Annotated in this window: 111 protein-coding genes, 1 tRNA gene and 1 pseudogene (2 of these 113 cut by a window edge); 69 read left to right on the top strand and 44 right to left on the bottom strand. The window is 61.6% G+C overall.

Annotation, left to right across the window (positions count from 1 at the left end; all coding sequences use genetic code 11):
• The 3 genes in view from QWE_RS17280 to QWE_RS17270 are tightly spaced (at most 36 nt apart) and all read left to right on the top strand, a layout consistent with a single transcriptional unit that may run on beyond the window.
• Nucleotides 1-198, top strand: the 3' portion of a protein-coding gene (locus QWE_RS17280; protein ID WP_006727457.1) for a type II toxin-antitoxin system VapB family antitoxin. It extends 48 nt beyond the left edge of the window; only the last 198 of its 246 coding nucleotides appear in the window; the start codon falls outside the window, past its left edge; its stop codon occupies nt 196-198.
• Nucleotides 198-590 (top strand): type II toxin-antitoxin system VapC family toxin, encoded by a 393-nt coding sequence (locus QWE_RS17275; RefSeq protein WP_006727456.1) that lies wholly within the window; start codon nt 198-200, stop codon nt 588-590. Before QWE_RS17280 ends, QWE_RS17275 begins: the two co-directional genes overlap by 1 nt.
• A 36-nt stretch (nt 591-626) precedes the next feature.
• Nucleotides 627-2,690: a prolyl oligopeptidase family serine peptidase gene (locus QWE_RS17270; protein WP_006727455.1), complete on the top strand. Its 2,064-nt coding sequence runs from the start codon at nt 627-629 to the stop codon at nt 2,688-2,690.
• Nucleotides 2,691-2,725: 35 nt separating this feature from the next.
• Here the strand turns inward: QWE_RS17270 and QWE_RS17265 are convergent, their stop codons facing one another.
• Nucleotides 2,726-3,175 carry a DNA polymerase III subunit chi gene (locus QWE_RS17265; protein WP_006727454.1) on the bottom strand — a complete coding sequence of 150 codons (450 nt, stop codon included), beginning with the start codon at nt 3,173-3,175 and terminating at the stop codon, nt 2,726-2,728.
• 17 nt (nt 3,176-3,192) lie between these two features.
• Complete coding sequence (locus tag QWE_RS17260; RefSeq protein WP_006727453.1) at nt 3,193-4,689, bottom strand: leucyl aminopeptidase; 1,497 nt, start codon at nt 4,687-4,689, stop codon at nt 3,193-3,195.
• 269 nt (nt 4,690-4,958) lie between these two features.
• Here QWE_RS17260 and lptF point away from each other — a divergent pair, with 269 nt between their 5' ends.
• The 6 genes from lptF (at nt 4,959) to rsmA (ending at nt 12,480) form a co-directional block, all read left to right on the top strand.
• Nucleotides 4,959-6,125 (top strand): LPS export ABC transporter permease LptF, encoded by a 1,167-nt coding sequence (lptF, locus tag QWE_RS17255; protein ID WP_006727452.1) that lies wholly within the window; start codon nt 4,959-4,961, stop codon nt 6,123-6,125.
• A complete protein-coding gene (lptG, locus tag QWE_RS17250) occupies nt 6,122-7,204 on the top strand; it encodes an LPS export ABC transporter permease LptG (RefSeq protein WP_006727451.1) in 1,083 nt (360 codons plus the stop codon). The genes lptF and lptG overlap by 4 nt, the downstream gene beginning before the upstream one ends.
• The gene (locus QWE_RS17245; protein ID WP_040300460.1) at nt 7,204-9,540 is read left to right on the top strand and encodes an LPS-assembly protein LptD; all 2,337 of its coding nucleotides are present in this window, start codon (nt 7,204-7,206) and stop codon (nt 9,538-9,540) included. The genes lptG and QWE_RS17245 overlap by 1 nt, the downstream gene beginning before the upstream one ends.
• 127 nt (nt 9,541-9,667) lie before the next feature.
• On the top strand, nt 9,668-10,612 hold the full coding sequence (locus QWE_RS17240; RefSeq protein WP_006727449.1) for a SurA N-terminal domain-containing protein: 945 nt from the start codon (nt 9,668-9,670) through the stop codon (nt 10,610-10,612).
• 18 nt (nt 10,613-10,630) lie between these two features.
• On the top strand, nt 10,631-11,653 hold the full coding sequence (gene pdxA, locus QWE_RS17235; RefSeq protein WP_006727448.1) for a 4-hydroxythreonine-4-phosphate dehydrogenase PdxA: 1,023 nt from the start codon (nt 10,631-10,633) through the stop codon (nt 11,651-11,653).
• Nucleotides 11,653-12,480, top strand: a complete 828-nt coding sequence (gene rsmA / locus QWE_RS17230) for a 16S rRNA (adenine(1518)-N(6)/adenine(1519)-N(6))-dimethyltransferase RsmA (RefSeq protein ID WP_006727447.1) — start codon at nt 11,653-11,655, stop codon at nt 12,478-12,480. Before pdxA ends, rsmA begins: the two co-directional genes overlap by 1 nt.
• 15 nt (nt 12,481-12,495) lie before the next feature.
• Here rsmA and QWE_RS24485 read toward each other — a convergent pair whose 3' ends face one another.
• Both QWE_RS24485 and QWE_RS17220 read right to left on the bottom strand, forming a co-directional pair.
• Entirely contained in the window at nt 12,496-14,685 is a 2,190-nt protein-coding gene (locus QWE_RS24485; RefSeq protein WP_006727446.1) for a methyl-accepting chemotaxis protein, read from the bottom strand.
• Between the two features lie 135 nt (nt 14,686-14,820).
• Entirely contained in the window at nt 14,821-15,738 is a 918-nt protein-coding gene (locus QWE_RS17220; protein WP_006727445.1) for a LysR family transcriptional regulator, read from the bottom strand.
• A gap of 154 nt (nt 15,739-15,892) precedes the next feature.
• Between QWE_RS17220 and choX the strand changes: the two genes are divergently transcribed.
• Both choX and betC read left to right on the top strand, forming a co-directional pair.
• On the top strand, nt 15,893-16,795 hold the full coding sequence (gene choX / locus QWE_RS17215; protein ID WP_100220944.1) for a choline ABC transporter substrate-binding protein: 903 nt from the start codon (nt 15,893-15,895) through the stop codon (nt 16,793-16,795).
• Nucleotides 16,796-16,806: 11 nt separating this feature from the next.
• Complete coding sequence (gene betC, locus QWE_RS17210) at nt 16,807-18,324, top strand: choline-sulfatase (RefSeq protein ID WP_006727443.1); 1,518 nt, start codon at nt 16,807-16,809, stop codon at nt 18,322-18,324.
• A gap of 58 nt (nt 18,325-18,382) precedes the next feature.
• Here the strand turns inward: betC and gmk are convergent, their stop codons facing one another.
• From gmk to fabD, 7 genes are all read right to left on the bottom strand, one after another.
• Entirely contained in the window at nt 18,383-19,030 is a 648-nt protein-coding gene (gene gmk, locus QWE_RS17205) for a guanylate kinase (protein ID WP_006727442.1), read from the bottom strand.
• A 3-nt stretch (nt 19,031-19,033) separates the two neighbouring features.
• Entirely contained in the window at nt 19,034-19,924 is an 891-nt protein-coding gene (locus QWE_RS17200) for a YicC/YloC family endoribonuclease (protein ID WP_006727441.1), read from the bottom strand.
• A 23-nt stretch (nt 19,925-19,947) separates the two neighbouring features.
• Nucleotides 19,948-21,171 (bottom strand): endolytic transglycosylase MltG, encoded by a 1,224-nt coding sequence (mltG, locus tag QWE_RS17195; protein ID WP_040300459.1) that lies wholly within the window; start codon nt 21,169-21,171, stop codon nt 19,948-19,950.
• 189 nt (nt 21,172-21,360) lie between these two features.
• Nucleotides 21,361-22,617: a beta-ketoacyl-ACP synthase II gene (fabF, locus tag QWE_RS17190; RefSeq protein WP_006727439.1), complete on the bottom strand. Its 1,257-nt coding sequence runs from the start codon at nt 22,615-22,617 to the stop codon at nt 21,361-21,363.
• A gap of 131 nt (nt 22,618-22,748) precedes the next feature.
• The gene (locus QWE_RS17185; RefSeq protein WP_006727438.1) at nt 22,749-22,985 is read right to left on the bottom strand and encodes an acyl carrier protein; all 237 of its coding nucleotides are present in this window, start codon (nt 22,983-22,985) and stop codon (nt 22,749-22,751) included.
• A 275-nt stretch (nt 22,986-23,260) separates the two neighbouring features.
• Nucleotides 23,261-23,998 carry a 3-oxoacyl-[acyl-carrier-protein] reductase gene (fabG, locus tag QWE_RS17180; protein WP_006727437.1) on the bottom strand — a complete coding sequence of 246 codons (738 nt, stop codon included), beginning with the start codon at nt 23,996-23,998 and terminating at the stop codon, nt 23,261-23,263.
• A 30-nt stretch (nt 23,999-24,028) separates the two neighbouring features.
• On the bottom strand, nt 24,029-24,973 hold the full coding sequence (fabD, locus tag QWE_RS17175; protein ID WP_006727436.1) for an ACP S-malonyltransferase: 945 nt from the start codon (nt 24,971-24,973) through the stop codon (nt 24,029-24,031).
• Between the two features lie 208 nt (nt 24,974-25,181).
• Between fabD and QWE_RS17170 the strand changes: the two genes are divergently transcribed.
• From QWE_RS17170 to rplI, 7 genes are all read left to right on the top strand, one after another.
• On the top strand, nt 25,182-26,225 hold the full coding sequence (locus QWE_RS17170) for an aldo/keto reductase (RefSeq protein WP_006727435.1): 1,044 nt from the start codon (nt 25,182-25,184) through the stop codon (nt 26,223-26,225).
• 132 nt (nt 26,226-26,357) lie between these two features.
• Nucleotides 26,358-27,290, top strand: a complete 933-nt coding sequence (locus QWE_RS17165) for a calcium/sodium antiporter (protein ID WP_006727434.1) — start codon at nt 26,358-26,360, stop codon at nt 27,288-27,290.
• 219 nt (nt 27,291-27,509) lie between these two features.
• Nucleotides 27,510-28,415, top strand: a complete 906-nt coding sequence (locus QWE_RS17160; protein ID WP_157790727.1) for an RTX toxin — start codon at nt 27,510-27,512, stop codon at nt 28,413-28,415.
• A gap of 284 nt (nt 28,416-28,699) precedes the next feature.
• Nucleotides 28,700-29,155: a 30S ribosomal protein S6 gene (rpsF, locus tag QWE_RS17155; RefSeq protein ID WP_006727432.1), complete on the top strand. Its 456-nt coding sequence runs from the start codon at nt 28,700-28,702 to the stop codon at nt 29,153-29,155.
• A 23-nt stretch (nt 29,156-29,178) separates the two neighbouring features.
• The gene (gene rpsR / locus QWE_RS17150) at nt 29,179-29,427 is read left to right on the top strand and encodes a 30S ribosomal protein S18 (RefSeq protein WP_006727431.1); all 249 of its coding nucleotides are present in this window, start codon (nt 29,179-29,181) and stop codon (nt 29,425-29,427) included.
• Nucleotides 29,428-29,606: 179 nt separating this feature from the next.
• A complete protein-coding gene (locus tag QWE_RS17145; protein ID WP_006727430.1) occupies nt 29,607-30,581 on the top strand; it encodes a DUF2232 domain-containing protein in 975 nt (324 codons plus the stop codon).
• Between the two features lie 19 nt (nt 30,582-30,600).
• Nucleotides 30,601-31,179, top strand: a complete 579-nt coding sequence (rplI, locus tag QWE_RS17140) for a 50S ribosomal protein L9 (protein ID WP_006727429.1) — start codon at nt 30,601-30,603, stop codon at nt 31,177-31,179.
• Between the two features lie 88 nt (nt 31,180-31,267).
• Here rplI and QWE_RS17135 read toward each other — a convergent pair whose 3' ends face one another.
• The 3 genes from QWE_RS17135 to QWE_RS17125 are packed head-to-tail and all read right to left on the bottom strand — an operon-like array spanning nt 31,268 to nt 34,467.
• On the bottom strand, nt 31,268-32,314 hold the full coding sequence (locus QWE_RS17135; protein WP_006727428.1) for an HlyD family secretion protein: 1,047 nt from the start codon (nt 32,312-32,314) through the stop codon (nt 31,268-31,270).
• 24 nt (nt 32,315-32,338) lie between these two features.
• Nucleotides 32,339-34,015: an MFS transporter gene (locus QWE_RS17130; RefSeq protein ID WP_006727427.1), complete on the bottom strand. Its 1,677-nt coding sequence runs from the start codon at nt 34,013-34,015 to the stop codon at nt 32,339-32,341.
• Nucleotides 34,012-34,467, bottom strand: a complete 456-nt coding sequence (locus tag QWE_RS17125) for a MarR family winged helix-turn-helix transcriptional regulator (RefSeq protein WP_006727426.1) — start codon at nt 34,465-34,467, stop codon at nt 34,012-34,014. Before QWE_RS17125 ends, QWE_RS17130 begins: the two co-directional genes overlap by 4 nt.
• A 408-nt stretch (nt 34,468-34,875) precedes the next feature.
• Here QWE_RS17125 and QWE_RS17120 point away from each other — a divergent pair, with 408 nt between their 5' ends.
• Nucleotides 34,876-36,372, top strand: a complete 1,497-nt coding sequence (locus tag QWE_RS17120; RefSeq protein WP_006727425.1) for a replicative DNA helicase — start codon at nt 34,876-34,878, stop codon at nt 36,370-36,372.
• A 40-nt stretch (nt 36,373-36,412) separates the two neighbouring features.
• Here the strand turns inward: QWE_RS17120 and QWE_RS17115 are convergent, their stop codons facing one another.
• The 3 genes from QWE_RS17115 to QWE_RS17105 form a co-directional block, all read right to left on the bottom strand.
• Complete coding sequence (locus QWE_RS17115) at nt 36,413-36,715, bottom strand: AzlD family protein (RefSeq protein WP_006727424.1); 303 nt, start codon at nt 36,713-36,715, stop codon at nt 36,413-36,415.
• Nucleotides 36,712-37,410 (bottom strand): AzlC family ABC transporter permease, encoded by a 699-nt coding sequence (locus QWE_RS17110; RefSeq protein ID WP_006727423.1) that lies wholly within the window; start codon nt 37,408-37,410, stop codon nt 36,712-36,714. The genes QWE_RS17115 and QWE_RS17110 overlap by 4 nt, the downstream gene beginning before the upstream one ends.
• Before the next feature lie 69 nt (nt 37,411-37,479).
• A complete protein-coding gene (locus QWE_RS17105; protein ID WP_006727422.1) occupies nt 37,480-38,343 on the bottom strand; it encodes an AraC family transcriptional regulator in 864 nt (287 codons plus the stop codon).
• Nucleotides 38,344-38,427: 84 nt separating this feature from the next.
• Between QWE_RS17105 and alr the strand changes: the two genes are divergently transcribed.
• The 8 genes from alr to QWE_RS17065 all read left to right on the top strand — a co-directional run bounded on the left by alr (nt 38,428) and on the right by QWE_RS17065 (nt 45,718).
• Nucleotides 38,428-39,594, top strand: coding sequence for an alanine racemase (gene alr, locus QWE_RS17100; protein WP_040300456.1), 1,167 nt, complete (start codon nt 38,428-38,430; stop codon nt 39,592-39,594).
• 87 nt (nt 39,595-39,681) lie between these two features.
• Entirely contained in the window at nt 39,682-39,975 is a 294-nt protein-coding gene (locus tag QWE_RS17095; RefSeq protein ID WP_240532574.1) for a type II toxin-antitoxin system ParD family antitoxin, read from the top strand.
• Nucleotides 39,914-40,222: a type II toxin-antitoxin system RelE/ParE family toxin gene (locus QWE_RS17090; RefSeq protein ID WP_193353714.1), complete on the top strand. Its 309-nt coding sequence runs from the start codon at nt 39,914-39,916 to the stop codon at nt 40,220-40,222. Before QWE_RS17095 ends, QWE_RS17090 begins: the two co-directional genes overlap by 62 nt.
• Before the next feature lie 3 nt (nt 40,223-40,225).
• A complete protein-coding gene (radA, locus tag QWE_RS17085; protein WP_006727418.1) occupies nt 40,226-41,629 on the top strand; it encodes a DNA repair protein RadA in 1,404 nt (467 codons plus the stop codon).
• 88 nt (nt 41,630-41,717) lie between these two features.
• Nucleotides 41,718-42,311, top strand: a complete 594-nt coding sequence (locus QWE_RS17080) for a CvpA family protein (protein WP_006727416.1) — start codon at nt 41,718-41,720, stop codon at nt 42,309-42,311.
• Nucleotides 42,312-42,437: 126 nt separating this feature from the next.
• Nucleotides 42,438-43,928: an amidophosphoribosyltransferase gene (purF, locus tag QWE_RS17075; RefSeq protein WP_006727415.1), complete on the top strand. Its 1,491-nt coding sequence runs from the start codon at nt 42,438-42,440 to the stop codon at nt 43,926-43,928.
• Between the two features lie 121 nt (nt 43,929-44,049).
• The gene (locus QWE_RS17070) at nt 44,050-44,790 is read left to right on the top strand and encodes an SDR family NAD(P)-dependent oxidoreductase (protein ID WP_006727413.1); all 741 of its coding nucleotides are present in this window, start codon (nt 44,050-44,052) and stop codon (nt 44,788-44,790) included.
• Between the two features lie 49 nt (nt 44,791-44,839).
• On the top strand, nt 44,840-45,718 hold the full coding sequence (locus tag QWE_RS17065) for a DMT family transporter (RefSeq protein ID WP_006727412.1): 879 nt from the start codon (nt 44,840-44,842) through the stop codon (nt 45,716-45,718).
• Here the strand turns inward: QWE_RS17065 and QWE_RS17060 are convergent, their stop codons facing one another.
• Complete coding sequence (locus QWE_RS17060) at nt 45,719-46,957, bottom strand: GGDEF domain-containing protein (RefSeq protein WP_006727411.1); 1,239 nt, start codon at nt 46,955-46,957, stop codon at nt 45,719-45,721.
• Nucleotides 46,958-47,262: 305 nt separating this feature from the next.
• Between QWE_RS17060 and cysS the strand changes: the two genes are divergently transcribed.
• From cysS to rarD, 7 genes are all read left to right on the top strand, one after another.
• Nucleotides 47,263-48,747 (top strand): cysteine--tRNA ligase, encoded by a 1,485-nt coding sequence (gene cysS / locus QWE_RS17055; RefSeq protein WP_006727410.1) that lies wholly within the window; start codon nt 47,263-47,265, stop codon nt 48,745-48,747.
• A gap of 304 nt (nt 48,748-49,051) precedes the next feature.
• On the top strand, nt 49,052-49,432 hold the full coding sequence (locus tag QWE_RS17050; RefSeq protein WP_006727409.1) for an endonuclease domain-containing protein: 381 nt from the start codon (nt 49,052-49,054) through the stop codon (nt 49,430-49,432).
• 347 nt (nt 49,433-49,779) lie between these two features.
• Nucleotides 49,780-50,247, top strand: a complete 468-nt coding sequence (locus QWE_RS17045; protein ID WP_006727408.1) for a GFA family protein — start codon at nt 49,780-49,782, stop codon at nt 50,245-50,247.
• Entirely contained in the window at nt 50,244-50,732 is a 489-nt protein-coding gene (locus QWE_RS17040) for a GFA family protein (protein WP_006727407.1), read from the top strand. The genes QWE_RS17045 and QWE_RS17040 overlap by 4 nt, the downstream gene beginning before the upstream one ends.
• Nucleotide 50,733: 1 nt before the next feature.
• Nucleotides 50,734-51,693 carry a prolyl aminopeptidase gene (pip, locus tag QWE_RS17035; RefSeq protein WP_006727406.1) on the top strand — a complete coding sequence of 320 codons (960 nt, stop codon included), beginning with the start codon at nt 50,734-50,736 and terminating at the stop codon, nt 51,691-51,693.
• Nucleotides 51,694-52,055: 362 nt separating this feature from the next.
• Nucleotides 52,056-53,672 (top strand): citramalate synthase, encoded by a 1,617-nt coding sequence (gene cimA / locus QWE_RS17030; RefSeq protein WP_006727405.1) that lies wholly within the window; start codon nt 52,056-52,058, stop codon nt 53,670-53,672.
• A gap of 117 nt (nt 53,673-53,789) precedes the next feature.
• Nucleotides 53,790-54,686 (top strand): EamA family transporter RarD, encoded by an 897-nt coding sequence (gene rarD / locus QWE_RS17025; protein ID WP_006727404.1) that lies wholly within the window; start codon nt 53,790-53,792, stop codon nt 54,684-54,686.
• Between the two features lie 13 nt (nt 54,687-54,699).
• Here rarD and QWE_RS17020 read toward each other — a convergent pair whose 3' ends face one another.
• A complete protein-coding gene (locus QWE_RS17020) occupies nt 54,700-55,320 on the bottom strand; it encodes an LOG family protein (RefSeq protein WP_006727403.1) in 621 nt (206 codons plus the stop codon).
• Nucleotides 55,321-55,477: 157 nt separating this feature from the next.
• Between QWE_RS17020 and QWE_RS17015 the strand changes: the two genes are divergently transcribed.
• Both QWE_RS17015 and QWE_RS17010 read left to right on the top strand, forming a co-directional pair.
• Nucleotides 55,478-57,535: a LysM peptidoglycan-binding domain-containing protein gene (locus tag QWE_RS17015; RefSeq protein ID WP_006727402.1), complete on the top strand. Its 2,058-nt coding sequence runs from the start codon at nt 55,478-55,480 to the stop codon at nt 57,533-57,535.
• 113 nt (nt 57,536-57,648) lie between these two features.
• Nucleotides 57,649-59,538 carry an ABCB family ABC transporter ATP-binding protein/permease gene (locus tag QWE_RS17010; RefSeq protein ID WP_006727401.1) on the top strand — a complete coding sequence of 630 codons (1,890 nt, stop codon included), beginning with the start codon at nt 57,649-57,651 and terminating at the stop codon, nt 59,536-59,538.
• 26 nt (nt 59,539-59,564) lie between these two features.
• Here the strand turns inward: QWE_RS17010 and QWE_RS17005 are convergent, their stop codons facing one another.
• Nucleotides 59,565-60,848 carry a GGDEF domain-containing protein gene (locus QWE_RS17005; protein ID WP_006727400.1) on the bottom strand — a complete coding sequence of 428 codons (1,284 nt, stop codon included), beginning with the start codon at nt 60,846-60,848 and terminating at the stop codon, nt 59,565-59,567.
• 247 nt (nt 60,849-61,095) lie between these two features.
• Between QWE_RS17005 and QWE_RS17000 the strand changes: the two genes are divergently transcribed.
• The 3 genes from QWE_RS17000 to QWE_RS25485 all read left to right on the top strand — a co-directional run bounded on the left by QWE_RS17000 (nt 61,096) and on the right by QWE_RS25485 (nt 62,996).
• Nucleotides 61,096-61,794 (top strand): phosphatidylserine decarboxylase, encoded by a 699-nt coding sequence (locus tag QWE_RS17000; RefSeq protein WP_006727399.1) that lies wholly within the window; start codon nt 61,096-61,098, stop codon nt 61,792-61,794.
• 10 nt (nt 61,795-61,804) lie between these two features.
• Complete coding sequence (locus QWE_RS16995) at nt 61,805-62,665, top strand: CDP-alcohol phosphatidyltransferase family protein (protein ID WP_006727398.1); 861 nt, start codon at nt 61,805-61,807, stop codon at nt 62,663-62,665.
• Between the two features lie 193 nt (nt 62,666-62,858).
• Nucleotides 62,859-62,996, top strand: coding sequence for a hypothetical protein (locus QWE_RS25485; protein WP_167539703.1), 138 nt, complete (start codon nt 62,859-62,861; stop codon nt 62,994-62,996).
• Nucleotides 62,997-63,056: 60 nt separating this feature from the next.
• Here QWE_RS25485 and QWE_RS16990 read toward each other — a convergent pair whose 3' ends face one another.
• Nucleotides 63,057-63,821, bottom strand: coding sequence for an SOS response-associated peptidase (locus QWE_RS16990; protein ID WP_006727396.1), 765 nt, complete (start codon nt 63,819-63,821; stop codon nt 63,057-63,059).
• A gap of 134 nt (nt 63,822-63,955) precedes the next feature.
• Here QWE_RS16990 and QWE_RS16985 point away from each other — a divergent pair, with 134 nt between their 5' ends.
• From QWE_RS16985 to QWE_RS16945, 9 genes are all read left to right on the top strand, one after another.
• Entirely contained in the window at nt 63,956-64,381 is a 426-nt protein-coding gene (locus tag QWE_RS16985) for an NUDIX hydrolase (protein WP_006727395.1), read from the top strand.
• The gene (locus QWE_RS16980) at nt 64,378-64,803 is read left to right on the top strand and encodes a TIGR02301 family protein (protein ID WP_006727394.1); all 426 of its coding nucleotides are present in this window, start codon (nt 64,378-64,380) and stop codon (nt 64,801-64,803) included. The genes QWE_RS16985 and QWE_RS16980 overlap by 4 nt, the downstream gene beginning before the upstream one ends.
• Nucleotides 64,804-64,897: 94 nt before the next feature.
• Nucleotides 64,898-65,155 (top strand): hypothetical protein, encoded by a 258-nt coding sequence (locus QWE_RS16975; protein ID WP_006727393.1) that lies wholly within the window; start codon nt 64,898-64,900, stop codon nt 65,153-65,155.
• Nucleotides 65,156-65,175: 20 nt separating this feature from the next.
• Nucleotides 65,176-65,913 (top strand): hypothetical protein, encoded by a 738-nt coding sequence (locus QWE_RS16970; protein WP_006727392.1) that lies wholly within the window; start codon nt 65,176-65,178, stop codon nt 65,911-65,913.
• 106 nt (nt 65,914-66,019) lie between these two features.
• The gene (gene ygfZ / locus QWE_RS16965) at nt 66,020-66,853 is read left to right on the top strand and encodes a CAF17-like 4Fe-4S cluster assembly/insertion protein YgfZ (RefSeq protein ID WP_006727391.1); all 834 of its coding nucleotides are present in this window, start codon (nt 66,020-66,022) and stop codon (nt 66,851-66,853) included.
• Between the two features lies 1 nt (nt 66,854).
• Entirely contained in the window at nt 66,855-67,487 is a 633-nt protein-coding gene (locus tag QWE_RS16960) for an HD domain-containing protein (RefSeq protein WP_006727390.1), read from the top strand.
• Nucleotides 67,484-68,020, top strand: a complete 537-nt coding sequence (locus tag QWE_RS16955; RefSeq protein ID WP_006727389.1) for a tyrosine phosphatase family protein — start codon at nt 67,484-67,486, stop codon at nt 68,018-68,020. Before QWE_RS16960 ends, QWE_RS16955 begins: the two co-directional genes overlap by 4 nt.
• A complete protein-coding gene (locus tag QWE_RS16950) occupies nt 68,017-68,976 on the top strand; it encodes an NUDIX hydrolase (RefSeq protein ID WP_006727388.1) in 960 nt (319 codons plus the stop codon). The genes QWE_RS16955 and QWE_RS16950 overlap by 4 nt, the downstream gene beginning before the upstream one ends.
• Nucleotides 68,977-69,035: 59 nt before the next feature.
• A complete protein-coding gene (locus QWE_RS16945) occupies nt 69,036-69,926 on the top strand; it encodes a mechanosensitive ion channel family protein (protein WP_006727387.1) in 891 nt (296 codons plus the stop codon).
• A gap of 53 nt (nt 69,927-69,979) precedes the next feature.
• On the opposite strand, the gene QWE_RS25320 is transcribed toward QWE_RS16945, so the two are convergent.
• The 4 genes from QWE_RS25320 to nadA all read right to left on the bottom strand — a co-directional run bounded on the left by QWE_RS25320 (nt 69,980) and on the right by nadA (nt 74,156).
• Nucleotides 69,980-70,309: a hypothetical protein gene (locus QWE_RS25320; RefSeq protein ID WP_157790726.1), complete on the bottom strand. Its 330-nt coding sequence runs from the start codon at nt 70,307-70,309 to the stop codon at nt 69,980-69,982.
• Between the two features lie 238 nt (nt 70,310-70,547).
• Nucleotides 70,548-71,453 (bottom strand): carboxylating nicotinate-nucleotide diphosphorylase, encoded by a 906-nt coding sequence (nadC, locus tag QWE_RS16940; protein WP_040300564.1) that lies wholly within the window; start codon nt 71,451-71,453, stop codon nt 70,548-70,550.
• Between the two features lie 13 nt (nt 71,454-71,466).
• Complete coding sequence (locus QWE_RS16935; protein WP_006727385.1) at nt 71,467-73,059, bottom strand: L-aspartate oxidase; 1,593 nt, start codon at nt 73,057-73,059, stop codon at nt 71,467-71,469.
• 26 nt (nt 73,060-73,085) lie between these two features.
• Nucleotides 73,086-74,156, bottom strand: coding sequence for a quinolinate synthase NadA (gene nadA / locus QWE_RS16930; protein WP_006727384.1), 1,071 nt, complete (start codon nt 74,154-74,156; stop codon nt 73,086-73,088).
• A 232-nt stretch (nt 74,157-74,388) separates the two neighbouring features.
• On the opposite strand from nadA, the gene QWE_RS16925 reads away from it, so the two are divergent.
• From QWE_RS16925 to QWE_RS24810, 6 genes and pseudogenes are all read left to right on the top strand, one after another.
• On the top strand, nt 74,389-77,154 hold the full coding sequence (locus QWE_RS16925) for a DUF2339 domain-containing protein (RefSeq protein WP_006727383.1): 2,766 nt from the start codon (nt 74,389-74,391) through the stop codon (nt 77,152-77,154).
• A 67-nt stretch (nt 77,155-77,221) separates the two neighbouring features.
• Entirely contained in the window at nt 77,222-77,875 is a 654-nt protein-coding gene (locus tag QWE_RS16920; RefSeq protein WP_006727382.1) for an HD domain-containing protein, read from the top strand.
• A 13-nt stretch (nt 77,876-77,888) separates the two neighbouring features.
• Complete coding sequence (locus QWE_RS16915; protein WP_006727381.1) at nt 77,889-78,734, top strand: MOSC domain-containing protein; 846 nt, start codon at nt 77,889-77,891, stop codon at nt 78,732-78,734.
• 329 nt (nt 78,735-79,063) lie between these two features.
• Nucleotides 79,064-79,423, top strand: coding sequence for a GIY-YIG nuclease family protein (locus QWE_RS16910; RefSeq protein ID WP_083872951.1), 360 nt, complete (start codon nt 79,064-79,066; stop codon nt 79,421-79,423).
• A gap of 240 nt (nt 79,424-79,663) precedes the next feature.
• Nucleotides 79,664-80,884 carry an MFS transporter gene (locus tag QWE_RS16905; RefSeq protein WP_006727379.1) on the top strand — a complete coding sequence of 407 codons (1,221 nt, stop codon included), beginning with the start codon at nt 79,664-79,666 and terminating at the stop codon, nt 80,882-80,884.
• A 397-nt stretch (nt 80,885-81,281) separates the two neighbouring features.
• A pseudogene (locus tag QWE_RS24810) lies at nt 81,282-81,461 on the top strand (hypothetical protein); the annotation flags it as partial.
• Between the two features lie 2 nt (nt 81,462-81,463).
• Here the strand turns inward: QWE_RS24810 and recO are convergent.
• Both recO and QWE_RS16885 read right to left on the bottom strand, forming a co-directional pair.
• A complete protein-coding gene (gene recO / locus QWE_RS16890; protein WP_006727376.1) occupies nt 81,464-82,237 on the bottom strand; it encodes a DNA repair protein RecO in 774 nt (257 codons plus the stop codon).
• Nucleotides 82,238-82,288: 51 nt separating this feature from the next.
• Nucleotides 82,289-82,927, bottom strand: coding sequence for a TetR/AcrR family transcriptional regulator (locus QWE_RS16885; RefSeq protein WP_040300561.1), 639 nt, complete (start codon nt 82,925-82,927; stop codon nt 82,289-82,291).
• 105 nt (nt 82,928-83,032) lie between these two features.
• On the opposite strand from QWE_RS16885, the gene QWE_RS16880 reads away from it, so the two are divergent.
• Nucleotides 83,033-84,130, top strand: coding sequence for an AbrB family transcriptional regulator (locus tag QWE_RS16880; protein ID WP_006727374.1), 1,098 nt, complete (start codon nt 83,033-83,035; stop codon nt 84,128-84,130).
• Between the two features lie 21 nt (nt 84,131-84,151).
• Here QWE_RS16880 and era read toward each other — a convergent pair whose 3' ends face one another.
• The 8 genes from era to rpoZ all read right to left on the bottom strand — a co-directional run bounded on the left by era (nt 84,152) and on the right by rpoZ (nt 90,881).
• Complete coding sequence (gene era, locus QWE_RS16875) at nt 84,152-85,102, bottom strand: GTPase Era (protein WP_040300451.1); 951 nt, start codon at nt 85,100-85,102, stop codon at nt 84,152-84,154.
• Complete coding sequence (rnc, locus tag QWE_RS16870; RefSeq protein ID WP_006727372.1) at nt 85,103-85,828, bottom strand: ribonuclease III; 726 nt, start codon at nt 85,826-85,828, stop codon at nt 85,103-85,105.
• Nucleotides 85,825-86,562 (bottom strand): signal peptidase I, encoded by a 738-nt coding sequence (gene lepB, locus QWE_RS16865; RefSeq protein ID WP_006727371.1) that lies wholly within the window; start codon nt 86,560-86,562, stop codon nt 85,825-85,827. The genes rnc and lepB overlap by 4 nt, the downstream gene beginning before the upstream one ends.
• A gap of 97 nt (nt 86,563-86,659) precedes the next feature.
• The gene (gene acpS, locus QWE_RS16860) at nt 86,660-87,064 is read right to left on the bottom strand and encodes a holo-ACP synthase (protein WP_006727370.1); all 405 of its coding nucleotides are present in this window, start codon (nt 87,062-87,064) and stop codon (nt 86,660-86,662) included.
• Nucleotide 87,065: 1 nt separating this feature from the next.
• Nucleotides 87,066-87,647 (bottom strand): DUF2062 domain-containing protein, encoded by a 582-nt coding sequence (locus QWE_RS16855; protein WP_006727369.1) that lies wholly within the window; start codon nt 87,645-87,647, stop codon nt 87,066-87,068.
• A gap of 124 nt (nt 87,648-87,771) precedes the next feature.
• Complete coding sequence (locus tag QWE_RS24805; protein ID WP_006727368.1) at nt 87,772-87,921, bottom strand: DUF3563 family protein; 150 nt, start codon at nt 87,919-87,921, stop codon at nt 87,772-87,774.
• 231 nt (nt 87,922-88,152) lie between these two features.
• A complete protein-coding gene (locus QWE_RS16845) occupies nt 88,153-90,381 on the bottom strand; it encodes a RelA/SpoT family protein (protein WP_006727367.1) in 2,229 nt (742 codons plus the stop codon).
• 98 nt (nt 90,382-90,479) lie between these two features.
• Nucleotides 90,480-90,881: a DNA-directed RNA polymerase subunit omega gene (gene rpoZ / locus QWE_RS16840; RefSeq protein ID WP_006727366.1), complete on the bottom strand. Its 402-nt coding sequence runs from the start codon at nt 90,879-90,881 to the stop codon at nt 90,480-90,482.
• A 295-nt stretch (nt 90,882-91,176) separates the two neighbouring features.
• On the opposite strand from rpoZ, the gene QWE_RS16835 reads away from it, so the two are divergent.
• Complete coding sequence (locus QWE_RS16835; RefSeq protein ID WP_006727365.1) at nt 91,177-91,761, top strand: LabA-like NYN domain-containing protein; 585 nt, start codon at nt 91,177-91,179, stop codon at nt 91,759-91,761.
• Between the two features lie 365 nt (nt 91,762-92,126).
• Here QWE_RS16835 and QWE_RS16830 read toward each other — a convergent pair whose 3' ends face one another.
• Both QWE_RS16830 and smpB read right to left on the bottom strand, forming a co-directional pair.
• Nucleotides 92,127-92,546, bottom strand: coding sequence for a DUF3830 family protein (locus QWE_RS16830; RefSeq protein WP_040300447.1), 420 nt, complete (start codon nt 92,544-92,546; stop codon nt 92,127-92,129).
• Nucleotides 92,547-92,548: 2 nt separating this feature from the next.
• Nucleotides 92,549-93,025, bottom strand: coding sequence for an SsrA-binding protein SmpB (gene smpB, locus QWE_RS16825; RefSeq protein WP_006727363.1), 477 nt, complete (start codon nt 93,023-93,025; stop codon nt 92,549-92,551).
• Nucleotides 93,026-93,260: 235 nt separating this feature from the next.
• Here smpB and QWE_RS16820 point away from each other — a divergent pair, with 235 nt between their 5' ends.
• On the top strand, nt 93,261-93,602 hold the full coding sequence (locus QWE_RS16820) for a hypothetical protein (RefSeq protein WP_006727362.1): 342 nt from the start codon (nt 93,261-93,263) through the stop codon (nt 93,600-93,602).
• Nucleotides 93,603-94,002: 400 nt separating this feature from the next.
• Entirely contained in the window at nt 94,003-95,607 is a 1,605-nt protein-coding gene (locus QWE_RS25315; RefSeq protein WP_157790725.1) for an RNA-directed DNA polymerase, read from the top strand.
• Nucleotides 95,608-95,754: 147 nt separating this feature from the next.
• Here QWE_RS25315 and dapA read toward each other — a convergent pair whose 3' ends face one another.
• Nucleotides 95,755-96,639, bottom strand: coding sequence for a 4-hydroxy-tetrahydrodipicolinate synthase (dapA, locus tag QWE_RS16810; protein ID WP_006727360.1), 885 nt, complete (start codon nt 96,637-96,639; stop codon nt 95,755-95,757).
• Between the two features lie 223 nt (nt 96,640-96,862).
• Between dapA and QWE_RS16805 the strand changes: the two genes are divergently transcribed.
• Together QWE_RS16805 and QWE_RS16800 are read left to right on the top strand one after the other, a co-directional pair.
• On the top strand, nt 96,863-98,932 hold the full coding sequence (locus tag QWE_RS16805; RefSeq protein ID WP_100220931.1) for a lytic transglycosylase domain-containing protein: 2,070 nt from the start codon (nt 96,863-96,865) through the stop codon (nt 98,930-98,932).
• Nucleotides 98,933-99,013: 81 nt separating this feature from the next.
• The gene (locus QWE_RS16800; RefSeq protein ID WP_006727358.1) at nt 99,014-99,874 is read left to right on the top strand and encodes an alpha/beta fold hydrolase; all 861 of its coding nucleotides are present in this window, start codon (nt 99,014-99,016) and stop codon (nt 99,872-99,874) included.
• Nucleotides 99,875-99,973: 99 nt separating this feature from the next.
• On the opposite strand, the gene QWE_RS16795 is transcribed toward QWE_RS16800, so the two are convergent.
• Nucleotides 99,974-100,927: a porin gene (locus QWE_RS16795; protein WP_006727357.1), complete on the bottom strand. Its 954-nt coding sequence runs from the start codon at nt 100,925-100,927 to the stop codon at nt 99,974-99,976.
• 240 nt (nt 100,928-101,167) lie between these two features.
• A tRNA-Ser gene (locus QWE_RS16790) sits at nt 101,168-101,258 on the bottom strand.
• Nucleotides 101,259-101,864: 606 nt separating this feature from the next.
• Between QWE_RS16790 and QWE_RS16785 the strand changes: the two genes are divergently transcribed.
• On the top strand, nt 101,865-102,872 hold the full coding sequence (locus QWE_RS16785; protein WP_006727356.1) for a porin: 1,008 nt from the start codon (nt 101,865-101,867) through the stop codon (nt 102,870-102,872).
• Nucleotides 102,873-103,173: 301 nt separating this feature from the next.
• Nucleotides 103,174-104,106 carry a tyrosine-type recombinase/integrase gene (locus tag QWE_RS16780; protein WP_006727355.1) on the top strand — a complete coding sequence of 311 codons (933 nt, stop codon included), beginning with the start codon at nt 103,174-103,176 and terminating at the stop codon, nt 104,104-104,106.
• Between the two features lie 101 nt (nt 104,107-104,207).
• Here QWE_RS16780 and QWE_RS16775 read toward each other — a convergent pair whose 3' ends face one another.
• On the bottom strand, nt 104,208-105,425 hold the full coding sequence (locus QWE_RS16775; protein WP_006727354.1) for an NAD(P)/FAD-dependent oxidoreductase: 1,218 nt from the start codon (nt 105,423-105,425) through the stop codon (nt 104,208-104,210).
• Nucleotides 105,426-105,759: 334 nt separating this feature from the next.
• Here QWE_RS16775 and QWE_RS16770 point away from each other — a divergent pair, with 334 nt between their 5' ends.
• The 3 genes from QWE_RS16770 to QWE_RS16760 all read left to right on the top strand — a co-directional run bounded on the left by QWE_RS16770 (nt 105,760) and on the right by QWE_RS16760 (nt 107,932).
• A complete protein-coding gene (locus tag QWE_RS16770) occupies nt 105,760-106,113 on the top strand; it encodes a hypothetical protein (protein WP_006727353.1) in 354 nt (117 codons plus the stop codon).
• A 179-nt stretch (nt 106,114-106,292) separates the two neighbouring features.
• The gene (locus QWE_RS16765; protein ID WP_006727352.1) at nt 106,293-106,709 is read left to right on the top strand and encodes a PilZ domain-containing protein; all 417 of its coding nucleotides are present in this window, start codon (nt 106,293-106,295) and stop codon (nt 106,707-106,709) included.
• Nucleotides 106,710-106,819: 110 nt separating this feature from the next.
• Complete coding sequence (locus QWE_RS16760; RefSeq protein WP_006727351.1) at nt 106,820-107,932, top strand: pyridoxal phosphate-dependent aminotransferase; 1,113 nt, start codon at nt 106,820-106,822, stop codon at nt 107,930-107,932.
• A 153-nt stretch (nt 107,933-108,085) separates the two neighbouring features.
• Here QWE_RS16760 and QWE_RS16755 read toward each other — a convergent pair whose 3' ends face one another.
• Nucleotides 108,086-108,352: an SEL1-like repeat protein gene (locus QWE_RS16755; protein ID WP_006727350.1), complete on the bottom strand. Its 267-nt coding sequence runs from the start codon at nt 108,350-108,352 to the stop codon at nt 108,086-108,088.
• A gap of 508 nt (nt 108,353-108,860) precedes the next feature.
• On the opposite strand from QWE_RS16755, the gene QWE_RS16750 reads away from it, so the two are divergent.
• From QWE_RS16750 to QWE_RS16745, 3 genes are all read left to right on the top strand, one after another.
• Nucleotides 108,861-109,196, top strand: a complete 336-nt coding sequence (locus QWE_RS16750) for a DUF2147 domain-containing protein (RefSeq protein ID WP_006727349.1) — start codon at nt 108,861-108,863, stop codon at nt 109,194-109,196.
• Nucleotides 109,197-109,426: 230 nt separating this feature from the next.
• Nucleotides 109,427-109,597, top strand: coding sequence for a hypothetical protein (locus QWE_RS25310; protein ID WP_157790724.1), 171 nt, complete (start codon nt 109,427-109,429; stop codon nt 109,595-109,597).
• 103 nt (nt 109,598-109,700) lie between these two features.
• Nucleotides 109,701-111,203, top strand: a complete 1,503-nt coding sequence (locus QWE_RS16745; protein WP_006727348.1) for an AMP nucleosidase — start codon at nt 109,701-109,703, stop codon at nt 111,201-111,203.
• A gap of 41 nt (nt 111,204-111,244) precedes the next feature.
• Here QWE_RS16745 and QWE_RS16740 read toward each other — a convergent pair whose 3' ends face one another.
• Nucleotides 111,245-112,345 carry an aldo/keto reductase gene (locus QWE_RS16740; RefSeq protein ID WP_006727347.1) on the bottom strand — a complete coding sequence of 367 codons (1,101 nt, stop codon included), beginning with the start codon at nt 112,343-112,345 and terminating at the stop codon, nt 111,245-111,247.
• Between the two features lie 106 nt (nt 112,346-112,451).
• Here QWE_RS16740 and QWE_RS16735 point away from each other — a divergent pair, with 106 nt between their 5' ends.
• Complete coding sequence (locus QWE_RS16735; protein ID WP_006727346.1) at nt 112,452-113,336, top strand: LysR family transcriptional regulator; 885 nt, start codon at nt 112,452-112,454, stop codon at nt 113,334-113,336.
• Between the two features lie 25 nt (nt 113,337-113,361).
• On the opposite strand, the gene QWE_RS16730 is transcribed toward QWE_RS16735, so the two are convergent.
• A protein-coding gene (locus QWE_RS16730; RefSeq protein WP_006727345.1) for an OsmC family protein crosses the window boundary here: on the bottom strand, nt 113,362-113,388 show its end. Its footprint extends 447 nt past the window's final position; 27 of the gene's 474 nt are visible here — the last part of the coding sequence; its start codon lies beyond the right edge, outside the window; its stop codon occupies nt 113,362-113,364.

Raw genomic sequence — 113,388 nt, 5'->3', positions numbered from 1 at the left:
GCGCAGAAGATCCTGAAAGCCCCGACCAAGACGGATGCCATCCGCCAGGCGCTCGAGCGCGTGGTCGAAGCGGAAGAGCAGCGGCCGCCGCTCGCCGAGCGGCTGGAAAAAATCAAGCAGCGCTACCAGGGCATGGGAGAAGTCGATCCCAATTTTGACGAGAAGGCATTCCTGGACGAAATGTGGGACGATGACTGATGTTTCTCGATACATCGGCGATCATCGAGTATTTCATGGACGGGCCGGAATTCGACCGGGTCGCAATGGCCTTGGCCAACCCGCAAGCCCGTTACTTCGTATCACCGACGGTGGTTTTCGAGGCAACCACCGTTCTCGCCGGCAAGCGCCAGATCGCAGTCGATGATGCGGCCGCGCTCGTCCTCGATTTCCTCGCCGAGCTTGACGCCGAAATCCTTCCCGCTACGCGCGAGACAGCGCTTGCCGCCATCGGCGCCTTTTCGCGTTATGGCAAGGGGCGCCATCCGGCCCGCCTCAATTTCGGCGACTGCTTTTCCTATGCAGGCGCCAAGGCTTCCGGTGCACCCCTTCTCTATGTGGGCGATGACTTCCGTCGCACCGATCTCGCCTGATCACACCATTGCAAGACATGACACAGGAGCAGCGCCATGGATCTCTTTCTCGAAAAGGACGACGATCCGCAGACGCTGGCCTTCGTTTCTGCACGGAACGCGCGTTCCGACAAAGCACTGGCGACACCTGAAATGGAGGCCGACGCCGAGGCGCTGCGGTCCATGATGGAGCGCCAGGACAGGCTGATCGTGCCCACGCGGCGCGGCGACTGGCTGTTCGACTTCAATCGTTCCCGGGACAATCCGCTCGGCGTCCTGCGCAGACTGCCGGCGAAGGATGCGCCGCGGGCCGATGCAGCCTGGGATACGGTGTTCGATGTCGATGCTTTCTGTACCCGAGACGGGAAACGCTGGATCTTCGGCGGCTGTGTCACCTGCCCGTTCGAGCCGACGCGCGTTCTGCTGCGCCTGTCCGACGGCGGCTCCGACCTCACGCGTTTTCTCGAGTTCGATCTCGAAACCAAACGGCTGGTGGACGGCGGTTTCGACACGCCTGCGGTCCGGGCGCAGGCGTCCTGGCTCAGTGCTGATGAAATCGCTTATTTCGGTTCGATCGATGCCTTCTCCGCGACGCAATCCGGCTGGCCAAGGGTCGGACGGCGATTGCGTCGGGGCGAAGAGCCTGCAGAGGCGGAGATTCTGTTCGAAGCCGCACCGAGCGACGTCACCGGCTATGGCTTTATCATCGATCCCGAACTAGGCGGCCACACAGGGCCCGACACGCGACAGATCCGGGTGTTCATGGCGAACCACGAGATCGGCAAGCTCAGCCTCCATGTCGAGGACGCCGATGGCGTTGCGCGCCGGCTGCCGTTGCCACGGGAAATCGGCTTCGACATCAATCACAGCCACATCCTCTGGCTGGCGAAGAGCGACGAGCAGGTGGCGTCCGGCAGCCTCGTCCTGCAGGCGCTGACACCGTTCGATTCTGAACCTCTGGCGCCAAAGCGGCGCGTTCTGGTTGAGCCTTCACCGGGTCGCGCGGTGCATCACTTCACCCTGCTCCGCCACTGGGCGATCTACACCGTCGATGATCGCCTCTCGCCCGAACTCTATGCACTCGATCTGACGCAAGAAGACGCCGTGCCTCAGCGGATCGAGCTGCCAGCCGGCATCGAGGCGCTCTATTTCACGCCGCTCCATGCCGACCTGCATCTGGGAGACGATACGCTCCACGTGATCGGCTCCGGCTTCCTGGTGCCGCCGACCCGCTATGCGCTCGCCCTTTCCGATCAGGACCGCAACCCCGCCAAGGAACCGCTTGCCCTGGTGCCGCAGGAAACATCGCCCGCCTTTTTCGACGCTGAGGGCATGAGCAGCGAACTTCTGGAAGCCACGTCGAAGGATGGTACGAAGGTGCCCTATCATCTGGTGCTGCCGAAGGCGTGGACGAAGGGCCAGCTTCCGGTTCTGATCTACGGTTATGGCGGGTTTGCCGCGTCGCTTGCGCCGCATTATTCCGGGACCACAGGCCGGTTTCTGGAACAGGGTGGCGCCTATGTGCAGGCCTATATCCGCGGCGGCTCAGAACTGGGGCCGGAGTGGCACACACCCGTAAAGCGTCACGGCCGGCACAAGGCATATGAAGACTTTGTCGCGATCGCCCGTGATCTGGTGAAGCGCGGCTATACCAATCCGTCGCGGATCGCCTGCACAGGCGGCAGCAATGGCGGCCTGCTAACCGGGGTCATGCTGACGCGATATCCTGATGATTTCGGCGCCGTCTGGTGCCGGGTTCCGGTGCTCGACATGACCCGCTTCCATCTCTTCCCCGCCGGGCGGGCCTGGATGGACGAATACGGCAATCCGGACGACGAGGAAGACCGCGCCTATCTCCTCGGCTACTCACCCCTGCATCAGGTTAAGCCGGCATCGGACCAAGCCTATCCGCCAGTCTATATCGAAAGCTCCAGCAATGACGACCGGGTGCATCCGTCGCATGCGCGGCGCTTTGCGATGCGGCTGGAAGAGGCCGGACACCTGCCCCTCTTCCATGAATACGGTTCCGGCGGTCATGGCGGGGCCGGCAACTCGGCGGAAATGGCGCGACGGACCGCCATGGGCTACAGCTTCTTGCGCCAGACGATCATGAAAGCCTGATATCGAGAAAGGGCGCCGCTGAACCGGCGCCCCAATCAGGCCTTCTTCTCCCAGCGCCCCTCGGGGCTCTGTTGCCAGTAGGTCAGCGTGTGACCCTGGCTCTTCAGCCGTTTCCATTGCGAGCGGGCACCCTCGAGCTGTTCCGTGTCGTAACCGTCGAACACGAACACGACGCGATCGTAGGGCAGTTCATCCGGCGGCTCGGCGCCATCGACCAGGAAGCGCACGCTCGCCTGGTTGATGTTTTCGGTACCCGTCGTCAGCAGCACCGGCTGGCGATCCGGCGAGGCGCCGTCCTCCGTGCCATGTGGCAGAAAACTCTCGTCCCGATAGGTCCAGAGATGCGCATCGAGCGCATCCCGCCGTTCGGGGTCACGGGTCTGGACGGCCACGCGCCAGCCGCGCTCGACGCTCTTTTCGAGGAGCGGCGGGAGCGCGTCTTCCAGCTTCGATTCCGTCAGATGGTAGAAGAGAACATCGGCCACCGAGGCAGGCACCCCCATCAGGATTCGTAATGCGCGCGAACGAGTTCATCGAGCAGGCGTACGCCATAGCCCGAACCCCAGGACTGGTTGATCTCGTCATTGGGTGAACCCATCGCAGTGCTGGCAATGTCGAGATGGGCCCAGGGCGTGTCCTTGACGAAGCGCTTCAGGAACTGAGCCGCCGTGATCGAGCCTGCCTGACGGCCGCCGGTGTTCTTCATGTCAGCGAACTTGGAGTCGATCAGCTTGTCATACTCCTTGCCGAGCGGCATACGCCACAGGCGCTCGTTGGTCGTCAGGCCCGCAGCGAGAAGCTTCTCAGACAGTGCGTCGTCATTCGAGAAAAGTCCGGCATGCACACTGCCGAGGGCTACGCCGATGGCCCCGGTCAGCGTCGCCAGGTTGATCATGAAGGCTGGCTGGAAACGATCGTTGCAATACCAGAGGGCGTCGCAAAGCACGAGGCGGCCTTCCGCATCGGTGTTGATCACCTCGATCGTCTGACCCGACATCGATGTCACGATATCGCCCGGGCGCTGGGCATTGCCGTCGGGCATGTTTTCGACAAGGCCGAGGATGCCGATGGCATTGACCTTCGCCTTGCGGGCGGCAAGCACATGCATCAAGCCCGCGACGGCAGCAGCACCGCCCATATCACCCTTCATGTCCTCCATGCCGCCTGCCGGCTTGATCGAGATGCCGCCGGTGTCGAAAACCACGCCCTTACCGATGAAGGCGATGGGCTTGTCCTTCGACTTGGCGCCCTTCCACTGCATCACAACGAGGCGCGGCGGACGCACCGAGCCCTGGGCGACGCCGAGAAGTGCGCCCATGCCGAGCTTCTTCATCTCTTTTTCCGTCAGGATCTCGACCTCGACGCCGAGCTTTTCGAGCTCTTTCGCCTTGGCTGAGAATTCGAGCGGACCCAGCACATTGGCAGGCTCATTGACGAGGTTGCGGGCGAGGATCACGCCGTCGGCAATTGCTTCCGCTTCGGCAAAGGCCTTCTTGGCGGCCGAGGCCTCAGCGGTGACGATCGTCACCTTTACCGTCTTTTCGGCCTTGTCTTCCTCGTCTTCCGACTTCTTCTTGGTCTTGTAGGTGTCGAACTTGTAGGCCCGAAGCAGCATTCCCAGCGCGAAATCGGCGACGGCCTTCGGCGAGACCTGAAGTCCAGGGACATCGACGTATACGGTGACTGTCTCAGCCCCCTTCACCGCCGCCGTGGCAACGCCCCCTGCCTTCAACCAATCATGCTCGGACAGGCTGTCGCCCTTGCCGAGACCGAGAACGACCAGACGGTCGAGCGTCGAGCCGTGCGGGGCGACGATATCCAGGGTCGAGAGGGACTTGCCGGTGAACTTGCCGGACTTCGCCGCACGGGCATAGATGCCCGCCGGATCCGCTTCAGCAGCCCCAGCCGGCTTGTCGGCGCCTGATGTCGTCAACAGAATGGCAAGGCCTTCCGTTGCGGCTTGGGACTTGGCGAAAGAGACGGCGAGTTTCAGCGACATGAAGGGCATCCTGGATACGTGATGAGAAGACTTGTGAGGATCATGGTCTTTTCGCGAACGATGGCAAGAGTTTGACCGGGCATTCCTCATCCAATCCCCCGATTGCGGCCATGGGCGCGCCAGCGTGTCCGATTTATCGCGGTGAAAGAAAAAACAGGATCAGGAAGCCGGGGAAATTGCCATCCCTCGGTCGCCAAAATGCCGCAAGCATTGTAGAGAACGCCAATCCTCGGCGCGACGTCTGCGTGTCGCGCCTGCAAGGGAACCCTATGAAGATACTCGAACAATACATCCTGCGGCGGGTCGTCCTGATGTTCACGACAGCGCTTTTGCCGGTGCTGGCGATCATCTGGACGACGCAGGTATTGCGACGTATCAACCTCGTCACCGACAGTGGCCAGTCGGTCGGGTCCTTCATGCTGCTGGCGACGATGATCCTGCCGACCATCATCGCGACCGTCCTGCCCTTCGCGCTGGTCATCGGTATCACCCATACGCTGACCACGATGAACAACGATTCGGAGCTTGCGGTCATCGATGCCGCCGGAGCACCGAGACGAACGATCCAGCGTCCGCTCCTGATGCTGGCCGGCGGCCTCAGCATTTTCTCGCTGGTCATGCTCGGCTTCGTCGAGCCGGCGATGCGCGTCAATGTGCGGACCATGATCGCGACCGCCTATGCCGATCTTCTCTCTTCGGTCATCGAGGAAAAGACCTTCCGTCAGATCGAGCCCGGGCTTTACGTGCAGATTTCCGAGCGGCAGGCAGGCCGCAAGATGAAGGGACTGCTGGTTGCCGATTCCCGTGACCCGGCGTCCGAGCTCATCTATTATGCCCGCGAGGGTGCGGTCGAAGAGACCGGCAAGGCGCTGGTCATGCAGGATGGCGAAGTGCAGCGCAAAGCGCCAAACGGCGATGTGACCGTCATCCGCTTCGACCGCTATGCCTTCGATCTTTCGGATCTCTCGGAGGAACGCGGTCAGGCCCGCTTCGGCGCCAAGGATCGCGACCTGTCCTATCTGATGGATCCCGATCCGCTCGACGAGCGCTATGTCAGCAATCCCAACGACTTCACGGCCGAGCTTCACCGGCGCATCAGCGCGGCCTTCTTCCCGCTGGTCTTTGCTTTGATCAGTCTGATGATCTGCGGTGATGCGCGGTCCCACCGTGAGGCGCGATTGCATCCCATGGCCTCGGCGCTATTGATGTCGCTCACCATCTTCTGGGCGTCGAACTACGTCACCTCGTTGGTGGAAACATCCGCAGCCTTCGTGCCCCTGCAATATCTGGTACCGCTTGGCAGCGGCGCGGTCGCTGCCTTCATGCTTGCGACCAACCGCAGTCCGCGATTGCCGCGTGCTATATCCACGCTCGTGAGCAAGGCGATCACGCTGACGCAGAAGCGTCTGGGCGCAAGCACCGGGGGCGCGGCATGATCTGGACCCTCGGGCTTTATTTCTTCCGTCGCTACATGATGACGTCGCTTTGGTTCTTCCTCGGCGTCATCTCGATCACTTATCTCATCGACTTCACGGAAACCTCTGGGCGCTACGACAACCTGCCGGGCTATTCCGTGACCGGCGTGCTTTACCTCACGGCCTTGCGGCTGCCTCTGATCCTGCAGCAGACGGTGCCGTTCATCGGCCTCTTTGTCGGCATGGCAACCTTGATCAGCCTCAACCGCAAGTCGGAACTGGTCGTCGCGCGGGCGGCGGGCATTTCCGTCTGGCAGTTCATGGCGCCATTCCTGACCGGCGCCACCCTGATCGGCCTGACGACGACGCTGGTGATCAATCCCCTCGCCGCCTGGGGTGAACGTCAGGGCACCGAAATCGAGACGAAGTGGCGTGAAACGGCCGGCAGCGCGAAACCTGCACCGATTCCGTGGCTTCGCCAGTCGAGCGGCGGCAATGACGTGGCGCTCGGTGCGCGCGCCGTCCTTGAGGATGGCACGCTGCTCGTCGACGCCGTTCTGCTGCATTTCGACCAGGACGGACGCATCGTGCTGCGTCAGGATGCACGCACGGCTTCTTTGAAAGATGGTTACTGGATGCTTACCGACGTTCTCGAGACACGTCCGGGAGAAATCCAGACGCGACTCGCCGAGGCGCGGGTTGCGACCAACCTCAACGAGGAATTCGTTCAGCAGCGCCTTGCCCGACCGGAAAGCGTTGCTTTTTATGATCTTTTTCAGAAAATTGAAGTTGCCCGATCCTTCGGGATCGCACCTCATGCGCTGGAAACGCAGTTTCATTCGCTGCTTTCCCTGCCATTCCTGATGATTGCAATGACGCTGATTGCAGCAACCGTTTCGCTGAAATTCAGCCGTATCAACCAATCGAGAACGGTGATTCTCGGTGGAATATTGTCAGGCTTCGTGCTTTATGTTGTCTCTGTGCTCGTTAGAGCATTCGGAAGCAGCGGCGTCATGCCGCCATATGTTGCGGCCTGGGTCCCAGTTGTCGTAGCCATGGCACTGGGGGCAACGATTCTGCTTCACAAGGAGGATGGTTAGTGGCGGTAAAAGACCGCGGGAATATCAGGAGGCTCTCAGTAGCCCTGCTGACCAGTGTCGCTGTGTGCGCTATGGCGCCCACCGCGCCTCTCGTGCATGCGCAGAGCCTGTCCGACTCAGCGTCGATGGCAGGCAACGTCCCTGATGACGCGAAGCTGCTTCTGGCAGCCAATGAACTCGTTTATGACCGTGATGCCGAGCGCGTGGTCGCGAACGGTGCGGTGCAGATCAATTATGCCGGCTACCAGATGGTGGCCCGTCAGGTCGTATACGACCAGAAAACGGGCCGCGTCACAGCGGCGGGCAATATCGAGCTGGTCGAGCCGACCGGCAACCGCATCTATGCGGATTCGCTCGATGTCACCGACAATTTCTCCGACGGCTTCCTGCGTGCCTTGCGCGTCGAGAGCACCGATAACACCCGACTGGTTGCCGAAAGCGCTCAACGCGTCGGCGGCACGCAGATGATTCTGCACAAGGGCGTGTACACGGCATGTCTTCCCTGCGCGGAAAACCCCTCTCGTCCGCCGCTCTGGCAGGTGAAAGCGGAACGCGTGGTGCAGGACGGCACCAAAAAGACCGTCCGCCTCGAAAGGGCGCGTTTCGAACTGTTCGGCAAGTCGCTTGTGACGCTGCCTTTCATCGAGGTGCCTGATAATACCGTCAAGCGGAAGTCGGGCTTCCTGTTCCCGCAGTTCCGGTCGGGCGAAAACGTCGGCTTCGGCATTGCGGTCCCCTACTATATTGCCATCGCGCCGGATCGCGATGCAACGATTACGACGACAGGCTTCAGCTCGCAAGGCGTGCTGCTCGAAGCAGAGGTTCGCCAGCGCTTCGAGAAGGGGCAGGCCAACATCCGGATCGCCGGCATCAGCCAGATGAATACCGACGAATTCACCGCCGGTACGAGTGACGCCGAGCGTGACGCGCGCGGCCTCATCGCGTCCAAGGGCGAGTTCAAGATCAATCCGCGCTGGGCATTCGGCTGGGATGTCATGGTGCAGAGCGACAACAACTTCGCACGTACCTACGGCATCGAAGGCCTCAACGCCTCGACGAACACCAATGTCGTCTATCTGACCGGTGTCGGCGAACGCAATTTCTTCGACATGCGCGGCTATTACTTCGACGTTCAGGACGCCGACCTGAACAATACGGCTGAAAAGAAGCAGGCGACCGTCCTGCCGGTCATCGACTACAGCTACTACGCCCCCGAACTGGTCGCCGGCGGCCAGTTGTCGGGCACATTGAACTTCACCTCCCTGTCGCGCTTCTCGAGTGAGTTCGCCGACACCAACAGGGACGGCGCATTCGATGTTTATCGAGGACTCAAGGGCAATATGAACCGCCTGACGGGCGAGCTCGAATGGGAACGCACCTACGACGGTCCGGGCGGCTTGCAGATCACGCCTCTCCTGGCTGCGCGCGGCGATGTATATGGCCTCGCCATGGACGCGCCCGGCAACTACACCGGCGGCTACACCAGCAACGACGCGCCTGCCCGCTATTTGCTGACCGCCGGTATCGAAGCCCGCTACCCCTGGCTGATCACGACTGCGAACAGCTCGCATATCATCGAGCCGATCGCGCAGATCTATGCCCGCAACAACGAGGGCTATGCTGGCCAGTTGCCGAACGAAGACGCGCAGAGCCTAGTGTTCGATGCGAGCAACCTCTTCTCGCGCAACAAGTTTTCCGGTTTTGACCGTGTCGAGGGCGGCACGCGCGCCAATGTCGGCATGCGCTACACTGGCAGCTTCGACAACGGGATCGGTGTTCGTGCTGTCATCGGCCAGTCCTACCATCTGGCAGGCCTGAACTCCTATGCGACACAGGACCTGCTGGCCGTGGGCTCCGATTCCGGCCTTGAGACTGACGTCTCCGACTACGTCGCATCGGCTGGCTTCGAACTGCCGATTGGTCTGTCGCTGAGTGCCGGTGTTCGGCTCGACGAGGAAACGCTCGATATCCGCCGTACCGACGTTAACGCGACCTATGCTCAGGACCGGTTTGAAACCAGCCTGACATTTACCCAGGTTGACGCTCGCCCGGCCTACTCTTTCATCAACGACAACCAGACGGTCACCAGCTCCACGACCGTGAAGGTCACTGAGAATTGGTCGGTGTTTGGCTCGGTGAACTACGACATCGATGCCGACAAGTTCAACCGCCGCAGTGTTGGCATCTCCTATGCCGACGAATGCACGGTCTTCTCGATCGCCTATTCGGACAAGTACGACCCGAATGCCGAGACCGCGAACGACTGGACGATCGGTGGAAAGCTGGTGTTCCGCACCCTCGGAGAGATCAATCTCAGCGACACCTCCTTCCAGTGAGGCCAAACCGCTGCGATGCAGGTCATTGTTTCGCCGCATGGATTGTGCAATCCGTGCGGCGGTTCTAAAATCCGTTACATGATCTAAGTCCGGAGCAGACTTCTGCAGTTCGGAGAAAGGATGACAGATGGCTCATGCAAAAAAAGGCACCGGTCTGCTGCTCGCCGGCGTCATCGCGCTGTCCTTGAGCGTCAGCCCGACGCCAATCTTTGCGCCGGCTCAGGCAGCAACATCGGTGGCAGCCGTTGTCAACAAGACCGCGATCACCAGCGCTGACGTCGCGCGCCGCGTGGCCTTCCTAAGGCTGCAGCGTCGCAGCGGCAATCTCCAGCAGATCGCCCGCGAAGAGCTCGTGAACGAAACGCTGAAGCGCGAGGAAATCGCGCGCGTCGGCATGTCCGTCAGCACGGCGGATGTCGATGCCTCGTTCGAACGCTTTGCGTCATCGAACAAGATGTCCGTATCGCAGCTCAATTCCGTGCTCGATCAGGCGGGCGTGGGTGCTGCCCACTTCAAGTCCTTCATCGCCGTCTCCATGAGCTGGCCGCGCCTCGTGAACGCGCGTTACGGCGCAGGCGCACGTGGCCGTTTGTCGAACCAGGATCTCGTGACCCGTCTTCTGGAAAACAAAGAGAAGCCGGTGACGACGGAATACTTCCTGAAGCAGGTGATCTTCGTCGTGCCTGCCTCGAAGAAGGGCATTGTCGGCAAGCGCAAGGCGGAAGCCGAAAAGTCGCGCGCCTCCTTCCCGGGCTGCGATCAGGCGATGGAATTCGCCAAGAACTATCTCGATGTGTCGATCCGCAATCTCGGCCGCGTTCTCGAGCCCGAAATGCCGCCGGAATGGAAGCCGCTGGTCGAAAAGGCAAAGGGGGGCACGACGGCAACCCGCGTGACGGAGCGTGGCGTCGAGTATCTCGCCATCTGCAACCAACGTCAGGTTTCCGACGATGTTGCGGCAGAGGTCGTCTTCCGCGCCGAGGATCTCGGCAAGGAACAGCAGGGCGAGAACCCGAATTCCGACAAATACCTGGAAGAACTGCGCTCGAAGGCACAGATCGTAATGCAATAAGCCTCGAAAGGCCGATCCATGACCAATGGCGTCCTTCCGCTGGCGCTCAGCCAGGGCGATCCGGCCGGTATCGGGCCGGATATCGCTCTTCAGGCGTGGCTGAAACGGGATGAACTGGCACTCCCGCCGTTCCTCTATATCGGCGATCCCGAGGTCCTGAAGGTCCGGGCCCGCCAGCTGGAACTCGAAATTGCCGTCGAGGCGTCGGATGCGGCGCATGTAAGCGGCGTCTTCGCCCGGGCACTTCCGGTTCTCCCCATTCCCACCGGCGTCGACGTCTTGGCTGGCAAGCCGCATGTGGCGAATGCCCGCGGCACGATCGCAGCCATAGAGACAGCCGTTGCGCTTTGCCTCGCAGGTGATGTGCGTGCAGTCGTCACCAATCCGATCGCAAAATCCGTGCTTTACGAAGCCGGCTTCGGTTTTCCCGGACATACCGAGTTTCTCGCCGATCTCGCGGCGCGGGCAAAGGGTGGTTCCGTCATGCCGGTCATGATGCTTGCAGGCCCGAAGCTCAAGGCCGTCCCGGTGACCATCCATATTCCGCTGAAAGATGTACCGGGCGCGCTGACGGAAGACCTGATCGTTGACACCTGCCGGATCGTCGCGAAGGATCTCGCTGATCGGTTCGGGATCGCCTCCCCACGGCTAGCGATTGCCGGCCTCAATCCACATGCGGGCGAGAATGGCGCGATCGGCCATGAGGACGACGACATCATCCATCCGGCGATCCGCCGCCTGCGCGACGATGGCATCGATGGCTTCGGCCCCCTGCCCGCCGACACCATGTTCCACGACGATGCACGCAGCCGCTATGATGTGGCGATCTGCATGTATCACGACCAGGCACTGATTCCGGCCAAGGCACTCGGCTTCGACGACAGCGTCAACGTGACGCTCGGGCTTCCCTTGATCCGTACCTCACCCGATCACGGGACGGCCTTCGGCCTCGCGGGCAGCGGTTTTGCCAAGGAGACCAGCCTCGTCGCAGCCTTGCGGATGGCCGATCGCATGGCGCAGGACAAGGATACATCCCACTGATGGCCGCGCTCGACGGACTGCCACCGCTGCGCGACGTGATCGGGCGTCATGGCCTCGATGCCAAGAAGGCACTCGGACAGAACTTTATCCTCGACCTGAACCTGACCCAAAAGGTGGCCCGCAATGCCGGTTCGCTCGAAGGGGTGACGGTGATCGAGGTTGGGCCGGGTCCGGGCGGCCTGACCCGAGCGATCCTTGCGCTTGGCGCAAAGAAGGTCATTGCGATCGAGCGTGATCCGCGTTGCCTGCCGGCTCTCCAGGAGATTGCCGACCATTATCCCGGTCGCCTCGAGGTGATCGAAGGTGATGCGCTGAAGACCGATTTTGCGAGCGTCGCCCCGGGCGAGCCGGTCAAGATCATCGCGAACCTGCCTTACAATGTCGGCACGCAGTTGCTGGTGAACTGGCTGTTGCCCGGCCAATGGCCGCCCTTCTGGCAGTCCCTGACGCTGATGTTCCAGAAGGAAGTCGGGCAGCGGATCGTGGCGCGCGAGGACGACAACCACTATGGCAGGCTCGGCGTGCTCTGCGGCTGGCGAACGGAGGCGCACATGGCCTTCGACATCCCACCGCAAGCCTTCACGCCGCCACCCAAGGTGACCTCGACCGTGGTCCATCTGGTGCCGATCGAAAAGCCCCTGCCCTGTGATCCGGACAAGCTGGAGAAGGTAACCCAGGTTGCTTTCGGTCAGCGCCGCAAGATGCTGCGCCAGAGCCTCAAGCCGATCGGCGGCGAAGCCTTGCTCGCCCGTGCCGAGATCAATCCTCAACGCCGGGCGGAAACGCTCAGCGTCGAGGAGTTTTGTCGGATCGCCAATCTGCTCTGAGGACGCGGCTCTTTGTCAGGCGGCCTCGCGGCCGCGCTGACGGTTCTCGTTGCCGGGCAGTTTGAACATGGCGATCTGACCGTTGAGCCTGTCGGCCTCGGTTGCAACGCTCGACGTCGCTGCACTCGCTTCCTCGACCATCGCCGCATTCTGCTGGGTCACCTGATCCATCTGGCTGACGGCCTGGCTGATCTCGTTAAGGGCAGCCGACTGCTCCTTCGCGGCTGAAACGATGGCCGTGACGCGTTCATTGATCTTCATCACGTGATCTTCGATGCCCTTCAGCGTGTCGCCGGTTTCGTTGACCAGCCGGACCCCGGCCTCTACCTCCTGAGCGGAGCGATTGATCAGCGCCTTGATCTCGCGGGCGGCGTTGGCAGACCGCTGAGCAAGTTCGCGGACTTCCTGGGCGACGACGGCGAAGCCCTTGCCGGCCTCCCCTGCCCGGGCGGCCTCGACACCGGCATTCAGTGCCAGCAGGTTGGTCTGGAAGGCGATTTCATCGATGACCGAGATGATCTGGCTGATCTGCCCGGAGGACTGTTCGATATGCTGCATCGCCTTGACCGTATCCGATACGACGGCACCGGATTTCTGGGCGGTCACGCTTGCTTCGCGCACCAGGAGGCCCGCCTCTTCCGCACGCTGCGCCGAGCTCGTCATGGTCGTGGTGATCTGCGTGATAGAGGCTGCCGCCTCCTCCAGAGCCGCGGCCTGGCGTTCGGTACGGCGGGCAAGATCGTCGGCTGCCAGTTGCAGTTCCTGCGAGCCGCCATGCAACTGTCCGGTACTCTCTCGGATGGTCGACATCACGCCGCACAGCCGCTCCATTGAGCCGTTGAAGCTCACGCGCAGCGGATCGAGGGAGGGGGCAAAGGGTTTGGAGAGACGATAGCCGATTTCACCCGATGACAGCGCATCCAGGCCACTGGCGAGCTGTTCAACCGCATAAGCGATCTCCGCGGCACGCTCGGCCCGTTCGCGTTCGGCTTCAAGCTCGGCCGCGCGCTTGATCCGTTCGGCTGCCTCCTGCTCTTCGCGCTCCTTGACCATGCGGGCCTTGGCAAGCGCGATATACTCGGTGACGGCGCGCCCCATCTGGCCGATCTCGTCCTTGCTCTCGGAACGGATCAGGTCGACTTCGACATTGCCGGCCGCCAGATCATTCATCGTCTTCGTCAGGCGCCGCAGCGGGCGCACGACGGTTAGGGACAGTGAAACGGCGAAGAAGCAGGCAAAGGTGAGCACAGTGCTCGTGATACCGGCCACGCGCAGAAGGTGATGGTATTCTTCATCTGCCATCCCTTGTGCATCCACGACAATGGTCGCCAGCGTCTCGTTTTCGAGTTCCTTCAGGCGCTCGATGCGGCGCGCCGAGCGCTCCAGCCACTCGCCGCTGTCGATCGCAGAGAGGTCAGCGGACAGGCCGCCCACCATCATCTTCGAGCGGATATCTTCGACCGCGTCCGCATCCGGTGTGTGCAGCGATTCGCGATAGTGCTCCCGATCCTCGTCCGGCAGCAGTTCGAGATACTGATCGATCAGCGACTTCTGCGAGCCGAACATGCCGACGAAATCGAGATAATGCGCCTCGTCGAACTTGCCTTCCGAGATGAAGGCGTGACCCAGATTGCGCTCCTGGCCTGCGACTTCCTTGGCATTCATCAGAAGACTGTAGGCCATCATCTTGCCGACCACGCCCCTGGCGCCGACAGCGAGCGAGAACTCGCGCGAGACATTCATCAGCCGGTGGACGAGATCGGTGTAGTAGACGAAGACCTCCGTGGGCTCCAAGGCCAGATTGTCTGTCGAGGCCCGGATCTGTGGAAGCTTCGCCAGCACGGCCTCGAGCTCCTGTTCGTGGCGCATCAGCGTCGGATCGCCCTCGGCCTTCATGTCAGCGAGAACCTGATCCATCCTGTCGAGCGCGGGCGCACCGCCGGTTCGAGCTGCCTCGAGTTCAGCACTGTGCTCGCGTCCCTTGGAGGCGAGCAGGCCCACGGCTTCGGCGCGCTCCCCCTGGAGCGCATGCACGAGATCACCGATCACGCCGAGATCGGCGCTGACGATGTTCAGATGGCGAGCGTGCTGATAAGCAGTTAACGTCGTATTGATTTCGACATAGGCCAGACCGGCCAGAGCCACGAGCGGTATGGCAAGCGCCACCGCGAGGCGCCAAGTCACTGAAACATCTGTCAGTCGCATCTCGATCCCCAGCAATGCATGAGACTTTGCTAAGGTTCCGCAACCATAGCGTCAGGGCGATGATGCAATGCAATGGTTAAACATTAGTCATGGTTGAATTGGGAAATTGAGCGATGACGCGATTTCTTTGGTCTTTCAGTTCGGGATCCGCCCGGCAACTGTACCACCAGCCTCTTCGACCAACCATGCGGCGAGCAAAGTCACGGCCTCGCTGTCGCTGCCCGGTACGAGCCAGTAACCACGTCCCTCAACGGAGACCATGTCACCGGCCATGACCAGCAGGTTGGCGTCGAGCAGGTGATCCACGATGCCCAGCCAGCCGAGCGCAACACCCTGCCCGGCCATGGCAGCCTGAACCACGAGAGCATAGGTGTTGAAGCGGAGATCGCCCGGACTGTCCTGCAGGCTTTCGCCCAGTTGCAAGCGCGACAGGTAGGCAGGCCAGTCGAGCCAGGGAGAGACCTGCTCGGCTTCGAGGTGGATCAAAGGGCGTTGCCGGATCGGCAGGCCGGGCCCGTCAGCGAGGCTGCGTGCTTGGGTGGGCGTGCAGACGGGCACCACCCGTTCGGGCATCAGCAATCGGGCATCGGCACCAAACTCGCTGCCCGCCCCGAAGGCAACGGCGAGATCCGCATCCTCGCGCCAGTGGTGCCCGAGCCGCTGGGTCGCGACGATCTGCAAATCGATTTCCGGATGGCTTTGCCGAAAGGCATGCATGCGCGGAATGAGCCAAAGGCTGGAGAAGGCGTAATCCGTGGCGAGCCGCACCGTGGGTCTTCTGCGCGCAGCACGCACGCTGCGTTGCAGGGCATCGACCTCGGACACCGTGCGCTCCGCAATTGCCAGCAGCCGCCGCCCTTCATCGGTGAACCTGACGCCCCTGTGCAGACGATGCAGCACAGGCTGACCAAATCGCTGCTCCAGAAGCCGGATTTGATAACTCACGGCCGGCTGTGTCAGGCCGAGCGCTTCGGCTGCGGCCGACAGGGAGCCTTTCCGGTCGATCTCGACCAGCAGACGCATCCAGGCGAGATCGATCAGCGCTTCAGACATAAATTTTTTCTATGTGAAACATCAAAATTCTCCCGCTTCACAGGTGAATGGCGCACCTCTTGAATAAGGGTAACCAATATCACAACAAGAGGGAACCATCATGCGCAAGACACTCACGTCCGGCACCCGCCTTGGCGGGCTGGCCACTCTGGCAATGCTGCTCATCACCACCACGGCGGCCGCTGCGGATGCCGAAAGCTGCAAGGTCGTCCGGCTGTCCGATCCGGGCTGGACCGACATCACGGCGACCAATGGTGTCGCCGCAGTCGTTCTCGAGGCGCTCGGCTATGAGCCGGACGTGAAAACGCTTTCCGTGCCGATCGGCTATCAGTCGATGAAGAACGGCGAGATCGATGTGTTTCTCGGCAACTGGATGCCCGCTCAGCAGGCGTTCATCGACGACCTGAACTCTTCCCAGGCGATCGAGGTTCTGGCCAAGAACCTGGAAGGGGCAAAGTTCACCCTCGCGGTGCCGACCGCAGTGGCAGAGAAGGGCGTCAAGGATTTCGCCGATCTCGGTAAGAACCCCGACGAGTTCGAAAGCAAGATCTACGGCATCGAGCCTGGTGCACCGGCCAATGCAAACATCCAGAAGATGATCGATGCTGGCGAGTTCGGGCTGAAGGGCTGGGAACTGGTAGAATCCGGGGAACAGGCGATGCTGGCACAGGTCGAGCGAGCCACGAAGGAAGGCAAGGGCGTGGTCTTCCTCGCCTGGGCGCCGCATCCGATGAACGAACGCTTCGACCTCACCTATCTTTCGGGCGGCGACGCCTATTTTGGCGCCAATTACGGCGGTGCCGAAGTCTATACGCTGGCCCGCACCGGCTGGAGCGGCAACTGCCCGAATGCCGCGACCCTCTTCAAGCAGATGACCTTCGACGTTTCCATGGAAAACGTCTTGATGGGCGAGATCCTTGGCGGCAAGGATTCGAAGGAAGCCGCGACGGAATGGCTGAAGGCCAACCCTGCTGTCATGGATGCCTGGCTCAAGGGTGTAACGACCTTGGACGGCCAGCCGGGTGACGCTGCGGTCAAATCGGCTCTCGGTCTTTGAGGTCGCATCCCGTGACATCGCGCCCCAATATCCTGATCCTGATGGTGGATCAGTTCAACGGGACCTTCTTTCCTGACGGTCCCGCCGACTTCCTGCATGCCCCGCATCTCAAGTCTCTGGCGAAGCGTTCCGTGCGCTTCGCCAACACCTACACGGCAAGCCCGCTCTGCGCCCCGGCTCGGGCGTCCTTCATGTCCGGGCAATTGCCGAGCCGCACGCGCGTCTACGACAACGCCGCCGAATTCGCCTCCGACATTCCGACCTATGCGCATCACTTGAGGGCTGCTGGGTACCAAACGAGCCTTTCCGGCAAGATGCATTTCGTCGGTCCGGACCAGTTGCACGGTTTCGAGGAGCGGCTGACGACCGACATCTATCCCGCCGATTTCGGCTGGACCCCCGACTATCGTAAGCCGGGCGAGCGGATCGACTGGTGGTATCACAATCTGGGCTCCGTCACGGGTGCCGGGGTCGCCGAGATCACCAACCAGATGGAGTATGATGACGAGGTGGCCTACAACGCCACTCGGCGTCTCTACGACCTGTCGCGCGGCCATGACGAGCGGCCCTGGTGCCTCACCGTCAGCTTCACCCATCCGCACGACCCCTATGTGGCGCGGCGGAAATACTGGGATCTCTATGAAGGTTGCGAGGCGCTTCAGCCAAGCGTTCCGGCCATCCCCTACGAGGAGCAGGATCCGCATTCGCGCCGCCTCATGGATGCCTGCGATCACCTCGCCTTCGACATTACCGACGAGAACGTCGCGCGGGCCCGTCAGGGCTACTTCGCCAATATCTCCTATGTCGACGACAAGATCGGTGAGATCCTCGACGTACTCGAGCGCACCCGGATGGCCGAGAATACGATCATTCTCTTCGTCTCCGACCATGGCGACATGCTTGGCGAGCGAGGCCTCTGGTTCAAGATGAACTTCTTCGAGGGCTCGGCCCGGGTGCCGATGATGATAGCGGCCCCGGGGATCGAGGGACGGTTGGTGACGACGCCGGTCTCGACGCTCGATGTGACGCCAACGCTTGCCGGTCTCGCCGGCATCGACATTTCGACGATTTCCGACTGGACCGATGGCGAGGACCTGATGCCGCTTGCGACCGGGACTGGTGGCCGTGGCATCGTGCCTATGGAATATGCCGCCGAAGGCACGGTGAGCCCCATGGTCGGGCTTCGCAACGAACGTTACAAGCTGACGCTCTGCGCGGCGGATCCACCGATCCTGACCGATCTCGAAGCCGACCCCTACGAGATGACCAACCTCGTGGACGATCCGACGGCGGCTGACGTGTTCAACGCGTTGTGCGAGGAAGCAGCAAAGCGTTGGGACTTGTCACGCTTCGATGCCGCCGTGCGGGAAAGCCAGGCGCGGCGCCACATCGTCTATACGGCACTGCGCAACGGCGCCTATTTCCCCTGGGACTACCAACCGCTGCAGAAGGCCTCTGAGCGCTACATGCGCAACCATATGGACCTCAACATCCTCGAGGAAAGTCAGCGCTTCCCACGAGGCGAATGAAAACTGAAAAGGGCGGCCGAGATATCAGGCCGCCCTTTTTTAATGATGAGAGACAATCTCAGGCGATCAGGCCTTCAACGAAGTCGAAGAGGCCGTGACGGCGGTCGCGGCGAAGGCGCTCGGCCTTGACGATCGACTGCACGGCATCGAAGGCCGAATTCAGGTCGTCGTTGACGATGACATAGTCATATTCGCGCCAGTGCTTGATCTCGGCGCGGGAATTGTTGAGGCGGGTCTGGATGACCTCTTCGGTATCTTCAGCGCGACGATGCAGGCGCGACTGCAGTTCGGCCATGGTCGGCGGCAGGATGAAGATCGAGACGACATCGGCCGACATCTTTTCCTGCAGCTGCTGGGCGCCTTGCCAATCGATGTCGAACAGCATGTCGCGACCCTCGCCCATGGCCGTCTCCACGGCTTCGCGCGGCGTGCCGTAGTAATTGCCATGAACCTGGGCCCACTCAAGCAGACTGTCGCTGTCGCGCAGGCGCTCGAATTCGCGCTGCGAGACGAAGTGGTAATGCACGCCCTCGATCTCGCTCTGGCGACGCTGGCGGGTGGTGACGCTGACCGAGAGGCTGATCTGCTGGTCGCGATCCATCAGGGTGCGCGCGATCGTCGACTTGCCGGCGCCCGAGGGCGAGGAGATGACGAGCATCAGGCCGCGCCTTGCGATCTTGACGGAAGTGGGGGCGGCAGCGGCCATGGACTACTCCAGATTCTGAACCTGTTCGCGGAACTGGTCGATGACGACCTTCAATTCGATGCCGGCGGCAGTGACTGCGACGGCATTGGATTTGGAACAGATAGTATTTGATTCTCTGTTAAATTCCTGCGCCAGGAAATCGAGTTTGCGGCCGACGGGACCACCCACGGACAAGAGTTCGCGGGCGGCCGTCACATGGGCCTTCAGACGATCGATTTCCTCGCGCAGATCCGCTTTGGTCGCGATCAGGGCGATTTCCTGATGCAGGCGGTCGCGGTCGAGGCCGCTCGTCCCGTCCATCAGGCTTGCAAGCTGGGCTTCGAGGCGGCGCGCGATCTCTTCCGGGGAGCGGGACGGATCGGCCTCGATCTGCAGCGCAAGCTCTTCGATCCTGGTAATCTGTTCTTCGAGGATCCGGCGCAGCGCCGCGCCCTCGGTTGTCCGCATGTCGACCAGCGCGGAGATGGCGCGTTCGAGCCCGGCGAGAATGTCCGCGTCACGCGCGGCGATCGCTTCGGGGTCGTCGGTCGCCTCGCGCATATCGACGAGCCCCCGGATCGACAATAGCGTATCGAGCCTGATCGGGGCCGGGTCCAGGATATCGGGGCCGAGTTCGTTTCTGAGCGCCAGCACCGCCGCCAGTGCATCGTGGTTCAACACCGCCTCGACGCGGTTCTCGCTGACCATCACGTTAAGGCCAATCTGCAGATTGCCGCGCATCAGCCGCTCGCCGGCCAGACGACGGATATCCGTTTCCAGCGCTTCGTGGCCCTGCGGCAGGCGGGTGCGCAAATCGAGCCCCTTGCCGTTCACCGAACGCAGTTCCCAGGCCCAGCGGTACCGGCCGGACGAGCCCTCGACCCGGGCGAAGCCCGTCATGGATTGCAGTGTCATGTCCCCGCCCCTTAACGTCGGTCTCAGTTGTTGGCCGACGGATCGACTTCCGGCTCGACATCGAGAGTTGCCGGCGGCGTCTGGGCGCGTTCGGCCTCGATCTTGCGCCAGCGACGCACATTGGCATTGTGCTCGTCGAGCGTCTTGGCAAAGGCGTGACCACCGGTCCCGTCGGCGACGAAGTACAGGTCATCCGTCTTCCACGGATGGGCGACCGCTTCGAGAGCGGCACGGCCCGGATTGGCGATCGGGCCGGGCGGCAGCCCCCTGATCACATAGGTATTGTAAGGCGTTTCCTTGCGGATGTCGGACTGGAAGATCGGACGATCCGCTGGTTTGCCGTCACCACCGAACAGGCCATAGATGATCGTCGGGTCCGACTGCAGGCGCATGCCCTTGTTCAGGCGGTTGATGAATACCGAGGCGACATGGGCGCGCTCGTCGTCCTTGCCGGTTTCCTTCTCAACGATCGAGGCCAGCGTGACGAATTCTTCCTTCGTCTCGACCGGCAGGTCCGGATCGCGCTTTTCCCAGATCTGGTCGATCAGGCGTTCCTGAGCGGCCCGCATCTGGGCAACGATCTCGGCGCGGTTGGTGCCGCGGGTGAACTTATAGGTGTCCGGACGCAGGCTGCCTTCCGGCGGCAGTTCGGTCGGCAGATCACCTTCGAGGACCGTGTCGGCCGCAAGTCGCTGGAACATCTGCTTGACGGTCAGGCCTTCCGGGAAGGACACGGAATAGAGGATGGACTTGCCGGATTCGAGAAGCGCCGTGATGTCCTTCATCGAGGAGCCGGCCTTGATCTCGTATTCGCCGGCCTTCAGCGTCTGGCCGTCGGTGAGATAGGTCGTTGTGACATAGCGATAAATGCGGGCGTCAGAAACGATGCCGTTCCGTTCCAGATTGTTGGCGATCTCGGCCAGGCCAGCACCGCTGCGTACGACGAAATTGGTGTTGGCGACAAGCGGACCGGGCTTCTGGTAGCTGTCCATCACATAGAAGAAGCCGGCAACGGCCACCACGCTGACGAAGACCACCATGGTCATCAGGAAGTTCAGGAAGATCACCAGCTGGCTGCGCGCCTTGCGCGAACGGCGCGGAGGCTGCGGCACGCGCTCGGGGCGCAGGGCCTCGTTCGGCGACTTCGGAATGAAGGGTCCCTTGCCCGGCTGGGTATCGGCATCGCGGCCGAAGGAGACACCGTTGTTCTGGCTACCGCCGTTCTGGCTGTTGTCGGTCACCGGCAATCCTTCTTTGTTTCGCACTCGCGGCTGTTTCATCCAGCAATGCGGCAAAAATCCGGGTCATCGTCCGGCGCAGGCGCGCCGGGCGTTGGCATGATTTCTACCCGCTAAAAGTGGTGGCGGGCAAGAGCGCCCGGCCGTCATCCAGTGCAATCGCCGGCGGCCGATCAGCGACCGGCCGCCCCCATGCGATCAGGCCTCGTAGCGCTTCAGCACCAGCGAGGCATTGGTCCCGCCGAAGCCGAAGGAATTCGACAGGGCGACATTGATTTCGCGCTTTCTCGCCTTGTGCGGCACGAGATCGATCTTGGTCTCGACATCGGGAGTGTCGAGGTTGAGGGTCGGCGGCGCGATGTTGTCGCGGATCGCCAGCGTCGAGAAGATCGCTTCCACCGCACCGGCCGCACCGAGCAGGTGACCGATGGCCGACTTGGTCGACGACATCGAGACGTTTTCGGCATGATCGCCAAGCAGGCGCTCGACGGCACCCAGCTCGATCGTGTCGGCCATGGTCGATGTGCCATGGGCGTTGATGTAGTCGACATCGGCCGGCGTAAGTCCGGCACGCTTCAGCGCCATGGTCATGCAACGGAACGCACCATCGCCATCCTCGGAGGGAGCCGTGATGTGGAAGGCGTCGCCGGACAGACCATAGCCGACGACTTCGGCATAGATCTTGGCGCCGCGAGCCTTGGCGTGTTCCAGCTCTTCCAGGATGACGATGCCGGCGCCCTCGCCCATGACGAAGCCGTCACGATCCTTGTCGTAGGGACGCGAGGCGGCGGTTGGGTCATCATTGCGGGCGGTCGACAGCGCCTTGCAGGCGGCAAAGCCGGCGAGCGAGATGCGGCTGATCGGCGATTCGGTACCGCCGGCTACCATGACATCGGCATCGCCGAGCGCGACCAGACGAGCGGCATCGCCGATCGCATGGGCGCCGGTCGAGCAGGCCGTGACAACCGAATGGTTGGGGCCACGCAGCTTGTGGCGGATCGAAACCTGGCCGGAGGCGAGGTTGATCAGGCGGCCCGGGATGAAGAAGGGCGAGAGGCGACGCGGGCCCTTGTCGCGCAGGATGTGACCCGCTTCAACGATGCCTTCGAGGCCGCCGATGCCGGAGCCAATCAGGACGCCCGTGGCACACTCTTCTTCGTAATTCTTTGGTTCCCAGCCGGCATCCTTCAACGCCATGTCGGCTGCAGCAAGGGCGTAAATGATGAAAGCATCGACCTTGCGCTGGTCCTTCGGCTCCATCCAGTCATCCGGATTCCAGGCGCCCTCACCTTCGGTCGGGATGCGGCAAGCGATCTTGGCCGGCAGGTCATCGACCTCGAATTCCGTGACCAGGCGGGCACCGCTCTGGCCGGCCAGTAGCCGCTGCCAGGTCAGTTCCGTTCCACATCCAAGAGGCGATACCATGCCGGTACCGGTGATGACGACACGTCTCATCGTGCGAAGCCCACCCAATTTATTTGACCGAAGTCATTGTAAACAAAGGTCCAGATACAACAAGGCCCGCTCATCGCGGGCCCAAGCGGACAGGACGGGCTCGCGCCCGCCTTCCGCAGCAGTTTGATCGATCAGGCCTGGGCCTTCTCGATGAACTTGACGGCGTCGCCGACCGTCAGGATCGAGTCAGCTGCATCGTCCGGGATCTCGACGCCGAATTCTTCTTCGAAGGCCATGACGAGTTCGACGGTGTCGAGCGAGTCAGCGCCCAGATCGTCGATGAAGCTCGCGCCTTCGACGACCTTTTCAGCGTCAACGCCGAGATGATCAACTACAATTTTCTTCACGCGTTCTGCGATATCGCTCATGTCGGTATCCTCGACCTTCTAAAATTCAGAGGGAGCCTTAATGGCATCCCTACCCTGCATTCAGCCAGTGACGCTTTCGTCCCACCAGCAAACCTGTTCGGCCCTGACCCAGAGCGGTTTATGCAAACAAAAGCATAAACTTCGGCTCATGAGACGGAGCGACTGCTCACAGTCATGGCCCGCTTAACACGGTTTAAGCGCGCCGCAAAGCCAGAAATTCGCCCCCTTGCCTTGCTCAACATCCTATTGCGCAGGGGCTGTTTCCGGCAATGAGATCAGATCATCGCCATGCCGCCATTCACGTGCAGCGTCTGCCCGGTCATGTAAGAGGCCTCGTTGGAGGCGAGGTAGACGACGGCGGAGGCGACTTCGGCGCCCGTGCCCATGCGCTTCATGGGGATGGCACCCATGATCGCTTCCTTCTGCTTGTCGTTCAGCTTGCCGGTCATGGCGCTTTCGATGAAGCCCGGGGCAACACAGTTGACCGTCACGTTGCGGGTGGCGATCTCCTGACCGAGCGACTTGGTGAAGCCGATCATGCCAGCCTTGGAGGCGCAGTAGTTGGCCTGGCCGGGATTGCCGGTGACGCCGACGACGGAGGTGATGTTGATGATCCGGCCAAAGCGGCGGCGCATCATCGGATGGGTCAGCTCGCGCGTCAGGCGGAAGACGGCGGTCAGGTTGACTTCGAGAACCGCATCCCAGTCGGCATCCGACATGCGGACGAACAGGCCGTCCTTGGTGATGCCGGCATTGTTGACCAGGATGTCGACGCCTTCGAGTTCGGCTTCGGCCTTTTCGCCGAGCGCCTTGACTTCGTCACGGTCGGACAAGTTGGCCGGGAAGATCTTGACGCGATCGCCGAGATCGGCGGCCAGTGCTTCCAGCTTTTCGACGCGTGTGCCGTGCAGGCCGACGATCGCGCCCTGGGCATGCAGCTGGCGGGCAATTTCTTCGCCGATGCCACCGGTGGCGCCAGTCACGAGGGCCTTGCGGCCGGTCAGATCGAACATGGTCGGGTTCCTTGTTGTTCGTTGGGGCGATCAGCCATTCAGGGCGGCGATCGCAGCGTCAATGTCGGCCGGGCCGTTGACGGCCACACCGTTGATGTTCTTGTCGATGCGACGGGCAAGCCCAGTCAGGACCTTGCCGGCACCCACTTCATAAAGCGTGGTCACGCCATTGGCGCCGAACCACTCGACCGTCTCGCGCCAGCGGACCTGACCGGTCACCTGCTCGACGAGCAGATCGGCGATTTCGGACGCCGACGTGACAGGGGCCGCACGCACATTGGCGATGAGCGCCACGATGGGGTCTTTTTTCTCGACCTTGGCAAGCGCTTCGCGCATGGCGTCTGCCGCGGGGCCCATCAAGGCGGAATGGAAAGGCGCAGAAACCGGCAGCATGATGGCGCGCTTGGCACCCTTTTCGGTGGCGAGTGCTGCAGCCTTCTCGACGGCGGCCTTCGCTCCCGAAATGACCAGCTGACCGCCGCCATTGTCATTGGCGATCTGGCACGGGCCGACGGCAGAGGCATCCGCGCAGATCGCCTGCACGTCGCCATGCTCGAGGCCGATGATCGCAGCCATCGCGCCCTCACCCACCGGGACGGCTGCCTGCATGGCATTGCCACGAATGCGCAGGAGACGCGCGGTGTCGCCAATCGAGAATGTGCCGGCAGCGCAGAGCGCGGAATATTCGCCGAGCGAATGGCCGGCGACGTAGGCAACCTTCGACTTGAGGTCGAGACCCTTGGCTTCCAGTACGCGGATCACGGCCATGGAAACCGCCATCAATGCCGGCTGGGCATTGGCCGTCAGCGTCAGCGTTTCTTCCGGCCCGTTCCACATGATGTCGGACAGCTTCTGGCCGAGCGCTTCGTCGACCTCTTCGAAGACGGCACGAGCTTCGGCAAAATTGTCGGCAAGGTCCTTGCCCATTCCGACGGCCTGGCTGCCCTGACCGGGAAAGGTGAATGCGACTGACATGGGCGTTTCTCCCTTGGTTTTTTCCTGTCAATTCACAGTTGGCCCTTGCGAGTCAAGTCTTGCACCCCTTTGGCTGCCCCTCGAAACGACCTTAGGACAAGGCTGTTCCACAGCTATCGCCATCTTGCGATGCATCAATTTCTGACTAGATTGCTTCCGAACTCATCCCGCCTCCCAAGGCAATCCCTCCACATCAGAGGCTTCTCCCATGAAGATGAACCGGCTCGGCCGAACCGATATCCTTGTTTCCGAAATCTGCCTGGGCACGATGACCTGGGGCTCGCAGAACACGCGCGAGGAAGCCTATGCGCAGATGGATTACGCGCTGGAGCACGGCGTCAACTTCTTCGACACGGCCGAGCTCTATCCGACGACGCCGCTCTCGGCGGAAACCTATGCCGATACCGAGCGGCTGATCGGGGACTGGTTCGAAAAGACCGGCAATCGCGACAAGGTGGTGCTGGCGACGAAAGTTGCCGGCCCGGGCCGCCCCTATATCCGCGAAGGCAAGCCGATCACCGGCCCCGTGGTGAAGGAAGCGCTCGACGCCAGCCTGAAGCGGTTGAAGACCGACTATGTCGACCTCTACCAGATCCACTGGCCAAACCGCGGGCATTTCCATTTCCGCGGCGCCTGGAACTACAATCCCTACAAGCAGGACAAGGCAAAGGCCTCTGTCGAGATCGCGGAGATCCTGGATGCCCTCGGTGACTGCGTGAAGGCCGGCAAGCTTCGGGCCGTCGGTCTGTCCAACGAGACCACCTGGGGCACACAGAAATACCTGACGCTCGCCGAAGCCAAGGGGCTCCCGCGGGTCGCGACGATCCAGAACGAGTACAACCTGCTCTACCGTCACTACGATCTCGATCTGGCTGAACTGTCCCATCACGAAGATGTTGGTCTGCTTGCCTATTCGCCGCTCGCAGGCGGCATTCTCTCGGGCAAATATCTCGACGGCAACAAGCCGGCCGGTTCGCGCGGCTCGATCAACGGCGACATCGGCGGCCGCCTCGTGCCGCATCAGGAAGCGGCAACGCGCGCCTATGTGGAGCTCGCCAAAGCTCATGACCTCGACCCCTCCGCCATGGCGCTTGCCTTCTGCCTGACGCGCCCGTTCATGGCCTCCGTGATCATTGGTGCAACGACCCTGGAGCAGTTGAAGACCAATATCGGTGCCGCAGAACTGACGCTCTCGGATGAGGTGATGCAGGAGATCGCCAAGATCCATCGTCTCTATCCGATGCCAATCTGACGACACAGACTTCGCAGCCCCGCCCGGCATGCAAAAAATCAGTGAGCCGGGCCTACACAATGTCGCGGCTCGTCACCATTTGCGACTGCGGTTTAACGCCGGCCCGCGGGCCATGTTTTATGGGGGATTGTCTTGGATTATCTGTTCGTGGCCGGGGGCCTGGTCGGTCTTTACTTCGGTGCCGAGTGGCTCCTTCGCGGCGCCATCGGAGTGGCGCAGAAACTCGCCATACCGACGCTGATCGTCTCGCTGGTCATCGTCGGCTTCGGCACGTCGATGCCGGAACTGCTGGTCTCCGTCCGCGCCGCGCTGACCGGCTCCTCGGACATCGCGCTTGGCAATGTGGTCGGTTCGAATACGGCAAACATCCTGCTGATCGTCGGCACCTGCGCGTTGATCTTCCCGATCACCCATTGGGACAAGGGCGTGAAGCGCGACACCTATGTGATGATCGGCGCGGCGGTCCTGCTTCTGGGTCTCGTGCAGTTCGAGGCCATCGGGCGGCTTGCCGGTCTGGTCATGGTCGCGGTCCTCATCGGCTACATCCTCTACGCCTATATCCAGGGCAAGGGTACGATCGAGGAACTGGCGAATGAAGATGTGAAGCACGAAACACTCGGAACCGGCTTCATGACCCTTCTGATCGTCGGCGGCCTGGCCACGCTGTTTGTCGGCGCGGAACTGCTGGTTCGCGGTGCGACCAACCTCGCCCGCGACTTCGGCATCTCCGAAGCGGTCATCGGCCTCACCGTGGTCGCGGTCGGCACCTCGCTTCCGGAACTCGCAACCGGCATCATGTCGGCCATGCGCAAGCACTCCGACATCATGATCGGCAACATCGTCGGCTCGAACATCTTCAACATCCTGTTCATTCTGGGCGTCACCTCCGTCATACAGCCGATCTCCGTCGATCCGCGATTCGGCAGTTTCGACGTCCCCGTCATGCTCGGCATCACGCTCGGCTTCGCGTTCCTGCTTCTCGCCCATCTGGGCGTCCGCAGACTGACGGCTGGTGCGATGCTCGTCGCCTATGTCGGATATACGCTGGCACTGGTTCAGGTCTGAGGCGCGACCTGACGCAGATTGCCGGCGCGGAAAGCCTGCTTCCGACGCCCAAGACATACAAGCCCAACAGAAAAGCGTGAGCAGAGGTTAACCCTCTGCTCACTGCGTTTGCCCATGCCATTTTCCGCATCGGATCAGGTCATGTAAGCTTTTCGCAATGCACGAATGCTAGCTTCGCAGGGCAAGCGGCCCCATTTGCGGCCACGAGGTATGCTCCATATGACGGTCATCAATAGCTTCTATCGCAATCCGAATGCGCAGGCATATGCGATCCAGCTGTTTTCTGCGTCTTCACCGGTTCGTCCGCTGTCCGAACCTGCACGGTCAGTGGCCGGACGGGACGATACAACATTCACGGAGACAGCAGGTCAAAAGGCCCTTGCACGGATCGCAGAGATCCTGGCTCTACGTGACGCCTCTGTCGGCGATCAGGCTTCTGTCGAAGAAAGCCTCCGCTTTATCACGGCAGCGCAGGGTACCGAGGCTGACGACAAGCTGACTTTCGATGCCACCGCTGTCTACAATGTGACTACCGGTGCTGGCGCCGACAAGGTCTCCGCCCGCGCGGCTGCCATTGTTGGCCTGTCGACCGGATCTGGCGACGACAGCCTTACCGCAAGCGCCCGCTATATCAGTGATATTGATATGGGCGAGGGTGACGATGAGATGAAACTCTCCGGTCGGCTCGTCATGAAGGTGACGGGTGGAGAGGGCAATGACCGTCTGACGATCGCAGGGGAAGCCCTGATTGGCATAGACGGCGGTGCTGGCGATGACACCATGATCCTGGAGGGCACCCGCATCTTTGCCTCCGGCGGCACTGGAAACGACACGGTCACCATCAAGCGGACCGACATGAAATCTGCCAATGCCATCGCTGAATATGGCTTTGCCCGTGGCGATGGCGTGGACACGATCACCAGCAATGGTGCACTCACCCTGCGGTTCGATGACTATCAGGAAAAGGATGTGAACGTGACCGTCAAGGGCAACACGCTCACCGCGACATTTGCCGGTTCGGATGACAAGATCACACTGACGGTCGATGAGGCGGCCTTATCCGGCAAGGGGCTGACCTACCAGTTCGCGCTCAATCAGGGGCGCACGATCCTCAGGATCGGCTGACGCCACTGTTAGAAATTCCCGCGCGGCACTTGCTTTTCGCCGGGATACGCGTATAAGCGCGCCGTTCACAACACCCGGTCCTCTGGCTGGTGGCTGAACGGAGGGCTGGCAGGCTCACAAGGTCTGCAGCAGGAACCATAAGGGTTTCCGGTCTCCCGTGTCTCCGCTCTCGACCGTCTCGAACACACTACTTTTCTTGCCGCGGCTCATCCCGCACAGGAGCAGTCTGTGAGGCTTAGCGCCGGATCCGGGTGACGACAACCGCAAGAAAAGGCAAAGCTTACATGGCTCTTTACGAACACGTATTCCTTGCCCGGCAGGATATGTCCGCTCAGCAGGTTGATGCCCTCGTCGAACAGTACAAGGGTGTTATCGAAGCTAACGGCGGCAAGGTCGGGCGCGTAGAAAACTGGGGCCTCAAGTCCCTGACCTACCGCATCAAGAAGAACCGCAAGGCTCACTACGCCCTCATGGACATCGATGCTCCGGCACCGGCCGTTCACGAAATGGAGCGCCAGATGCGCATCAACGAAGACGTTCTTCGTTACATGACCATCGCTGTTGAAGCCCACGAAGAAGGCCCGTCTGCCATGATGCAGAAGCGCGACCGTGACGACCGTCCGCGTCGTGACGGCGACGATCGTGGCCCGCGCCGCGACTTCGGCGATCGTGGTCCGCGTCCGGACCGTGGCCCCCGTGAAGGTGGCTTCGAGCGTCGTCCGCGCGAAGACCGCGCGTAATCTGAGCAATAGGAGAACACACAATGGCTGATGCATCCTCTTCTCAGGCCCGCCGTCCTTTCCATCGTCGTCGCAAGACCTGCCCCTTCTCGGGCGCAAACGCTCCGCGCATCGACTACAAGGACGTCCGTCTTCTGCAGCGCTACATTTCCGAGCGCGGCAAGATCGTTCCTTCGCGTATCACCGCAGTTTCCCAGAAGAAGCAGCGCGAACTGGCCCAAGCCATCAAGCGCGCCCGTTTCCTCGGCCTGCTGCCTTACGTCGTAGCGTAATCCGATACGGAGCCTGCCGACATCGTCGGCGGGCTTCATCCCTTCCGCGTTGGGCGCGGATCGGAACCGACTGCCAGATGGCGCGCTCCCGCGACATCAGGCGAAATCCCATGTTGGGGATGCTTTTGCGAGACCGCACTAGCCCCTCCCCTAACTGCTAGAACAGCAGGACAGCGACGTTGAAAAAACTGGATGCGAAATCGCTGACGACCGGCTTCATTGCCGGGATTACCGCCGCCCTGCTCGTGCTGGGTGCTGCGGCACAGCCGACGCTTGCCTCCATTCTCTATGCTGCTTCCGCGCTTCCCGTCCTGATCGTCGGCCTCGGCTGGGGCAATGCTGCCGCAATCACCGCGATCGTGACAGCCGCCCTGCTCGGCATGGTCAGCGTGTCGCCGATGTTTGCCTTCGGCATGGCGATCTTCACGCTGGCGCCTGCCGGCTGGCTCGCGCATCTGTCGAGCCTGGCGCGTCCCGCGTCCGAAATCGGTGGCCCCGACCACCTGATGGCCTGGTACCCGCTTTCCGACATTCTTCTGCAGCTCTGCGCTTTCGTGACGATTGCCGTCATCGTGCTCGGTGTGATCATCGGCTTCGGTCCGGAATTTACCGGCCAGCTGGTAGATGCGATGACCCAGGCGATGAGCACGCAGGATCCGGCCATGCTGCCCGATGCCGTGGCGCTCGAGCAGTTGAAGCGCACCATGGTCATCCTGCTGCCGATCATTCAGGGCGGCACCTGGGTTCTGCTGCTGACGATGATGTATTACATCGCCATGCGCATCGTAACGGCTTCCGGCCGCAACAAGCGTCCGCGGGAGGACTTTCCTTCGGCGCTCCGGATGAACCGCAACACGGTCTTCATCTTCCTTGCAGGCATCATCGCCTGCTTCCTGGGTGGTGTGCCTGCGATGATCGGCGCCGTTGTCTGCGGCACCTTCGGCGCGGGCTTCCTGATGGCTGGCTTTGCCTCCATGCATCTCAAGACGCGGGGCAAGGACTGGCGTCTGCCGGCCCTCATCCTCGCCTATCTCTCTTCGATCATGCTCTTGCCGCTCATGATCCCCCTCATCATCGGCCTCTCGGACACCCGGCGGACCGTTGCCCTGACGCCGGCCGCCAAGGCCGACAAAGAACATTCCGAAACTGATTGACACTGAAAGGAACACGACAATGCAGGTCATTCTCCTCGAACGCATCGCAAAGCTCGGCCAGATGGGCGAAACCGTTAAGGTTCGTGACGGCTTCGCTCGTAACTACCTGCTGCCGCAGGGCAAGGCGCTGCGCGCTAACGAAGCCAACAAGAAGCGTTTCGAAGCCGAGCGCGCAACGCTCGAAGCCCGTAACCTCGAGCGCAAGTCGGAAGCCCAGACCGTTGCCGACGCTCTCTCCGGCAAGTCCTTCATCGTCGTCCGTTCGGCTGGCGAAACCGGCCAGCTCTACGGTTCGGTCGCTGCTCGTGACGTCGTCGAAATCCTGGGCGCCGAAGGCTTCAACATCGGCCGCAACCAGGTTGAACTGAACACCCCGATCAAGGCGATCGGCATCCACCAGGTCACCCTGCACCTGCATGCTGAAGTCGAACTGTCCGTCGAGCTCAACGTTGCCCGTTCGGCTGAAGAAGCCGAGCGCCAGGCCAAGGGCGAAAGCCTGACCTCGGCCGACGCCATCTACGGCGTTGACGAAGACGCTCTTCGTCCGGAAGACTTCTTCGATCCGGACGCCGACATGGACGAAGGCGACGACGCCTAATCGCTCCCACCTTCGGGTGTAGCGTTACAAAAAGGCCCGGCCCTGCGATTGCAAGGCCGGGCCTTTTTGTTGTCCTTCGGCACTTCGCTCAAGCTGGCTCGGCACTCTTGTCGATGCGCACGACGACCGACATGCCTGGCGTCAGGAGCGATGCGGCATCCTGCTTGTCGTCGATTGCAATCCGGACCCCCATGCGCTGCGCGATCTTGACGAAGTTGCCACTGGCATTGTCGGCCTTGATCACCGAGAATTCCGAGCCTGTGGCAGGCGAGAAGCGCTCGATCCGGCCGCGCATCGCCTTGCGATTGAGTGCGTCCACCTGGATCTCCACGGGCTGACCGACGACCATGCCGGCAAGCTGGGTTTCCTTGAAATTGGCGATAATCCAGACTTCCTGCGGCACAACCGCCATCAATTGGGTGCCTGCGGCCACATATTGACCGATGCGCACGCCAACCTCGCCAAGCCTGCCTTCGCGGGGAGCGCGAATTTCGGTGTTGGACAGATCGATCTTGGCCAGTTCCACTGCGGCCTGCGCATTGGCGACAGCCGCTTCGAGCGAGCCACGGTTGACGATGATGGTCTGCAGGTCCTGGCGCGAGACGTCGACGGCAGCCTTCGCCTGAGCCATGCCGGCCCGGGCGCGATCGAGTGTGGCATGAGCCTGTTCCTGGGCGCTGGTGGTCGCGACGCCACTGCGGATCAGGCTATCCTGACGGTCCGACTGACTTCGCGCCTGTTCAAGGTCAGCATTAGCCGAATCGACTGCAGCTTCGCTTGAGGCGATCCTCGCCTGGGCCGCAACCTCCTGCTGGTGCGAATTGTCGAGCGCGGCCTTCTGGGTGGCAAGGGCTGCCTCTGCCTGTGCGAGCTTCTGGCGATAGATGCGATCGTCGATGCGGGCGAGGATCTGGCCCTTCTCGACGGGCTGATAATCCTGCACCGGGACGTCGACGACATAACCGCTGACCTGCGGACTCAAGGTGGTGACATAACCCCGGACATAAGCGTTGTCGGTCATTTCGACCGAACTCGTGAATGGCGGCAGGCGCCAGGCGTAGAGCACCAGCGACGTGCCGAGCAACGCTCCGATAATGATCAGGATGGTGACGGGGGTGAACATTTTCTTCAACATGGCGGCGGACTCTTTTTCGAAACATCAAGATTGGGTGGCTTGCTCGACCGGCGCGGCTCGCATGTTGCGCAAACCATTCCAGGCGAGATGGATGACGAGCACGGCAAGCGCTGCGGTCGTCACGAGTGAGATCAGCAGGAAGGTGTCGGTGTAGGCGAGGACGTAAGCCTCGCGTGTCACCTGCTGCGACAGGAGGACGAGCCCCTCTGCCTTGAGAAGGGCCGGGTCGGCGATGACCTTGCCATAGGCACCAGCCAACTGGCTGACGTGCTGCGCGACTTCCGGCCGGGTCAGGAGAATGCTCTCGACCAAATGGGCCGAATGGAACTTCTCGCGAATGGTGACGAAGGTGCCAAGCAGCGACGTCGTCAAAAGGGCGCCGGTGATCTGTGTGAAGAGGAAGATCACGATGAAGTTGACGATGTAGGTCGGTCCCTTTTGCAGGGCTCCCATGAAGCCCTTGGCCATGACGGGTGGAAGGAACATGGCCGCACCGAAGGCGATCATGCTCTGGCTGAGATAGAACTGCTCGGGGCGGGTCAGGCTTGTGGCCTGACTGTCGAGATAGGCGCCACCGGCGATCAGAACGAGAGCGATAACATGCGCCGCCGCAACGAACCTCGACGCCATCAGAATCATGCAGAAGAGCCCGCCGGCGACCGAGGCGATTAGGACGAAGCCCCAGAGCGCGAATTGCTGATCGTTGAGCAGTCCGATCTGCTGGAAGAAGCTGACGGCGGTCGATGACTGCTCCGAAGACACAGCGCGAAAGATCAGAAGTACGGCAGCCATATGCAGGTTGTCGCGCGAGAAGATCCAGCGGAAGTCGAGCATCGGATTGGTCCGATGTGCCTCGATCAGTGCCGTTGCGGCAACGAACAGGATCGATGCAGCAAGCAGCGCCCCAAGCCACCAGGTTTCGAACCACCAGTAGAGGCGACCGAGCGTCAGGAAGACGGCGAGACAGCCGATGCCAGCTGCCAGCAACAGGTAGGAAAGGATGTCGATACGCTCGATCACCTTCGCCCGTGGGGGTGGGGTGAGTGGCAGTGAAAAGATGATGGCCATGGAAATCAGCGCCAGACCGACCTCCAGGGAATAGAGCGCCTGCCAGCCTTCGACCTGAAGCAGACCGGGTGAGATCATCCGCGCCAGCGGTGCAGCGAGCAATGTGCCCGTCAAGGCAATGGTGAGCCCATGCGTGAGCTTCCGCTGCAGTGGAAAAGCCTCCAGCACATACATGAAGCCCAGTGTCGAGATCGGAGCCGCGGCACAGCCGCTGATGAAGCGCACGACAAGGGCGGAATGCAGGTCATCGACGAACAGATTGAGTGCAGAGGCCAGTACGAAGAGCAGGATGCTCCACTCCGCAAATGGTCGAAGACCATATTGGGTCCGCACCTTGAAGAGCGCGATCGAGAGTGTCGCATAGGGCGCCATGTAGGCGGCGGAAAGCCAGGCCGCCTCGACTGCAGTCGCGGAGAATTCGCCCTGCAGCTGGAAGAGATTGGCATTGACGATGTTCATTCCCAATCCCTGGGTGATGAACAGCAAGAGGCCGGAAGCCACATAGATGGCACCGAGCCAGAGCGGCTTCGCCGCAGGCATGACGGGTGCGGTCGGCTCGGCAGGTGTTGCCGGCGCAGGTACTCTGGTTTCATCAGCCAGGACCGGCTTGGCTGTCTCGACAACGGTGCTCATGGCCGCACCTTTTTCTGGTCGAGGTTCTGCAGATTGCGGGTCAGCCGCCGGACGACGGACAGGGCAATTTCGATGTCGCTTTCGGAGATTTCATCGGCGATCTCTTCACGCAAGCCGGCGGCCAGAACATGCATCCGGTCAAAGGCCAACTTGCCAGCTTCGGTCATGGCGATGCGCTTGGCGCGGCGATCGTTTGCGTCCTCGGTCCGGACGATCAGGTCTTGGCGCGCCATGCCGTCGAGCACACGCACGAGCGTCGGCGTCTCGATTTCGAGTTCCTCGGCCAGTTCCTTTTGCGTCATCGGTCCGCGTCGGGCTATGGCAAAAAGCGCGCGGGCCCGAGCGAGCGTCAGCCCCTCCTCCCGCACGGCGGCGTCGAAGAAGGCCCGGAGCTTGCGGTTGAAGGCCGACATTTCGTCAAAGAGTTGCTCGTTCTGGGACTGCCGCGACATCTGCAACGCCTCCTATTAATTAGGTTGCTATCTATATTGACCCTAATTAATCGCCGTGCGTCGAAAAACAAGCGTGTGCATGAGATGGCAGCCATGCAGCTCGAGCATGGATCACGTACGCAGCCGAGGAAGCGTCATTGTCGGTACGAGATCCCATCTGGCGGCGCACAGGCCCAACGGTGATGCATTTTTCGCGGTCAATCCAACGTGCCGCTCTGCTAGAATGGGAGTTCCCGAGGCCGATTCGCCTGATGTCACAGTCAACCGAAAAGATCGGATTGCTCGGCTTTTTCTAAAGTTGCGTTGGGGCGCCTGTGAATCAATGTGGGTTGCTGCGCTTGCCATTCCGCTGGCCGAAGTTCTCGCTATGGTGCAGCCACCGCCGACACACTGAACGGATACGAACGAATGAATGATGCTGCGCGCAAACTGAGCCCGATCCAAGCGGCTGAGCCGCTCTATCGGGAGGCTCCGAACAATATCGAAGCCGAACAGGCCCTGCTCGGCGCCATTCTCGTCAACAACGATGCCTTCTACCGCGTTTCGGACTTTCTGAAGCCCGAGCATCTCTATGAGACCCTGCATCGGAAGATCTTCGAGGTGGCCTCCGAGATCATCAGGATGGGCAAGACGGCAAACCCGGTCACGATCAAGACCTTCCTGCCGGCCGACCAGAAGGTCGGCGACCTGACCGTCGCGCAATATCTCGCGCGCCTCGCTTCCGAAGCCGTCACCATCATCAATGCGGAAGACTATGGTCGAGCGATCTACGACCTGGCTCTGCGTCGCTCGCTGATCCAGATCGGCGAGGACGTCGTCAACATCGCCTATGATGCGCCGCTCGACATGCCGCCGCAGGCGCAGATCGAAGACACCGAACGCCGCCTCTTTGCGCTTGCCGAAAACGGCCGTTACGACGGCGGCTTCCAGTCCTTCTCGGATGCGGTTGCCCAGGCTGTCGACATGGCGGGGGCTGCTTTCGAGCGTGACGGCAACCTCTCGGGCGTCTCCACCGGCATCATGTCGCTCGATGCCAAGATGGGCGGTCTGCAGCGCTCCGACTTGATCGTGCTGGCCGGTCGTCCGGGTATGGGTAAAACCTCGCTGGCCACCAACATCGCCTGGAACATCGCGGCCGCCTACGAGCCGGAAGTCCTGCCCGATGGCTCCTTTAAGGCAAAGAACGGCGGCGTCGTCGGCTTCTACTCGCTCGAAATGTCGGCAGAACAGCTCGCCACCCGTATCATGTCCGAGCAGACGGAAGTCTCCTCTTCGAAGATCCGCCGTGGTGACATCACCGAGCACGAATTCGAAAAGCTGGTCGGGTTTTCCCAGACCATGCAGAAGGTGCCGCTGTTCATCGACCAGACCGGTGGTATCTCGATTGCCCAGCTCGCTGCCCGTGCGCGTCGCCTGAAGCGTCAGCGCGGTCTCGACTTCCTGGTCATCGACTATATCCAGCTGATGACCGGCTCGGGCAAGTCGGGCGAAAACCGCGTGCAGGAAATTACCCAGATCACCACGGGGCTGAAATCGCTGGGCAAGGAACTGAACGTTCCGATCGTCGCGCTTTCCCAGCTCTCCCGTCAGGTTGAAAACCGCGAAGACAAGCGCCCGCAGCTTTCCGACCTTCGCGAATCGGGCTCGATCGAGCAGGATGCCGACGTCGTGCTCTTCGTGTTCCGCGAGGAATACTACGTGAAGAACCTCGAGCCTCGCGACATCGCCGATCCGAAGTATCCGGAATGGGAAGCGCATATGGAGAAGGTCAAGGGTACGGCCGACGTCATCATCGCCAAGCAGCGTCACGGACCGACCGGCACTGTCAAGCTTGCCTTCCAGTCGGAGTTCACCCGCTTTGCGGATCTGGCCGAACCGAGCTTCATTCAATACGAAGAACCGTGAGATCGGAGGGCGCCCCAGAGGCGCCCTTTCCTTTCCATGGCTAGAGACCTGCAGCCCTCAAGGTCGCAACGGTGACGACGCCGGCGGCAGCGGCTGGCAGAAGCGGCAGGCGGGTCGCCGCAAAGGCCACCACCGCACAGCCCGCGGTCTCCGCCCAGCCGGTGGCAAAGGCCGTCGGAGTCACCACAGCCATGAGCACCGAGGGCGGGATAGCTCCCAGGATCTCTTCGGCTTGCGGCGACAATTGCAGGAGCCGACCGACCAGCAATCCCGCCTGACGCGTCGCAATCGTTGCGACCGCCATGGCGAGGATCGCAAGCAGCGTGTTCATGTCGATCGTCATGCCCTCGCCTCCCCGCGCAGCGAAGAAACGACCGCGACGGCGACACCCCCGAGCGCGCCGGCGAGGATGTACCAGACACCCGGAACGGACTGGTGAACCAGCAAGGCGCTGATACCGCTTCCGATGAGGATCAGACCGGTGCGTGGGCCGCGCCAGAAGCCGGCGATGAGGATGACGAAAACAGCGGGAAAGACGAAATCCATGGCGACCACGGCAGGATCACCAACGAGGCCTCCGAGCAAGGCGCCAACCAGCCCTGACAGAACCCAAGCGGCATAGAAGGGCAAGGCGGCACCGAAGAACCAGGCCGGAGTCAACTGATGATCCCGGGCATGGAATTCTGCGACAGCCCAGATCTCATCGGCGAGGAAGAGCATGGAAATGATCTTCTGCCGAAGCGAGAACGCCACCATGCGACGTGCGATCGAGGCGCCCATCAGCACATGTCTGACATTGACGAGCAGGGCCGCCATGCCGAGTGCTGCGATGCTGGCGGGGTGGCTCCAGAGATCCATCGCAACAAACTGCGAGCCACCAGCAAAGACCAGCACGCTCATCAGAAGGGCCTCCAGCGCCGAGAGCCCCGTGGTTGCGGCGACAGCCCCGAAGACGAGCCCGATTGGCACAACGGCGACGGTGAGCGGCAGAATGGATCTGAAACCCTGACGGATTTCGGCGGTAACTTTGGGTGGCATGCATAGTCCCTTGCACGTGTGTCTCGCCGGGATAAGGCCGCGGTCGTCCAAGGTGTTGAAGGAAAGTGATCAGCCGGCACGAAAGACGGCGGGGGTGAGGCCCGTGCGCGCCTTGAACTGCCGGGTCATATGCGCCTGGTCGGCAAAACCGCAGGCAGCAGCGGTGTCCGATGGGGTGGCGCCTGATCGGAGCAGATGACGAGCGTGGCGGATCCGCATATCGGTCTGGAAGGCATGTGGGGTGATGAAATACTGCTTGCGGAAGGCGCGGATCATGTGGGCACGGCTGAGGTTTGCCACTTTCGCCAACGTCTCGAGGCCAATCTCCTCATCGAAGTGGGCAGCGATATGATCGCGGACGCGGCGCATGGCGAGCGGCTCGTTGTGATCGGGCGCGCGGATGATCTCGTGGCCATGGCGGGCGAACATGGTGGCGAGAACACAATACATGCTCTCTTCACCTTCGAGGGCAGCAACCTCACCGCTTTCGATCCGGCGATGGGCAAGGTTGAAGGCCTGGGCGAGTCCGGGATCCGTCAGAAGCTGTCGCCCGAAGCTCGGCATGCCGTGGAAGGCGCGGCCGGTCACGTCCTCGATGATGTCGGTCAGCAGTGCCACCTCGGGATAGATCATCCGGTAGCGATAACCATCTGGCGCGCCCGGCTGACCGTCATGGATCTCACCGGGATTGATGAGGTAGAGAGCGCCAGGGCCTGTATGTTCGCGCGTGCCGCGGATGCTTGCCACCTGACAGCCGACTTCGATGGCGCCGATTGAGAAGGTGTCGTGCGAATGGGGCGAAAACTCATGGGTGATGAAGGAAGCGGTGAGGCACTCCATGTCGCGGAACCGCCCGTCCCGCCAGAAGCGGGTTCGCTCCTTGCGTGAGACTGGATTGGCCTCGGCGGCCTCCTGCTGCGAAACACTGTGCATAGCAGCATAATATCGGGACGCCGCATTTTCGTCTTGAAGAAAAGTGCTAGGGTCGGCCGTCCGATCAACCGACCCGAAGCCTTCATGACAGACCGTTTCACCACCCTCGATGCGCCGGAGGAATTTCTTTCGGCACCGCTGCGCCTGACCATTGACCTCTCGGCCATTGCCGACAACTGGCGCGAGATGGCGCGGCGATCGGGCAAGGCGCGGGCGGCAGCCGTCGTCAAGGCGGATGCCTATGGCCTCGGGATCGAGGATGTGGGGCAAACGCTCTACAGGGCGGGCGCCCGCGATTTCTTCGTCGCCGTGCCGGCCGAAGGGGCGACATTGCGCCCCTATGCCCCTGAAGCCCGCATCTTCGTGCTCTCGGGTATCTGGCCCGGTCAGGAAGAAATCTTCTTCGAGAACGACCTGGTCCCGGTCATCGCGTCCGAGGAGCAGCTCGCCTTCTGGATGGCCGTGCTCACCGAGCGCGGCCCCTACCCTTGCGCCCTTCATGTCGATACCGGTTTCAACCGGCTGGGACTACCGATGGCCGATGCGATGGCGCTTGTCGACGACGTCTCGCGTCCGGCAAGCCTCGACCCGGTTCTCGTGATGAGCCATCTCGCCTGTGGCGACGATCCAACCTCGCCGATGAACCGGAGGCAGCTCGATAAATTTCAGATTGTTAGCGCCGCTTTCGAAGGTGTTGATTCCAGTCTATCGGCCTCGGCCGGCATCTTCCTCGGCTCGGATTACCACTTCGACCTCACCCGGCCCGGCATCGCGCTTTACGGCGGCGAGGCAGTGAACGGCGCCAGAAACCCGATGCAGCCGGCGATCAAGGCCGAGGCGCGCATTCTGCAGATCCGCGACGCCAAGGCCGGCGAAAGCGTCTCCTACGGTGCGACCCATCTGCTGTCCCGCGACAGCCGCCTTGCGGTCGCGAGCGTTGGTTATGCCGACGGCTATCTGCGCAATCTCTCCGGCTCGGGTATTCCGCTGCGGGATACCGGACTTCCCGGCGCGCATGGCGTGATCGCCGGCAAGCGGGTGCCGGTCGTAGGGCGGGTCACCATGGACCTCACCATCTTCGACGTCACCGATCTGCCCGAAAATGCCGTGCGCAGCGGCGACTATATCGAACTCCTCGGCCCCTCCATGCCTCTCGATGACGTCGCCCGCGCTGCCGGCACGATCGGCTACGAAATACTCACCGGACTTGGGCTGCGCTACGAGCGGCTCTATCTGGAGGGAGACGACTGAGGTCTGGCGCAGACGGATTTGTTCTGCTATTGTTCCAGCCATTCCAGTTCTCCTCACCGAACGGAGCACATCGTGCGGAACATTCAGTTGAGCAAGCAAGATGCTGAATTTGTCGAGGAACAGATGAATTCCGGACTTTACGACAGTGCCGACGCAGTCGTCACGGCCGGCCTTGCGCTGCTGCGAGAGCAGGAGGAAGCCACCCTTCGCGAGCTCATCCAGGAGGCAATGGATGACGTTGACGCGGGGCGCGTCATGAGCTTCGACAGCGCAGAGGAACTGACGGCCTACATCATGGGGATGGCGGAGGAACGGGAGGATGGGACCACGTCGTCTGGTGCTGACCAAAAGGGCACTCCGCGATCTTCGCGCGCATTATGACTACATCCTCGAATTTGACCCCGTCGCCGCTGAACGTCTTCTGCACGAAATCAACAGAAAGATGGAGTGGATCGCAGAGCTGGGTATCACCGGCGCTCCTCGCTCATTCATCCCCGGACTGAGAGCCTTTCCCTTCAAGAACCGATGCATCTATTTCACGATCTCTGATGAGGCGATCACTGTGTTACGCGTCGTGCACGGCCACCAAAACATCTCCCCCGACGATTTCCCCGAAAGCGACCTGTAATTCATGGCCAAAGCCAAGACTCAATTCATCTGCCAGAACTGCGGCACGGTGCACTCCCGCTGGGCGGGCAAATGCGATGGCTGCGGCGAGTGGAACACCATCGTCGAGGAAGATCCGATGGGCGGGATCGGGTCGGGCCCCGGCAAGGCGCCGAAGAAGGGCCGTCCCGTCACCCTCACCTCGCTGTCCGGCGAGATCGAGGAAGCGCCACGCATTCCAACCGGCATGGGCGAACTCGATCGCGCAACCGGTGGCGGCTTCGTGCGCGGTTCGGCCGTATTGATCGGCGGGGACCCGGGCATCGGCAAGTCGACACTCCTGATGCAGGCGGCGGCGGCGCTGGCGCGGCGCGGGCATCGGGTGATCTATGTCTCGGGCGAAGAAGCGGTCGCGCAGGTCCGGCTTCGCGCACAGCGACTGGGCGCTGCCGATACGGATGTGCTGCTCGCCGCCGAAACCAATGTCGAGGACATCCTCGCCACCATCTCGGAAGGCAAGCGGCCGGATCTCGTGATCATCGATTCGATCCAGACGCTGTGGAGCGACACCGCCGACAGTGCGCCGGGGACCGTGACCCAGGTGCGCACCGGCGTCCAGGCGATGATCCGCTTTGCCAAGCAGACCGGCGCGACCATGGTGCTGGTAGGCCATGTCACCAAGGAAGGGCAGATCGCCGGTCCCCGCGTCGTCGAGCACATGGTCGATGCCGTCCTCTATTTCGAAGGCGATCGCGGCCATCACTATCGCATCCTGCGCACGGTGAAGAACCGCTTCGGACCGACCGACGAGATTGGCGTCTTCGAAATGTCGGACAAGGGCCTGCGTGAAGTCGCCAATCCCTCCGAACTCTTCCTCGGCGAACGCAACGAGAAAGCCCCGGGTGCGGCTGTCTTTGCCGGCATGGAGGGCACGCGGCCCGTGCTGGTCGAGGTGCAGGCACTGGTGGCCGCCACCTCGCTCGGCACGCCGCGTCGCGCGGTCGTCGGCTGGGATTCGTCCCGTCTCGCCATGATTTTGGCGGTATTGGAGGCGCATTGCGGGATCAGGCTCGGTCAGCATGACGTCTATCTGAACGTTGCCGGCGGCTACCGGATCAGTGAACCGGCAGCCGACATGGCAATCGCTTCGGCACTGGTTTCGTCGCTGGCCGGTATTGCCCTTCCGGCCGATTGCGTCTATTTCGGCGAAGTCAGCCTGTCGGGGGCGGTGAGGCCGGTGGCCCACACGGCCCAAAGGCTGAAAGAGGCGGAAAAGCTCGGTTTCTCCGCTGCGGTCTTGCCGGCTGCCTCCCCGGACCTTCCAAAGGGTTCGGCTGGCAAATGGAGGGAAGTGGACAGCCTTCCCGATCTCGTGGCGCGGATCGCCGGTTCCCGGCTGAAAGCCCCCACGGATCAGGAGGACGGTTGATCCGGTCCGACGCGTGGTTTCACGCGTTCCGGCGGAATCGCGGTGACATCAATGCCGGTCTTTTCCGGCAGCCTTGGAGTTGGTATTTATGCCCATCACAATTTTCGACGGTATCGTCATCGGCGTCGTCCTGTTTTCAGCGGTGCTGGCGATGGTACGCGGCTTCTCGCGTGAAGTGCTGTCCATCGCGAGCTGGGCGGGTTCGGTTGCCGCCGCCTATTACCTCTATCCCCTGCTCGTTCCCTATGTGATGAGCTATACCGATGATCCGCGGATCGCGATGGCAGGCTCTGCCGGCATCATCTTCCTGATCGCGCTGATCATCATTTCCTTCATTACCTCGCGCATTGCCGACTTCATCATCGACAGTCGCATCGGCGCCCTCGACCGCACGCTGGGCTTCCTCTTCGGCGCGGCCCGCGGGTTGCTGTTGCTCGTCGTTGCGGTGGCCTTCTGGAACTGGTTGATCAACGAGCCGCAGCGACCGGACTGGGTCAACAACTCCAAGTCCAAACCCTTCCTCGATTCGCTCGTGCAGAAACTCGAGGCAGTCCTGCCTGAAGACATCGAGCCGCAGATCCGCGAGCGCATCCTCGGCCGCGACGAGCCGGAAGCCGGTGCGGCCGGCGAAACGGCTCCCGCCGAGCAGGCGCCAGAACAGGCTCCGGCCCAGAACAACTGATCCTCTCGCGGCTTCGGCCGCGCGACTTGAGACAAGACACAGATGCCGCCGGATCGGGACAGACCGGCGGCTTCCCTGTTCAAAGCGCAGCATCCCGCGTCTGTCCCCGGAGCAAAGGCCCTCGCCATGAAGCAGATCAGCCCTTCTTACGTCGTCTATGGCAGCCAGGACGACAAGTTCCACGAGGAATGCGGCGTGTTCGGCATTCTCGGTCATCCGGATGCTGCAACCCTGACCGCGCTCGGTCTGCACGCGCTACAGCATCGCGGCCAGGAGGCAGCCGGCATAGTCTCCTTCGACGGGCGCCAGTTCTACACCGAAAAGCACATGGGCCTTGTCGGTGACCACTACACCAATCCGGCGACCCTCGCGAAACTTCCGGGTCCGCAGGCGATCGGCCACACGCGCTATTCGACCACAGGCGAAGTGGCCCTGCGCAACGTTCAGCCGCTTTTTGCCGAGCTCGAAGAAGGCGGCATTGCCATTGCCCATAACGGCAACTTCACCAACGGGCTTACGCTGCGCCGCCAGATCATTGCGACCGGCGCGATCTGCCAGTCTACCTCGGATACCGAAGTCGTTCTGCATCTGATCGCCCGCTCGCGCCATGCCTCGACCACCGATCGTTTCATCGATGCAATCCGCCAGATGGAAGGCGGCTATGCGATGATCGCGCTCACCCGCACCAAGCTGATTGCCGCCCGCGACCCGATCGGCATCCGTCCGCTCGTCATGGGTGAACTCGACGGCAAGCCGATCTTCTGTTCGGAGACCTGTGCGCTCGACATCATCGGCGCGAAGTTTGTCCGTGACGTGAAGAACGGCGAAGTGATCATCTGCGAAACGCAGGCCGATGGCTCTGTGACGATCGAATCCCGCATGCCGGCGCGTCCGCAGCCGGAACGGGTCTGCCTGTTCGAGTATGTCTATTTCGCCCGCCCGGACTCGGTCGTTGCCGGCCGCAACGTCTACACCACCCGCAAGAATGCCGGCATGAACCTCGCCAAGGAAGCACCGGTCGAAGCCGATGTCGTGGTGCCCGTGCCGGATGGCGGCACACCGGCGGCCCTCGGCTATGCCCAGCAGAGCGGCATTCCCTTCGAATACGGCATCATCCGCAACCATTATGTCGGCCGGACCTTCATCGAGCCGACACAGCAGATCCGCGCCTTTGGGGTCAAGCTCAAGCATTCGGCCAACCGGGCGATGATCGAGGGCAAGCGCGTGGTGCTGGTGGACGATTCCATCGTGCGCGGCACTACCTCGCTGAAGATCGTGCAGATGATCCGCGATGCCGGCGCCAAGGAAGTGCATATCCGCGTCGCCTCGCCGATGATCTTCCATCCTGACTTTTACGGCATCGACACGCCGGATCGGGACAAGCTGCTTGCCAATCAGTATGCGGGCGACGAGGCGATGGCGAAGTATATCGGCGCGGACTCGCTTGCCTTCCTGTCGATCGACGGTCTCTACACAGCGGTTGGCGGCGCACCGCGTGATCCTGCCAACCCGCAATTCACCGACCACTATTTCACCGGCGACTATCCGACGCGCCTCGTCGACAAGGAGAGCGAGAAGCCCGGCCGCAAGGAAAGCATGCTCGCCGCCAACGGCTGAGCTCCAGAGCAGGTCCAGCAAAAGTGCGCCAGCGGTTTTGCGTCCGGACTGCGTTAAAACAAGGAGATAGAGCATGTGATCCGGCTTAAGCTGGACATGCTCTAGGGATACAGGACAGACCATGACCATCGACCTCAAGGGACGGCTTGCGCTCGTCACCGGCGCCTCGCGCGGCATCGGCTATTTCACCGCGATCGAACTCGCCAAGGCCGGCGCGCATGTGATCGCCTGTGCCCGCACCGTGGGTGGCCTGGAAGAGCTTGATGACGCGATAAAGGCGGTTGGCGGTACGGCGACGCTGGTCCCCTTCGATCTCGCAGACATGGCGGCGATCGACCAGCTCGGCGGCCATATCTTCGATCGCTGGGGCAAGCTCGATATCGCTGTCCTGAATGCCGGCGTGCTCGGCGTGATCGCACCGATCGGCCATGTCGAGGCCAAGGTGTTCGACAAGGTCATGACCATCAACGTGACCGCCACCTGGCGCCTCATCCGCTCACTCGAGCCGCTGCTGATCAAATCGGACCAGGGCCGTGCGCTGATCCTCTCTTCGGGTGCTGCCCACAAGTGCCGCCCGTTCTGGGGTCCTTACTCCGCCTCCAAGGCAGCAGTCGAGGCGCTGGCGCGCACATGGGCGGGCGAAACACAGCGTCTGCCGCTTCGTGTCCTGTCGGTCGATCCGGGGGCTACCCGCACCGCCATGCGCGCCCAGGCCATGCCGGGCGAAGATCCCGAGACGTTGCCACACCCTTCCGAAGTCGCCGCCAAACTCCTGCCGCTCGTCGGCCCGGACCAGACGGAAACCGGCAAGCTCTTCATCGTTCGCGAAGGCAAGATGGTCGACTACCGCATGCCGGAGTAAGCACCCGCACCTCCACCCAACCGGCGGCCGACCAACAGCAGGATCACCCATGTCGCCCAGAGATTTCGCCGCTTATGCCTATCTGTCTCTGGCCTGGGGGCTGTCGTTCCTGCTGCTCCTGCATGTCGTCGATGCCTTCGGCTGGATCGGAGCGGTGACCTTCCGCTGCTTCATTGCCGGCGCCCTGCTTTACGTGATTGCAAAAGGGATGCGACGCCGGCTCGACTTCGGAGCAGGCTGGCTGCCGTTCTCGATCGTCGGCGCGACGACAGTGGCGGGGCAGCTGGTGGGGCTATCCTATGCAACGCCGCTGATCGGCACGGCGATGGCCGCGATCTTCGTTGCGTCGATCCCGCTCTTCTCCATGGTCATCGCCCAGGTCTGGGGGCTGGAGCGGATCACGTCGACGCGGGTGCTCGGGCTCGTTCTGGGGACCATCGGGATCATCATGCTCGTCGGTTTCCCGGCCGTCCCCGTGACCGCAACATTCCTCCTCGGCTGTGCGGCGATGGTCGGCTCGACCTTCTCGGCCGCCTTCGGTAGCAATTATGCCAGCCGCCATCTGTCCGGCACCGGTCCGTGGGAAGTGACCATCGGCTCCTTCATCGCCGGTGGAATCCTGACCCTGCCGCTTCTATGGTTCGTGCCTGTTCCCGGCACGCCTGCAGCAATCGACTACCTCTATCTCGTGGCGCTCGCAGCCCTGATGAGCGCGCTGACCTATGTGCTTTATTTCGGTCTGGTCAAAAGCATCGGCGCGACGGCCGCGATCAGCGTCGAATTCGTCGTGACCGTCGTTGCCGTGCTGGTCGGGGCTCTCGTGCTCGACGAACCGCTGACGGTGCTGCAGCTGGTGGGTGGGGCCGTGATCATCGCCGGATGTGCGCTGGTGCTGGGACTGGTCCGCCCGGTGCGCGCCGCCGCCTGATCATTTGCCTCGTCGACGGATGCGGGGGGCCGACCGACCCGGCTTCCCCACGGCAAGGGCGAGCGTTGCTGCCGTGTCGTCCAGCAAGACCGCGGGTTCACAGAGCCGAACGCAGTTTCGTCCATCCGCCTTGGCCCGGTAAAGGGCGGCATCGGCGCTGGCTAGCAGCATGTCGAGATCGGCACCGCTTGCATTGGCTTCGGCGACACCGATGCTGACAGTCACCTGCAGGGGAGAGAGCGGCGAGATCGCCATGTCTGCGACCGCAAGGCGCAGCTCTTCTGCCAGCGCCAGCGCCTTTTGCACCCCGACACGCGGCAACAGACAGGCGAATTCCTCACCGCCCAGCCGGGCAAAGAGCCATCCTTTGGGCATGCGCCGTTCGATGGCGCGCGAAAAGGCGATCAGCACCTGATCTCCGGCGGCATGGCCATGGGTATCGTTGACGATCTTGAAGTGATCGATGTCGAGCAAGAGGAGGCTCGTGCCGCCTTCTTGGCCGAGAGCGGCCTTGGCTTCCGCCACGAAGGTGCGCCGGTTGGCGAGATTGGTCAGCGGATCGCGCTCGGACGCCAGGCGATAGCGGAGTTCGTCCCGTTCCTTCGCCAGCATCAGCAGGGCGACGAGCGAAAGCACGATCATCATCGAGTTCGACAAAACGACATAGGCGAACCAGGGGGCTGTCGAGCCATCCGCCGCGTAAGCCGGCCCGACGAAGAGCGACAGCGGTGCGGGCGCCAGCCAGATGGTGCCGCGAATGATATTGGCGAGGGCAGCGATCGAACGGGAGGGCAGCGGTTCGACCCTGGCCCTCTCCAAGATCTCACGCGCGGTCAGGAAGCAATAGCCAGCAACGATCAGCCCCAGTACGGTGGTGCGCACCTCGATCGACTGGTGGAAGACAGGCGTGAGCAACAGCGCCGTCCAGATGGCCGTGCCCGCGGAGGCCTTGGCCAGGGATACCTTGCCACCCTCGAACGCGACGACCGCCTGCCAATAGAAGCCGACGGCGAGCGCACCAAGGCCGAGACCAATGCCGGAGGACAGGAAGAGCGGCAGCACGTTGCGCGCGGAATGCAGCAACATGGCAGCACAGGCGGCGATCCCCGCCGCAACCAGCAGAGGCAGGATCCGGCTGCCCCGATTGCGCGACCACATGTAGATCGTCACCACAGTCGAGATGAATGTGATGAGCGCATGGACGATCATGATGGTAGGCAAATGCAGCGTGTGGTCCATGCCGAAGATCATCTCCGAAGGCGGGGGAGTACCACGCTAGGGGGAGTTACCTTGAAAAAGACTTAACCTGAAGAGCAACTATCAACATCGACCGCTCCTCCTCACGCCCTATTTCGACACAAAGCAGCGCCCTTGACCAAGTTCGCGCCGCGCGGCATAACAACGCCCATGAAAACGAGCCTCTGCACCATTTGCGGGATCATTATTCGCTAGCGCATTCGCTGGCCTGGCCGTTTTCGTCTCCTGCATAGCCCCAGATGACAAACGACCCGGTCCAGCCGGGTACATCATTCTGGGAGTTTCACATGGCCGGCGGCCTTAAGCTTTACAACACGCTCACACGCGAGAAGGTCGACTTCGAGCCGATCGATCCCGACCATGTGCGCATGTATGTCTGCGGCGCGACCGTCTACGACTTCGCCCATATCGGCAATGCGCGGCCCGTGATCGTCTTCGACGTGCTCTACCGGCTGCTTCGGCACACCTATGGGGCGGACCAGATCACCTATGTTCGCAACATCACCGACGTTGACGACAAGATCAATGCGAGGGCATTGCGCGATTTCGGCAACCAGATCGCCGATGGTTCGATGAGCCTCAACGAGGCGATCCGCGCCGTGACCGGCAAGACGGAAAGCCAGTTCCACGAGGATGTCGCGGCGCTCGGCTGCCTGAAGCCGACCGTCGAGCCGCGGGCCACCGACAACATTCGCCAGATGATCACGATCATCCAGCGGCTGCTGGACATGGGCCATGCCTATGTCGCGCACGGATCCGAGGGTCACGAAGTGCTGTTTTCGACCGCCTCCATGGCGGATTACGGCATGCTGTCGAAGCGCAAGCTGGAAGACCAGCAGGCGGGTGCGCGCGTCGCTGTCGAAAGCCACAAGATGAACCCGGCCGATTTCGTTCTGTGGAAGCAGTCTGCCGATACCGAGCCCGGCTGGCAGGCGAGCTTTACCTTTGAGAAGACCACCACGCCGATCTATGGGCGTCCCGGCTGGCATATCGAATGCTCGGCCATGTCCGACCGCTATCTCTGGGAAGAGATCAAAGATAGGCTCTCGCCGAAGGCCAAGTCCAAGCCGCACCAGTTCGACATCCATGGCGGCGGGCTCGATCTGATCTTCCCACACCACGAAAACGAGATCGCCCAGTCCTGCTGTGCCTTCGACAACGACCTGATGGCCACAGTATGGATGCATAACGGCTTCCTGCAGGTCGAAGGCCGCAAGATGTCGAAGTCGGAAGGCAACTTCGTCACGATCAACGAGTTGCTTGCGACCGAGAAATTCGGCGGCCGCAAGTGGCCGGGTGAAGTGCTGAGGCTCGCGATGCTGATGACGCATTACCGCGAGCCGATCGATTTTTCGGTGAAGCGGCTGGAGGAGGCAGAACGTCTGTTGGCGAAGTGGCCGGCGGGCGATGCCGGCGACGTGGCCCCGGATACATCCATTCTCGAAGCCCTCTCCGACGACCTGAACACGGTCGCGGCCGTCCAGGCGGTTCATGCGCTGGCCCAGGCGGCTAATGCCGACCCTTCGAAACTGCCGTTGTTCGCAGCCTCCGCCGCCCTGCTCGGCGTCGCGCCGAAGAAGGCGGAAGTCAGCGACGATCTCTCCGCCGCTGTCCAAGCGCTCGTCGACATGCGGCTCGAAATGCTGAAGGCGAAGAATTTTCCCGAGGCCGACCGCATCCGCGACGAGCTCGCTGCCAAGGGCATCCAGCTCAAGGACGGCAAGGACAAGGAGACCGGCGAGCGGGTGACGACCTGGGAGGTCAAACGGTAAAATGGTTCTGGCTGCGGCGCGGTTTACCCCCCTTTGTCACTTCGTGACATCTCCCCCACACAGGGGGAGAGTGGGGACGCATGCGCTACGGCACACGACCAGAGCGACACAGCTGCGCGCGGACGGATCTTGCTCAATCTTCCTGTGGCTTACCGCTGGTTCCGAGGTCGGCGGGGTCCCGCTCTCCCCCCGTGTGGGGGAGATGTCCGGCAGGACAGAGGGGGGTGCCGCACACGCGACGCTCTTTGCCCGTCTTGCACCCACGCACAACGAGGAGCAGTATTTCCATCAAACTCACGCTCCGATGGAAGCTGTCACGCCGCATGCACCTGTTCCACCGCAACGGCGCGCTCATGCCAAGCGCATGCGCAGCGAAATGACCGATGCCGAGCGCAAACTTTGGGGCTGCCTGCGCGCGCATCGCCTGATGGGCCTCAGCTTTCGCCGACAGGTGCCGATTGCCGGCTTCATCGTCGACTTCGCCTGCCCAGACCATAAGCTGATCGTCGAAGTGGATGGCTCGCAGCACGGACACGATGCTGACCTAACCTATGACGCGGCGCGGACGCGACGTCTGGAACAGGATGGCTGGACGGTTCTCCGGTTCTGGAACGACGACGTGCTGCGGGATATCGACAATGTCTGCCAGCATATCGTCGTCGTCGCAGGTAAGGGGTGGTCGTGATGATTGTGGTTTTGGCTGCGGCGCGTCGTCCCCCCCTCTGTCACTTCGTGACATCTCCCCCACAAGGGGGGAGAGTGGGGACGCATGCGCTGCGGCTTCGAGAAGTGGACACGTTAGACGCTGGCGCGAAGGTCGGCGGGGTCCCGCTCTCCCCCCGTGTGGGGGAGATGTCCGGCAGGACAGAGGGGGGTAGCCCCACTCTCGAGAGGCCAACTCCATGACCCAGCCCAACCCGAACACCAAGATGCCGAAATGGCTGCTTTACGGGCTGATCGCCAAGGGCGCCCTGATTGCCGTTGTCATTATCGGCGTCACGATTTTCATGACGATGCGATGAGGAAGATGAAATGAGCGAGATCGAGAGTGGCGGCTGCCAATGCGGCGCAGTGCGGTTCCAGGCGTCGAAGCTTGGGCGGCCGTCGATCTGCCATTGCCGCATGTGTCAGAAGCAGTTCGGCTCCTTCTTCGGCGCCTTCGTGACCGCCGATCAGGCGCATCTGACCTGGACGCGCGGCCAGCCGATGCTCTTTCGCTCGTCTGCGAAGGTGAAGCGCGGCTTCTGCGGCAAGTGCGGCACGCCGCTCACCTATCAGCATCCCGGCGGCGTTGAACTTGCGATCGGCGCCTTCGATCATCCGGAACGCTTCGAGCCGCAGATCCAGGTCAACCATCACCAGCGCCTGCCCTGGATCGATCAGCTGTTCGAGAAGCCTGTCTATACCAGCCCCGAATACGAGGCTTTCTTCGCCTCGGTCGAGAGCTTCCAGCACCCTGACCACGACACGGCCCAATGGCCGCCGGAGGATGAACAATGACACGACAGGTGCATTCCGGCGGCTGCCAGTGCGGCGCGATCCGCTACAAGATATCAGGCGAGCTCGGCTATCCGCATCTCTGTCACTGCCGCATGTGCCAGAAGGCCAGCGGCAATTTCTTCATGGCGCTAGCCGGTTCACGGCAGGAGGACTTTCTCCTGATGCGGGGCGAACCGAGCTGGTTCCAATCATCGGACCCGTGCGGGCGCGGTTTTTGCAGGGACTGCGGCACACCGCTCTTCTTCCGCACCAAGGGCTCGCCCTATATCAGCGTGACGATCGGCAGCCTCGACAAACCGGAACTTGCCGAGCCCGTTTCGCAGGACGGCGTCGAAAGCCGCGTCAGCTATTTCGACAAACTCTTTTCCCTCCCCGAAAACCCGACGGACCGGTCCGACCTACCGGAGGGCACTGCCGGGATTGCTTCCACCTCACGGCAGCATCCCGATCACGATACGGTGGCCTGGCCACCGAAAAGGACATGACATGACGAATGAATTGCGCAGCGTTTATCCTGAAATCGAGCCCTTCGAGACCGGCATGCTCGATGTCGGCGACGGGCACCAGATCTATTGGGAGCGTTTCGGCACCAGGGGGGCCAAGCCGGCCGTTTTCCTGCATGGCGGTCCCGGTGGCGCCACAGGTCCCGGCAACCGCCGGCTCTTCGATCCCGCTCTCTATGACGTGCTGATGTTCGACCAGCGCGGCTGCGGCAAATCCACACCACATGCCTCGATCGAGGCTAACACCACCTGGCATCTGGTCGCGGATATTGAGCGGCTGCGCGAACTCATGGGCGTCGAGACCTGGCTCGTCTTCGGCGGTTCCTGGGGCTCGACACTGGCGCTTGCCTATGCCGAAACCCATCCGGAGCGCGTCTCCGAACTGGTCCTGCGTGGCATCTATACGCTGACCAAGGCCGAGCTCGACTGGTACTACCAGTTCGGCGTCTCCGAGATGGTCCCGGACAAGTGGGAACGTTTTTGCGCGCCCATTCCGGAGAATGAACGTCACGAGATGATGGCGGCCTATCGACGCCGGCTGACGGGCACCGATCGCGAGGAGCAGTTGCGCTGTGCCGTCGCCTGGAGCTCCTGGGAGGGCGAGACGATCACGCTCCTGCCGAACCCGGATTACACGGGCCGCTTTTATGAACCCGACTTCGCGCTCGCCTTCGCGCGCATCGAGAACCACTTCTTCGTCCATGCCGGCTGGCTGGAGGAAGGACAGTTGCTGCGCGATGCCTACAAGCTCAAGGACATTCCCGGAGTCATCATCCACGGCCGCTACGACATGCCCTGCCCGGCGAAGTATGCTTGGGCTTTGCACAAGGCCTGGCCGAAGGCGGATTTCCACCTGATCGAGGGAGCGGGCCACGCCTATCTCGAGCCTGGTATCCTCGACCAGCTGATCCGGGCCACGGATCGGTTTGCGGGGAAGAACTAGATTATGCTCGCGCCCGTGGTTACCCCCCTCTGCATCCTGAGCCTGTCGAAGGGCGGCCATCTCCCCCACAAGGGGGGAGAGCGGATTGCGGCTGCGGCTCGGGCCCACCCTTCCCTTGAGGGGGAGGGTCGGAGCGAAGCTCCGGGGTGGGGTGATGGGCTGAAGGTAACAAAAATCGCGAAACGTCGAACTCGCGGTGTGGTTCACCCCCACCCGCCGCTTCGCGGCGACCTCCCCCCTCAAGGGGGAGATGGGGAGCGGAACGCCAGCGGCTTCCACTCTCCCCCCTTGTGGGGAAGATGTCACGCAGTGACAGAGGGGAGTAATTCCCCCATAGCGAAAGTTCTCGTAAGGACAACAGCATGACACGCGAAAAGATCACCCTGTTCGACACGACGCTCCGCGACGGCCAGCAGACGCCGGGGATCGATTTTTCGGTCGAGGACAAGATCGCGATCGCGGCCATGCTGGACGAGTTCGGCATCGACTTCATCGAGGGCGGCTATCCGGGGGCGAACCCGACGGATACGGCCTTCTTTTCACGCAAGCGCACTCAGAAGGCCGGCTTCGTCGCCTTCGGCATGACCAAACGCGCCGGCATCTCCGCCTCCAATGATCCGGGCCTCAGCCAGCTCATCCAGTCGAAGGCGGATGCCGTCTGTCTGGTCGCCAAGAGCTGGGACTATCATGTGAAGGTCGCGCTCGGTTGCACCAACGAGGAGAACCTCGAAAGCATCCGCGATAGCATCAAGGCCGTGGTGGCTGCCGGCAAGCTTTCCATGGTCGACTGCGAACACTTCTTCGATGGCTACAAGGCCAATCCGGACTATGCCCTCGCCTGCGCGAAAGAAGCCTATAACGCCGGCGCACGCTGGGTGGTGCTTTGCGACACCAATGGCGGCACGCAGCCGCCGGAAATCCGGGAGATCGTCCAGGCTGTGATTGCCTCCGGCATCCCCGGTGCCTCACTCGGCATCCACGCGCATAACGACACCGGACAGGCCGTCGCCAATTCGCTCGCCGCCGTCGAGGCCGGTGTGCGCCAGATCCAGGGCACGCTGAACGGGATTGGCGAGCGTTGCGGCAATGCCGACCTCGTCACGATCATCCCGACGCTCTGTCTGAAGGAGACGTATTCCTCGCGCTTCGAGACCTCGATCGACCGCGAAAAACTCGTCGGCCTGACTCGACTGTCGCGCGCCTTCGACGAGTTGCTCAATCGCTCCCCTAACCACCAGTCGCCTTATGTCGGCGGCTCGGCCTTTGCCACCAAGGCCGGCATCCATGCCTCGGCGCTGCTCAAGGACCCGAAGACCTACGAACATGTCGAGCCGGAAAGTGTCGGCAATTTCCGCAAGGTCATGGTCTCGGACCAAGGCGGCAAGGCGAATTTCCTCAACGAACTCAAGCGCCGCGGCATCATGGTTGCCAAGGACGATCCGAAGCTCGATACGCTGATCTCCATCGTCAAGGAGCGCGAGGCCTCGGGCTATGCCTATGAAGGCGCGGATGCGAGCTTCGAATTGCTGGCGCTGAAGACGCTCGGCACCGTCCCCAATTTCTTCGCCGTCGAAAGCTTCCGCGTCATGGTCGAGCGCCGTTTCGACAGCCATGGCAAGCTGAAGACCGTGTCGGAAGCCGTCGTGAAGGTGCTGGTCGACGGCGAAATGGTGATGTCGGTTGCCGAAGGCGACGGCCCAGTCAATGCGCTCGACATTGCGCTGCGCAAGGATCTCGGCAAATACCAGTCGGAAATCCTCGATCTCGAACTGGCGGACTACAAGGTCCGTATTCTGAACGGTGGCACGGAAGCCATCACGCGCGTTCTCATCGAGTCCACCGATGCCTCCGGCGCCCGCTGGTGGACGGTCGGCGTGTCGGAAAACATCATCGATGCCTCGTTCCAGGCCCTGATGGATTCGATCGTCTACAAGCTGATGAAGAACCGCGAACTGGCAGGCAAGATCGCGGCGGAGTGAGATCGGCCGCGTCCAAACGATCGGTCTGCCTGAACGATGCTTCACAGAAATGAATTGGCGCCTGCAACCTTGCAGGCGTAATCCCGTTTCCAAGCATAACAAAAGTCAGGAAACACCATGGCCGACGTCACCGCTCCCGCCGAGAACCGGGACAGCCTGAACGGCTTTCTCTTTGCGCTCTCCGCCTATCTCCTGTGGGGCTTCCTGCCGCTCTACATGAAGGCGCTCGCGCATATCTCGCCGGCGGAGGTGATCGCGCACCGCATCCTCTGGTCGATCCCGGTCGCCGGCCTGCTCTTGATCATCCTCAAGCGCACCGATGAGTTGAAGAAGGCGATGCGCAATCCGCGCATGCTCGGCATGGCCGCCGTGACCGCGACGCTGATCAGCGTCAACTGGGGCATCTATGTCTGGGCGATCGGGACAGGACACGCGCTGGACACGGCGCTCGGCTATTTCATCAATCCTTTGTTTTCGATCCTGCTCGGCGCTGTCATTCTCAAGGAAAAACTGAAGAAGACGCAGATTGCGGCCCTCTCGCTGGTCGTGATCGCTGTCGTCATCCTAACCGTCGAGGCAGGCCGCCTGCCGGTGGTGGCGCTGGCGCTCACCTTCTCCTGGGGCTTCTACGCCTTCTTCCGCAAGACATTGCCGATCGGACCGAACCAGGGCTTCCTGCTGGAAGTGCTGCTGCTATCGCCCATCGCGCTTGCCTATCTCGTCTATCTCAATCTTCAGGGCGGCGGGCATTTCCTGATGGGCAACATGACCGATACGATCCTGCTTGCCTCGGCAGGACTGGTGACGGCAGTGCCGCTGATCCTTTATGCGAACGGCGCCAAGCTGTTGCGCCTCTCGACCATCGGCATCATGCAGTACATCGCGCCGTCGATGATCTTCATCACCGCCGTCTTCGTCTTCAACGAACCCTTCAGCGTGGCGAAAGCCGTTGCCTTCCCGCTCATCTGGTCGGCGCTGGTGATCTATACGCTGCCGATGCTTCGGCAGCGCTGATCAGCGCTCAAGTTCAGAGCTTGGAAATCGTCTCCGGGTCGCCTTCGGGCGATCCGGCTTCGGCCCAGCGGGCCTCGATGGCGGGCACGATGTCCTCGATCCGGTCGATGACCAGCGGCCGCACGAGATGGGCGGTGTGGATGAAGCCCGAGACCGACATATGGTCGATCAACTCAAGCATCGGCTTCCAGAAATCATTCACATTCGCAAAGACCATCGGCTTGGTGTGACGGCCGAGCTGACCCCAGGTCATGATCTCGACGATCTCCTCCAGCGTGCCGATGCCGCCCGGAAGTGTCACGAAAGCGTCAGAGCGCTCGAACATCGCGTGCTTGCGCTCGTGCATGTCCTTGGTGATGATCAATTCGTTCAGCTGCCCAAGCGAATGGCGCGTCGCTTCCATGTCGACGAGAAACTCGGGTATGATGCCGGTAACATGACCGCCGGCCGAGAGCACGCCCGAGGCGACCGCCCCCATGATGCCCTTGGTACCGCCGCCATAGACCAGGCGAAGGTTGTTTTCTGCCAGGGCGCGACCGAAATTTCGGCCGGCTTCCATGAAGGCGGGATCGCGTCCGGGCTGGGAGCCGCAATAGACGCAGACGGATCGAATCGGGGTTTTCTGTTCGCTCATGCGGGGCAAAAAACAGGCTACGCCGCTGCAGGTCAACAAAATTGGCTGAAAACCCTTGTCCGGCAGGGTGGATTGATCCATCGCCGCTTGTCGATTCATCGGGTTGACGCTAGCAATTCCAAGGGAATGGCGGCTCATCCGCCGGGAGACTTGAGAAATGAAGAACCGTGCCCTCTGGGTGGTCCTGATCGTCCTTGCCATCGTCAGTCTGCTGATGGTCTTCGTGATCATGCCACGGCTCAACCCGCCTGTGGGTGATCTGCCCACCGTCACCGCTGCCGCCGACGCGGCGAAGTCTGCAGCCGATGAGGCCCAGGCGACAGCCGAAGGCGCCGTGCAAGACGTCGCCAGTGCAGCCAGCCAGAAGATGGATCGCCTGAAAGAAGAGGCTGTGAAGGCCGTCGACGGCATCTCGGCGCTGTTTGCCGATGGCCGCACGCCTGGCATCGAAGCCTATACAGCCGCGAAGACACTCGCCCAGGGCGCCCTTCAGGCACTTTCATCGATCGAGATCCCCGACGACCTTGACGCCACGGTCATGAATGGCATCAAGACGGTACAGGCCGATGCCGCGCGGGCTCTGGAAATGGTTCAGCAGCTGCCGGCCGATCCGGCAAAGGCCGCAGGCCTCATTGCCTCGATCAAGGACGCATTGCTCGGCAAGCCGGTCAACCAGCCCGCGCCCGTCACAGAAGCGACGACGGAGATCGCGCCCCGCTTCGACGTGCTCCGCGTCGAGCCGAATGGCTCCACAGTCATCGCCGGCAACGCCGTGCCTGGCGCGACCGTCGAGATCCTGAATGGTGATGAGGTCATTTCCTCGCAGACGGTCGACGGCACGGGCGATTTTGCCGCCGTGCTCGATCAGCCGCTGCCGCCCGGCGATCACGCACTGCAGATCCGCGCCACGGCTCCCGACGGCAAGGTCGTCACCTCGGAAGAGGTCGCGACGATTTCCGTGCCGGAAGGTGGCAAGGGCGAGCTGCTGGCCATGGTCTCGAAGCCTGGCGAGGCGAGCCGTCTGATCACCCTTCCCGGTTCCGAGAATTCTCCCGCATCGGCAAGCCAGCCGGCCGCTGCACCGGCCGGCGGCGTTGCCCTGCCGGAACTTCCCGCTGCCGCCAGCGAACTTGCGGGCTCAGCGCCTGCGATGCCGGGCATGAGCGAAACGGCGGCAGCACCCGCGAATGAACCCGCGGCCGAAGAACCGGCTGTCCTTCCCGGCGCCACCGAAGTGCAGGTCACCGCGGTCGAGATCGAAGGCGACCGCATCTTCGTCGCCGGCAAGGCGCCGGCCGGAGCGCGGGTGCGTGGCTTTGCCAACAAGACCACCATTGGCGAAACGGCGAGCGACGGAAACGGCAACTTCGTCATTGAAGGCGAGATGAAACTCGAAGTCGGCAACCACATCATTGAGGTGGAACTCCTGGATTCCACCGGCAAGGTGATCGTACGCGCCTCGGTTCCGTTCGAGCGCCCCGCTGGTGAGCAGGTCTCCGTCGTCGCCCAGACGGGAGCGAGTGCTGCGTCATCGCCGACCACCCCCGAACAGATTGAGTTCGAGCGGCTGCGGATCTCCTTGACCAAGGCGATGACGATTCTGGAAAATCTGTTCGCCAACGGTCAGAAGCCGGCTCTGGAGCAGGCGGCAGCGGCGCGTTCGGCAACGGAAATCGGATTGCAGTCGATCATCGGCTTCCGTCCGGGTCCCAATGTCGAACCAGACCTTGCCGCCGCCTTCAACAGCCATGGCGCCAAGGCTCGCGAGGCGCTGGCGCTCCTGCAGTCGGTACCGAACGGCAATGTGGACGCTTTGGGCGCCGCCCTGCCGCAGCTCGTCGCGCTGATCCGTGACCTCCTCAACGATCCGGCACCCGCTCCGTCAGCGCAGGCACCGGCTCAGTCCGAGACCAATGTGGCGGCAGCATCCCCGACGACTGCTGCTGCATCCGGTGAACCGAAGACAATCCAGCAGGCGCCGCTCGAACAGAGCGACAGCAGCGTCATCATCCGCCGCGGCGATACGCTCTGGCAGATTTCGCGGCGCGTTTATGGTCAGGGTGTGCGCTACACCACGATCTATCTCGCCAACGAGAACCAGATCAACAATCCGGACCTGATCGAGCCCGGCCAGATCTTCACGGTGCCGCGCGATGCGCTTCCCAATGCGGAAGAAATTCATCGAAAGCGCCTGCGCGGCGAGGCGGTGAACTGAGCTTTCACAGTTCCGTTATTGTATTCGCGCGAGCGAAAACCTAAGTGAATGAAAGCGGCGATCCTCCAAAGGGATCGCCGCTTTTTAATCTGCAGGCAGCGAGAGGGTCGGGGATGGCAGAGGCGAAGAAGAAGACGGTATCGGCCGACGACGGCAACCCGATGCAGACGCTCGTGAACCTCTGGCCCTATATGTGGCCGGCCGACCGATTTGATCTCAAGATGCGCGTCGTCTGGGCGACCGTCTTCCTGATCATCTCGAAATTCGTCCTGATCCTCGTTCCCTATTTCTTCAAATGGGCAACCGATGCGCTCGACGGCCGGATCGACATGGCGGGCATCCTGCCGACCTTCCTTCTGGGAGCCGTGGCGCTCGTCATCTTCTACAATCTCACCCGCATCCTGCAGGTCGGCCTCAACCAGCTTCGCGATGCGCTGTTTGCCAGCGTCGGCCAGCATGCGGTGCGCCAGCTCGCCTACAGGACCTTCGTGCACATGCACCAGCTGTCGCTGCGCTTCCATCTGGAACGCAAGACCGGCGGACTGTCGCGCATCATCGAACGCGGCACCAAGGGAATCGAGACGATCGTCCGCTTCACGATCCTCAACTCGATCCCGACGCTCATTGAATTCATCCTGACGGCCGCGATCTTCTGGTGGACCTACGGCTTCTCCTATCTCGGCGTCACCGCCTTCACCGTCTGGGCCTATATCTGGTTCACAATCCGCGCGTCTGACTGGCGCATCGGCATCCGCCGCGCGATGAACGACAGCGACACGGATGCCAACACCAAGGCGATCGACTCGCTTCTCAACTTCGAGACGGTCAAGTATTTCGGCAACGAGGAGATGGAGGCCAAGCGCTTCGATGCCTCGATGGCGAAATACGAGAAGTCGGCCACACAGGTCTGGACCTCGCTCGGATGGTTGAACTTCGGCCAGGGTCTGATCTTTGGTGTGGGCACCGCGATCATCATGGTGATGTCGGCGCTCGCCGTGCAGCGCGGCGAACAGACGATCGGTGACTTCGTCTTCGTCAACGCCATGCTGATGCAGCTGTCGATCCCGCTCAACTTCATTGGCTTCGTCTACCGCGAAATCCGCCAGGGTCTCACCGATATCGAGCAGATGTTCGATCTTCTCGAAGTCCAGGCCGAAGTGGTCGACGGTCCCGGGGCGACGCCGCTTGCCATTGCGCAAGGCGCCATCGCCTTCAAGGATTTGCATTTCCACTATGATCCGGAGCGGCCGATCCTGAAAGGCGTGTCGTTCGAGGTCCCCGCCGGCAAGACTGTGGCCGTCGTCGGTCCGTCGGGCGCCGGCAAATCGACCATATCCCGCCTGCTCTACCGCTTCTACGACGTCCAGAAGGGCTCGATCACCATTGACGGCCAGGACGTACGCGATGTGACCCAGAAGTCGCTCAGAGCCGCGATCGGCATGGTGCCGCAGGACACTGTGCTGTTCAACGACACGATCGCCTACAACATTCGCTACGGTCGACCCGGCGCGTCCGACGCCGAGATCGAACAGGCGGCGGAGGTCGCGCAGATCTCGCATTTCATCAAGGATCTGCCCGATGGTTTCGACACCAAGGTCGGCGAGCGCGGTCTAAAGCTCTCGGGCGGTGAAAAGCAGCGCGTTGCGATCGCCCGTACTGTGCTCAAGGCGCCGCCGATCCTGATCCTCGATGAGGCGACCTCGGCGCTCGACACGACCACCGAGCACGAGATCCAGTCCGCCCTCGACATCGTCTCGAAGAACCGCACGACGCTGGTCATCGCCCACCGTCTGTCCACGGTGGTTGGCGCTGACGAAATCATCGTACTGAAGGGCGGCGAAATCGCCGAACGCGGCAGCCATAGCGAGCTACTGGCCCAGGACGGCCTTTATGCCTCGATGTGGAACCGTCAGCGGGAGGCGACTCAGGCCGAAGAAATGCTGCGGCAAGTGCGCGAAAGCGACGAACTCGGCGTCGTGGTCCGGCGCCCGCCAGCCGTCTGACGCTGGCGGTCAGCGACACCGGGCGGTCAGTCCGCCCGGCATAGCCGATTGCGGCCGTCGCGCTTTGCCCGGTAGAGGGCGAGATCGGCTCGACGAAGCGCGTGGTCGATCGTCTCCTGCAGCGGATCGAAATCGGCAAGGCCAATGCTGATGGTGCCGGCGGTGCCCATGCCGGTTGCAACCGCACAGTAGCGGGCGATATCGGTCCGCATCCGCTCCAGAATGTCCTCCGCCTGGGCTGTATTGTCGCCGGTGAAGAAGGCAAAGAACTCTTCGCCTCCGGCACGCGCGACCAGCACGCCCTCCGCCTCATGCGCCCGCAGGGTATCGACAATCGAACAGAGGGTGAGATCTCCCTCGCCATGCCCGAGTTCGTCATTGATCGACTTGAAGTGGTCGATGTCGATGACGGCGACGGCAAAGCTCTGCTCACCTTCGTTCGCCGTCTCGATGGCCGAACCCGCAACCTGGAAGAACTTGCGACGGTTATAGGCATTGGTCAGCGGGTCGCGCTCAGCAGCGGCCGTCAGGCGTGCCTCGAGCTCCTTGCGTTCGGTGATGTCGATCAGCACGCCGGCAATGCCGCGAAGGCCGCCTTCCGGCGAGGCGACACAGGCCTTGTGCAGCATGACATGGCGCACGCCCGTGTCTGGCACGCAGACATCGGTCTCGACCCTGATGACGCCGCCTCTGCGCATCACTTCGAGGTCCGATTCCCGATGCGCCTCGGCAACATCCAGCGGCAGAAAATCAGCGAGGGTCTGGCCAATAACGCGGTCTCGTTCCGTGCCGACAAAATGGCTGAACGCCGTGTTGCAGCCGAGATAGCGTCCGCCGACATCTTTCAGGTAGATCGGCGTCGGCAGATGGTCCAAGCCATCCTGCCAGGCATCGAGCTTGTCCTGCAATGCGTCGAGTGTCTTCTGGTGTGTCTGCAGCAGGGTAAGGTGACGCTTGGCGCGCAAGAGGCAGCGCAGCAGCTGAGCCGAGCCCTCGTCCATCAGGAGATCGTCGACCCCCACGTCGAACAGTTCAGCCTGAAATTCGGCCGTGACTGCCCCTGTCACCGCGACAAGATAAATGCCATTTCCGCAGATCTCGCGCAGCCGGACAACCTGGGCGATTGCGACCTTGTCAGCGCAATCAAGGAAGCAAAGCGACGAGTTTCGCAGCGCCTCCGGAGCGGTGATCCGAGACGGCGAAAGGGACGCGATCAAAGCCGGCGGCGGCAGTCCGCGGGAGGAATGCCAGGATATCGTGGCGAGCGTTACCGTGTCCGAATCCGGTTCAATGTGCCTGGCGAGCTGCAACGGTCATTCCTTGTCCGGGCCGGGCCGACAACGGTCCCGCATCGCGGATCCTGCTTAAATCCAACTCCCCTTTTTTAGGGTGCAGTTATTTACAAAGTCTCGCCACGCCTAAGCGCAATTGAGCTTTTTTTGGGCCAGCTGTGGATTGTCACATATGCTTTAGCGCGCCTTGATTTGACCGGCGGCATTGCCCATCTGCGGCTTTCAGAGTAGTCACGGGCGACACAATTAAAAGACCGAGGACCCCATGGATCTGTTCGAAACCATCCGCAAGACGATCGTGCCCGTGCACAAGGAAGGCTATCCTTTCGTCGCCGCCTTCTTCGTTGCATCGCTGGTGCTCGGCTGGATCTGGGATCCGCTTTTCTGGGTGGGCCTGATCCTGACCCTCTGGTGCGCCTATTTCTTCCGCGATCCCGAGCGTGTGACGCCGCAGGACGACGACCTCGTCATCAGCCCGGCCGATGGTCGCGTGTCCTCCGTCCAGATGGTCGTTCCGCCGCAGGAACTCAATCTCGGCACCGAGCCGATGCTGCGCATCACTGTCTTCATGAACGTCTTCAACTGCCATGTGAACCGGGCACCGATGCGCGGGCGGGTGACGACGATCGCCTATAAGGAAGGCCAATTCCTGAATGCGGAACTGGACAAGGCTTCGACGGACAACGAGCGCAACGGCCTCGTCATCGAGAGCAAGCACGGCGCAATCGGCGTCGTTCAGATCGCCGGCCTCGTTGCACGCCGGATCATCTGCTGGACGAATATGAACGAGCCGCTCGATGCCGGTGAACGCTTTGGCCTCATCCGCTTCGGCTCGCGCCTCGATGTCTTCCTGCCGGCAGGTGCCGAACCGCGCGTTTCTCTCGGCCAGACCGCGATTGCCGGCGAGACCGTGATCGCCGAGTTCGGCTCGGCCAAGGGGCCGGTCATCAGCCGCCGCAGCTGAGGAGATTTGGATGGACGATCAGACCCCCTCGACCGAACTACGTGGCAGCGCCCAGGCTGATACGGGTGCGCGCGGCCCGAGGCTCCGCGAAATTCCCCTCCGGCTGATCATTCCCAACCTGATCACGGTGCTTGCGATCTGTGCCGGTCTGACCGGGATCCGGCTCGCCTTCGAAAACCGTTACGAACTGGCGGTCGCCATGGTGCTGGCCGCTGCGTTTCTGGACGGCATCGACGGCCGCGTCGCGCGGATGATGAAGGCGACATCGAAATTCGGCGCGCAGATGGATTCGCTCGCCGACATCATCAACTTCGGCGTGGCGCCTGCCCTCGTCCTCTATGTCTTCGTGCTCGACCAGGCCCGCTCGCTCGGCTGGATTGCAGCGCTGATCTATGCGATCGCGGCCGGCCTGCGGCTCGCACGGTTCAACGTCATGGACGAGCGCGAGACCAAGGCCCCCTGGCAGTCGGAGTTTTTCGTCGGCGTGCCGGCACCTGCAGGGGCGGCGCTCGTCATGCTGCCGATCTATCTCGGCTTTCTCGGCGTGGCACCGGTCGGCATTTTTGCCTATGCAAGCACGGCCTATACCGTCGTCATCGGCTATCTCCTCGTCAGCCGCCTGCCGGTGTGGTCCGGCAAGTCGGAGACCAGCCATGTTCGCCGCGATCTGGTATTTCCGATGATTCTCGGCGTCGTGCTCTACGTCGCGCTTCTGATGAGCTTTACCTGGGAGGTCCTGGTCGTGAGCGTGCTTCTCTATCTCTGCTCGCTGCCGTTCGGCGCCCGCAACTGGCACCGCCGCTACGGCACGCTGACCATTGGCGAGGAAGCAGCCGAAAAGGGGCTGTCGGAGATCGATCGGGGCGTCTGACCCGCGTTTTCGTTCAAGCTTGAAGTATTTTTGAGCCCCGCCAAGCCGAAAAGCTTGCGCGGGGCTCTCCATATCTACTCTTTTTCTTCAAATTTGATTTGAGTCACAGCAACGGCCACGCTTTTGTCATGATCTCCACAGAGAGAGCCGCAAACAAAAACACCGGTCAGAAAACACTCCAAGGAACATGACGATGACGACTGAGAATCAAGCCGAGCAGCAGAAGCCGGCCAACGAGAATCTCGCCTCGAATTACCGCCCGCTCGGCCTCAAGGCCGTTCTCGCAGCAGCTCTGATGCTGAAGCCCAAGCCGGCACCAAAGGTCGCCTGAAGGCCTTCAGGAGAACGGCGATCGGTGCAGAGGAGGCTCTCCTCCTGTTCGGGACATTGCCTAGAACAAGCTCATCTGCCCGTCGCCGGATTTGTCCGCGGTGGGCTTTTGCTTTTTCGGCGGGAGCGCGACCGCTGCCTGAAGTTCCGGTCCGACATTCGCGACCTTGTTGACGAGGTCGGACACCGGGATCGCCTCGAAATAGTCCTCCGCTGCGGGTCGCAGCAGATCCGCCACATCGCGCGGTTCGCCGTGACGGCAATCGAGCCAGCGGCTGAAATCCTGCGGCTGGATCACCACGGGCATGCGGTCATGGATTTCGCCGATGGTCTTGTTCGCTCCGACCGTCAGGATGCAACCCGTATCGAGTTCGGAGCCATCCTTCGACATGTAGGTTTCCATCAGCCCGCCGAAACAGACGATCCCGCCACTCTTCGGGCGGATCCAGTAGGCCTGCAGCTTCTCGCCGCTCTCCTTTGGCGGCCGGTGCCACTCGTAGAAACCTGAGGCTGGAACCAGAATACGCCGGTGCCGCATCGCCGCGCGGAAGGACGCCTTCTCGTTTGCCGTCTCGGAACGGGCGTTGATCAGCAGTGTGAATTCCTTAGGGTCCTTGACCCAGGACGGGATCAGCCCCCAGCGCACCAGAACTGCCATGCGATCGGGCCGGTTCGAACCGGGCTCGGCGGGCGGGGATGCCACCGCCACGAGGATCGGCTGCGTCGGCGCGATGTTGTAGCGCGGCGGAAAGCCCTCGAGCTCCATCACGCCGAGGATCTCTGCCACTTCTTCCGGGCTCGCAGTCAGGGCAAAACGTCCGCACATGGAACGTAGATGGCAGCCCGACCCGCCAGGGTCAAGGCGTGACGCGATGCTTGCAGGGGGCGGCAAAGCCCGCGATAATCGGGGCATACTGCTTCGTCGCCACGGTGCGATCTTCCGACCGGAGTTTCCTGTTCATGAGCATGCCCCGCCTCGCCTCTTCCGCCATCGTCGAGCGGGCCGGGCGTTACCTCCTCGTCCGGCGCGGCAATCCGCCGGCGGCTGACCTCTTTGCCTTTCCGGGCGGTCGCGCAGAGCCAGGCGAAACGCCGGAGGAGACGGCGCTCAGGGAGCTCTTCGAGGAGACCGGGATCGTGGGGCGCAATCCCCGTCTGTTCGAGACGGTCGAGCTTTTGCCCGAGGCCGGCGTGACAGGCAGCCACTTCCTGCTTTCGGTCTTCCAGGTGGAGGCTGAGGGGACGGACGAAGCTGAAGCGCGAAGCGATGCGCTCGAGGCTGGCTGGTTTCTTCCGGAGGAGGTGCTTGGGCTCCCCATCCCCGAGAGCGTGCGCGACTGCATCCTGCGCCTGTCTTCAAAGACCACGATCGGGGGTGAAGCATGAGCAAGATCACATCGTCCCTTCGCCTCGCCGCAATTCTTCTCGTGATCGCCGGCCCGGCGGCTGCGCAAGGCAGCAGCACTGCGCCACCCGTTCCGCCTGCCGAAGATACCGAGAAGCCGACGCCCTACGACGACCGTCTCGCACGACTGTCGGAGATCATCGGCGCCGTTCATTACCTGCGCAATCTCTGCAAGGCGGATGGCGAACCGGAATGGCGGCAGTCGTTGCAAGGTCTGCTGGAGGCCGAAACACGCGCCGAGCCGAAGCGCCGGGCGCGGATGACGGCCGCCTACAACCGGGGCTACCGCTCTTTCGCATCCGTCTACACCTCTTGCACACCGGCCGCAGTTCGTGCAGAGCAGAATTACCGTATCGAAGGCGCAACACTTGCCACAGAAATTACCGCACGTTTCGGAAATTAACGATTAATTCACCTCTTTTAGTCTGCCCCCGTGTCGTTTTGGCAAAAGGCTGATAGGGTCGTTAAGGACTGAGTAAGTGCTTCGAGGAATGCCCATGGAACCGCGCCGCAACGAAATCGACGAGATGATCGTTCACGAGAAGATGCAGGCTGCGCTGGAATACCAGAACGAAGCCTGGGCCGACGGCATGGCCGATGGGATCGAGCCCGAGATCATCGCCGAGGCGGCCTTTGCGCTCGCCATGCGCGAGACCATCCGCATTCACGGTGAACACGGCGCCGAGGCCGTACTCGACGCGCTCAAGGCCCGGCTGCTTGCCGGCGAATTCTCGCCCGAACGCCAGCTTCAGTAAGACAGCAATCGAGGATTAAAATGATGATCTCGTCGCGGGTCAGGCTCCTCTGCTTGACGAGCGCGCTGACGCTCATTCTCGCCTCCACGGTGATGGCTCCGCCTGCCCTCGCCCTGTCCGACATCAAGGACATCACGCCGCCTTCTGCCGATTCGTCAGAGCCGGCGTCGAATGAGGAACCTGATGTCATCGAAGATTCTATACCCGTCATTCCCGACCCGGATCCGCTGATCCGATCGCCTGAGCCAGAAGAGGTGGAAGGTGTCGAAAGCGTGGAGCCAGCCGATCCGCCGGCCGAGGTCATTTATGACATCGAGAAGGCACCGGAACCCGTTCGACGCATGCGCGAGCTCATCATGGAGGCGGCAAAGACCGGCGACATCTCGAAGCTAAAGCCGCTGATGAACCCCGGTCCGGACCAGACTGCGGTGCCGCTGCAAACGCCTGACCAAGATCCGATCGAAGCGCTCATGGCGATCTCCGGCGATAGCGATGGCGTCGAGATCCTGGCGATCCTGCTCGATATCTTCTCCACCGGCTTCGTGCAACTCGACAAGGGCACGGCGGACGAGGCCTATGTGTGGCCCTATTTCGTCGGAAAATCGCTTGGCCTGCTGACACCGCAGGAGAAGGTCGAACTGCTGCGAATCGTGACGGCCGGTGACGTTGCGGAGATGCAGGAATACGGCAATTACAATTTCTTCCGTGTCGGTATCACACCCGATGGCCGCTGGAAGTTCCTCACCGTCGGCGACTGACCACGATCCAATTTGTGGGCCAAACTGTGGGCTGTGATCGGAACTGCTTGTCGTCTAGATTGGCAGCGCCTAACTCAGTCGGCATCGAAACAGCCCGGTGGACCCCATGCCCTCAGCCTTCCTGCCCGATCGCGCCTTTGTACAGATTACGGGGGCGGATGCCGAGCACTTTCTGCAGAATCTGATCACCACCGATCTCGGGGCACTCACGGCCGATGAGTGGCGGCCGGGTGCGCTTCTGACGCCACAAGGCAAGATCTTCTATGATTTCCTGATCTCCCGCCGTGATGACGGATTCATGATCGATATCCGCGCCGATCAGATGGAAGCCTTCGTCAAGCGCATGACAATGTACAAGCTGCGCGCTGCCGTGACGATCGAGACCCTGCCGGAAACGGGTGCGACGGTCATCTGGGGCGAGGCCTGCGACAGCGCGGCCGACCAGCGATTCGCGCTGGCCGGAACCGAGGTTCGCCGCCAACCAGGCCGGATCGATGGAGCTGGCGACCGGGGCGGTTACGATGCGCTTCGCATTCTCCATGGCGTGCCGGAATCGGGGCAGGACTACGCGCTTCAGGATGCCTTTCCGCACGACATCCTCTTCGACAAGTCGGGTGGCGTCTCGTTTCGCAAGGGATGTTATGTCGGCCAGGAAGTGGTGTCGCGCATGCAGCATCGCTCGACCGCGCGGCGCCGCATAGTGATCGTCTCGGGCGAAGCGCCGCTTCCGGCGTCCGGCTCGGAGATCACCATCGGCGGCAAGACGATCGGTGCGCTCGGCACAGTCGCCGGCGACCGTGGGCTTGCGATCATCCGCATCGACAAGGCCGGCGAAGCCATGGCAGTCGGCGAGCCCATCCTTGCGGGTGACGTGCCGGTAAGCCTCGCTCTTCCCGGCTGGACGGGACTGACATTCCCCAGCTCGGCCGAGGAGGCCTGACATGGGTTCGGCTGCCGCTCTGCCTTCCGCCCGCGCCTGGCAACGTATGCTTTCCGGCCGACGTCTCGACCTGCTCGACCCCTCGCCGCTCGATGTCGAGATCAGCGACATCGCCCATGGGCTTGCTCGCGTCGCCCGCTGGAACGGCCAGACCTCCGGCGATCATGCCTTCTCTGTCGCCCAGCACAGCCTGATCGTCGAGGACATCTTTCGCCGCTCCAATCCCAAGGCCACGGCCGACGAGTTGATGGTGGCACTGCTGCATGACGGGCCGGAATATGTGATCGGTGACATGATCTCGCCGTTCAAGGCCGTTGTCGGTGGCGGCTACAAGGTCGTCGAGAAACGGCTGGAGGCGGCCATCCATCTGCGATTCGGCCTGCCCGCCCATCCGAAGGCGACACTGAAGGACCTGATCAAAAAGGCCGACATGATCTCTGCCTATTTCGAGGCCACCGTGCTTGCCGGCTTCGCCGAGGCGGAAGCCCGCAAGTTCTTCGGCCAGCCGAAGGGCTTTGCCCGCGACACGATCCTGATCGAACCGCTGCCCGCCTATCAGGCACAGGCGAAATTCCTGGAACGGTTCGAGGAGATCGAGGCGGACAGGCAATCGACGACCTGGGCCAGCGCATGAGCGTCATCGTCGTTTCACCGCTCGCTCGGATTGCCGAGATGGCCGTGCGTCACAAGGCGCGCGAGATGATCAGCCTGCTGGCTGCCAATCAGGATTTCCACCGGCCGGCGGTGATCCAGGCAGAGCGGCATCTGAAGCTTTCGATGAACGACATCAGCTTTGCCGGAACAGGCGATCTGATCGCGCCGCAGGAATCGCATGTCGCCGAAATCATCGGCTTCGCAAAGGCCTGGGATCAGGCCGCGCCGCTCGTCGTGCATTGCTGGATGGGCGTGTCGCGGTCTCCGGCAGCGGCCATGATAGCAAGCCTTGCGATTGCTCCCGAGGATGACGACGATGCACTGGCGAAACGGTTGCGGGAAGCCTCGCCCTTTGCCACGCCCAATATGCGGCTGGTGGAGATCGGCGACGAAATGCTCGGTCGTGGTGGCCGGTTTGTGAAGGCGGTGAAGACGCTCGGGCGCGGCGCCGATGCCGACGGCAACACACCCTTCGTGTTGCCGCTTCCCGCGCGGGAACCGGTCCAGTCATGACGGCACCAGCGGAGATCGAGATCGGGCTCAATGCCGCGATCGTCGCCATCAACGCCCGCACCCCTCGCCTGCTCGTGGTCGGAGAGGACGGCAACGCACTCGATGCCCTGCCCTTCGGCCCCTTCGATCCGAACCGGCACCGGACGATGGAGATGTCGCTCCGGCATACGGTCGAGGCTCAAACGGCGCTCGAACTGGGTTACATCGAGCAGCTCTACACCTTCGGTGATCGCGGCCGCCACAAGATGCCCGGCGACCAGGGGCCACATGTCGTGTCCGTCGGCTATCTCGCGCTGACAAGGCTCGACACCGACCGGGATGCGCGGCTCGAATTATCCGGAGCCCGGTGGCGCGACTGGTATGGCTATTTGCCCTGGGAGGACTGGCGGCGGGGGCGCCCCGCGCTTCTCGACAGTCTCATCCTGCCAGCCTTGACGGAATGGGCGGACGAAGCTTCGGCCTCCTCCCGCCGCTCTCGGTTGAAGCTCGCCTTCGGCCTCGACGACTTTCCCTTCGATGAAGAACATGTGCTCGAGCGCTACGAGCTGCTCTACGAAGCAGGGCTGGTCGAGGAAGCCGCGCAAGACGGGCGGGTCGAGCGCTGCCGCACAACCGTCACCCTGGGGCGTCCGATGCGCCATGACCACCGGCGGATTACCGCGACGGCGCTTGCCCGGTTGCGCAGCAAGATCAAGTATCGGCCCGTCATCTTCGAACTGATGCCGCCGGAATTCACCCTCACCGAGTTACAGGGCACGGTCGAGGCGATTGCCGGACATCCTGTGCACAAGCAGAACTTCCGGCGCCTTGTCGACGGTGCCGAACTGGTTGAACCGACGGGGTCGACGCAGGCCGCCACAGGCGGCCGGCCGGCGGCGCTCTTCCGCTTCCGTCGGCAGGTGCTGGAAGAGCGTCCGGCGCCGGGCCTCAAGGTCGGAGGCCGGACCAGCGGTTGACCTCGCCTGCCCCGGCCCCATCTAGGGCGTGGATATCAACAGCAGGGAGCAATCACGGCATGGACTTGGATACGAACGAAGCGATCCTCGCGACACAGGCGGCGCTCGAACAGGCGAGCCAGCTTGCGGTCCAGTATTCCTTCTCGATCGTCGGAGCGCTTCTTCTCCTCTGCATCGGCTGGTGGCTTGCTGCCCTGCTAAGCCGCTGGACCCATGCCGGCCTTAACAAAGTACACGGCATCGACGAGACGCTGGCGCGCTTTTTTGCCAATGTGGTACGCTACGGCGCACTAATTCTCGTCTTCGTCACTGTCCTCGGCCAGTTCGGCGTCCAGACCGCCTCGATCATCGCAGCGCTGGGTGCCGCGGGCCTTGCCATCGGTCTTGCGTTGCAGGGCACGCTGCAGAACATCGCCGCCGGCATCATGCTTCTGGTGCTGCGCCCATTTCGCGTCGGGGAGTTTATCGATACGGGCTCGATTTCGGGGATCATCGTCGAGATCGGGCTGTTTGCCACGGAGCTGAAGACGCCTGATGGCCTTTATCGGCTCGCTCCCAATTCAACGCTGTGGAATGTGCCGATCACCAATTTCAGCCGTCTTCCGACCCGCCGTTTCGAACTGAAGGTGGGCATCGACTACAACGACGACATCGATCTGGCCGAGAAGATCATGCGCGATCATGCAGAGGCGGATAAGCGGGTGCTCAAGGATCCCGCCGTCTCCACCCATGTCGATCAGCTGGGTGACAGCGCAGTCGTCATTACGCTCTGGTATTGGACGGCGGCCTCCGACTTCTGGCCGACCTCACGCGAGATGATCAAGAAAGTGAAGAAATCCTTCGACGAGAACGGGATTTCCATCCCGTTCCCGCAGGTGACCTATCACGGATCGCCGCAAATGATCGCCCTGCCCGAACGCTTCGTCGACGCTCGGGTGAAGGAAACCTGAGCCACACCTGCCGCCACAGGCGGTGCTCGGGTTTGAAACGCGATGCAGCAGGGTCAGTTTTCGTCCTGCTGCCGCGCGGTCTTTTCAAGATGCCGGTCGATGATGCGCTGCATTTCGGCCAGTACTTCCAGCACGCTGACGGTATCTTCCTCGGTCATGCCCGTAGTTGTCTCGGCTTCGGGCTCCGAAGAGGATGCAGGCCTTTGCGTCGCAAGCGTTGAGCTTACAGCTGCAGCATCACCGCAAGCAGATTTCGCGTCGATGTGACGTTCGTCACAGACGCTCGCGAGATCATTTTTAGTAAAAGATGCAGGTATCGAAGCATCATGACGGGCATCCCTGCCCTGGGGTGCGCTGTCCGGCTTCAAAAGTGTCGTCGTCATACTTGCCCCTCACACAGTCGTCGTTCCGTCTGCATTACCCCAATGCGATACAAACTGTATGCATGACAAATGGCTAGGGGATTCGGTTTTCACGGTCAAAAACCAGGAATCACGGGTGATAACTAGCGAAGCAAATGCTGATATATCAGCAAGACATTGGCAGACATGGGTTTTTAGGGATGCGCGGGAACCAGGCGCATGCTGCACCGCAAAACAATCCGCAAACTTTGTCGTGAGTTCAGCGGAGCGAGATATCGAGGCCGATGTCGAGTGTCGGGGCTGCCATAGTGATCTTCGAGGTCGAGATGTAGTCGACACCCGTCTCGGCGATCGCGCGAATCGTCTGCAGGTTGACGTTGCCCGAGGCTTCGAGGACCACGGGCCGGACATCCGAGGCGTAGTCGACCGGGCTCAGGCCATGATGCTCGCGATTGATCGCCACAGCCTCTCGCAACATATCCGGCCCCATATTGTCGAGCAGGATCACATCCGGCCGTGCGCCAAGCGCTTCGCGCATCTGGTCGAGACCGTCGACCTCGACCTCGATCTTCACCAGATGGCCGGCATAGGCGCGCGCGGCATTTATTGCGGAGGCGACGCCGCCTGATACAGCGATATGGTTGTCCTTGATGAGGATCGCGTCGTCGAGCCCGAAGCGATGATTGGATCCTCCACCCAGTCGCACGGCGTATTTCTCAACTGCTCTCAGGCCCGGTAGCGTTTTGCGGGTGCAGGTCACCCGCGCCTTCGTATCTGCGATCTCGGCGGCAAAGCGGGCGGTGTAACTCGCCACGCCTGAGAGATGCATCAGGAAGTTCAGTGCGACACGCTCGGCCGACAGAACCGACCGTGCATTGCCGGACACGCGGGCGATCGCCTGCCCCGGGGCCACAGTGTCGCCATCGGAAACAACGGCTTCGAAGCGCAAGGCCGGATCGATCAGGCGAAATGCCGCTTCCGCCAGCGGCAGTCCCGCCACCACGCCGTGTTCACGGCTGTTCAGATCGGCCACCGCCGTCTTCTCCGGTCCGATTGTCGCATAGGTGGTGATGTCACCGGCCCGGCCGAGATCTTCCAGAAGCGCGTTGCGGACAAGGTCCTCGATCATCAGGGGCGAAAGCTGCGGGCGCAAGGTCGTGGTCATCAGCGTGGTCTCCTCAGCCAGCCAGTTCAGCGGCAATGCGGTCGGCATCTTTCAGCGTCAGATAGGTGCGGTGGCGCAGCGCTTCCTGTGGATTGGGATGGTCTGCGCGCATATGGGCGCCACGGCTTTCCGTGCGCAGATAGGCGCCAACGGCAATCAGCTTGGCGGTGGCGGTGATGTTGGAGAAGCGCACGCGCGGGCGCTTGCGCTCCAGAGCCACGAGTTCACGGATCAGCACCTTAAGCCCCGCCTCGTCTCTGATGACACCCGCATGGCGGCTCATCAGTCCGCGCAAGTCCTTGAGCTCGGGGCTGTCCTCGACGGTGACAAGGTCATCGTTTTCGCCGGCGCTCGTGCCCCATTCGTAAAGGGCCGATTCCGGCAGCATGCCCTTGATCGAATCGGCGATCCGGCCTGCAAAGACGACCGCTTCGAGAAGCGAGTTGGAGGCGAGGCGGTTTGCCCCATGCACGCCGCTCGAGGTCACCTCGCCCGCTGCCCAGAGGCCATCCAGCGAGGTGCGGCCATCGGCATCCACGAGCACGCCGCCCATGTGGTAATGCACCGCCGGGACCACCGGAATGGGCTGACTGACTGGATCGATGCCGGCGGCGATGCAAGAGGCAAAGACCGTCGGGAAGCGTTTCGAAAATTCCTTGCCGATCGCCTTGGTGCAGTCGAGAAAGGCGCCGCGACCGGCTGCCACTTCGGCGAAGACGCCTCGGGCGACGATGTCGCGCGGTGCAAGCTCGGCGTCCGCATGCAGATCGTTCATGAAACGGTGGCCGGCCGCATTCACGAGTACAGCGCCATCGCCGCGGAGCGCCTCGGTCGCGAGCGGCGCCGGGTCCTGGCCGATATCGATGGCCGTCGGATGGAACTGGACGAATTCCGGATCGGCGATCATGGCGCCGGCCTTGGCGGCCATGCCGACACCCGTACCGCGCGCTTCGGCAGGGTTGGTGGTCACAGAATAGAGATGGCCGACACCGCCGGAGCAGAGGACGACGGCGCGGGCGGGAAAGGCGACGCGCGTCTTCGACTGGCCCGCATCAGGCCTTGCAATGACACCGGAGACGAAACGGCCTTCGGCAATCAGTTCTTCGACCACATAACCTTCCATCACCCGGATCGAGGGCGTGCGCCGAACGGCCGAGATCAGCGCCTCCATGATCGCTCCACCCGCCCGGTCACCGGCTACGCGGACGATGCGCCGCTCGGAATGGGCTGCTTCACGGGACAGAAGAAGATGACCTTCGAGATCGCGGTCGAAAGGCACGCCATAGCCGAGCAGATCATGCACGCGATCCGGCCCTTCGGAGATCATCAGCCGCGCCATCTTTTCCTCGACCAGACCGGCACCGGCCGACACTGTATCGGCGAGATGTTTGTCGAAGCTGTCGCCGGGGCTCATGGCAGCCGCGATGCCGCCTTGCGCCCAGGCCGAGGACGCGCCCTGCCCGATCGGGGCGGCGGCCAGCACCGTGACGGGGCGCGGTGCCAGCTTCAGCGCGCAGAAGAGGCCGGCGAGACCGCCACCGACGATGACGATATCGTCGATGCCCTGCCAGGATTGCGGCCGCATGGATTCAAGATTGGTCGCCATTCAGCCCTCCCCGGCCGGCCGGTATTTCAATTCTTCAGATTGATCATCCGCTCGACGGCAAGCCGTGCGCGGCCCGCAATCGCCGGATCAACCGTGACTTCCTCCGTCATGAAGAGCAGGCTGTCGAGGATCTTCGGCAGCGTGATGCGCTTCATATGCGGACAGAGGTTACAGGGCTTCACGAAATCGACTTCGGGCACTTCCACCTGGATGTTCGAAGCCATCGAGCATTCGGTGACCAGGAGAACACGGGCCGGGCGCCTGGTCTTGACGTAGTCGATCATGCCCTTGGTCGAGCCGGCATAGTCAGACACGGCAAGCACGCTCGGATGGCATTCCGGATGGGCGACGATCTCGATGCGCGGATCGGCCTTCTTGTATTCCAGGAGTTCGTCGGCCGTGAAGCGCTCATGCACCTCGCAATGGCCCTTCCAGGTGAGGATCTTTTTGCTCGTCTGGTTGGCGACATTCATCGCCAGATATTCGTCGGGGATGCAGAGCACGGTGTCGCTGTCGAAGCTGTTGACCACGTCGACGGCATTGGCCGAGGTGCAGCAGATGTCGGTCTCGGCCTTCACGTCGGCCGAGGTGTTGACATAGGTGACGACGGGCACGCCGGGATAGCGCTCGCGCAACAGGCGGACATCGGCGCCGGTGATCGATTCCGACAGCGAGCAACCGGCGCGGCCATCCGGGATCAGCACCGTCTTCTGCGGGTTGAGCAGTTTCGAGGTCTCGGCCATGAAATGCACGCCGCATTGGACGATGATCTCGGCATCGACGCTGACGGCATCGCGAGCAAGCTGCAGCGAATCGCCCTTGATGTCGGCGACGCAATGGAAGATCTCCGGCGTCTGGTAGTTGTGGGCGAGGATAACGGCGCCGCGTTCCTTCTTCAGCCGGTTGATGGCATGGATATAAGGCGCAAAGACCGGCCACTCGATCGCGGGGATGAAGTCGCGGACGCGCTCATAGAGATGCGCGGTCTCCTTGGCGACAGCGGGCGAATAGGTCAGATCAGGACGCTCCCACACGCCGAAACGCTCGGCTGCGGTGCGGGACGTGCTGTTGGCTTCCACCAGATGCTGCGCTTCCATGGCCATCTCCTCCATTATTTATGCTCAAACTGAGCATAACAAGCGCCAAAGAAAACCGGCGATCGCCGGTAGTGCCGATGTAGAAAGTTTCGCCCTCGATTGCAAGGGAGGTTTTAGCCCCGTCTTCGGCCCTCAAAGCTCGGCTACGACCGGCGCGTGACGAGAAGCGCTTTCCCTCATCGGGAAAAACGTTAGTTTGGCTGCTCCTTGAGGCAAGGCTCTGCGAGGCCAAATGTTCGAACTGTTGCCGCTGATCCTGATCGGCGTTCTCTTTGTCATCAACCGAGGTGCTGCCAAGCGCATCGATCGCCTTGAGGCAGAACTCGGAGAGGTCCGCGAGCGGCTGCTCAGGGTAAGCGGAGCCACCGCAGCGCCGTCTGCCATTCCGATGGAGACGGAAGAGCCGGCCGACGTTGCCCCGCCACAGACGGTCGCAGAGACCGTGATCGCGGAGGAGCTAGCGCTCGACGGCGCGCCGTATCAAAGCGCGCCTGCCTCCCTGCCGGAGGAAAACACTGAACTCCTCGCCACGGCGGCTCGCAGCAAAGCCACGCCTGCCGCACCTGCGGAAAGCCTCGAAAATCTCCTCGGCGCGCGCTGGGCCGTCTGGGCCGGCGGCCTGGCTCTGGCGCTCGGCGGGGTCTTTCTCGTGCGTTACTCGATTGAAAGCGGTCTGCTCGGCCCGGGCGTGCGGCTGACGCTTGCCGCCCTGTTCGGTCTTCTTCTGATTGCCGCCGGCGAACTCATTCGTCGCAAGGCGCTGCCGAAGGCCGAAGCCCTCTATTCCAATGCCATGGTGCCCGGCATCCTCACGGCAGCGGGCGCGGTCTCGCTGTTCGGCGCGATCTATGCGGCGCATGGTATTTATGAATTCATCGGCCCGACGCTCGCCTTCCTGCTTCTGGGGCTGACTGCCTTCGGTGTGCTCGGCCTCTCGCTGCTGCATGGCCAGGCGCTGGCCGGGCTCGGTCTCGTCGGCTCCATGCTGACGCCGCTTCTGATCTCGACCACGGCGCCGAGCCTCTGGACACTGTTCATCTATCTGACCGTCGCACAGGTCGCGACGGCGCTCGCCTCACGGATCAAGGGCTGGCTGATCGTGCCGGCGATCGCCCAGGTACTGCTCGGGCTCTGGGCGCTGGTGGCACTCATCGACGCCGCCGAAATCACGCCGGTTGCCCTCTCACTGATTGCCATGATCGCCAGCTGGATGCTGATCTGGCCAGGCGCGAAGGGTGAAGACCCCGCGACGCCCGAAACCCCGCTGTCGCTCGATGCGCTCGGACGGCGGATGGCATCGGGTCCGCTTGCGCTCGACATCACGCTGTCGCTCGCCGTGCTTTTGCCGGCCCTCGTGATGCTGGATCGCGGCCCTACGGTCTCCTTGCCGCTGTTTGCCTTCGCGGCCTTGGTCGCAGCGCTCGCCGCCGCCGGCAGCGCCCGTCACGGCGCCTTTTGGCCAACGGCACTCGCGGCCATGGGTGCCCTGATCGGGGCCGTGGTGAAGTCCGGCTTGATCGCCCAGGCGCAGGTGCTCCTGCTCGGTTTCGGCTGGGACGAAACGGCCGTGGTCAGCCTCGGCGGTCCGGTCATGCTGATCTTCCTGGGGCTTGCTGCCGTCTTCGCCTTTATCGGCCTTGCCCAGAACCGCCGTCGCTTTGCCGAAGACCCGTTGTTCGCAACGGTCTGGGCCGTGATCGTTGCGGTGCTGCCGGTGATGCTCACAACCATCAGCTTCGTGTTTTACGGGACCTATGCCCGGGACTGGGCGCATGGTCTCTTCGCGCTCGGCCTCGGGGCCGTGCTGCTCGCGGCCTGTGAGTATCTCGCTCGCCAAGGCGCCCTGCCCGGCTTCCGACGCGGGATCGACATCCTGATTCTCGGCAGCTTCGCCGCCTTTGCGCTCATGCTGCATTGCCTCACGGATGGCGTGGTGACCACGATCCTGCTCGCGCTCCTCGGCTTTGCCTATCTGATGGCGACCCGCAAACGGGCCTGGAGCGGGCTGCCCTGGATGATGGTGGCAGCGCTTGTCGGCGTGCTTGTCCGCATCTTCTGGGATCCGACGCTGGTCGGGCCGGATGCCTTGTCGCGGACGCCCGTCTTCAACCAATTGCTGCCCGGCTACGGCGTTCCGGCACTGCTCGCCCTGCTCTCGGCCTATGAGATGCGGAACTGGCCGGGCCTTCGGGTTCGCAATGCGCTGCAAGGCCTCGCCAGCCTTCTTGGCCTGCTTGCGGTCGCCATCCTGATCCGTCATGCGATGAATGGTGGCGTGCTCGATGCGTCCGCTCCGACGCTTGGCGAACAGTCGATCTACACGCTGCTGGTGGTCGGCCTCTCCGGCATCCTGATGACGCTCGACGTCAAATCGCCGAGCCCGGTCTTCCGCTACGGCTCGATGGTCGCTGGCGGCATCGCCATCTTGCAGACGCTGAGCCTGCATCTCGGGGTGCTCAACCCCTATTTTTCGGGCGAGAGCACCGGCAACTGGCCGCTGATCAACGTGCTGCTGATCGGTTATCTCCTGCCCGGCCTCGCCTATGCGGGCCTTGCCTTCTACGCCCGCGACAAGCGTCCCCTTCCTTACGTGATCCTGCTCGCGCTCTCCGGCGCCCTGCTCGGTTTCGCCTGGGTGACGCTTTCGGTCCGACGCTTCTGGCAGGGCGAGTTCATTTCCTACTGGAAGGGCTTCGAACAGGCGGAGACCTACAGCTATTCCGTCGCCTGGCTCGCCATCGGCGTTGGTCTGCTTGCGCTCGGTTCGCGATTCGATGCGAGGAGCCTGCGCATTGCGTCTGCCGTCATCGTGATGCTGACGGTCGCCAAGGTCTTCCTCGTCGACATGGCCAACCTCGAAGGCGTGCTGCGCGCGCTGTCCTTCATCGGCCTCGGCTTCGTGCTGATCGGCATCGGCCTCTTCTACCAGAGGATCCTGAGCGGCAAGTCGAGCCGCTCGCCCGATGTGGACGACGAGGAGGCGCCGACGGGGATCTGACTACGGGCGGTTGAACAGTGGGCGCTCGCAAGGCTAGATGCGGGCCGACCAGAATAGGGAAACTGTCTTGACTGCCCTTCTCACAGCCGCCGACTTCGGCCCCCATGAGGCGCTCGCCGCCCGCCTTCTGCCACATGCAACGGAAGGGGACGATGGCTCGCACGACCTCGCCCATATCCACCGCGTCTTCAGGAATGCCTTGAAGATCCAAGCCGGCGAAGGCGGCGATGCCGAAATCCTCGCCGCCGCCGTTCTGCTGCATGACTGCGTCGCCGTCGAGAAGAGTTCGCCGCTCCGGTCGCAGGCCTCAAGGCTTGCCGCAGAGAAGGCGAGCGGAATTCTGGCGGAGCTCGGCTGGCCGAAGGAGAGGATCGAGGCCGTGGCGCATGCGATCCTCACCCACAGCTTTTCCGCCAACATCAAGCCGGAGACGCTGGAGGCAAAGATGCTGCAGGATGCCGACCGGCTGGATGCGATCGGCATGGTCGGTGTGGCGCGCTGTTTCTACATTGCCGGGCGCATGGGTTCAGGCCTCTATCACCCCGGCGATCCCGGCGCCGAGAACCGCCCGCTCGACGATCGCAGCTTTGCCATCGACCACTTCCCGGCCAAGCTCCTGAAGCTCTCCGACGGCTTCCAGACCGAGACCGGTCGAAAACTGGCTGAGGAGCGGCACGAGCGGCTCACCCTGTTTCTCTCCCTCTTCCGCGATGAAATCTGAAGGACGCTAAACGATGCAAGTGACCGGGCTTTCCATCTATCCCTTCAAGAGCGGGCGCGGCATTGCGCTTCCCCAGGCCCGCATCGATGCCATGGGTCTCTCCGGCGACCGGCGCATGATGCTGGTCGATCCTGATGGCCAGTTCATCACGCAGCGGGAAATGCCCGACCTTGCTCGCCTCACGGCGCTTCCGGCGGCCGCCTATCTCACACTCCGACTGGATGACGGGCATGAGATGATGGTCGCGCCGCCACAGCCGGACAATCGCATGGATGTCACCATCTGGCGCTCGACCGTCAGCGCGGCGATGGCGCATGACAGCGTCAATGCCAAGCTTTCCGACTGGTTCGGCCGGCCGGTGAAGCTCGCCTTCATCGACGGGGAAAGCCGCCGCGAGGCGAGCGCGGAATGGGCCGGCGACGGCACGCCGATGGGCTTTGCCGACGGCTACCAGATCCTGGTGACGACATCAGGCTCCTTGCGCGCGTTGAATGAGGACATGGAGCGGCATGGCGAAGGTTCTGTCGGCATGGATCGGTTTCGCCCGAACATCGTCGTCGACTGCGACGAACCTTGGGCCGAAGATGCCTGGACGGGCCTCGAGATCGGCGGCATCCGCTTCGATTTCGTCAAGCCATGCCCGCGCTGCATCATGACCACCCAGGACCAGCAGACCGGATCGCGCGAGGGCGCCAACCCGATGCCAGCCATGGGCCGCATCCGCATGTCCGCCGACCGCCGTGTGCCGGGCGTGCTGTTTGGCTGGAATGCGGTGCCGCGGGAACAGGGTCTGGTGCGGGTCCGGGACGCGGTGACGGTGCTTGGCAGTCGCGAGGCTTGGGCGATCAAGCAGCGGTGAGATTGATTGGGGAGGATGCCACCCGCCCTCGTCCTTCGAGGGTCGCTCCGCTCCCACCTCAGGATGAGGGCTGATCGTTTTATGCCTCGTTGGCCGAAGTTTTTTTCTGAGTGGCTGATGGCATTCGAGGTGTTACGGCATACGGTGCCCCCCTCATCCTGAGGTGCCCTTGCTTTAGCAAGGGCCTCGAAGGATCCGGCCACATCCCGTAACCGATGTTCAGTAAACTTGTACGCATAAGGCCTCAGGCCACAAAATCCCAGCAGTTTGCAGAGTTGCTCCGGATGCCAAGTCGAGCGAGCATAGTGCATTTTCGGGAGGTCACCCATATGGAGGTCACAGTCTACATTCTTCGATGCAGCGACGGCTCCTACTACATCGGGCTGACAAAGCAGGCGATCGAGGCGCGGCTTTGGGAGCACAATGCGGGCACCTATGATGGCTACACAGCCAAACGCCGGCCAGTGGAACTGGTGTTCACAGAAAGCTATGACCGTATCCTCGACGCCATCGCCCGCGAGCGGCAGATCAAGGGATGGAATCGGCAGAAGAAAGAGGCGCTGATCGCTTGCGCCTACGAGGCCCTTCCGGACTTATCGCGCCGAGGGCCCGTCAAGTGGTTGGGTGGTGGGCCCACCCGCCCTCGTCCTTCGAGGGTCGCTTCGCTCCCACCTCAGGATGAGGGCTGACCGTTCAAGAAGCCGGCTTCACAAATCTCGATGCACGCCGCAAGGCAATGGCTGAGCAGCAGGCTATGGCTTGGAGCACAACATCTGCGCCCTCATCCTGAGGTGCCCCTGCGCAGCAGGGGCCTCGAAGGATCCCGCCCCCTGACATTCATCAAATCCCCTGATGGCCAGTTCATCAAAAGGCGTTTCTGCTCGTCCATCGACCGCACTAATGTGTGATCGACAGAGGAGAATCCCCCGATGACGACCACCAGCCGCCCTGCCATGCCCTGGCTCATCATTCTCGCCGGATCGCTGATTGCGGTGATGACCTTCGGGCCGCGCTCGGCCATGGGCTTCTTCCAACTGCCGATGCTCGCCGACCGGGGCTGGGACCGCTCCACCTTCGGGCTTGCCATGGCATTCCAGAACCTGTTCTGGGGTATCAGCCAGCCGTTCTTTGGGGCGCTCGCCGACAAATATGGTACGGGTCGCGTTCTCGTCATGTCGGGCGTGCTTTATGCCGCAGGCCTCGTGATGATGGCCAATGCGTCGGCGCCCATCTGGCTGCATATGGGCGGTGGCGTGCTGATAGGGCTTGCGATCGGTGCGGGTTCTTTCAGCGTTATCCTTTCGGCCTTTGCCCGCAATGTGACACCCGAACAGCGGTCGATGGCGTTTGGCATCGGCACGGCGGCGGGCTCTGCCGGCATGTTCCTGTTTGCGCCGCTCAGCCAAGGCTTTATCTCGGCCTTCGGCTGGTCGGACAGTCTCGTGATCATCGCCGTCATGATGCTGGTCGTGCCGCTGCTCGCCTTTCCGCTGCGCGGCAATGCGCAATCGGGCACGCAGTCCGGCAAACAATATCAGCAAACGATCGCCGAGGCGCTGAAGGAAGCCTTCGCGCACAAGAGCTATCTGCTGCTGACGACCGGTTTCTTCGTCTGCGGCTTCCAGGTGGCCTTCATCACCGCACATTTCCCCGCCTATCTCGGCGATATCGGCATCGAGGCGAGCTATGCGGTGATCGCGATGGCGCTGATCGGCTTTTTCAACATCATCGGTTCGCTCGCAGCCGGCTGGATCGGACAGCGCTATTCCAAGCCCTATTTCCTCGCCTTCATCTATATCGGCCGATCGATCACGGTGACGCTTTTCCTGCTCCTGCCGCAGACGCCCGCTTCCGTCGTGATCTTCGCCGCTGTGATGGGCCTGCTCTGGCTTTCCACCGTGCCGCCGACCAACGGGCTCGTGGCGATCATGTTCGGCACGCGCCATCTCGGCTTGCTGGGCGGGCTCGTCTTCCTGTCGCACCAGATCGGTTCGTTCCTCGGCGTCTGGATGGGTGGCTATCTCTACGACCACTTCGGAACCTATGATCAGGTCTGGTGGCTGGGTGTGGCGCTCGGAATCTTCGCGGCCGTGGTGCATTGGCCGATCCGTGAACAAGCCGTGGAGAGACCGGCTGTCGGATTGGCGTAATTTTGCCCAAAGTGAGATCATATTTCGGCATCGCGCCCATGCCGGATCAAAATTCCCGTGTTTTCGCCTGAAGGCGACTGTCACAGAAAATTATTTTATTTTTCTTCCGCCGCCCGTTGACGGATTCCGAGCCAGCACCTACCTTGTGCGAGCTGGTTCGGATCCTGACAACGAACCATGGCCTCAACGTTTGAGGCCGCAGCCAAAGAAGGAGGTCAGCGAAATGCAAATCGTATTTCATGATGGCGCCCGACCCTGGCAGACGACCCCGCACCTCGTGATGGTGAAACGCCATTACGCCTGCTCCTGTCGAATGTGACGCAGCGCAAAGCCTGACATCAACAATCGACTACTGAAACAGCGCCGTGCCGAACGTGCACGAGCGGGGACATTCGTTATGAAGAAGCAAGTCATCGAATATGCCGGAATCCCGGTTGGCATCACCATACCCGACGGCGACAGGGTCAAGTTCATCGCCGTCAAATATCCGGTCATCGACCTCGACGGCGGTAGCTATCGCAATATCAGCGAACTTCAGGCCGCCATCCACGACCACATGGCGAAGTCTGCGCCGGAAGATCAGGCCGTGTTTCTGGGCGCGGCCAATGCGCCAGGCGTTTCGAGCGAGCGCAAGGTCTTCAACGCCGCGTGACAGAATCCCTCGCGTGCCGCGCCGGGCTCCAGCCCCCGCGGCACGTAGACATGGCGATCCAGAAAATAGGCCGTCAACCGAAAGGCTGCCGCCAATGTCTCCGGATCTGCCGCGCGGTTGGTTCCGGGGGTCAAGAAATCCGGCAGCGCCAGCATCTTGTCCGCCCAGGGGGCGCCTGCCTCGCGGCTGACGGCCCTGCCCGACTTCGGTGAGACATAAGCCAGATCATGATGCGTGCCCGTCGCGGCGCATTCGCTCAAATCCAGCCCAAAGCCGAGATCATTCAGCAGCGCGAGCTCGAAGCGCACGAAGAGTTCGCCTGCCGTCGCCGGCTCCTCGAGATGATCGAGAATTACATCCAGCGCCTGGAAGAGATGCGGATGGGGATCACGCTCCGGCAAAAGCCGCAGCAGAGCCGCCAGCGCCTGCACGCCGTAGACGGCGGTCGCACTTTCCATCAGCCGACCAGCCCGCAGCATCAGAGGCTCTATGCGAAACTCGCCCAGATGTTCGTCGAGGCGTGCGCGCCAGGTGACTTCCAGACGATTGCCGGGCTGCAAGACCGGCTGCATCGTGCGCGACCGGCCGGAGCGCACCATGCCGAGATGGCGGCCACGGCTGCGCGTCATCACCTCGGCGATGACGCTTGTTTCGCCATGCCGCCGCACCCCCAGAAGGATTGCCTCGTCTGTCCATTGCATGCACGGGTTTTACCGCAGAGGCCGGGCTAGCGCGAGGAATTTCGCGAGATGTCAGACGTCCGCGAGATAGCGTTGCACCCAGCCGCGCCAATGGGCAATCGCTTCGGTCTTTCCGGGATAGCGTTTCTCTTCATGCAGTTGCACGAGCGACTTCATTGCCTGGAAGAGCACCACCGACATGGCCTCGGCCTGGTCCTCCGGCAATTGCGGGCGCCAAAGCGTGAGGATCTCGGCGATCCGCTTACGCAAGCTTTCGCGAAGCACGCCGGGGCGCACACCCGGTTGCTCCCAGCGGGCATCGAGCAGGCTGAGCGCCAGACTGCGCTCGGCGGCATGGGCGACGAGCACGTCGAGCAGGCGGTCGGCAAGCTGGCTGCCATCGAGGTCCGCTAGCTGCGCCCTGATTCGGTCGAGGGCCGCCTCGACATGCTCGGCGTAGCGGGCAACGAGGGCGTCGGCGAGCACATCCTTGTTGGGAAAGAACTGGTAGAGTGAACCGATGGGTGCCGCGGCCCGGGCGGCGATCTCGGTCATGGTCGCGGCCCGGTAGCCCTGCTCGGCGAAGACCGCTGCGCCAGCATCGAGAAGCTTTGCCACACGGGCGATGCCGCGCTTGCGTTTCGGCTCCTTGGCGGTCGGCGCGGGCGTCGCCTGCGATGTCGCCGCCGAACTTGACTTTTGCGAGGCCATGCTCATAAAACTCGTTTGTGAGGTCTACCTCATTTATTTTATGAAAACGCGCTTTCGTCCAGCCCTTTCCGGCAAGGGCTTCTCAGACGAAGGACGGAGACAGCCATGTCCCTGGACAAAGAGCACGGAACGCCAGCCCAACCCGGCCTGCTGACACCGCTTCCGGTCGTGCTTCGCTGGCTTGTTCTCCTCGCCCTATCCGTTGCGATCTCCGGCGGGCTTTTCCTCGCGCATATCCCGGGCGCGCTGCTGCTCGGGCCCATGGTCGCGGCCATTCTCGTGGCCACCAACGGCGCACGGCTTTCCGTTCACCGCTATCCCTACATTTTTGCCCATTCGCTGATCGGCTGCATCATTGCCCGCTCGATCGATCTCGGAACGCTGTCGACGGTGGCTGACGACTGGCCGGTCTTTCTGTCCATCGTGCTTGCGATCATCGCCGCGAGCAGCCTGCTCGGCTATTTCATGGCGAAAGCCGAAATCCTGCCGGGCACCACCGCGATCTGGGGCACATCTGCCGGAGCCGCCTCAGCCATGGTGCTGATGGCGGAAGCCCATGGTGGGGATGCGCGGCTGGTTGCCTTCATGCAGTATCTGCGCGTCGCCTTCGTCGCGACCGGGGCGTCGCTGATGGCGGCCTTTGTCTTCAACATCGAAGGCGGTGCAGCACATTCGGTCGTCTGGTTTCCGGAGACGGACTGGCTCGATCTGTCCTTAACACTGGCTGCTGCGCTTGCGGCAGCAATGGTCGGCGCCCGGTTTCGGATACCAGCTGGCACCATGCTCCTGCCACTGGTTGCGACGACGGTCTTGCATGTGATGGGCTATATCACCCTGCAACTGCCCGAATGGCTGCTGGCGCTCGGTTATGGCGTAATCGGCTGGCGGATCGGCCTGTCCTTCACACGGAGGATCCTGAGACACGCGGCAAGCGCCCTGCCCCAGATCGTCGGCTCGATCCTGGTGCTGATGGCGTTCAGCGGCGGACTTGCCTTCCTGCTCTGGTCGCTGCATGGCATCGACCCTCTGACCGCCTATCTCGCGACGAGCCCTGGCGGGCTCGATTCGATCGCGATCATCGCCGCGACGACACCTGTCGACATGTCCTTCATCATGGCACTGCAGACCATGCGGCTGATCCTGATCATCCTGATCGGACCGACGATTTCGGACTTTGTCGCAAGGCGGGTAGCGAAGGGCTGAGCGCCCCTCGCTTGATCGGGTTCAGTCGCGGGGGAATTCGAGACCCATTTCGCGGAAGCGCTCGGGATCGTTGCCCCAGTTCTCGCGCACCTTGACGAAGAGGAAGAGGTGCACCGGCTGTTCGAGGATCTCGGACATCTCCTTGCGGGAAGCCGTGGAAATCGCCTTGATCGCGTCGCCGTTCTTGCCGAGCACGATCTTCTTCTGGCTGTCGCGCTCGACATAGATGACCTGTTCGATGCGCACGGAACCATCCTTGCGCTCTTCCCACTTTTCCGTCTCGACATGCGAGGAGTAGGGAAGCTCCTGGTGCAGACGCAGGAACAGCTTCTCGCGGGTGATTTCGGCCGCGAGCTGGCGCATCGGCAGATCCGAGATCTGATCTTCCGGATAGTACCAGGGACCTTCCGGGAAGGTCTCGGCCAAGTAATCCATGATGTCGTCGCAGCCCGAGCCAGTCGTCGCCGATATCATGAAGGTGCGGTCGAACTTGACGGTCTCATTGGCTTTGGCCGCCAGCTCGAACAGGTCTTCGTGGCGCACCCGGTCGATCTTGTTGAGCACAAGGATCTTCGGCTGCGGCACATCCTTCAGGGCTTCCAGGATCGCCTCGGCATCACCGCGCAGGCCGCGTTCGCTGTCGATGAGGAGCAGGATAATGTCGGCATCCTTTGCGCCTCCCCAGGCCGACGTCACCATGGCGCGGTCAAGCTTGCGGCGCGGCTTGAAGATGCCGGGCGTGTCCATGAAGACGATCTGGGCGTTCTTGTGGATCGCGATGCCGCGCATCACGGCGCGGGTCGTCTGCACTTTGTGGCTGACGATCGAGACCTTGGCCCCGACGAAGCGGTTGACCAGCGTCGACTTGCCAGCATTGGTCGGGCCGATCAGGGCGACGAAGCCGGATCGGGTCGGGGTGTTGACGGTGGCTTCGCCGCCGTCATTCGTTTCGGTGTCGGTCATATCATCCATTCAATTCGCGCCGGAGGCCTTGGCCCAGACGCCTTCGCGTTCGAGTATCTTGGTCGCGGCCACCTGCTCGGCGGCTCGCTTGGAACGTTCGATGCCGATCTCCGGCTTCAGGCCCGGGATCTCGACGATCACCGTGAAGCGGGGATCATGATCCGGTCCGGAGCGATCGGCAACCTTGTATGTGGGCGGCTTGCCAAATCTGGCATGCGTCCATTCCTGCAGTTCGGTCTTGGCGTCGCGGCGGGCGCCATCGGCGCGGGCAGCGCGACCCTCCCAGTATTTCAGGATGAAGCCGCGCGCGGCCTCCAACCCTGCTTCGATGTAAATGGCGGCAATCAGGCTTTCGACCACGTCGGCGCGGACATTCAGCATGTTCGCCGCGGTGATCTTCTTGATGTCGGAGCCCGTGCGGATGAACCGATAGAGCTCGATCTCGTCGGCGACGGAGGCACAGGCCTCGGCGCTTACCAGCTGGTTGAAGCGGACCGAGAGCTCACCCTCGGTCGCGTCGCGGAAGGTCGTGAACAGCATTTCGGCGACGCAGAGGCCCAGCACGCGGTCGCCCAGAAATTCGAGGCGTTCGTAATCGCCCTTCTTGCCCCGCGAGACCTGGGCGCTGGCATGCGTCAGCGCCCGCTTCAAGCGATCGCGGTCGGCGAATTTGTGGCCGATCGCAGCTTCGAGCTGCTCCCAATCCTTTTCGCTGACCACGCTCTTGTTCGTCATTCGACCACCTTGAACAGGCGATCCCAGCGCATGTTGGCCGGCCACTTCCAGACTTCGCGGAACGAGGTGTCGTTGCCGAGCGAGAAGAAGATCAGCGAGGCCTTGCCGATCAGGTTCTCGGCCGGCACGAAGCCGACGTCGAAGCGGCTGTCGAGCGAGTTGTCGCGGTTGTCGCCCATCGCGAAGTAGTGGCCTTCCGGCACGATGAATTCGCGGGTGTCGTCGCCACGGGTGTTCTGCGCCTGGTCGAGCGTGTCGTAGCTCACGCCATTGTCGAGCGTTTCGCGGAAGACCGGAACATCGGTGCCGGGATCCATGCGATAATCGGAGGTGAAGACACCGTCCTGCACCTTCGGCACGGGCTGACCGTTGATCTGGAGCACGCCGCCGATCACCTGGATGCGATCGCCGGGCAGTCCGACGATCCGCTTGATGTAGTCGATGCTCGGGTTCGGCGGGAAGCGGAAGACCGCGATATCGCCGCGCTCCGGTTCGCTTTCGAAGATGCGGCCTTCGAAGAGATCAGGCGAAAAGGGCAACGAATACTTCGAATAGCCATAGGAGAACTTGTTGACGAAGATGTAGTCGCCAACCAGCAGTGTCGGCATCATCGAGCCTGAGGGGATCGTGAAGGGCTGAAAGAACACGGTCCGGATCACCATCGCCAACAGCAGGGCCTGGATGATGACCTTGACGTTTTCCCAGAGGGCACTTTGCTTCTTTTCTTCGCTCACGCGGGTCGGTTCCTTCTTGCGAAAATCCTGCTCTCTCTAGTCGGTTCGCGTCCGCGCGGCAACCGCGCAGGCGCCTGGACCAGCGCGACCAGTTAACTCAGCGGCTTTCCGGCAGGGCCTCGACGATGACGAATGCCTGGGCATAGGGAAATTCGTCGGTGATGGTCAGATGGATGACCGGACGATGGCCGACCGGCAGCATCCGTTCCAGGCAACGGGCAGCGCCGCCGGTGAGTTCGAGGCCCGGCTTGCCGTTTGGCAGATTGACGACGCCCATTTCCTTCCAGAAGACGCCCTCCGCAATTCCGGTGCCGAGCGCCTTCGCCATGGCCTCCTTGGCCGCGAAACGCTTGGCATAGGACGCAGCACTGTCCTTGCGGCCATTGGCTCTCGCCTGCTCCTCGTCCGTGAAGCAGCGGGCGGTGAATTTCTCGCCGAAACGGGTGATCGATTTCTCGATCCTTCTGATGTCGACCAGGTCGCTGCCGATGCCGATGATCATGTCAGACGCTCGATCCCTGGAGGGCTTCAGCAAGGCGGGCACGGGCGCGCTCTGCCAGCCGTTCGCGGCGACGCGTCTGGAATTTCGACACGGTGAAATAGATGACGCAATAGATGATAGCGCCGCTGACAGCGGCAAGTGGGATCGCCCCCACCAGCATCGGCTTCAGGATCGGATGCCACATGCTCTCGAAGGCCGACAGGGAGAATTTCTTCTCGAGATCCACGCTGTCCGTGACCGGATCACCCTTGCCGATCAGGCGGTGGCCGACTTCCCAGGTCGAGGCCCAGATGAGCGGAAAGGTGAGAGGGTTGCCAAAGGCTGTTCCGATCGCGGCCGCAACCATGTTGCCCGCGATGATATAGGCGATCGCAAAGGCGAGCAGGAAATGCAGTCCGATGAACGGTGTCCAGGATGCCACGACGCCAGCGACCACGCCGGCGGCAATCGCATGTGGTGTGGCGGACAGGCGCAGGACACGTTTGCTGAGGTATTGAAACGATCGGATAAAGCCACGACGCGGCCAAAAAAGCTCACGCAGCTTGGTCAGTCTGGATATCGGTTGCCGGCGTCGAAACAGCATGCGGGATATGTAGTTGATCCTCTACGGTTTCGGCAAGCAAAAGCGGCTGACAAAGCTGTCAAAAAGCAAAGACGCCGGCGGGAACCGGCGTCGCAGCATAGACCGTATCTGGTCGGTGGGCAGCTCAGGCGCGGCGGAACATGCCACGGTCGATTTCGCGCTGGCGGTATTCCAGGTCGACCAGGTCGCGGGCGCCGTTCAGGTAGTTCATTTCACGCTCTGCAACGGTCGGGACGCGAAGGGCGCGGGCGATTTTGCGGATCGGAGTAAACATCGTTTTGTCCTCGGTTCTTTCTCTTCATCTGTTGGACTGAAGATAATGCTGCGGCGCACAAGGCACCAGAGACAAGAACTGAAGTCAGCCATGCACCAAACGCATGACGAGGGGCCTGAGGTTTACGATTTGGGCAAGATCGTGATCAAAACGAAGGCAGTTTGACCCAATCGAGGCCTGCAGATCGCGAAGCCCGTGCCCTGCCCTTCCCCAGCCGCCCGGATCGGCGCATCAGTCGTAGACGCGCTTCACCGTCGAGATGCAGTCCAGCTCCTTCAACTCGCCGAGCAACTGGCTGAGCTGGCGCAGATCCCAGACCTCGAGATCGATCCCCATCTCCGTGAAGTCGGTGGCGATCCGGATCATGTTGAGCACCCGGATGTTGATATCGAGGCGTGCGACGCATTGTGCAACGGTGGCGAGCGTGCCGGGTTCGTTCAGGGCATTGATCAGGATGCGGGCGACGAAGCGCGATTTGTTCGCCTCATCGAGATCCCAGCGCACATCGATCCAGCGCTCCGGCTCGTTTTCGAAGCGCTGCAGGGCCGATGCCTGGATCGGGTAGATGGTGATGCCCTTGCCGTCTTCCATGATGCCGACGATTCGGTCGCCGGGCACGGCACCTGCAGGCGCGAAATGTACCTCGGCATTGCCGGAAAGGCCGCGGATGGGCAGTGGATCCGGACCATCGCCCGCGGTCGGCGCATCGCCCTTCGGATGGGCCGGACCGGGGATCTTGAAGACCATGCCATTGGCGCTGTTCATCGCAAACCAGCCCTCGTCCGAGGACGGCTTCACGGTGACGCGTTCGTCCTGGTAATCGGGGAAGACGGCCCGGAGAACGTCGAGCGAGGAGGTCTCGCCGCGACCGACGGAGGCGATCGCGTCTTCCACATCCCGCTGGCCGAGGCGGTGCAGCGCGGGTCTCAGCGTATCCTTGGAGAACACCTTGCCAGCGCGCTCGAAGGTGCGCTCCAGGATGCGCTGGCCAAGGCCTGCATATTGCTTCCGGATCGCCATGCGGGTGGCGCGGCGGATGGCGGCGCGCGCCTTGCCGGTGACGACGATCTCTTCCCAGGCGGCGGGTGGCACCTGCACGCCGGAGCGGATGATCTCGACTTCGTCTCCATTCGACAGGCGGGTGACCAGCGGCATGATCGAGCCGTTGATCTTGGCGCCGACGCAGGTATCGCCGACATTGGTGTGAACGGCATAGGCAAAATCGATCGGGGTCGCCCCGCGCGGAAGCGCGATCAGCTTGCCCTTGGGCGTGAAGCAGAAGACCTGGTCCTGGAAGAGTTCGAGCTTGGTATGCTCGAGGAATTCCTCCGGATTGTCGCCCTCCGCCAAAGCCTCGATCGTGTGGCGCAGCCAGGAATAGGCATTGCTCTCGCGCTGCAGCGGCTCGCTCGGATCGCCGTTTTCGCCGTCCTTATAAAGACTGTGGGCGGCAATACCGTATTCGGCGATGTCATGCATGCGGCGCGTGCGGATCTGCAGCTCAATACGCTGGCGGGACGGGCCGACGATGGTGGTATGGATCGAGCGGTAGTCGTTCTGCTTCGGCGTCGAGATATAGTCCTTGAAGCGGCCCGGCACGACGCGCCAGCGGGTGTGCACGATGCCGAGCGCCCGGTAGCAGCCGGGGATATCGTCGACCAGAATGCGGAAGCCATAGACATCCGAAAGCTGCTCGAAGGAGAGCGACTTCGACTGCATCTTGCGGAAGACCGAATAGGGCTTCTTCTGCCGGCCCTTGACCGAGGTGTTCAAAAGCCCGTTCGCCACGAGAAGCTCGCGCAGCTCGTCCTCGATCTTGGTGATCAGGCCCTCGTTGCGGGTGGAAAGCTCCGCCAGACGGTTGGTGACGGTCTCATAGGCTTCCGGGTTCATGTAGCGGAAGGAGAGATCCTCCAGCTCGTCGCGCATGTCCTGCATACCCATGCGGCCGGCGAGCGGCGCATAGATTTCCATCGTCTCTTCGGAAATGCGGGCGCGCTTGTCGTCGCGCATGTGCTCGAGCGTGCGCATATTGTGCAGGCGGTCGGCGAGCTTCACCAGGAGAACACGCACGTCGTCGGAAATAGCGAGCAGCAGCTTGCGCAGGTTTTCCGCCTGCTTGGCCTTTTTGGTGACGAGGTCGAGCTTCTTGATCTTGGTCAGGCCCTCGACGAGCCGGCCGATATCCTCGCCGAAGAGTTCGTCGATCTCGGCACGGGTCGCGGACGTGTCCTCGATCGTGTCGTGAAGAAGGGCGACGGCGATCGTCGATTCGTCGAGATGCATGTCGGTGAGGATGGCGGCGACTTCGAGCGGGTGGGAGATATAGGGGTCCCCGCTGGCGCGTGTCTGCTTGCCATGCTTCTGCATGGCATAGACATAGGCCTTGTTCAGCAGAGCTTCGTTGGCATCGGGCTTGTATTTCTGCACCCGCTCCACGAGCTCGTATTGCCGCATCATTCCGATCGTCTCCACAAACGAAAAAGCGCGCCAGTCGAGACGACTGGCGCACACTCATCCTACAGTCAGATCAAGACTTAAGTCTGATCTGTTGACGATTAGTAATCGTCGCTCTTTTCCGGCGGAACAAGACCTTCGATACCGGCGAGAAGCTCTTCTTCCGACATCTGGTCGAAGGTGAGCGTTTCCGGCAGTTCGTCCTCTTCCTCGCCCTTGCCGGCGGTGCCGGTGTTGGCAAGCATCGAGCTCGGCTCCTGCTCGGGCTCGTCAACTTCGACATGCTTCTGCAGCGAATGGATCAGATCTTCCTTCAGGTCGTCCGGCGAGAGCGTCTCGTCGGCGATTTCGCGCAGAGCGACGACCGGGTTCTTGTCCTTGTCGCGATCGATGGTGATCGGCGCACCCTGGGAGATCTGGCGGGCGCGGTGGCTTGCGAGCAGAACGAGCTCGAAGCGGTTCTCGACTTTGTCGATGCAATCTTCAACGGTGACACGGGCCATTGCCTGTCCTTTGCGATCTTGAATGCGTGGGATTGACGGCTGCGATACAGGCAATGGCAGGCAAATTCAAGTTTTTCGTGCTGGCACCCGGCCAAGCCCAAAAATGAAGGCCGGAAAAGGCCCTCAATACACCACATTTCAACCACAGGCTGCTTGGATTGCCCCTGACGATGCCCTAGATAGATTTTTATATGATCATTTCATAATGTAAATCTATGATCATATCTGGAGGGGCAAGGTATTGTTTTGATTGCCGATTGCCGAGACTGTTCATATTTGACGTAAGGATATCGAAATGTTCGACCCCCGCGAAAAAATTGCACTCTTCATCGATGGCGCCAATCTTTATGCCGCGTCCAAGAGCCTCGGCTTCGACATCGATTACCGCAAGCTCTTGAAAGCCTTCCAGAAGCGCGGCTATCTCCTGCGCGCCTATTATTACACCGCGCTCATCGAGGACCAGGAATATTCCTCGATCCGTCCGCTGATCGACTGGCTGGACTATAACGGCTACAAGGTGATCACCAAGCCGGCGAAGGAATTCACCGACTCCATGGGCCGCCGCAAGGTCAAGGGCAACATGGATATCGAGCTTGCGATCGACGCGATGGAACAGTCCGAGACGGTCGATCATCTCGTGCTCTTCTCCGGCGACGGCGATTTCACCACGCTGGTCGAAGCCCTGCAGCGCCGGGGCCGCAAGGTCTCCGTCGTCTCGACCATGGCGACGCAGCCGCCGATGATCGCCGACGACCTGCGCCGCCAGTCGGACCACTTCATCGACCTAATGACGCTGAAAGCCGAAATCGGCCGCGACCCGAGCGAACGCGGCATGCCGCGCGCACCGGAACCGGCGACATCGAGCGAAGACGACCACTGAGGGACTTGGGGCTTCCAGCCGTGAGACGCTGGTGTCGCGGGACTTAAGCTCCCCTCTGCCCTCCTGAGCTTGCCGAAGGGCGGGCATCTCCCCACAAGGGGGAGAGCGGCTTGCGGTGCGCCGCGGGCTCACCCTCCCCTTGAGGGGGAGGGTCGGAGCGCGAGAAAGATCGTCAGACGGTGAACCCGCGGTAGGGTTCACCCCCACCCGCCGCTTTGCGGCGACCTCCCCCCTCAAGGGGGAGGTGGGGAGCGCGGCAAACGCGACGCCCCACTCTCCCCCCGTGTGGGGGAGATGTCACGAAGTGACAGAGGGGGGTGTTCTTGCTCTGCCCATCGCGGAAGGACCTAAGCAGGGTAGTTTTCCTACATCGCCTCGAAGGCAATATCCTGCGCGCCCTGCCAGAGAACCATCTTGCCCATGGCCTCCAGCTGCTCAGCCCCCTTCGTCACCGTCAGGAAATGATTGCCCGCCAGCACGCCCATCTTGCTGGCAAACTGCGAGGAGCCATAGGCAAAGAGCAGTTCCGTTTCGCTGAAGCCGCCGGGATAAAGCAGGATGTCGCCGCGCGAAGGATGCGCGGTGTGGTTCTCGAAGCCCGCCCCGAACTGGAAATCGCCCAAGGGCACCCAGACCGCCTCGCCCGACCAGCGCGAATGGATCGCCTGGTTGCGGAACGGCAGGAAGCTTTCGAAGATGCGGCAGGTCTCGGGCGCCTTTTCGCGCTCGAGCCTCGCTTCGAAGACAAAGGGGCCGACGGTGAGCTTCAGATACGAGAGCGCCATGATCAACCCGTCTTCAGAATGCGCTGCTTCTGGCGGTTCCAGTCGCGTTCCTTCTCGGTCTCGCGCTTGTCATGCAGCTTCTTGCCCTTGGCGAGCGCCAGCTCCAGCTTCGCCCTGCCCTTCTCGTTGAAATAGATCTTGAGCGGCACCAGCGTCATGCCCTCGCGATTGATCGAGGCGCGCAGACGGTTGATCTCGCGCTTGGAGAGCAACAGCTTGCGACGGCGGCGCGGCTCGTGATTGAAGCGGTTCGCCTGCAGATATTCCGGCAGATGCGAATTGATCAGCCAGATCTCCTCGCCCTCGTCGGAGGCATAGGATTCGGCGATATTGGCCTTGCCCTCGCGCAGCGACTTGACCTCGGTGCCGGTCAGAACCAGACCCGCCTCGTAGGTGTCGATGATCTCATAATTGAAGCGCGCCTTGCGGTTTTCCGCGACGATCTTGTTGACGGTGCGCTGCGAGCCTCTGGGGGCCATGGTCAAATCTTCCGTTTCGCCCGGGATTTTGTCGTGTGTCGCCTGCGCCCGGGCGGGGCGTGGCTGTTGTCATCGATATGTAATGGAGGATGGGGGGGAAATAAAGGTGGGGGTGGATCAAGCACAAGAACCGCCCGGCAGGTGGCGGTTGGAAACCACGATAATTCCGTCGACTTCGCGGACTGAGAGTGTCAGAAAGTGTGATGTTCCACTCCCGGGGTTCTGAGGACAGACGATGAATTACCGAAACGTGCGCAACGGACTATTTGCAATCGCAATTGCGGCGGCAAACGGAATGACCGCCATTGTCGCCAAAGCCGATGAGTTCTCCTTCAAGGCAACGAACACGACCAGTTCAGCCATCACAGGGATCCTGGTATCCGAAAACAAGAGCACCTGGGGTGCTTTTGACATCGGAAGTGGCATCAAGCCAGGATCGACTGCGGAACTTGTCTGGGATCAGAGCACAAATAGCGAAAGCTGCGCTCAGTGGGTCAAGGCCACCTTTGCAGACGGCAGCGAATCGGAAGCTGCCCAGTTCGACTTCTGCGAAAACGGGCTTGATCTCGAGTGCTGAGCGGTTTCTCGCCAGTGCGTTTTGAAGCGGCAGGTTACCTTTGGTGACCTGCCGTTTTGTTTTGCGGCACGAGGGTGCGCGGTGGGCATGTGGGGCCCGTGACCAGATTTGGGGGAGTTAAAGGTGATGTGTGTCCGGACAGTTGAGGCCGGCCGACGGGACTATTCGGTGGCCATACACGCATCCTATTCATGTGAAACCCGCTATGAGGGTCGGGATGCTGCCGTAACGACCTACTGCCCGCCCCATTCATAAAGTTTTCTTGAGTCAGCGCAGTGGGAAGCAAACAAGAATCGCGAACTGGGAAGGTTGATTTTCAAGAAAAATTCAACCTGAGGATTTAACATGGTAGAAATTGATTTATAATGCTGGAGATGTATAACACCAGAAGCACACCTTCATGAAATCGAGATTCCAACTGCTTGAAGCAGGGTTGTTTCCCGAAACCCTACCCCCTTGCTTCACAAGCACCTCAGTTAAGCGATCATTTGCCGGCATTGTTAGGCAACTCGACACAAGCTCGCATAGAGAACGAAGAACTGAGTTCTCAAGGTACAATGGAACCAAGCATGACAGAAGTCGCCGATTCTTCGCCACGCCAAACATCATAACCTACTTTCATATATCGACGTTCATCTGGCGCTACTGGTCCGATTTCGAGACAACTTATTCGTTGTCAAAATTTTCAATTGGCGCGCCAAATGTAATGGCTGAAGGAAGTGAGCGCGCGGTCAAAGTGCCATCTCTTTCCGAACTTTCTAAGCATACATCAGAAAAAATCCGCTATGCGCCTTTTATATTGAAAGCCGACATAGCTCAGTGTTTTCCTAGTCTATATACCCATTCGATTGCATGGGCCGCACACGGTATTGAAAATTCAAAACGGGATACTGATAGACGTTCGACCACGAATTATTTTAACGCACTCGATTTCTTTGTCCAATCTGGACAGCGCGGAAACACGCGTGGTGTCTTAATAGGACCTGATGGTTATAGACTGATCGCCGAATTGGTACTTTCGAAAATTGATCAGTTATTGGAAGCTGAAGTTGGCAACATCATAGTAGGCGCAGTTCGTCATGTCGACGATTACTATATCGGTCTGCACTCAGAACACGACGCGCAGGCCGTTCTCTCTAAACTTCGTGACGTTTTGGCGACTTACGAATTGTACCTCAACGATGCCAAAACGCGAATATACTCAAGCCTAGAACCTATCAATGACTTGTGGGCACAAAGACTTCGTGATCACACGGTCTATTATGGAAGCGTCGAAAAGATAGAGAGGGCCATTTCGGAAGCCGTTGCCAGCTCGCAGGCAGTCGGCTCGGACAGCCCGATAAAAATACTTATTCGGTCATTCGATGAATGGAGATTGTATTCATCGCATCTATGGGGCTACGCTGAACAGAATTTACAAAGAATAGTCCAAAAGCATCCTCACGCGTTGGATTATGCATGCCTACTTGTTTCGAAGAGGCATGCACTGGGGCTCGCAATAGATCGTGAGGGTTGGCTGTCGGTCGCCAAAATCATTATCAAACGCAGCTTGGCGCTAGCGCATGATCATGAAGCGATCTGGATGGTCTGGCTCTTGCTTGTCTGCAAAATTGAACTCTCGACAGAGATCGTAGACGATCTATCCAAGTCGCGAGACCCGCATATGCGAGCCCTATTAATTGAGGCATATATTAAGGGGTATGTGAAAAGCAGGCCAAAGCTTAATCTTGGGAACAGCCTGCCAACCATGGATGGAAACTGGTTGGTGAGTATGACAGCTCGCTCCCGTGGATATTCCAAAGCAACCTTCTCTGGCGACTATGCAACCGAATTCAAGCATCTTGCTGATAGGAATGTCCGCCTTATCAATCTAGAGGCTCACACCAAACTAGTGAAAAAGGTCAACAAGCGAGCGATTAGTCGCACTCGATATGGATACGATGATCCCGAAATTGAAGATCAATTCCACGATGGCGACAACGACTACGATCCCTGGGCTGACTAGCGGGTCGAATTCTATCTACTCGGTAGCGGAAACCTATCGGATTAAATTCGAAGTAACACAGACCGCCTCAGTCAGGCGATAACGCAAGAGCGCGCTGCTACGCCACCTCCCCAACAAAAAAGGCCGGCGTCTCCGCCGGCCTTCCCCTCAATTCACCAGTCTCGCATGCTTCAGCGCCGCGTCGATCGCGGCTTCCGTCGAAGCCTCCAGCGTGGCCATCAGTGGCAGGCGGACGGTGCGGTTCATGCCGCGGGTGCGGTTCAGCGCATATTTCGCGCCGCAGAGGCCGGGCTCGAGGAAGATTGCCTTGTGCAGCGGCATCAGGCGGTCCTGGTATTCGAGCGCCTTGGCGTAATCGCCGGCCAGTGTCGCCGCCTGGAATTCGGCACAGAGGCGCGGGGCGACATTGGCGGTGACGGAGATGCAGCCCACGCCGCCATGGGCGTTGAAGCCGAGCGCCGTTGCATCCTCGCCCGAGAGCTGGACGAAATCCGGGCCGCAAGTGATGCGCTGTTCGGAGACGCGCTCGATCTTGCCGGTCGCATCCTTGACGCCGACGATGTTCTTGTGGGCCTTGGCCAGCGCCCCCATCGTCTCCGGCGACATGTCGATCACCGAGCGGCCGGGAATGTTGTAAATGATGATCGGCAGCGAGACGGCGTCTGCGATCGCCGCGTAATGGGCGATCAGGCCCTTCTGCGTCGGCTTGTTGTAATAGGGCGTGACGACGAGCAACGCATCGGCGCCGACGGCTTGCGCATGCTCGGCAAGCTCGATCGCTTCGACCGTGTTGTTGGAGCCGGCGCCGGCGATCACGGGCACGCGCTTGGCGGCGACTTCGACGCAGAGTTCGACGACGCGCTTGTGTTCGGCGTGCGAGAGTGTCGGCGATTCACCCGTGGTGCCGACAGGCACAAGACCGGAGGAGCCTTCGGAAATCTGCCATTCGACATGGGTGGCGAAGGCTTGCTCGTCGACGGCGCCCTCTGTCGTGAACGGCGTGACAAGCGCGGGAATGGATCCCTGATACATGCAATGAACTCCTCGGCGGCCGATATCCACGCTTCGGCCGCATTCTCAGATTAAATCGGGGGCACATTACTTCGCACCATCAGGTGCGACAAGCGCATCTGCAGGAGATTTGTGACAGTTTTCCGAGGCTTCGTTCGAGAGAATGTGATCGCTGGCTTTAGGCTTTTGTTAACCGCGTGCCCGGCCTACTCTCTCGTGTGATGCCATGGGTTCTGGTGTGTGGATGAAGATGTCGCTGTCTTACGGTTCTGTCCTTGGTCTCGGTCTTGCGCTGATCTTGTCGTCGACGAGTGCGCATGCGCTTTCCGACGTGCCTGTTCCGGCAATGAAGCCGCTCGGCTTTGCGCCCAGCAAGGCGGCACCGCCGTCCCTCGAAACAACAGGCGCCATTCCGCGCGGCAATCGTCTGGCGGCCGCCAATCCGCAGCTGAAATCCGGCCTCGATGCTCTGTCTGATCGCAAGGGTGCGCAGGCCATCGCCATCCGCGACCGCATGCCCGCCGGGCTCGACCGACAGATGCTGACCTGGTCGATCGCCATGTCCGGCTTGAGCGACGTGCCGGCGGCCGAAATCGCCGCCGCCCAGCGGCAGCTTACCGGCTGGCCGGGGCTCAAATCCTTCCGCGCCAATTCGGAAAAGGCGCTCTTCCGCGAAAATCCGGCGCCTTCCGCCGTACTCGCCGCCTTCGGCAATACCGCGCCGGAGACGACGGAAGGTACCATTCTCCTGGCGCGTGCCCATCTCGGCTCCGGCGATACAGCGAAAGCGGCAAGCCTCATTCGCAATCTCTGGCGCAGCGAGGTGATGGATGAGGCAGCGGAAAACCGGATCCTCAAGGAGTTCCCTGCCCTTTTGCGCACCGCCGATCACAGGGCGCGCATGGATTACCTGATGTACCGCGACCGCGCCTCACAGGCGAAGCGGTTTTCTTCGCTCGGTGAAGCGCAGTCGCTCTACCGCGCCTGGGCAGGACTGAATTCACGCGCAAAGAATGTCGATGCGTTGATTGCGGCCGTCGACAAATCCTGGGCCAAGGATCCGGCGCTCCTCTATATCCGCATCGAAAACCTGCGCCGCCAACAGCGCTACGAAGAGGCGGCAAAGCTTCTCGAACAGATGCCGCGCGAGCGGGACAAGCTGGTCAGCGGCCGCGCCTGGTGGAACGAACAGCGGATCATTGCGCGCGGGCTTGCCGATCTCGGTAAGTATCGCGAGGCCTACCGCATTGTTTCCCGCCATGTGGCAACCGAATCGACCGATATTGCCGACGCCGAGTTCCATGCCGGCTGGTACGCGCTGCGCGCGCTCAACGATCCGAAGACCGCTGGCCGGCATTTCGCTCGCATTCTCGAGGTTTCGAACCGGCCGCTTTCGGCAAGCCGTGCCTGGTATTGGCTGGGTCGCGCCTCGGAAGCTTCCAAGGACGGCAAGGCGCGCGAGCATTTCGCCCGCGCCGCCCAGCATTCCAGCACCTTCTACGGCCAGCTCGCGGCCGCCCGCATCGATCGGCCGGGCATTCAGATCCCCTATCCGCGGCCGAGCGAGGCCCACCGCAATCGATTCAGCCAGCGGGAATCGGTCCAGGCGATTGCCCGCTACGAGGCGGCCGGCCATGGCTGGCGGGCGCAGAGCCTTTACAGGGCGCTGGCCGATCAGCTCGACAGTCCGGGGGAGCTGGCGCTGCTGAGTGCCCGGGCGGAAAACTCGTCCGGCGGGCACCAATTGTCCCTTCAGATCGGCAAGACGGCCTACGCGCGCGGCATCGATGTGCCGGCGCTCGCCTTCCCCGTCGGCGTCATTCCGGCAAGTGCGAATATCGCCGGCTCCGGCAAGGCGCTGGCTTACGCGATCGCCCGGCAGGAAAGCGCGTTCAATCCGGCAGCCATCTCGCCGGCCGATGCGCGCGGGCTGTTGCAGCTCTTGCCGTCCACCGCACGCGGTGTGGCTGCGCGACACGGGATCGCCTATCAGCCGGAAAAGCTGACGCGCGATCCGGGCTTCAACGCGACGCTTGGCGCCCATTATCTCGGTGAGCAGATCGACGCTTTCGGCGGCTCCTATATAATGACCTTCATCGCTTACAATGCCGGCCCGCGCAAAGTGCCTGAATGGATCGAGCGCTACGGCGATCCGCGCGGCAAGTCGATCGACGAGGTGGTCGACTGGATCGAGCGCATCCCCTTCCCCGAGACGCGCAACTACGTCATGCGGGTGATGGAAAATTATCAGGTCTACAAAAGCCGGCTCGGCCAGAAGACGGACATTGTGCACGATCTGCGCTTCGGGCGGTAAGCGCCCTGCCCCATCCTTTGCCTAATGACCGGCGGCGACGCCTCCGCTAGGCTCTCTTTCGACACAGCGAAGGAGAGCCGCATGGCCGAGAGCATCGACCGCTTCATCAAAGTTCCCGATGGACTGAACCTGCATGTGCGCATTCATGGCGCCGAGAATGGCGGCACGCCCGTCGTCTGCCTGCCGGGACTCACACGCAATGTGCTCGACTTCGAAGATCTCGCGCGGATGCTGGCAGCTCCGCCCAACGATCGGCGGATCATTGCCATCTCATCGCGCGGCCGTGGTGTCTCTGACCGCGATCCGAAACCGGAGCGCTACACGATCCCGGTCGAAGCGGGCGACGTGATCAGCGTGCTGGACGCCTTGGGCATCGATGACGCCGCCTTCATCGGCACCTCCCGCGGCGGCTTGATCCTGCATGTGCTCGCGATGACGCATCTCAATCGTATCGAACGGCTGGTTCTCAACGATATCGGGCCGGTGCTGGAGACGGAGGGACTGAGGCAGATCCAGGGTTATCTCGGCAATCGGCCCGTGCTTGCAAGTTATGCCGAAGCGGCGGATATCCTCAAGGCGACCCATGGCGCGGAATTTCCGGCGCTTGGGCCGGATGATTGGGCCGGCATGGCGCGCGCACTTTACCGCGAGATCGACGGAAAGCTCGCGGCAGATTTCGACCCTGATATCGCCGCACAATTTCGCGCCGCAGACCTGAGCCAGCCCTTCCCCGACCTCTGGGCGCAGTTCGCGCTGTTTGCAGACAAGAAGGTGATGGTGATCCGCGGCGAGCACTCAAGGCTTTTGTCCCGCGCGACGACGGATGAGATGGCGCGGCGACATTCCGGATGCACGATTGTGGAGGCGAAGGGCCAGGGGCATGCGCCGCTGTTGCATCTCGATGGCCTTGCGGAGGCGATCGGCGTGTTTCTCGGCAGCTGAACCCTGCCGCAGATCGCAGCGGCGGACATCAAAACAGCTCATCACAAACGAAAAGCCCGGCACGAGGCCGGGCTTCCCTTATTCGATCTGGAGATCGAATTAGAACGAACGGATCAGGCGAACGAAGCCGGTCCAGTCCTTCGAGTCAGACTTGTTGTAGTCGACGGTTGCGTCGACCTTGAGGCCCGAAGCAACGGCGTAGGAAGCCAGAACGCCACCGGTGGTGTAGTCAACGCCGTTGAACTGCTCAACAAAGTTGACCGACGGGGTGATCGTCAGCTTTTCGGTAGCCTTGAAGCCGTAAGCAGCGCCAACGGTCCACTCGACGGTGCCGACGTAGGTCGACGGGTCGGAAGCCCAACCAGCGTAGAGTTCGAAGGTGCCCGGGCCGATTGCAGCAGCACCCTTACCGACGACGTAGCCTTCGTCAGCCTTGGTGTCGTAGCCGCCCCAGAGGGTCAGGGTTACGGCGCCGAGGGTCGTGGAAGCCAGACCCTGGATGCCGAATGCGCCGTCAGCCTGACGGAGTTCGTCAACGCCGAGACCAACGGTGAAGGCGTCAGCCGAGTAGGTGTAGCTAACCGAGTCGAACTTCGCGTTGTCGATGAACGTGTCGTTTTCGCCGGAGATGCCGATGTCGTCAGCCCAGGTCAGGAAGTAACCAGCCTTGAAGCCGCCAACGGTGATGTAAGCCTGGTCGAGCTGTACGTTGGTGTTGTCCGAGGTGCCTTCGAGACGGATGTAGGAACCGATGGTGCCGACTTCCGAGTCGTTCTTGGACTCGATGACGAGACGGGCGCGGGTCTGGAAGTCGTCACGATTGATGAGGGTCGTGTCGTTGGTGTTCCAGTCGTAAGCGAAACGAACTTCGCCGCCGATCTTGAGGCAGGTTTCGGTGCCGGGGATGTAGAAGAAGCCGGTGCCGAATGCGTCGCAAACGCGAACGTATTCCATGGGCTCGGGCTCGGCAGCGATGATTGCGTCAGCAGCCTGAGCGCCGGAAACTGCAACGAGAGCTGCAGCGGAGCCGAGAAGAAGGCTCTTGATGTTCATTATTGACCTCCAGTCAATTATAGAGGTCAAAGCTCTCGGATCTTCCTTTTCTCTCGTCTTTTCATATGGTTGCGGATCTTAGCGCTTACGGCCAGGCAGCGCCGCGCATCAACTCGGGCCCCAAGAGGCGCAATTTTCAACCGAGTTGCGACAGCGCCAGGCGGAAGAAAGACACGACTGCGCAGCGACGTGACGGCTGTTTGCAAACAATGAAGCTGATTTTTTGGGGGTGGGTATCTATGGCGGAGAGGAAGGGATTCGAACCCTCGATACGCTTTTGACGTATACTCCCTTAGCAGGGGAGCGCCTTCGACCACTCGGCCACCTCTCCGGTGACGCCTGATTATTTGCTTGAATCAGTGATTGCAAGGCCTTTTCTCCGCTCTCAACATTTTAGCGAGCGGCTGCCAACGCCAGGTGCTGTTCGTTTCCACATATCTGAAAAGCCGAATCGATCCCGCCCGACGACATGATTCTGTCACTTGAACGGCCTTCTGCTGCCGATTTTCAGGCTTAAGGTCCGAAAATGCCCATGTTGAACATGCAGCCTGGAGGCGAGCCGAGATGGTTCTGAATGCAACTTTTTGCGGAATCCTGTGCCAAAATGAGAAGGTCGGCCCCATTCCGACTCCTGCGGCGCCTTCCAAAGAGCCTGCTTAAGCGGCGGTTTTTTTTGGATTTTCTTAACAAACTCTAAATGGATATGGGGTGCCGCAGGTGAGTTTGTGGCCTTTCAGCAACAGACCGGGTGGAAGGGTAGCCACATTCTCTCCATTCCACTCATTGGTGATTGCATGACTGACCGGGTTTTGTATTTTCAACCTCGGAAGCGAGGCGGTGGATCGTCCGTCTTCTGAAACCGACGGGGATGGGGCAGGGAATGCTGTCCTTCAGCCAAATAACCCAGACCCATACGAAACTTGACTGGAGGTCAATAATGAACATCAAGAGCCTTCTTCTCGGCTCCGCTGCAGCTCTCGTTGCAGTTTCCGGCGCTCAGGCTGCTGACGCAATCATCGCTGCCGAGCCCGAGCCCATGGAATACGTTCGCGTTTGCGACGCCTTCGGCACCGGCTACTTCTACATCCCCGGCACCGAAACCTGCCTCAAGATCGGCGGCGAAATCCGTGCGACCGTTTACGCCAACGAAAGCGGTTTCATTGGCGACCTCGACGAAGACTTCAACTCGGAAGTCCGCGCTCGTCTTACCGTCGAAGCCAAGAACGACTCCGAGATCGGCACGATCGGTTCTTACCTCCGCATCCAGTCCACGCAGGATGACGGCCTGGGCCGCGCAAACGTCGTTCTCGACCAGGGCTACATCACTGTTGGTGGCTTCAAGGTTGGTCGCGCTCTGACCTGGGCTGACGATTGGGGTCTGGCCGGCGAATCCGACGCTTTCTTCGGCAACGCTCGCTTCAACACCGTTTCCTACACCTTCACGTCTGACGCCTTCACCGCCGGCCTCGGCGTTGACGATCTGTCTTCGATCGATGCATCTGGTAACTCGGTTGGTCTGGAAGCAGTCATTTCCGGTTCGCTGGGCGCTGCAACTGCAACCCTTAACGGCGTTTACGACTTCGGCGACGACGAAGGTGCGATCGCTGGCGTAATCACCGCTGACCTCGGCCCGGGCACGCTCGGCATCGCTGGTGCATGGGCTACTGGCTACTCCACCGGCTATGACTTTGAAGCCGAATGGACCGTCGGTGCTGCTTACACCATCAAGGCGACCGAGAAGCTCTCGATCACCCCGCAGGTCATGTACTACGGCGACATTGCTGACGGTGGCGTGTTCACCTCGACCGACGCCTGGGCTGCCGACCTCTACGTCGAATACGCTCTGGCTGCTGGCCTCAAGGCTTCGGCTGACGTTCGTTACGTCGACCTCGACGGTGGCGACAGCAACTGGGACGGCTTCGTTCGCCTGACCCGTTCGTTCTAATCCACAACGGATTAGCGAAAAAGTTTGGGGTCCGGCTTCGCAAGAGCCGGACCCCTTTCGGCCATCTGGCTCACATCTTCACATGCCACGTAATTACAGTGACTTAACCCTGCGGCCGATGGTCCTCAGCTCAATGAAAGGGGATGCCTACGACACCAATTGACAGGCTCGAGTCGAGCCATTCCGGAAAAGTTTGTGCCGTTTTGCACTATACTTTTTATAAGTTATAACGATATCTAAGCCCGTGGGGACGGGCGGTGAGCCCGTTCGCGTGCTCGCCAAAGGGAAATTTGGGGGATACATGCAGGTGGAAATGCCAACCGGCAAGGGTTTTGACGTCTTCGTGGGCGTGCCCGATTATTCGGTACATTATCAATACAGACAGGGAACGATCCTGCACGAGGTGCGCGAAACCAATCTGCGCGAACTGTTCGGCAAATATGGCGACCTGTTGTGGATGAATGGCAGCCACAAATATAACGTAACCAATTTTATCGGAGAGCTTCACGATCTCCTTGATTTTCCGAGTTTTTCAGCCTTTTCTGACGAAATGCTCGACCAATTGATCGGCAAGTTGCGCAAACGCGGTAATAGCAATGCCACCATCAATCGAAAGATGGCGGCCTTAAGCAAACTGCTGCGAAAGGCGAACAAAATGGGAGACGTTCACAGTCTGCCTGAATTCAAGCGCCAAAAAGAGAAAGCGGGCCGTATTCGCTTTCTCGACACAGATGAAGAAAACCTGCTGTTTTCCGAAATCCGGGCGCATTCCGAACTCTATTACCGGTTCTGCCTCTTCCTGGTCGATACCGGCGCCCGTCTGAGCGAGGGTCTCAACCTTCGCTGGGGCGACATACATAAGGACCGCGTGACCTTCTGGGTGACAAAATCGGGGCGCTCGCGCTCGGTTCCGCTCACACAGCGTGCTCTGGCTGCCATCGAAGCATCGGATCGCCGGTATTCCGGTCCGTTTGCCGAGATCGATCAGCAGCGCTTCCGCGTCGCCTGGCACAATGCCAAGGATGCGGTGGGGTTTGCCGACGACAAGGACGTGGTGCCCCACGTGCTACGCCATACCTGTGCGTCCCGTCTGGTTCAGGGCGGGATCGATATCCGTCGCGTGCAGATGTGGCTCGGCCACCAGACGCTCACCATGACCATGCGCTATGCTCACCTGGCTTCGCATGATCTAGACATGTGCGTTCCCATCCTGGAACGGGCAGCGGCTTCGTGAGTCATATCGTAATGTAAATTGCAAAAGGGCCGGCTTTGTCCGGCTCTTGCTCTTTATATTCTGTTGTCCCCTGCCCTACCTCGAACGGCGGGCTCATGGCCTCACGCCATCAGGCTCTTCAGTTCGAGCGCGGGATCGGCAATCGAGACGGGATCCACCGGCCGGCCGAGTTCCAAGAGCTTCTTGCCGGTCACATAGGCCTTAGCGTCGTTGATCGCATCGACGGCGATGAAGACGCCCTTGCGGAAATACCAGATCGACAGGCTTCCCTCGCGGGTGCTGAGGCGCAGGACGGTCTGATCATATCCGAGATTGAAGCCTGCGATCTGTAGTTTGACATCATACTGGTCCGACCAGAACCAGGGCTTCGGGCGATATGGCTCGGAACCGCCTGCGATCACGGCGGCGATGGCTTCTGCCTGATCCACCGCGTTCTGCACGGATTCGAGCCGGACCTGCTCCCCGTCCCAATCCTGAACGGCGCAGTCGCCCATGGCGAAGATGGCAGGATCACTCGTGCGGCCAAAATCGTCGACGACGATGCCGTTCTGAACCTCGAGCCCAGCATCACCCGCCAGACGATCGTTTGGGATCACACCGATCCCCACGATGACCAGGTCGACGTCGATGACGCGGCCGTCCGAGAGCTCGGCGGCTTTCACTCTGCCCTCATCGCCGATCAAACGGGTCAGGCCCGTCCTTTCGTGGATCTTCACGCCCTCGGCTTCATGGATCGCGCGGATCGCATCCGCCGTCTCGCGGGCGGCCACGCGGGCAAGGATGCGGTCTGCCATTTCGATCAGTGTGACGTCGAGCCCCAGTTTGCGGGCGACAGCAGCAGCCTCGAGACCGATGTAACCGCCACCGATGATCAGGAGCCGATGGCCCGGTTTCATCTCGTCGGCCAGACGATCGGCGTCGGCCTTGTCGCGCATCGTGTAGACGCCCTCGAGATCACCGCCGATCGCGGCCGGCAGGCGGCGAGGCGTCGCCCCGGTGGCGATGGCGAGGGTCTCATAAGAGATCTCGCTGCCGTCAAACAGCTTGACCACGCGCTTGTCACGATCGATCGCTTCGACCGGCGTCGACAGGCGGATCTCGACCCCGTTCTCGCCATACCAGGCTTCAGGCCGGAACAGCAGCCGATCGAAGTCCATGTCGCCGAGCAGATACTTTTTGGAAAGTGGAGGCCGCTGATAGGGAAGCACCGGCTCGTTGCCGACAAGGGTGATCGGGCGTTCGTCCTTCAGCGCCCTCAGCTTTGCGGCCAGAGCGAAACCCGCCTGCCCCGCCCCGATAATCACCAGTCGCTCCGCCACGTGATGCACTCCCTGCCTTATGCCGTCCAAATCAGAATCGCTGCCGGAGAACCGGCCACGATGCGATGCAGCAAGGCCTAGCTTTGTGGCGGTTTGCGGTCAAGTTGGCCTGGGGCTCGCCGGTCGAAACCGTCCATTGTCACCGGCGTGCACGTCCTCGCCGATTGCTACCTACGGCATTCCCGACCAAAAACGGCACAAACAGCCAACCGACGAAGTGGCTGGCAAATCTTGCCAATTTGAAAGCTCGTCTGGATTTTACGGTTTGCATGCAGAATCTGGTAACGGACATCGGCTAGCATGTCATTCTAACTTGACACCGTGGGAGGGTAATATGCCCTTGCAGAGGATACCGGACGCAAAATCGGACATCCCTCGGGATCAGATCTTCGAGAAATTCAAGATCGATCGCCCCGGCAAGATCGTGTTTGTCGGCCACCATCTCAGCATGGCGCGGTCGCAGCGCTGCCTCATCCGGACGATTTCGCTCTATGGTGCCGATCTCGACGTCTCGCCGCATGTCCAGGTGCCGCCGAACTTCTTTCTGGAGATCCTCGGCATTCACGATGACATCGGCTGCACTCTGATCCGCCGCGAAGCCGAAAAGCTCACGGTCGGCTTCAACATGTTGATCGACCCCGAATTCCTGCACCGTGTCGTCAGGCTTTCCTTCGAAACAAGCCACTGAGATCTCGCGCCAGCTGATCACCGTTTGCGCCCTCTTGCGGTCGCCAGCCCGGCCTGCGCTTGCCGGGACGGCCGTTGAAACCGAATATTCAGTATTGGTAAAATTTGAGCAATCTTATTGATGCTACTGCAAATATTAGTGCTCACAGTGTGAGACAGAAGAGTTTTGAGGAGCCGGTCATGGCGATGGAAAATGCGACACATCTGGCTGGGGTACGCTCCGAAATGTACGAGCGCAAATGGGAGCGCTTTTATGTCCGCCGGCCGGCCAAGGTGATGTCGGTTCGCCCCGGCCTCACCGGCATCACGATCCGCAGCTGCGAAGTGGTCGACATATCGCAAGGCGGCGCAGCGATCGAACTGACGACCGCGATTGGCCTCTCCTCTCATTATTATCTGCAGATCGTCGGCCTTGCCGACCGGATTGGATGTGCCGAGGCTTATCGCAACGGCAACAGGGTCGGCGTGAAGTTCATCGCGCCGATCTCCGAGCACATGTTGCACCGGATTGTCCGCGCCGACTTCATGCTTGGCGACGCCGTCAATACGCCGCTCAAACCTTTCCAGAACGGCAACGGCGCGCGCCTCGGTCGCTGAGAAAATCTCTCTCGGCAGATGAGGTCTGATCGCCGCGGATCCGGCTTGCTTCGGCTGCGGCGGCACTTATGGTGAGCGGATCGCCCTCGACCTCCGGATGCCGCTTCGCAATGACCGCCTTTTCACGCTTCACGCCCCTCTCCGCCTCGCTCCCCGCAACCGTACCCTTTGTCGGTCCCGAAGCCATTGAACGGCAAAGGGGCCTTTCGGTTCGCGCCCGCATCGGTGCAAACGAAAGCGGCTTCGGCCCGGCACCTTCCGTACTTGCCAGTATCGCCGAGAAGTCAGGCGAGATCTGGAAATACAATGATCCGGAAAACCATGCCCTCAAGGCGGCGCTCGCCGCACATCTCGGACTGAAGCCGGAGAACTTCGTGATCGGCGAAGGCATCGATGACCTGCTCGGGCTGATCGTGCGGCTGGTGATCGAGCCCGGCATGCCCGTCGTCACATCGCTCGGTGCCTATCCGACCTTCAATTTTCATGTGAACGGGTTTGGCGGGCGCCTGGTCACGGCTCCCTACCGGGACGACCGGGAAGATCTCGATGCGTTGCTCGCATTGGTGAAGCAAGAGGATGCGCCGCTCGTCTATTTCGCAAACCCCGACAATCCGATGGGCAGTTGGTGGGATAAAGACAGCATCGTCAGCTTCGCCCGCGCTCTGCCCTCGACCACCCTACTCATCCTTGATGAAGCCTATAGCGAGACCGCCCCCGAGGGTTCGATCCCGTCCGCCGATGTGCTGATCGATCTTCCGAACGTGATCCGAACCCGCACATTTTCAAAAGCTTACGGCCTGGCGGGTGCCCGCGTCGGCTATGGGATCGGCACGCCTGGCACCGTCTCTGCCTTCGACAAGATCCGCAATCATTTCGGGATGCCGAGGCTTTCGACCGAGGCGGCACTCGCGGCGCTCGCCGATCAGATCTATCTCGCGGACGTCGTGGGGCGGATCAAGGCGGCACGCGACCGGATCTCGACCATCGCGAAGGCCAATGGGCTTAACCCGCTGCCCTCTGCCACCAACTTCGTGGCGATCGATTGCGGGCGCGATGGGGTCTATGCCCGCGCGATCGTCGACGGGCTGATGGAGCACGGCGTTTTCATCCGCATGCCCGGTGTCGCCCCGCTCAACCGCTGCATCCGGGTCTCGGCCGGCCTGCCCGAAGATCTCGACCTGTTCGAAGAAGCGCTGCCGAAGGTCTTGAAGGCTCTCGTCTGACCTTTACACAATGAAAAAGACCGCGCCGGCCTTGTTCCTGCCGGTCGCGGTCTTTGAAAAATGTTGGCCCTGGCCCCGTCCAAAGGTCCCCGCCACGTTCCCCACTCAGGGTTATTCTTGTCATTCTCCTGCCGCGGTCGCGGCCGGAATTCGTCAGTGCATGGTCATCCATTCGCGGGCGGCACGAAGCGCCTCGGCGAGCTGGATCTTGCTCATGGTCTGGGCGAGATCGGCGCGCAGCTCGGCAGCGCGGTCGCAGCCCTTGATCGCGGCGATGTTCAGCCACTTGTGTGCCGACACCAGGTCAACAGGGCAACCGCGGCCGGTTGCATACATCAGACCCATGTCGCGGAAGACATCAGCCCGGGTTTCGCCACCCATCGTGGCATTTTCGGAATTGTGCATTTCAAAGCGTGCCATTGGTTTTGTCCCTGTTTGCCTAGTTTCTCGGTCGTCCCTGTTTCCCTTGCGGGCCCTTCCGAAACGGCGCCGGATCTTTGTCCGGTCATTCTCGCTTTGGTCGGGTTTGGCGGGGTTTTTCCCTGCTCGTTTGATGGGTTCACTATGCCAAACGCTCTTCAAAACTCGCTTAAAATGCATCCTTAATTTGCTGAAAACAAAGTACAAAAGCTTCGTAAACTTCGGATTCCGTTAAGCATCGCTTCCCCTACAACCCAAGGATTTTCGCTCAAAATTTACGAAAGCTTCACGCTGACAAATCAACCGATTTTTCACCATGATTTCGGAAGGCAATTCGCAGAAATACGGGATTTGCTGCGATCCGAGGCTTTCCACCGCTCGCTTTTCGCGGCGGATTGCATTTTACCTTTACGTGTGCGTAAGATAATTCTTAACCGTTGGACGGCTGCGGAGAGGACCGTCTCCGACCACGGGAGAGGACCATCATCTCGGGAGGAGAGATCAGACCATGCGTTCCATCATCATTGCGGCAGCCCTTGCGCTTTCGGCCTTCACCGCTCAGGCTGCCGAGCCAATCGAAGGCAACTGGAAAACGGCATCCGGCGCCACGGCCCAGATCGCACCCTGCGGCGGCGCTTACTGCGTGACGCTGAAGAGCGGCAAGCACAACGGCAAGCAGATCGGCAAGATGTCCGGCAGCGGCGAAAGCTACAAGGGCGAGATCACCGATCCGGAAACCGACAAGACCTATGCGGGCTCCGGCTCCGTCTCCGGCAATTCCCTGAAGATGCGGGGCTGCGTCATGGCGGTTCTCTGCAAGACGCAGACCTGGTCGCGTCTCTGAACCGATCGCTCGGCTTAGATCATTGGGCGCCGGCTGCAACCGGCGCCCTTTTTCGTTTTCAAGAACTCCGTTCAAGACGGACGCCGTTTTGCGCTTTAGGAAACGCGACTTTCTTAACAAACTAGGGCTGTCGGTTAACGCTTCTGAATGCCAGATGAACCGGGATCTCAGGCCGCATTCAGCCCGGCTTTGCTAAAACCTGTCCAACGGTTTGCAAAGGAGTTCACGACATGGGCACGCTGGCACGACGCTTCACCATCATCTCTGTGACCATGGCGCTTTTCGCCTTCGTGTTCGCGCAGCTCGTGGTCAACAATCAGCCAGGCCTGCGACACACGTCATCGGGACTGGTCGCGAGCTGCGCGCCGACAGGCCTCAACGGCTGCCGGCCCAGCCTCTGATTGAAACTAGGGCGCAGGCTCGGACGCAGACCGACGCGAAGAAATCTTGACGCATCGTTCATGACGTCGTTTGCTTGTCAGATTTGGTCTCCTATAATGCGCCATGAACACACGAATCCTGTCCCCAGCACCCCAGAACTCCATCAGCCCCGAGCTCTTTGCGCCTCAGGTCTTCACAGATGCGACAGCCGCGGTCGACGCGCTGACGGCGCTTTACGAGCGCAATACCAATTTCCTGATCGAGGCCTTCTCGTCTCTGGCCAAGGGCGGTCCGATCGAGGGCCGTTACCGCGCCTTCTACCCTCAGGTCAGCATCGAGACGACGAGCTTCGGGCATATCGACAGCCGCCTCTCCTATGGCCACGTGACCTCGCCTGGCATCTACACCACGACGATCACCCGGCCGCAGCTCTTCCGGCATTATCTGAAGGAACAGCTGGCGCTTCTGATGCGCAATCACCAGGTGCCGATCACCGTGTCGGAATCGATGACGCCGATCCCGCTGCATTTCGCTTTCGCTGAGGGCGCGCATGTCGAAGCCTCTGCCGGCGGCCTCGTCGACATGCAACTGCGCGACATCTTCGACACCCCTGACCTCACCGTCACGGATGACGAGATCGCCAATGGCGAATACGAGCCGCTGCCCGGCGAGCCGCACCCGCTGGCGCCGTTCACGGCACAGCGCATCGACTATTCGCTGGCGCGCCTGTCGCATTACACGGCGACGAGTGCATCGCATTTCCAGAACTTCGTGCTGTTCACGAACTACCAGTTCTATGTGGACGAGTTCTGCGCCTATGCCCGCAAGCTGATGGCGGACGGAAACAGCGACTACACAGCCTTTGTCGAACCGGGCAACATCGTGACGCCATCCGGCCATGCGGAGCCGACGGAGGGCGTTGCCCTCGGACGCTTGCCGCAGATGCCGGCCTATCACCTGAAGAAGAAGGGCCATGGCGGCATCACGGTCGTCAACATCGGCGTCGGCCCTTCCAATGCCAAGACGATCACCGACCATATCGCAGTGCTCAGACCGCATGCCTGGCTGATGCTCGGCCACTGCGCCGGGCTTCGCAACAGCCAGCGCCTCGGCGATTATGTCTTGGCGCATGCCTATATGCGCGAAGACCACGTGCTCGACGACGACCTGCCCGTCTGGGTGCCGATCCCGGCGCTCTCGGAAGTGCAGCTTGCACTGGAAGACGCGGTCGAGGAGATCACCGGCTATGAGGGCTTCGAGCTGAAGCGCATCATGCGCACCGGCACGGTCGCCACGATCGACAACCGCAACTGGGAACTGCGCGACCAGCGCGGACCGGTCAAGCGCCTGTCCCAGGCGCGGGCGATTGCGCTCGACATGGAATCGGCCACCATCGCCGCCAACGGCTTCCGCTTCCGTGTGCCCTACGGCACCCTGCTTTGCGTCTCCGACAAGCCGCTGCACGGCGAATTGAAGCTGCCGGGCATGGCGACTGCCTTCTACAAGACGCAGGTCAGCCAGCATCTGCAGATCGGCATCCGAGCACTGGAAAAGCTCGGCGCCATGCCGACCGAAGCACTGCATTCGCGCAAGCTCAGAAGCTTCTTCGAGACGGCGTTTCAATAATAATGACAATCCGGGCGGCCCACAGGCCGCCCGGTTTCGTTTCACGCCCGCCAGGCGTCGAGCGTCTTCACGCCAAACCGGATCTCGGGCGGAAGCTGGAAGATGAAATAGGGGTTGAGGGCGGGCAAGGCACTTGCTGCCTCCAGTCGATCCCGATGCTGTTCGTCCATTGTGATTGAGAGCGAGGCGAAGTTCTGCAGCAGCTGCTCTGGGCGGCTTGCACCGACCAGGACCGAGGAAACACCCGGTCGGGTCGAGACCCAGGCCAGAGCGACCTCCGCCATCGGTCGTCCGAGATCTGCCGCGACATCCCGCAGCGCATCGACGATCGCAAAATTGCGCTCGGTGAACAACATGCCGCCGAACGGATTATCACCGGCAAGGCGTCCCCCTTCGCGTGCTCCCTCGCCGTTGTCCGCATCGGCCGGCAATGCCGGAATCCGGTCCGCTTCTGACAACATGCTGCGGTCGTATTTGCCGGTGAGCAGACCCGCGGCAAGCGGGCTCCAGGGGACCATGCCGAGGCCCAGCTGCTGTCCGGCCGGCAGAAGCTCCAGCTCCACGGCTCGATCGATCAGGGAATAGGCATATTGCAAGCCGATGGGCCTCGGCAGGCCGTGCGCCTCCGCCAGCGTCACCAGACGCGTGACGTACCAGGCTGGTGTGTTGGAGAAGCCGTAGTGCAGAATCTTGCCGTCACGGACCGCGCTCGCAAGCGTCTCCAGGACCTCCTCGACCGGTGTCGTCCGGTCCCAGACATGCATCCAGTACATGTCGATATAGTCCGTCTTCAGTCGCTTCAGCGAGGCATCCAGCGACTGGCGGATGTTTTTCTTGCCGTTGCCGCCGCCATGCGGAGTGCCGCTTCCCCGTGCGAAGCCGGATTTTGTTGCGATCACGAGGCGATCGCGCAGCTTGCGTTCGGCCAGGAACCGGCCGAGCATCTCTTCACTCTGGCCGCCCGAATAGATGTCGGCGGTGTCGACGAAATTGCCCCCCGCCTCGACATAGGTGTCGAAGAGCGTGCGGGAGACGCTTTCTGCCGCGCCCCAGCCGGCGGCACCGAATGTCATTGTACCGAGCGCCAAAGGGCTCACGGCGAGGCCGGAGCGACCAAGAGTGCGATAGTTTTCGAGGCTCATCTGATTATCTCCTTGGGAAGGTCTGTGTCACTCCATGGAGATAGCCCGGTCCCGGTGGCCGGATTAGCGCTTGCGCCCGGCATGCGCTTGTGAGCAGTTTGCAGGAATGGAGCGCAACGAACTCAACGATCTGCTCGCCTTCGCCACTGTCGCTCGCGAGCGCAGCTTCACCCGGGCTGCGGCGAAGCTCGGCATTTCGGCCTCGGCGCTCAGCCATGCCATGCGCAATCTCGAAGCGCGGCTCGATGTGCGCCTCCTGTCACGGACCACCCGCAGCGTCGCCGCAACCGAAGCCGGCGAGCGGCTTCTCGAAACGGTATCGCCTGCGCTCGCCAGCATTGAGGAAGGGTTGGCGGGGCTGGCGCATTGGCGCGACCGCGTGTCCGGGACCGTTCGCGTAACGGCATCGACCTATGCCGCGCAGACGGTGCTCATGCAGAAATTGCCCCGCTTCCTGCTCGACCACCCCGACATAAAGGTGGAGATCAATGTCGAGGATCAGCTGACAGACATTGTGTCAGAAGGCTTCGACGCCGGTATCCGGTTTCATATGTCGGTCGACAAGGACATGATCGCGATCCCCGTCGGACCGATGCTGCGCACGGTCGTTGTCGGCACGCCCGCCTATTTCGAAAGGCATCCACCGCCGCAGACTCCTGCGGATCTGAAGGATCAAATCTGCGTCGGTTTCCGACTGAAGTCCGGCGCGGTGATGGCCTGGGATTTCGAGGAGGGTGGCCGAGAGTTTCGCTTCCGCCCGTCAGGCCAGTTCATCGCCAATGACGGCCCGCTGATGGCCGCCGCGGTCCGGGCCGGCGCAGCACTCGGCTACATGATGGAGGAGGAAGTGGCCGAGGAGATCGCCGACGGAAGGCTGATCCAGGTTCTCGGCGGCTGGTGCGTGCCCTTTCCCGGCCTGCATCTCTATCACCCGAGCCGCCGCCAGCAACCGCCGGCACTTCGTGCCCTGATCGCGGCGCTTCGCCTCTGAATGCGTCTATCTTGTCGGGTGCGCCTCAAGCCTCGACGATCTCCGCCTCGCA

The organism is Agrobacterium albertimagni AOL15 (genome assembly GCF_000300855.1).
In the GTDB taxonomy this organism is placed as follows: Bacteria; Pseudomonadota; Alphaproteobacteria; order Rhizobiales; family Rhizobiaceae; genus Allorhizobium; species Allorhizobium albertimagni.
This window is presented reverse-complemented; position numbering and strand designations above follow the sequence as displayed.

Coding starts and splice junctions, on each gene's coding strand:
- choX (WP_100220944.1), top strand. CDS start 15,893: ATGCTGCTCATCACCACCACGGCGGCCGCTGCGGATGCCGAAAGCTGC.
- QWE_RS16960 (WP_006727390.1), top strand. CDS start 66,855: ATGGGTTCGGCTGCCGCTCTGCCTTCCGCCCGCGCCTGGCAACGTATG.
- fabD (WP_006727436.1), bottom strand. CDS start 24,973: ATGTCAGTCGCATTCACCTTTCCCGGTCAGGGCAGCCAGGCCGTCGGA.
- QWE_RS16750 (WP_006727349.1), top strand. CDS start 108,861: ATGCGTTCCATCATCATTGCGGCAGCCCTTGCGCTTTCGGCCTTCACC.
- QWE_RS16770 (WP_006727353.1), top strand. CDS start 105,760: ATGCCCTTGCAGAGGATACCGGACGCAAAATCGGACATCCCTCGGGAT.
- rplI (WP_006727429.1), top strand. CDS start 30,601: ATGCAGGTCATTCTCCTCGAACGCATCGCAAAGCTCGGCCAGATGGGC.
- QWE_RS17115 (WP_006727424.1), bottom strand. CDS start 36,715: ATGACGATCGACATGAACACGCTGCTTGCGATCCTCGCCATGGCGGTC.
- QWE_RS17050 (WP_006727409.1), top strand. CDS start 49,052: ATGGAAGCTGTCACGCCGCATGCACCTGTTCCACCGCAACGGCGCGCT.
- QWE_RS16830 (WP_040300447.1), bottom strand. CDS start 92,546: ATGGCGCTCTCGTATCTGAAGCTCACCGTCGGCCCCTTTGTCTTCGAA.
- rpoZ (WP_006727366.1), bottom strand. CDS start 90,881: ATGGCCCGTGTCACCGTTGAAGATTGCATCGACAAAGTCGAGAACCGC.
- QWE_RS16975 (WP_006727393.1), top strand. CDS start 64,898: ATGGAACCGCGCCGCAACGAAATCGACGAGATGATCGTTCACGAGAAG.
- QWE_RS17110 (WP_006727423.1), bottom strand. CDS start 37,410: ATGCCACCCAAAGTTACCGCCGAAATCCGTCAGGGTTTCAGATCCATT.
- alr (WP_040300456.1), top strand. CDS start 38,428: ATGACAGACCGTTTCACCACCCTCGATGCGCCGGAGGAATTTCTTTCG.
- QWE_RS16785 (WP_006727356.1), top strand. CDS start 101,865: ATGAACATCAAGAGCCTTCTTCTCGGCTCCGCTGCAGCTCTCGTTGCA.
- QWE_RS17220 (WP_006727445.1), bottom strand. CDS start 15,738: ATGTCTGAAGCGCTGATCGATCTCGCCTGGATGCGTCTGCTGGTCGAG.
- QWE_RS16780 (WP_006727355.1), top strand. CDS start 103,174: ATGCAGGTGGAAATGCCAACCGGCAAGGGTTTTGACGTCTTCGTGGGC.
- QWE_RS16885 (WP_040300561.1), bottom strand. CDS start 82,927: ATGGCCTCGCAAAAGTCAAGTTCGGCGGCGACATCGCAGGCGACGCCC.
- gmk (WP_006727442.1), bottom strand. CDS start 19,030: ATGGCCGCTGCCGCCCCCACTTCCGTCAAGATCGCAAGGCGCGGCCTG.
- QWE_RS25310 (WP_157790724.1), top strand. CDS start 109,427: ATGGGCACGCTGGCACGACGCTTCACCATCATCTCTGTGACCATGGCG.
- QWE_RS17130 (WP_006727427.1), bottom strand. CDS start 34,015: ATGAGCACCGTTGTCGAGACAGCCAAGCCGGTCCTGGCTGATGAAACC.
- QWE_RS17040 (WP_006727407.1), top strand. CDS start 50,244: ATGACACGACAGGTGCATTCCGGCGGCTGCCAGTGCGGCGCGATCCGC.
- rpsR (WP_006727431.1), top strand. CDS start 29,179: ATGGCTGATGCATCCTCTTCTCAGGCCCGCCGTCCTTTCCATCGTCGT.
- QWE_RS16950 (WP_006727388.1), top strand. CDS start 68,017: ATGACGGCACCAGCGGAGATCGAGATCGGGCTCAATGCCGCGATCGTC.
- QWE_RS17070 (WP_006727413.1), top strand. CDS start 44,050: ATGACCATCGACCTCAAGGGACGGCTTGCGCTCGTCACCGGCGCCTCG.
- QWE_RS17185 (WP_006727438.1), bottom strand. CDS start 22,985: ATGAGCGATATCGCAGAACGCGTGAAGAAAATTGTAGTTGATCATCTC.
- QWE_RS16820 (WP_006727362.1), top strand. CDS start 93,261: ATGAATTACCGAAACGTGCGCAACGGACTATTTGCAATCGCAATTGCG.
- era (WP_040300451.1), bottom strand. CDS start 85,102: ATGGATGATATGACCGACACCGAAACGAATGACGGCGGCGAAGCCACC.
- QWE_RS16740 (WP_006727347.1), bottom strand. CDS start 112,345: ATGAGCCTCGAAAACTATCGCACTCTTGGTCGCTCCGGCCTCGCCGTG.
- QWE_RS17270 (WP_006727455.1), top strand. CDS start 627: ATGGATCTCTTTCTCGAAAAGGACGACGATCCGCAGACGCTGGCCTTC.
- smpB (WP_006727363.1), bottom strand. CDS start 93,025: ATGGCCCCCAGAGGCTCGCAGCGCACCGTCAACAAGATCGTCGCGGAA.
- QWE_RS16995 (WP_006727398.1), top strand. CDS start 61,805: ATGGACGATCAGACCCCCTCGACCGAACTACGTGGCAGCGCCCAGGCT.
- rarD (WP_006727404.1), top strand. CDS start 53,790: ATGGCCGACGTCACCGCTCCCGCCGAGAACCGGGACAGCCTGAACGGC.
- nadA (WP_006727384.1), bottom strand. CDS start 74,156: ATGGAAGCGCAGCATCTGGTGGAAGCCAACAGCACGTCCCGCACCGCA.
- rsmA (WP_006727447.1), top strand. CDS start 11,653: ATGGCCGCGCTCGACGGACTGCCACCGCTGCGCGACGTGATCGGGCGT.
- dapA (WP_006727360.1), bottom strand. CDS start 96,639: ATGTATCAGGGATCCATTCCCGCGCTTGTCACGCCGTTCACGACAGAG.
- QWE_RS17090 (WP_193353714.1), top strand. CDS start 39,914: ATGGGACCACGTCGTCTGGTGCTGACCAAAAGGGCACTCCGCGATCTT.
- QWE_RS16800 (WP_006727358.1), top strand. CDS start 99,014: ATGGCCGAGAGCATCGACCGCTTCATCAAAGTTCCCGATGGACTGAAC.
- lptG (WP_006727451.1), top strand. CDS start 6,122: ATGATCTGGACCCTCGGGCTTTATTTCTTCCGTCGCTACATGATGACG.
- QWE_RS16980 (WP_006727394.1), top strand. CDS start 64,378: ATGAGCAAGATCACATCGTCCCTTCGCCTCGCCGCAATTCTTCTCGTG.
- QWE_RS17125 (WP_006727426.1), bottom strand. CDS start 34,467: ATGTCGCGGCAGTCCCAGAACGAGCAACTCTTTGACGAAATGTCGGCC.
- QWE_RS25315 (WP_157790725.1), top strand. CDS start 94,003: ATGAAATCGAGATTCCAACTGCTTGAAGCAGGGTTGTTTCCCGAAACC.
- QWE_RS17135 (WP_006727428.1), bottom strand. CDS start 32,314: ATGTTGAAGAAAATGTTCACCCCCGTCACCATCCTGATCATTATCGGA.
- QWE_RS17160 (WP_157790727.1), top strand. CDS start 27,510: ATGACGGTCATCAATAGCTTCTATCGCAATCCGAATGCGCAGGCATAT.
- QWE_RS17240 (WP_006727449.1), top strand. CDS start 9,668: ATGGCTCATGCAAAAAAAGGCACCGGTCTGCTGCTCGCCGGCGTCATC.
- QWE_RS17170 (WP_006727435.1), top strand. CDS start 25,182: ATGAAGATGAACCGGCTCGGCCGAACCGATATCCTTGTTTCCGAAATC.
- QWE_RS17020 (WP_006727403.1), bottom strand. CDS start 55,320: ATGAGCGAACAGAAAACCCCGATTCGATCCGTCTGCGTCTATTGCGGC.
- cimA (WP_006727405.1), top strand. CDS start 52,056: ATGACACGCGAAAAGATCACCCTGTTCGACACGACGCTCCGCGACGGC.
- QWE_RS16910 (WP_083872951.1), top strand. CDS start 79,064: ATGGAGGTCACAGTCTACATTCTTCGATGCAGCGACGGCTCCTACTAC.
- rnc (WP_006727372.1), bottom strand. CDS start 85,828: ATGACGAACAAGAGCGTGGTCAGCGAAAAGGATTGGGAGCAGCTCGAA.
- cysS (WP_006727410.1), top strand. CDS start 47,263: ATGGCCGGCGGCCTTAAGCTTTACAACACGCTCACACGCGAGAAGGTC.
- QWE_RS16835 (WP_006727365.1), top strand. CDS start 91,177: ATGTTCGACCCCCGCGAAAAAATTGCACTCTTCATCGATGGCGCCAAT.
- nadC (WP_040300564.1), bottom strand. CDS start 71,453: ATGACCACGACCTTGCGCCCGCAGCTTTCGCCCCTGATGATCGAGGAC.
- QWE_RS25320 (WP_157790726.1), bottom strand. CDS start 70,309: ATGACGACGACACTTTTGAAGCCGGACAGCGCACCCCAGGGCAGGGAT.
- QWE_RS17200 (WP_006727441.1), bottom strand. CDS start 19,924: ATGACACTGCAATCCATGACGGGCTTCGCCCGGGTCGAGGGCTCGTCC.
- QWE_RS16955 (WP_006727389.1), top strand. CDS start 67,484: ATGAGCGTCATCGTCGTTTCACCGCTCGCTCGGATTGCCGAGATGGCC.
- QWE_RS17080 (WP_006727416.1), top strand. CDS start 41,718: ATGCCCATCACAATTTTCGACGGTATCGTCATCGGCGTCGTCCTGTTT.
- QWE_RS17275 (WP_006727456.1), top strand. CDS start 198: ATGTTTCTCGATACATCGGCGATCATCGAGTATTTCATGGACGGGCCG.
- purF (WP_006727415.1), top strand. CDS start 42,438: ATGAAGCAGATCAGCCCTTCTTACGTCGTCTATGGCAGCCAGGACGAC.
- ygfZ (WP_006727391.1), top strand. CDS start 66,020: ATGCCCTCAGCCTTCCTGCCCGATCGCGCCTTTGTACAGATTACGGGG.
- QWE_RS17000 (WP_006727399.1), top strand. CDS start 61,096: ATGGATCTGTTCGAAACCATCCGCAAGACGATCGTGCCCGTGCACAAG.
- QWE_RS17060 (WP_006727411.1), bottom strand. CDS start 46,957: ATGGACCACACGCTGCATTTGCCTACCATCATGATCGTCCATGCGCTC.
- QWE_RS16805 (WP_100220931.1), top strand. CDS start 96,863: ATGAAGATGTCGCTGTCTTACGGTTCTGTCCTTGGTCTCGGTCTTGCG.
- radA (WP_006727418.1), top strand. CDS start 40,226: ATGGCCAAAGCCAAGACTCAATTCATCTGCCAGAACTGCGGCACGGTG.
- QWE_RS16735 (WP_006727346.1), top strand. CDS start 112,452: ATGGAGCGCAACGAACTCAACGATCTGCTCGCCTTCGCCACTGTCGCT.
- QWE_RS16845 (WP_006727367.1), bottom strand. CDS start 90,381: ATGATGCGGCAATACGAGCTCGTGGAGCGGGTGCAGAAATACAAGCCC.
- QWE_RS17105 (WP_006727422.1), bottom strand. CDS start 38,343: ATGCACAGTGTTTCGCAGCAGGAGGCCGCCGAGGCCAATCCAGTCTCA.
- acpS (WP_006727370.1), bottom strand. CDS start 87,064: ATGATCATCGGCATCGGCAGCGACCTGGTCGACATCAGAAGGATCGAG.
- QWE_RS16855 (WP_006727369.1), bottom strand. CDS start 87,647: ATGCTGTTTCGACGCCGGCAACCGATATCCAGACTGACCAAGCTGCGT.
- recO (WP_006727376.1), bottom strand. CDS start 82,237: ATGCAATGGACAGACGAGGCAATCCTTCTGGGGGTGCGGCGGCATGGC.
- QWE_RS24485 (WP_006727446.1), bottom strand. CDS start 14,685: ATGCGACTGACAGATGTTTCAGTGACTTGGCGCCTCGCGGTGGCGCTT.
- QWE_RS16990 (WP_006727396.1), bottom strand. CDS start 63,821: ATGTGCGGACGTTTTGCCCTGACTGCGAGCCCGGAAGAAGTGGCAGAG.
- QWE_RS17120 (WP_006727425.1), top strand. CDS start 34,876: ATGAATGATGCTGCGCGCAAACTGAGCCCGATCCAAGCGGCTGAGCCG.
- QWE_RS16765 (WP_006727352.1), top strand. CDS start 106,293: ATGGCGATGGAAAATGCGACACATCTGGCTGGGGTACGCTCCGAAATG.
- QWE_RS17015 (WP_006727402.1), top strand. CDS start 55,478: ATGAAGAACCGTGCCCTCTGGGTGGTCCTGATCGTCCTTGCCATCGTC.
- QWE_RS16970 (WP_006727392.1), top strand. CDS start 65,176: ATGATGATCTCGTCGCGGGTCAGGCTCCTCTGCTTGACGAGCGCGCTG.
- lptF (WP_006727452.1), top strand. CDS start 4,959: ATGAAGATACTCGAACAATACATCCTGCGGCGGGTCGTCCTGATGTTC.
- QWE_RS16760 (WP_006727351.1), top strand. CDS start 106,820: ATGACCGCCTTTTCACGCTTCACGCCCCTCTCCGCCTCGCTCCCCGCA.
- QWE_RS16745 (WP_006727348.1), top strand. CDS start 109,701: ATGAACACACGAATCCTGTCCCCAGCACCCCAGAACTCCATCAGCCCC.
- QWE_RS16915 (WP_006727381.1), top strand. CDS start 77,889: ATGCAAGTGACCGGGCTTTCCATCTATCCCTTCAAGAGCGGGCGCGGC.
- QWE_RS25485 (WP_167539703.1), top strand. CDS start 62,859: ATGACGACTGAGAATCAAGCCGAGCAGCAGAAGCCGGCCAACGAGAAT.
- QWE_RS16925 (WP_006727383.1), top strand. CDS start 74,389: ATGTTCGAACTGTTGCCGCTGATCCTGATCGGCGTTCTCTTTGTCATC.
- QWE_RS24805 (WP_006727368.1), bottom strand. CDS start 87,921: ATGTTTACTCCGATCCGCAAAATCGCCCGCGCCCTTCGCGTCCCGACC.
- QWE_RS16945 (WP_006727387.1), top strand. CDS start 69,036: ATGGACTTGGATACGAACGAAGCGATCCTCGCGACACAGGCGGCGCTC.
- fabG (WP_006727437.1), bottom strand. CDS start 23,998: ATGTTCGATCTGACCGGCCGCAAGGCCCTCGTGACTGGCGCCACCGGT.
- QWE_RS16755 (WP_006727350.1), bottom strand. CDS start 108,352: ATGGCACGCTTTGAAATGCACAATTCCGAAAATGCCACGATGGGTGGC.
- QWE_RS17065 (WP_006727412.1), top strand. CDS start 44,840: ATGTCGCCCAGAGATTTCGCCGCTTATGCCTATCTGTCTCTGGCCTGG.
- fabF (WP_006727439.1), bottom strand. CDS start 22,617: ATGAGACGTGTCGTCATCACCGGTACCGGCATGGTATCGCCTCTTGGA.
- QWE_RS16795 (WP_006727357.1), bottom strand. CDS start 100,927: ATGAACATCAAGAGCCTTCTTCTCGGCTCCGCTGCAGCTCTCGTTGCA.
- QWE_RS17010 (WP_006727401.1), top strand. CDS start 57,649: ATGGCAGAGGCGAAGAAGAAGACGGTATCGGCCGACGACGGCAACCCG.
- QWE_RS16935 (WP_006727385.1), bottom strand. CDS start 73,059: ATGGCGACCAATCTTGAATCCATGCGGCCGCAATCCTGGCAGGGCATC.
- QWE_RS16985 (WP_006727395.1), top strand. CDS start 63,956: ATGAGCATGCCCCGCCTCGCCTCTTCCGCCATCGTCGAGCGGGCCGGG.
- pdxA (WP_006727448.1), top strand. CDS start 10,631: ATGACCAATGGCGTCCTTCCGCTGGCGCTCAGCCAGGGCGATCCGGCC.
- QWE_RS16880 (WP_006727374.1), top strand. CDS start 83,033: ATGTCCCTGGACAAAGAGCACGGAACGCCAGCCCAACCCGGCCTGCTG.
- rpsF (WP_006727432.1), top strand. CDS start 28,700: ATGGCTCTTTACGAACACGTATTCCTTGCCCGGCAGGATATGTCCGCT.
- QWE_RS17045 (WP_006727408.1), top strand. CDS start 49,780: ATGAGCGAGATCGAGAGTGGCGGCTGCCAATGCGGCGCAGTGCGGTTC.
- QWE_RS17260 (WP_006727453.1), bottom strand. CDS start 4,689: ATGTCGCTGAAACTCGCCGTCTCTTTCGCCAAGTCCCAAGCCGCAACG.
- QWE_RS16905 (WP_006727379.1), top strand. CDS start 79,664: ATGACGACCACCAGCCGCCCTGCCATGCCCTGGCTCATCATTCTCGCC.
- pip (WP_006727406.1), top strand. CDS start 50,734: ATGACGAATGAATTGCGCAGCGTTTATCCTGAAATCGAGCCCTTCGAG.